The following is a 115,343-nucleotide window of genomic DNA, read 5'->3' as shown; positions in this document are numbered from 1 at the left end:
GCAGTACGGACGACCTCAATAGGTTTACCTTCGCTAAAATATTTTGGTTGGTAGAATATCGCATCTTCAAAAATCTCATCAGTAGCTTTAGTATTCACTATGCATAACCCAAAACGAGAGCACGAAAATTTTTCAAAATATGCACGATCGTACAGACCAATATCTTTAAAAACTGGTTGATCTATTTCGTTATGATTATGCACCCACAGAATTTCAAGAAAAAAATTTTCAACTAAAAATTTTCTATTAACGGTGCCCTGCCCAGGGTGCACACGTGATGGTCCTTCGACAAAACCCTGCTTAATGAGTTCATCAGCCTCTTTCCCATTTTCTGTGGAAAAAATAAAAATGTGATCAACTAGCATATATCTATATTACCGTAGAACCTTTTCCTTCTCTAATTACCACAGGCTCAGATTGGGTGAGGTCTATCACTGTAGAAGCTACATTATCCCCATAGCCACCATCGATTACAACGTCGACCAGTTTGTCCCATTTCTCTTTGATCAGTTCAGGATCTGTGGTGTACTCTATGACCTCATCTTCGTCTTTGATAGAAGTAGAAACGATGGGATTGCCTAGAGCTTTAACCAACGCCCTGCATATTTGATTATCAGGTACACGAATCCCTACAGTCTTTTTCTTTTTAAAAACTTTTGGGAGATTACTTGAACCGGGTAGAATAAAGGTATAGGGACCAGGTAAGTTACGTTTTAAAATTTTAAAGGTAGCCGAGTCAATCTGCTTTACGTAATCGCTCAAATTACTGAGGTCTTCACAGATAAATGAAAAATTGGCTTTATCTAATTTTACACCTTTTATTCTGGCGATTTTTTCAAGCGCACTCGTATTTGTAATATCACAGCCTAAGCCGTATACGGTATCGGTAGGATAGATAATAAGCCCACCGTCACGAAGTACTTCTGCGATACGTTTAATTTCTTTTTCTTGTGGATTTTCCTCGTAAATTCTAATGAGCTCTGCCATAATAGGTAACGTTTAGGATTGGACATTTAAATTTACAATAAATATAAATGTATAGCGGCAACATGTAAAAAAATATAAGCCCAACAATCTGGCGATTATCGGGCTTACATTCTTATAAAACAATAAGGGGCTAATCCAAACGTTCTACTTCACTTTCACTTTTCAAGACATGGTCTCCATCATCTTGCTTTATATAGAGTGCCTTGTCTCCTTCTTCTCCATCGCGGGTAACTTCATTCCCTTTGATGGTTTTTGTTACTTTTTTAGTATAGGTTTCTTGTACTTCACCTTCCGCAGTTCCGCTTCCCCAATTCCATTTTACTCTTGTACCTTCTTTTATCATTTTGTTTTTTATTTAAAATTAGAAAGAATCTCCATTGTAACCAAAAGAATAACAATTGATTAACCCAAAGTGTTAAGGAAATCCTGATTTATAGTCAGGGGTTACTGCCATTTAAGAAATGATGACAGTAGCTAATAGAAAAACGCCTATGTTAGAAAATTACCTACGTGCCAAAGAATACCTGAAGGGTCATGTACAAAGAATTCACGTCCCCAATCCTTTCGTTGTATAGCAGAAGAACGTGCGGTGGTATAACCGGAAATAAAATTTAAATGCTTTAAATGCTTGTGGTATTCTTCAAGGTTTTCTACTTCGAGAAAAATCATTGAATTATCAACCCATTCCTTACTGTAATAATCCTGCAGATAAAAACCAAATCCGTTTAAATTGAAATACGATAATTTACTTGATATTTTGAATTCGATAAATCCCCAATCCAAGTAGAATTTACGACTAATTTTAAAATCTTTAGCCCCAATAAAAGGTCGTATTGATTGTATCTCAAAATCCTTCAATTCACTCGAATACTTTTAGTTTAGCAAACCTCAACAATAGCTTTTTAATGCCCCCATTATCAAAGTTGATTTCGGCTTTTTTGTCTTGACCTACACCATCGATTTTAATGACTTTTCCTTTTCCAAAGCGCATGTGTTCCACTTCTTGACCGGGCACTAAGCTTATAGGCATGACTTTAGGTAAACCTTGACCATTATCTTGAACGGGTTTTATACTGCGTAATTTTCGCAGCTGCTCATCTGTTGGACGATGAGATGGTGGTGGAGTTCCGGCTGTAGGTTTAGTCTGGCGCAGTTTACTTTTATCTACCTCCCCAAAAATATCGCGATCAATAAGTGGTTTATAGCGATAGTCATCTTGCGGCACCATATGCATTAAAAATTGATCGTCAATCTCTTCAATAAATCGGCTGGGTTCTGCATCAATGAGTTTTCCCCAGCGGTAACGACTTTGCGTATAGGTAAGGTAAGCTTGCTTTTCTGCACGAGTGAGCGCTACATAAAATAGTCGGCGTTCTTCTTCTAACTCAGATCGCGTATTCATACTCATCGCGCTGGGGAACAAATCTTCTTCCATCCCTACGATATACACATACGGGAATTCAAGTCCTTTTGCCAGGTGAATCGTCATCAACGATACACGATCATCATCTCCCGTATCATTATCTAAAGTTGTGGCAAGCGCAACATCTTCTAAAAACTCTGCCAGTGATCCCGTGGCATCAGCTAGCTCCTGCTGACCTTCAACGAAATCCCTAATACCATTCAGGAGTTCTTCGATATTTTCTATCCGGGCGATTCCTTCCGGTGTGCCATCTTTTTTTAATTCTTGTACTAAGCCGGTTTTTTTTGTGACTGCTTCCGCGACAGCGAAGGCATCTTCCTTCTCACTCATGATCGCAAAGCTTTTGATCATATTGACAAAATTCTTCAGCTTAGTGCGTGTACCTGCGTTTATTCCCAGTTCCAATTGATCGATGTGTTCAATCACTTCAAAAATAGATCGGTCATATTGCTTGGCAGCAATGGTCAGCTTATCCATGGTGGTCTGCCCTATTCCCCGGGCGGGATAATTAATAACTCGTTTTATGGCTTCCTCATCTTTTGGATTGATGAGTAAACGCAGATAAGAAAGTACATCCTTAACCTCTTTTCGCTGGTAAAATGAAAGTCCGCCGTAGATACGATAAGGAATATCTTTTTTCCGCAACGCATCTTCCATCGCCCTACTCTGTGCATTGGTGCGATACAAAATGGCAAACGCCCCGTTGAGCAGTTGCTCTTTCATTTTAGTCTCAAAAATGCTGCTGGCGACAAAACGGCCCTCTTCGGCATCTGTGACTAGTCGATTGACAATTATGGGAGCACCTTCGTCATTTGCCGTCCAAACGACTTTATCTAAACGGGTCTTATTTTTTTCTATGACTGAGTTTGCGGCCTGAACGATGTTCTTCGTTGACCTATAATTTTGTTCCAGTCTAAACGAAGCTACCTCGTCATAATCACGCTGAAAATTGAGAATATTATTAATATTTGCACCCCTAAAGGCATAGATACTCTGTGCATCATCACCTACCACACAAATATTTTGAAACCTATCGCTCAAAGCCCGAACAATGAGGTATTGACTATGATTAGTATCTTGGTACTCATCTACTAAAATATACCTGAATCTATCCTGATATTTCGCTAACACATCTGGAAAACGCGTTAAAAGTTCATTGGTCTTTAACAATAAATCATCAAAATCCATCGCCCCGGCTTTAAAACACCGATCCACATATTCTTTGTAGATGTCTCCTAATCGCGGACGTTTCGCCATGGCGTCAGCTTCGATCAATTCGGGGTTTTGAAAATAGGCTTTGACCGTAATCAAACTATTTTTATACGAGGATATTCTGGAATACACCTGCTTATATTTATAAATATCTTTATCCAGCTGCATCTCTTTGATAATCGCAGAAATAAGTCGTTGGGAATCCTGCGTGTCATAAATCGTGAAATTATTGGGGTATCCTAATTTATCGGCTTCATAGCGCAGCATACGGGCAAAAACAGAGTGAAATGTCCCCATCCACAGGTTTTTGGCTTCGCTGTTACCAACAATCTCTGCAATACGCTTCTTCATCTCGCGTGCCGCTTTGTTGGTGAAGGTGAGCGCTAAAATATTAAATGAATCAACCCCCAGGCTCATTAAATAGGTAATCCTAAAAGTCAACACCCGCGTTTTGCCGGATCCTGCCCCGGCAATCACCATCATGGGCCCATCTTTGTGTAAAACCGCTTCGCGTTGCGGCTCATTTAATTGTGCTAAATACTGCTCCAAGCTCTTCTTTTTTAACTGCGTGAATTTAGTCAAAAGCCCCTCTTTTTTCAAGTCAAAGCTCTATTCTTTTTAAGCAGTTTTCAACGTAAATAAAATCGCCTACTATTGTACATCTTTTGCTTTTTAATAACTTCGTTGCATGAAGAAATTTTTTAGTCTCCTCTTATTGCTTACCCTCACCTCTATTGGATTTTCGCAGCGACCAGAAGAACCTATTTCAGACTTTGGAAATACATTTCAAGTCGATCAGCCTGAGTTTAAAACAGCGATAAATCAAAAATTCAACGTTGTGTTTGATGTAGGTCGCAGCGTGACTGATCACACTAGCATCAATCCTCTAATTGAAACAGCTGCGCGCTTTTTGAACATGCATATTCTTGCGGGCGTACCCAAAGAAAATATCAATATTGCTCTGGTCATTCATGGCGAAGCAGCAAATGATCTTTTAACCAATACCGCTTATCGCGGAAAATTTAACGTAGCTAATCCCAATGCACCACTTATTACAGCATTAGCTACACATGACATACAGGTTATTTTATGTGGACAAACCGCAGGCTATCGCGAATTAACTAAAGAAATGTTGCTGCCTGAAGTTGATCTGGCTCTTTCGGCCATGACCGCTTTGGTCCAATTACAAAATCAAGACTATCGCTTAATACGGTTCTAATTTTTTTGACGGAATTAAAAATAGTAACTTTCCTTTTTTAAATAATCCACCCATGACACTACGAACTTTATTGCTTTTCATCCTTGGCCTATCCTTTGTGCTGGGTCATGCTCAAATGGATCCAGCCTTAGAAAAAGAAGCCGAAAAAATAGAACTGAAAGTTATTGACTGGAGACGCGATTTGCACCAATATCCAGAACTTTCTAATCGGGAATTCAAAACAGCTGAAAAAATTGCCAAACACCTCAAAAAATTAGGCCTTGAAGTTGAAACCGGGATCGCTAAAACAGGTGTTGTAGCAGTCTTAAAAGGAGATCAACCCGGTAAAACAGTGGCACTTAGAGCAGATATAGATGCCCTGCCGGTGACTGAACGAAATGACCTACCCTTTAAATCTGAAGTAAAAACAGCCTTTCTCAATACCGAAACCGGTGTGATGCATGCCTGTGGACACGACACCCACACTGCCATTCTCATGGGAGTTGCCGAAATTTTAACTAAGCACAAAGATAAAATTAATGGGACGGTAAAGTTCATCTTTCAGCCTGCCGAAGAGGGTCCGCCACCCGGTGAAGAAGGTGGTGCTAAACTCATGATCAAAGAAGGGGTTTTAAAAAGTCCAGATGTAGATGCTATTTTTGGACTGCATATCAATAGCGGTACTCCTGTAGGAACTATTCGCTATAAGCCCGGCGGCACCATGGCTGCGGTAGAACGTTTTGTGATTAATGTAAAAGGAAAGCAAACCCACGGTTCTGCGCCTTGGAGCGGAGTTGATCCAATTGTTATTTCGGCAAAAATTATTGATGGCCTACAAACCATCATTAGTAGGGAGTCTAAATTGGTTGATGAGGCCGCCGTGATTACCGTAGGTAAAATTACCAGCGGAGTCCGTTTTAACATCATCCCAGAAAGTGCTGAAATGATTGGAACGGTACGAACCTTAGATCCGGCGATGCGTGAGAAGATTATGCGGCGTATGACAGAAATGTCTCAGGATATCGCAAAAGCTTACGGGGGTAGTGCTACCATTGAGTGGCAGAATAATACCTCAATCACCTACAACGATTTGGACTTGACCGCTAAAATGTTACCCACGCTACAAGGAATTGCAGGAAAGGAAAATGTGGAATTGGTCAAAGCCACTACGGGTGGTGAAGACTTTTCATTCTTTCAAGAAGAAGTTCCCGGATTTTATTTCTTTTTAGGTGGGATGACACCCGGGAATAAAGATGCTTTCCCACACCACACCCCGGATTTTAAAATTGACGAAAGCGGTTTGCTGTTGGGTGTAAAAGTGATGTCACAGTTAGCGATTGATTATCTAAATGCGCAGTAACTAAATGGATCAAATCCTAGAATTTTTATCTCAAATCCCCTGGTGGGGATACCTTATCGCAGTCATTGTTATCATTGCCATTAAGGATGTTTTTTTTAATAAGGAACACACCATTTTACATAACTTCCCGGTGTTGGGTCATTTTAGATACATGCTGGAAAGCATAGGCCCAGAGCTTAGACAATACATCGTCGCGAATAACAGAGAAGAGCTACCTTTTAATCGAATAGAGCGGGGCTGGATTTATGCTTCGGCCAAGAACGAGAATAATTATGAAGGCTTCGGGACAGATCGAGATATTTATCAATCCCAGTACATCTTTATCAATAACGCGATGATGCCTTTTAAACTGGCAAATGATCATCCGCAGAAAAAAGATCCTTACTTTTTACCTTCGGCTAAGGTTATGGGCAAGAATAGAAGAAAACGTCCTTACCGACCGGCTTCTGTCATTAACGTATCTGCGATGAGCTACGGTTCACTTTCCGCGAAAGCGATCGAATCCCTAAACAAAGGTTGCAAAAAAGCATTTGCTTATCACAATACAGGCGAAGGCGGCTTATCCTCTTACCACAAACAAGGTGCGGATGTAGTCTTTCATTTTGGAACAGGGTATTTTGGCGTTAGAGATAAAGAAGGCAATTTCTCCATGGAAATGATGAAAAAATTGGTCGCTGAAAATCCGCAAATCAGAGCCATCGAAGTAAAACTATCTCAAGGAGCAAAACCTGGAAAAGGGGGCGTCCTACCGGCATCAAAAATCTCTAAAGAAATCGCCGAAATAAGAAATGTACCCCAAGGTAAAGATGTATTGTCCCCTCCTAACCATACGGCTTTCACTAACGTTAGTGAAATGGTGGCGTTTATCGAAGAAATCGCTGATGAAACTGGATTACCCGTTGGCATCAAAGCGGCAATCGGCAAGCTGGATCAATGGAAGGAGTTGGCTGATATTATGGCAACAACCGGTGTAGGTCCAGACTTTATTACGATTGATGGTGGTGAGGGTGGCACCGGTGCTGCTCCGCCTAGTTTTGCAGATCATGTTGCTCTACCCTGGGTCTACGGATTTAGTGAAGTGTATAAAATTTTTAAGGATCGTGATTTGTGCGATCGCATCGTATTTATAGGGAGCGGTAAGCTGGGCTTTCCTGCTAAAGCTGCCATGGCCTTTGCGATGGGGGTTGATGTAATTAACGTTGCCCGCGAAGCCATGTTGAGCATTGGTTGTATTCAAGCTAAAAAATGCCATGATAATACCTGCCCTACCGGGGTCGCCACACAAAACCGCTGGTTACAGGCAGGAATTAATGTGACTGATAAAGCCGAACGTGTTGATTATTATTTCAAAAATTTTAGAAAAGAGTTTATCGAAATTACGCATGCCTGTGGGTACGAACATCCTTGTGATTTGACTATGGAAGATGTGGATGTGAATTTAGGAGATAAAAGTTTGAGTCAGCCGTTGTCCAGCGTATACGGTTATGATAAAAAGCGCGTTGAACATAAGGGTATCCTTGAGATGCAGACTTGTCCTCATTTAGGCGGAAACTATAAAGCTAAGAAAGTAGCTAAGAAGCTTAATGAAAAAGATGTGAGGTATTAAAGGTTAGAGGTTAGCCCTTCGACAAGTGCTATGCTGAGTTTATCGAAGTACTCAGGGTGACAAGGTTAGAGGTTAGCCCTTCGACAAGCTCAGGATGGCAGTGTTAAAGTTACAAACGTTCATTATTTGATACTGACAAAATAGAATATAATAAAACCCAAAAATAAGTTTCTCTCACTTTGGGAGAGACGGAAGTGAGGGATCAATATAAGTGTAGTTGACAGCGATCATCATAAAAGAGATACAGAGTTTTTTTTCCAGTGCCATTGGATATTTGGTCATTGGATTATTTCTTATCATAAACGGTTTGTTTCTTTGGGTTTTCCCGGGAGAATTTAATGTGTTTGATTACGGTTTTGCAGAGCTAACGTCATTTTTCAGGTTAGCTCCTTGGGTGTTTATTTTTTTGATTCCGGCTGTTACGATGCGAAGTTTTGCTGAAGAAAAACGACAGGGTACCTTAGAATTACTATTGACAAAACCCATCTCTAAAAAAAAGCTGGTTCTCGCTAAATATTTAGGCAATGTCCTGATCGTGATTTTGGCATTGATCCCCACACTACTTTACTTGATCACCATTTCACAATTAGGAAACCCTGCGGGAAATTTTGATGTAGGCGCGACGGTTGGGTCGTATCTGGGATTATTTTTTCTAGGTGCTGTATTTACCGCAGTAGGCGTGTTTGCCTCTACCCTATCTCAGCATCAAATTGTCGCTTTTATTTTAGCGGTTTTTTTAGCCTTTACGCTGTATTATGCCTTTGATCCTTTGGTGGATATAGAGATTTTCAACAGCGGATATGACCTCTCTTATTTGGGAATGAATGCGCATTATAAAAGTATAAGTCGGGGTGTATTAGACACCAGAGATCTTATTTACTTTCTAAGCTTAATCATTCTTTTTTTAGGATTCACCTATATTAATCTGCACCACGATGAATAAGGCGAGATTAAAAAAAGGCGGAATTATATTAGGCGGCATCATCCTAATCAATGTACTGGCAACTTTGACTTACAGCAGGATTGACTTTACGCAAGATCAGCGTTACACCTTGTCACCTGCGGCGATAAAAATCGTCAATAAAGCCAAATCACCCATCATCGTGGATGTGTTTTTAGCGGGTGAATTCCCTTCAGAATTTAGACGGCTACAGAATGAAACCCGTCAACTTTTGGAAGAATTTTCAGCAGAAAATAAAAACATCGTCTTCAACTTTGTTGATCCTACGGCAGAAGGTGGCGATGCCCAACAAATCGCCCAGGAGTTCTACCAACTTGGCATGACACCTGAGCAGATCAACGTACTGCAAAACGGTAAAACCAGCCAGACCATCATGTTCCCGTGGGCAACGGCGTTTCATCAAAACAAAACGGTGAAAATTCCGCTATTAAAGAAAAAATTGGGTGACAGCAATGAAGCCGTGGTCAATAGTTCTGTAGAAAACCTGGAGTATGCGTTTGCCAACGCATTTAGTAAATTAGTGACCCCAAAAAAGAAGAAAATCGCCTTTATGGTGGGTAACGGGGAGTTACCTACACGAAACATTCAGGATTTTTTAAAAACGGTACAAGAATATTACTATGCTGCACCCTTTACCCTAGATTCTGTCGCCCTAAATCCACAACGCACTCTAGGGCAACTTCAAGAGTTTGATCTCATTATTGAAGCAAAACCAACTCAAGCCTTTACCGAAAATGAAAAGTATGTACTAGATCAATACCTTATGAACGGTGGCAAGGCCATTTGGTTAGTCGATCAAGTCGCTGCAGAAAAAGATAGTCTCTTTAACGCTACAAATCAATTACTGGCTTTTCCCAGAGAACTCAACTTAAAAGACCTCTTTTTTAGTTACGGCGTTCGACTAAACCCTACTCTGGTGAATGATTTGATTTCTGCTCCGCTCATTTTGAGTGTAGGCGAAGGTGCTAATGCGCAATCTAATCCCTACCCTTGGTTTTATTCACCTTTAGTGCAACCAAACCCTAATCATCCCATTGGGACCAATGTGGAAGCGGTTCGCTTTGACTTTGCGGGTACCATTGACACCTTAGAAAATGATCTAAACAAAACGGTTTTGCTGTCTACTTCAGACAAGGTGAAAAAAGAGGGCGTTCCCAAGATTATCCCGCTGAGTATTGTAGAGCAACAACCTGATCCGTCCAGTTATGGCAATGAACGTTATGCCTTGGGTGTACTTTTAGAAGGAACCTTTAACTCTACCTATAAAAACCGTATTACCCCTTTTGACATTTCGGCACATAAAGAGCAAAGTCAGCCCACGCAGTTGGTTGTTATTGCAGATGGGGATGTGATAAAGAATGAGGTGACTGCCGGTAAAGTGTATGAATTAGGCTTTGACCGTTTTACCCGCCAAACCTTTGGCAACAAAGAGTTTTTACTTAATACCGTAAACTATTTACTGGATGATACAGGTTTAATCGATCTTAGATCAAAAGAGGTAAGCATTGCGTTTTTAGATCAGGATAAAGTTGAAGATGAGCGTTTGCTCTGGCAGAGTTTTAATTTGATTTTACCGCTGAGCTTGTTGTTGATTTTCGGTATTATTTATACGCTGCTTAGAAGAAAAAAGTACCAACGCCCGCTATAAACATTTTTGAGTAAAACCTTCAGGATTATTAGAGGATACATTCATGGCTAAGCGTTTATCGTAACGACACATTTCCCGCTTAAGCTATTGAATTATTGATCTTTACTACTAAACTTGTTTTGTTTATCTCAAGCTTATCTGTTTCGGTGTAACTTCATTCAACTGTTAATAAAAAGCATCTGCAGACTGGGGTGTTATTGGTATATTCGATTATTTTTGTGTGCAGCCTGTTTTATCAGGCGAAAAACAGACAATCAACAGGAAAACATATACCCGATCTTATGAAATTTATCGTTTCCAGCGGATACCTTCTCAAACACCTTCAGACCATTGGCGGTGTAATCAATTCTAACAATACGCTCCCTATTCTGGATAATTTTTTATTCGATTTAAATAAGGATAAACTCACCGTTTCGGCTTCAGATCTAGAGACCACCATGTCGGCGACCTTGGATGTGGAGTCTGATGCTACAGAAAGTATCGCAATACCTGCGCGTCTTTTACTGGACACCCTAAAAACTTTTCCAGAGCAGCCCTTGACTTTTGTAAAAGAAGATAATCATACCTTAGAATTGAGTTCTAATCACGGTAAGTATGCCTTGGCGTATGCTGACGGAACAGAATTCCCAAAAGCCGTTGAGTTAGAAGATCCCAGCAGCACTACTCTTACAGGGGATGTGTTAGCAACTGCGATCAGCAAAACAATTTTTGCTACAGGAAACGATGATCTGCGACCTGTGATGAGTGGTGTATTTTTTCAATTTGCGACAGATGGCTTGACCTTTGTGGCGACCGATGCACATAAACTGGTAAAGTATAGCCGTGAAGATGTAAGCGCGTCACAAACCGCTGAATTCATTATGCCGAAAAAACCACTTACCTTACTTAAAGGTATTCTTGCAGGTAATGATAGTGATGTGGTCATTGAATATAACGAATCCAATGCCAAATTTACCTTCGAAAATACGGTGCTGATTTGTCGTTTGATTGACGGAAAATACCCTAACTACGAGGCGGTAATCCCGAAAGAAAATCCAAATGTGCTGACCATAGACCGTACGCAGTTTTTAAATTCTGTACGCCGGGTAAGTATTTTCTCTAACAAAACTACACATCAAGTACGCCTGAAGATTGCCGGAGCAGAACTTAACATCTCTGCTGAGGATGTAGACTATTCTAACAAAGCCGAAGAACGTCTTACCTGTGATTATCAAGGAGACGATATGCAAATAGGATTCAATTCACGTTTCTTGACTGAAATGTTGAACAATCTTAATGCTACAGACGTTAAACTTGAAATGAGCCTGCCTAATCGTGCGGGAATTTTGACTCCGCAAGACGGCTTAGATGAGGGTGAGCAAGTAACCATGCTGGTGATGCCGGTTATGCTGAATAGCTAGTTGTTACTGGTTATTTGTTATTAAGAATTAAAAAAGCGCTGATTTTACTCAGCGCTTTTTTAGTATTAAGACAGTGGAGTTGACCTTAATTATAAGATTTTCAAACTAAACGGATAACTGGTTGCTTCGCCATTACTCGCTTTAATGGCGTTGAGTATAGGCATCACGACTCCAAAAAGGCAGATAAGTCCTAAGAGGATGAGCCCTAACCCGAGTAATAAAATCAGCGGAATTGAAACAATGGTATAAATGATCAAACTCACTTGAAAGTTGATAATTTGCTTACCCTCTTCATCCATTTGATACACTCTGTCTTTTTGCGTAGCCCATAGAATAATCGGCACCACTAAACCTCCAAAACCCGTAATAAACGTGAGCAATTGGGATAAATGAGTAACAACAATAAGCGATCTATCTTCTCTAAGAGCAGTATTCATGGTTTCTAAAAAAGTCTTGGTTATATTTATTAGTCGCACACAATTTGAAAATGTTACACTCCACTCGATACACCCTTAGTATGTGTATAAAGTGTACTTTTGTAACTTATGATTTATGATGATACTATTGTTGCGTTGGCAACTCCGCCGGGGGCTGGCGCAATTGCTGTGATACGCGTTTCGGGGAGCAAGGCGATTGATATTGTTTCACCACTTTTTCATGCTAAGGGAGAAAAGGCCTTAGAAGAGCAAGCTTCTCACACCTTACATTTAGGTCATATCAAAGATGGGCATCGGGTTATTGATGAAGCGCTAGTTTCTATTTTTCACGGTCCGCGGAGTTATACCGGGGAGAATACCATAGAGATTTCATGTCATGGTAGTCCCTACATTCAGCAGGAAATTATTCAATTGCTTACGCGGAAGGGCTGCAGGATAGCACAACCGGGTGAGTTTACCTTGAGAGCATTTTTAAACGGCAAAATGGACCTAAGCCAGGCCGAAGCTGTCGCCGATGTAATTGCCAGTGATAATGAAGCTGCGCATCAAATTGCGATGTCACAGATGCGTGGAGGCTTCTCTTCTGAAATCAATCAACTGCGTGAAGAACTCCTCAATTTTGCTTCGCTCATTGAATTAGAATTAGATTTTGCTGAGGAAGATGTAGAGTTTGCCAACCGCGAACAGTTTAATGACTTGATCAAGCGGATCACATTTGTATTAAAACGTTTAATTGACTCCTTTGCCGTTGGTAATGTGATTAAAAATGGAATTCCCGTGGCCATCGTGGGAGAGCCCAATGTAGGAAAATCCACCTTGCTCAATGCACTCTTAAATGAGGAGCGTGCAATTGTTTCAGAAATTGCCGGGACGACACGGGATACCGTTGAAGATGAAATCACCATTGGTGGGATGGGTTTTCGATTTATCGACACTGCGGGTATACGTGCTACAGAGGATGTGGTAGAGAATATAGGAATCAAAAAAACCTTTGAAAAAATCGATCAGGCACAAGTGGTGATTTATTTGATAGATGCATCCCACTCTGCCCTGCGGGCGTCTCTCTCAAAGGGAGAGAATTTATTAGGGATTCAAACTGAAATTGAAGAAATTAAAAATAAGTATCCGCAGAAGCCCGTGGTTATCGTAGTAAATAAGATTGATCAAGTTTCTACAGAAGATCGCTCCTCTTTTGAACGAGAAATACAGGAACGACTCATTACTGATTCTCAAAGAAAAAATATTAGACTGGCATTGATCTCTGCAAAAACAGGAGAAGGTGTAGAGCGCTTACAGGAATTTCTCTTAGATTTTGTCAATACTGGTGCGTTGAAAAACGATCAAACTATTGTGACAAATGCGCGCCACTATGATGCTTTATTAAAAGCATTAGAAGAAATCACAAAGGTACAGGAAGGATTAAACGCAGGATTATCTGGTGATTTAATGGCAATTGATATTCGGCAAGCCCTCTATCATTTAGGAGAAATCACCGGGAGCATCTCAACCGATGATTTATTGGGTAACATTTTCGCTAATTTCTGCATTGGAAAGTAAGCAATTTAGAAAATCTTCGCTTTTCGTAAAATTGCTTATCCCGAACGAACAAGGTGAGATTCGGGATCTCACTATAGGTAATCGATTATTCTGTAATACGTAGCGCGTCCAATACATAACTTAATCTCAAATCTTTGATTTGCGTAGTTTTACTCATCCTAAACAAACAATTTGAGAATCGGCATCTTGAGATAGACTCTATATTCTATAATAATCTTACATCATTTTGATTGGAGAATTTTTAATCTTTGATTTGCGTAGTTTTACTCATCCTGAACGAACAACGTGAGCTTTGGGATCTCAATGTCGGTGATTGATCTTTCTGTAATAAGGAGAGGATACATTAAATGTCTCAATCTTCAATCTTTGATTTGAGTAGTTTTACTCATCCCGAACGAACAATGTGAGATTCGGGATCTCAATTTAGGCTGCTCATTTTGTAGTTAAGAAGAGAATATATTAAATAACTCAATACTAAATCTTCGATTTTCGTAATTTTAATCATCCCGAACTTGTTTCAGGGTCCAGGCATTTTCAAGTATAATAATTTATCAATTTTCATTTCACAGCTTATTTAAGAATGCGAACACCTTGTTTTTGGCATCTTGTTTCGCTTTAAATTCACTGTCAGCATTTCCTCCTGTAGTATATTGGTAGTCCTTACCGTCTATTTTAATGGTTCTTCTTTCTACCCGCGATTTATCTTCGGGATTACCAGAAATCGAATGACCCACACTATCATACTGTATATTTTGAATTGAATACTTAAAATTATGTTCATTTAACCTCTTCTCTATGCTATCAGCCATTTCGGCCGAAGGCCAAACACGATCATCTTTTCCAGAAAATAATAGAATCGGTCCATTAATTTGTTCCACTTTAATAGCAGCTCTGCTTACCTCTTCCATTTTTGATAAGCCTTTTTTCCAGTACTCAAGCATTTTAATTTCACCCGTTTCGTTTGCGCTAATTTTCTCCATAGGAACGTAGGGAATAGCTACGCCTTTGTACATCCAGCTTGGTTTTACTTCATCAGAATTATAAGGTAACACTGTATTTGACCAAGCTACTGAACTAGGAGCATACGCAATCACTCCGCTAATCATTTGAGGAAAAGTAGAAGCAATTAGAAGAGCCAACTCCGCATTTCTTGAAGCACCCATAACTGCTATTTTTGTAGCATTGACTTCAGGTTGTTCTTGCAGCCAATTAATAGCGTTCTCAATATATTCAAGATCAATTTCTTCGGGTAGTTTTGGCAATCCTTCGCGTCCCATATAGGGAAGGGACAAACCTATAAATCCATTTTTTGCAAATTCTTGTCCCCAATAATCTCCCCATTGGCCACCACCTAGCAGGATAATTGCAGGCGCACTTGCACTATTTTCTTTCTTAAAATGATTTGCTTTAAATCCATAATCATCTATTGGTTCAGCTTTAATTCCATCAAATAAAATACTATCCAGAATAAAGTAACCTAAGATGAGTAAAGCAATGACTCCAAATATTATACTAAATTTTTTCATCCTAATTCCATTTTTGAAATTTTAATGTAATTGCCACATCAGCTTATGCGCATTTTAAAATTCATCATTACGGTTATTAGTATTAGTTTATCTATAGCAATATAAGTTACTTTACAAACTTTTTCCCCACTTACGAGGATATGAGGAATTATCTTTTCAATTTGCTAATATTTTGTTGGAAACGGATAAGTACCAGAAAAAGAATATTTTAAAATCTTCGATTTTCGCAATTTTAATCATCCTGAACTTGTTTAAGATTCTTGCGAAATTAATTCTAAATAAAAATTCGCTAGAAAATTCTTATTGCTTCTAACGAACATCTAACACCTCAATAAAATTATCCAATCGCTCTTTAATCTCATCTGTTAATATGCCGTTCTCTAACCAACCATGAACATCTCCCGAATAATTCATGCCCAAATATTTCGCGGTCTCTTTAAACGGCATATGAAATCCATCTTTTAAAACTTTATCATACCCACAACTAAGCACTGCCATATTCATTCCCCGTAATTTTCTACCAATATCCTTATGTAGCTTTAAACCATCTGATAATCGATCAAAAAACAATTTCATTCGGGCGCTCATCGTATACCAATAAACCGGGGTGGCAAAAATTAGGGTATCATATGTGGTGACAATTTCTTCAAGTAGAGATTTAAAATCATCATCCTGATTTCTAAACTCGTAGTCAAACTCTACAATATACTTTTTCTTGAGATCAATAATAGGGATTTGAGCTTTGTTGCTCATATAATTTACTAATTGCTTTGTTTCTCCCTTACTATTTGAACTTCCTAATAGTATAAGCGTTTTGCTGATCATGTGCCAAAGTTGTAAAATTTGGATGTTTGGGAGTGCATCGTATAATGCGTGTAGGTTAGTCTTTAGTGATGTGCAAAATACCATCGCCCTGATTTACGATAGGAGATTGATTTATGCACAGTACATATCCAGAAAAACGCGCTTTTATGTGACGTTCAAAATATCCAAATGGATCTGAGATACTTCCTAAAACATCGCCTTTCTCCACCCTACTGCCTAAGCTGACTGATGGATGAAACATCCCAGAATACTTTGCTCTAATCCAACTGGATTTAGTTACCATTACTGAATTTCCGGGCTTTGGAGACAGCATGCCTAACTCTTTAGTAAAATCACGTATTCCCAGATGCTTTATAACACGTAGCGCACCTGCTAAACCTGATTTAGTAACGGATTCATTTATATCTAATGATTTACCCCCTTCAAAGAGAAGCACTTTTTTATGTAACCTATGTAATGCATGCCGAAAAGATTTATCCCGCTGTCCTGATTTAACGATAAATGGAGCAGCAAATATCTTAGCGAGTTCAATACTCTCAAGATCCTCTTGATCAACACGAATTTGAGGTACATTAAATCGTCCATCGCCACCAGTATGAAAATCCATGCAGTAATCGACCAAAGGAACGATTTCTTTTATAATATGAAAGGCAAACCTACTGGCTAAGGAACCTCTGGGGCTTCCCGGGAAAACGCGGTTAAGGTCTCTTCCATCAGGAAATTGTCTTTTTTGATTTAAAAAACCAAAGACATTGACCACAGGAATACAGATAACCATACCAGCTTCTGGCTTATTCCATTTTCTCGCAATGAGTTGACGTACAATTTCTACACCATTGATTTCATTACCATGGATTCCTGCTGTGATGAGTACGGTTGGTCCGTCTTTTTTTGCTCGTTCAACAATAACAGGTACTTGTATCTTGGTTCTGGTATGTAATTTTGCGATGTCCAAATTTAGCTGGACACCTTTGCCATTAGAAATAGCATGACCTAGTACTTCAATATTATTACTCTGCATTACGTTCAACATATTTAATAATTTGCCCGGCAATGTCTTTTCCGGTAGCAGACTCAATTCCTTCTAACCCTGGAGAAGAGTTTACTTCTAAAATCAAAGGCCCTCTAGCTGACTGCAGAATGTCGACTCCGGCTATTCCCAATCCCATCGCTCTAGCCGCTTTGAGGGCAGCATTTTCTTCTTCGTCGCTTAATTGGATAATTTCAGCAGAACCCCCACGATGTAAATTTGATCTAAATTCTCCCTCTTTACCTTGTCGCTTCATGGCACCTACGACTACTCCATCCACTACAAAGGCTCTAAGATCAGCACCTTTAGCCTCCTTGATGAATTCTTGAACAATCACACGTGCTTGCAATCCATTAAATGCTTCTAGTATAGATTCTGCAGAGTTTTGATTATCGGCTAAAACCACACCTAATCCCTGAGTTCCTTCTAAAAGTTTAATCACTACCGGAGCTCCGCCAGCTTTTTCTATAATGGCACTCACGTTTTTAGAATAATTGCTAAATACCGTTTTGGGTAATCCCAAGCCCGCCCGGGATAGAATCTGTAAACTCCTTAATTTGTCTCTTGAGCGCACCAGCGCTTGAGATTCGACTGCTGAAAAGACTTTCATCATTTCAAACTGACGCACTACTGCGGTACCATAAAAGGTAATGGATGAGCCTATACGCGGTATAACACCATCCACTCCTTCAATTTCCTCACCCTTATAGATCAAGCCCGGTTTTTTTCTCTCAATAACCAAATCACATTTAGAATGGTCAACGATCAACATATCGTGACCTTTCTTTTGCCCTGATTCGATAAGACGTTTTGTAGAATATAAGTTTGGATTTTGGGATAACACAACAATTTTCATATCAGCTAAAGTATAAGTAAGCATTAAAACTTGGATTTAGATCAATGAAAGAGTCAAGTCCAAATCAATCGCTTTTAAGGTACATGATTTTTCTCATTTTAAACCTTTTTCACATAAAACAAAAAACTACGTGCAACATTTAAAGGTAAATGATACAATTGATACGATGATGTGAGATAACAAGATAATCTATAGAAACCTTAATCTGTTTGGGAAGTATGCTATTCAGATGTCATTTTTATGAGAAGGACTAGAAAAGTTGAACCTTTTTAAACCTTGAAAAATACGATATTGTCTTATAGATAAATATTGAGCAAAAAAAAAGCAATTTACATTGCTCTTTTTATTAACTAACTAAATTACTTACTATTAAACCTCAAGAATTTCGTTTAACGACATCAACTTCAGACTTAAAGATAAAATGACCGTCATGTTGTTTTATATACAACAAACGTTGATTCTTAGATTTTAAATCTAAAGGGTCTGCGAGAGTACTCTTCGCTAAGCGTGAATGAAAAGTTTTTTTCACTTCTCCTGTTCCTGTTTGATCGTCAGTCTTCCACTGTACAACCGTTCCCTTACCTATCATTGCGTTTAAATTTTTAGAATTTGCACTTCCTGCTCAAAGAACAGGAAGTAAACAAATTCTTCACTAACTATAAATAATGACCAATACAAATATCTAATATAATCTTGCTAATTATGCGCGTTATACGATCAAAATGTAGCTCATTTATTATTTAAAATTAAAAAATATGTTAAATAATTACAGCCAGTCATCTTTAAGGTAAGGAAATATTTGCTTTTTGTAATTTCATATGATATTGCTTAGGACTGCATTTATATTTTTGCTTAAAAATTTTACAAAAATAACTCCGGCTGGTGAGGCCTACACTATATACGATTTCAGATATGTTTAAGTCTGTAGTCCGCATCAATTCTTCGGCCTTATCTAGTCTTACATTACGAACATAATCAGCAACAGTTCTATTATGCAAGAACTTGAATCCTGCCTGTAATTTAGCGGGAGATAGATAGCGTAGATTCGTAACAAAGACTCTTAATGGTATGCTGTTGCTCAGGATATTCATTAATTAAATCACACACCTTTTCAATCGATTTTATTTCTCTTTTCAGCAAGGTGGTAGGTAACTCCATTTCATCTTCCTGTGCATTAAATTGTTCAATTTGCTTAGCCAAAATAAGATGGCAAATTCCTTCAAAATGTAGTAAGGCAGATAAACTACTCGCATATTTGGCTTCTTCTAATTTCTTGACCAACTCACCAATAGTGATGTTGTAACTACCCGTGTAAAAATATCCTCTCTTAGACTCAAATGATCTTAGTAATTCTTTGAGACGAACATCAGTCTGGCCTTGATTTTGATGAAATTTTTTGAGGTAAATATCCTTGTTAATGTATATCGCGTTAAATATTAATGGATGTCCTTTACGCACAACAAGTTTACTTAGCATATCCTTACCACTAGAAACAACAGCCGTCTGCATCTGCTCAAGCTTAGTTATACGATTGTGGCCTTCAAACTGATGAAAACAATTTCCTTCTAAACAGTAAAAGAAATGAATCATATCGTTTTGCGATGCATCAAAGCAGATGGTTCTGTCTTTTTTTAAACGAACGTCAAATTCAATGGCAACCAGCCCCCTATCAAAACATACGCATCTCACTGTTCCCTTCCCGATAGACACATCAAGCTTTAAAATGTCAATTCCATTTTCCTGAAGAATTTCTCCCGGAAGATATTGACTTAAAGAGCGTAATACTCCTATGGTAATTTCCTTGATTTTATCCATAATAATGTCCTCATACGCATTATTTGCGTTAGTCAAAGTTAACCAGAACTACTACTTGCAGCGGCTATTTTAGAGTATTAGGTTAACACATACGGGCAAAATCCTATAAAAGCACCAGTTTTATTTAAATGAGTCCTTAAATAATTTTTTAAGAACTGAAAACAAACAACTTATAAACGAACTTTGAGTAAAATTGTAAGGTATGTATTATAGATTGTCAAATACAGCTGGAATGAAGGAGATTGAACGAAATTTTGATAGCACCTTCGATTTTCCAAAGCTATACGAAACGCAACACGTTATTAATGGGCTTAAAGAGAGTTCCATCCCAGTAATTACCATGCAGAAACCTAGCTCTATTCAATTTGCCATTTGGGGGGTTTTACCTGAAGGTTATACTGGAGAATGGCAAATATTCCAGGATAATTTCAATACCCTAAATATTAATTATAACCAACTTAAAAAAACCGTTTGGTGCTGTAATATGCTGGAGACAAGACGTTGCATCATTATCGCAAATGGGATTTTTTGTTCAAGATTATTTGATGGAGAACTTTATCCCTATTACGTTACAGCAAAAAATCAAGAAGCGTTTGGCATGGCCGGTGTATATAACGTCTTAGAAGATGGATTTATTACCGCCTCGTTTTTGACAAGTCCCCTCACCCCTGAAATGAAACGCATCCAACATATTGGTGACCACATGCCCCACATCATGAGTGCAGAAGACGCTAAAAACTGGATTGATCCCTCTAATTCTGAAACTGATGTAGAAATTCTGGCTCACCTTCCGGTATCATTAGCGTTGAATTATCATCCGATCGCTAAGGAGTTCTTTGATCAAAATATTACCTACAAATCTGGTTTAGAACCAGTAATTTATAGAAGTATACCTAAGGCTTAGGTGTATTTTTAATACTCTTTCGATATTCCATCGGTAAAATCCCGTAGCGCTCACTAAAGATCTTAGAGAAATAGCTTCGGCTTTTAAAGCCTATGTTATAAACGATTTCTGAAATTGTATCATCCGAATTTTTTAATTCATCCCTGGCAATTTCTAGCTTGAGATGCCGAATGTATTCATTCACAGTATTATTATACAGCATCTTAAAACCTGCCTGAAGCTTTTTAGCATTAAGACCAGATTCTCTACTTAAATTTTCAATCGTTAAAGGAGCCGAAATATTATCTAAGATAAACTCTGTTAATTGATGAATTTTTTTGATGTCACGTCTTGACAAAGAATCTGGCATCACCTCTTTGTCTTGAAAATTTTGATGCTCTACCAACTGCATGGCGAGGATGAGATTTAATCTTCCTTCTAGCGATAAGGTCCTAACTATACCACTGTCTTTTGACTCTTGTAACTCCTTTACCTGATCAGCAATTTTTAAATTATAATTACCGGCATGGTTGTAAGGCAAGGATGGAGACTCATCCTTGAATACATTAAGTAGCACCTCATTGAGATAGGTAAGGTTATTATTTTTCTTCTTTGTATAATCGTTTTTGATAATCTGAATGAAATTGGCCTTTACCTGAACCTCTTTGGGAAACTGAAAGATTTTTTTACTGTTAGCTTTCGGTGAAATAATGATATTTTGGTAGCGCTCAAAATCCATTTCTTCAGTCTCTTCATTAGAATATTTTAGAGAACCTTCAGATACAAAAACAAACTCAATAGGTGATAAATCTTTAATATGAAAAATTATTTTTATATCATCTGTAAAGTTTACATCATAGTCAATCAAAGAAACTCCCCAATCAAATGAAACTCCTCGAATCGTTCCTACACCATGTTCATTATCAAAATGAAGGGTATATTCACCCCATTCTTCTTTTATCTCTGAATTTAATTTTTTCCCTAATTGTCTTAGGACCTCATCTGCAGCTATACTGCTAATCTCAAAAGTCTTCATAATTACCCCATCCTTGTTTAAAACTGAACTCAACAAAGTAACCTACTTTGTTAGTAATTGTTTAACAAAACTGAAATATAGGTTAACACTATTGCCTATATTCATGCAAATATACGGTAAATATTATTTTAAATAATAAAATTATTTTTTTGAATAAATTTATGCAGATATGGAATCATCACCAGATCGGTGTCGTTCTAAGTATTCTTTAGGATTTATACCAAAACGTTCTTTGAAAATTTTTGAAAAATAACTGCGGGAATTAATTCCTATCTGGTATGTTATCTCGCTGATGTTAAGTAAACTGTTTTCTAAAAGTTCTTTCGCTTTCTCAATACGTCTTTCTTGAATATATTCGTTTACTGTCATCTTATAGAGACGTTTAAAGCCTGCTTGCAATGTATTTTGATTTAAGCCAACTCGTTTAGACAAGATTATAACGTTATCCACCACGGCTAAATCACGTTGTATGATTTGGGCAGCTTCTTCAATCTTTTCGACCGTTGCTTGTCTAAAGATTTTTCGCTTCATGGGCTCATTAAGATCATCAATATACTGTCTAAAATGATGCGTTAGAATTTCGTATGTTTTTCCTTCTAAATACACCGATTTCATGAAGCCCGTGTGTTCGCAATCCAAAAACTCATCCATAAAAGTTGTAATATCCAGACTGTAATACTCTTTATGCGAAAAAAGATTAATACCATTAACATCTCTAAATATTTGCTCTAAATCATCATCCATTTCGTCCAAAAAATCCTCAATTTTTTCTTCAAAAAGTCTACGATCAATTTCTATACTAAATAGACATACAGGTTTATTCGCCGGAATTTTGAACTTATGGTTGTATTTGGAGGTTGCAGAGACAGTTAAGCTCTCCAGTTTACGTAAAGACTGTTTCTTGTCGGTATTGGTGAAATAATGTTCTATTGTATTCTCTCTGTTAAAAACAATCTTTAGGGGATGAATTACTCCTCGTTTAAGTTCAAATTCAAATTCCTGATTAAGTAGATAATCTGCAATAACGACCCCTACTCCATGTTCGAATTGAATAGCTCTCACATACCCTTTGCCTATTTCTTCGGGGAGTCTTAACGAATACTCGTTATTTTGCTTAGTAAACTCAATACCGAGTTCAGCTGCCATATCAATGACAACATGTTTTACTGAAACATCTGTTAGCTTTACGGATTTACTCATAGTGGTGATCGTAATTCTTAAAAGTAAGACTTTAACAGTTGTCTAAACAGATTTTATGCTTTAATTAGGAATATATAGTTACCAATATAAAATCTTGTTTAAGATAATATCGTGAAGCCTTAACGAACTAAAAAACTATACAGTTATATTTAAGATGGAACGATATAGTCACCTGTAGTGGTGTGATGATTAATTTTATCTGAGGAATGCTTCAACGCTCTTACCAGTACAGGATCATTGGTCATATAATTTATCATCTCCTGATAACAGATTTTAAACAACATCTTGTTAGATAGAATACTGCTGCCCAGTAGATGTTTCTCGTTTGCAGAGAACACACCTTCTTGTGAAACGAAATGTCTTTTTATAAAAAGTTGAGTGAGGTAGTGGATTGCAGATAATGCCGTTCCCGGATCATTGATAGCAGGAGACGAGGCTTTTACGGCAACTTCTACCAAATGCTTGAATCCAGTCTCAACAACATTCATGGGTACATCTTTATCAATAGGAATATGTTTTATCAACTCTTTGATATTATCAGCGGATAATTCCTTTGATGATTTTAAAATAACATCATTTTCCAAAACGAATTCCCCTGGGTATTTGACAAAAACTACATTCGTATCAAGTTTCTCAATTAGTTCAAGACATTCTTCTACTTTGTGCATTTGAATATATCCACAATGACCGCTTAATATTTCGTATCGGCATTCAATCATATCCCGCTTAAGACCAAAATCACTCGTTAATGCCTTATATTTTTCAATGTTTTTCTGGGTTCTTGAAAAAGATTTATGAAGAATAAAGTTTATATGTATACTAATTGAGATATGATGTAAAAAGTAGATATATAAGAAAACACATGTAATCGCAAAACATACCGCTAATGCTGTCGCGATACCACTAAAATAACCTTCTTCATATCCACTGGCACGTATCGATAACACCATAGCATATACGATTGTACCAGTAGTAAATCCTAAAACAATTTTATGATGTTGTTCAGAGAGAAGTAAGGGAACGAGGCGTGGTGAAAATAAATTAATATTACTATTAATCACATTCATAACCATAGTAAAACTAAAAATGGTCAACGTGAATATTCCTCCAATAACATAGGCCAAAATATGTTGGATTTTTTCCCTATCTTCAATAAGAAGTGCTTTCAAAAACTCAATCTGGCTGTAATCATATTCTATTAGATTTATTCCAATACCAAGTATCAAAAAAATTAGCGCTATCACAGAAGGTAATAGCGCTATGCTTTTAAAGATTCTTTTTATCAATAAGGTAAATTTCATGAATTTAATCTACTGATTTGTCATGATTATACCCTACCAGATTTAGAACTTTTTTTGCTGGCACATATCCTCTTGCCGCTGATTGCTGAACAGCAATATATGTAATCATCATACCGTAAATAATTTTGGATGTGATATCAGCAATGGTAAATAATAGTTGCCTTAGTACTACTCCATCGGCACTATTCATAAACCAAGGGATTAAGTACGCAATCGGATAGAGTGTCCAGGCAAACATCATCAATCCAAAAACCTTCCAGATGGTCGACCCCGTATTCCCATATAAATGCTTGCGGTTGTATCCTATAACATTACCAACTACCCAGTTAAGAACGATAAAGCATAATGTACTAACTGCTCCCCAAATTAAAAGAGATGTAATATTAGAAACCTCATATAACTGTCCAATGTAGCCAGTCACAATCATACCCCACGCTGCAAGGATCAAAATGGTTGCCTTTTTAAAAATTTCAGTTCCTTTTAAATTCATCACAATTAGTAATTGTGTTAAAAGACAAGGTATAGTTACCATCCAATTAACATATCTAAACCCATTACTAAAGGTGGAATCAGAAAGCTCATAATTTGTCCCATTAAAAGCAAATGATTCACTCCAAAGGTTTGATTGACCATACAATATAAATCCAGCTGATAGCATTACAATGCAAGATAAGGCCGTCGCCACCCTATAATTTGGTGCTACAAATCTTGAAACCACTAGAAAGAATACGAGTGCTGCAAAATGAGCTCCCACACCCATCGTTAATAAGTGATCTATGGCTTCAAATTGAGCAACAGAATAGTCAAATAAATTTTCAATATTTGTAAACATTTCTTTTAGGTATTAAGTTATATATCCAATGATCCAGTTACTCCAATGTCTGTCTTGTCTCCCGTTGCTGCTGTATATCCCATTTTGAGTAAACTCACCAATGCATTGCTCTTAGTATCCCAGTATTGCGCACTTTTAGGAGTTACACAAATGCAAGTGATATTTGGATCGTCTACACCATCAAACCAATTATTATCAATTGAGGAATAAAGCTCTTCAATCACTGCCTTTTCTGTCACAATATGCGCATCGCCAAACAGGCTTAAAAACTCCATTGCTTTTACGTCTGCATATAAAAGTTGACAGCGTTGATCTTTTTTAATATGCGCATTGTGTTCGCTGTCTTTGTGGCTAAGAAACCAAATATCACCCTTCTCATCCATTTTTTTTGTGGTCATAGGGATGGCGTGAAGTGGTGTCTCATCCAACTTTGTCACCATCATGGCAGTGGAGATATTATCCACTAATTCACGTAATTTTTTTTGTGCTGCTTCGTCTGTTAAATTTTCTTTGCTCATCTTTTTATTTTAATGCATCATGCCCCCAATTCTTCAAGGCGTAATACCAGTTACTATGTTCTATATTATTACTTGGCTTTTGAGAGGGATGCAGATTTTGGTGGTAATACCCTACCGCATCGTTGATCCGATCCCAGTTTGCGCTAGTCAAATCCTCTTTATCTTTTTCCTTAATGCTCAAAATTGCTCTGCCTGCACGATGGCCGATAGTTTCGCCGTTGTCCATTTCCTTACCAGCGTTTTTGGATTCCTTAGTCTCCAGCCAATTTCCTAGCTCACTGGCAGTCATGTTTTGTTTTTCTTGAAATTCTTTCCAGATTTCTTCTTTATCGTAATCTGCCATGTCTTACCTATTAACAATCCATTTCTTTACAGGGATCATGACCCCAGTTTTTTAAGCTGTACCTCCAGTCTGATTCCTTAATATCGTCATCAGGCTTCTGGGCTTTATGGCGTTTAATATATCCCACAACTTTATTCATGTGGTCATATTGATCTTCGGTAAGTTTATCTTTCTTCGTGCGCTTAATATTTATGATCTTTTTTCCACTTTTATGACCAATGGCTTCTCCGTCACCACTATCCTGTCCTACCTTTTTAGATTTATCTGTCTCCAACCAGTCTTCTAACTCACTTGGAGTCATATTGACCAAGTCGTGAAACTCGTCGTAGATTTTTTCGTTTGACTTTGACATCTGATTCAAATTATACTCAAAACTAGAGAGATGCTCTCATAATATTTCTTAGTATTATGGTAAACTCGTGTTAAGTAAATGGATTGAGGTATCACTATGCCTTTTTCAGCTAAGCTGAAAATCAAAAAACCCCGCTTTAGAAAGCAGGGTAAGCGAGTAGAGATATAGAAATCCGTTTTTATATTCAATTTTCAGTTCATGCCACTTAATATGAGCTAATTTTGACATCTATTCATCAATATACTACCGCTTAAACTTTAATTTCTTCTCCACGGCCTCAATCATAATGTTGGCAATGTCCAATCCTGTGGCAGCTTCGATACCTTCTAAACCGGGCGAGGAATTTACCTCTAACAGTAACGGACCTTTATTGGAGCGAATGATATCTACCCCGGCCACTGGAAGATTCAGAATTTTAGCTGCTTTTATGGCCAGCTTACGCTCCTCTGCTGTGATTTTTACTTTAGATGCGCTACCGCCTTGGTGGATATTAGCCCTAAATTCTCCTTTTTCGGCTTGGCGTTGCATAGAAGCCACTACTTTGTTTTGAACCACAAAACAGCGTATGTCTTGTCCGTTTGCTTCTTTAATAAACTCCTGTACTAAAATATTCGTCTTAATGCTCTTAAATGCATTGATTACACTCTCTGCCGCTTTATTGGTTTCTGCCAGCACCACTCCTTTACCTTGGGTACTTTCTAGTAATTTAATGATCAAAGGCGCGCCATTAACCATCTTAATTAAATCCTTAGTATCTAGTGGAGATTTTGCAAAACCCGTGGTTGGTATATTAATATCATGCTTGGCAAATAATTGTGTCGCCAATAGCTTATCCCGCGAACTACCAATTGCTTCAGCCGAGTTTAGACAATACGCACCCATTGAATCAAACTGCCTAATCAAAGCGCAACCATAAAAAGTAACCGATGGTTTTATACGCGGGATCACGGCATCAAATTCACTAATGATGTTTCCACCTCTATAGCGAATCTGTGGATCTGCAGCATCCAACTTCATGTACACCTGCTCAGCATTTAAAAAAACCATATGGTGACCCCGGGCTTCACCGGCCTCAATAATTCGCTTATTGCTATAGAGTTCTGGATTACTCGCTAATAACGCAATCTTTAATCCGTTTTTTTCTGTTTTAAATGCTGCGTAAAGTTCGCTTAATTGGTTTTCATCGTATTGATCCAATTGAAACGTTTCAGACGGATCAACCACAAATCTGCTGTTTAACGCCTCACGCCCCAGCAGCATTCTAAATTCCATGGTATCTCTATTGGCCAAGGTAAGTTCAATATCAAAGGTTTGATGACCTATACGCACAGGGGCTTTGATCACGTAACGCACTTCAGAAATTCCGCTGGAACTCTTGATCATTCTGGTATCGTGCAATTTACTTTCACACAATATAGTTATGCTTCTATTATCCTGAAGTGGATTTACCTGAAAACTCACCCAGGAATCACTGTCCTTTTGAAATACTTTAATATTATTGGCCTGTATGCTTGAGGTTTTTGCACCAGAGTCTACGCGTGCTTTGATGGCAGGGATTCCAAAATGTTCAAATGAACACCATTCTTCACTTCCTATAATTGTCTTCTTCATTCACTACTTATGAGGTTAAAAACTTTAATATAAATAAATCTACCACCTCTACCAAAATTAAAATAATGATGATCCATTCTAGTCGGCTACTTTCGCTATGAAACATGATGTCTTTAAACAAATCCAGGTTCTCTTTTGTGATATCCAGTTGTTCGTGCAGGTTACGGTAGCGATCTTTTAAATCAAAATTCTTCTTGAGTTCCCGGTCCAAGTTATTGAGCTCTTCATCCTCCCACGTAATTTCTGGCGAATCAAATATGTATAGGTTTTCTGAAACACTATTCTTAATATTAAGTATTCTAGCGATATACTTTTTTAAGGTTTTACCGCTTATGTCGAGTTTACCTTTACGTTCCAGATAGGTGGTATGTATGCGAGTATCCTCTAACAGTCGTTCTGAAATACCTGAAAAATAATCCAATGCAACAGATTGTGCCAAGTTGAGCATGACCAGCCGCAGCTTTTCTGGTGATCCTGTGGTAAGTGTGATATGATCAAATGAAATTTGGTCCTGAAGCGCTTCAGTATGCACTTCAATAACCTCACTACATACACTTTCTCCCCCTCTCAATTGCCTGCATGTCGTAGAAATCTGAGTGATAAAATTTTGCTGCTCCTCTTCTGCTACAGCCGCATAACATACCACGCCATGTTTTAAAACATAGATATAGCTTCCGGTTTTTGGAGAAAAGAACAACTCGTCACTATCTGCATGTAAAAAAATAGACTGGATGAGAGATTTGCACGCCTTGATGTTGATCGCATCGGCAATTTGAATCGCCTTAATCTTCATCATCATTAGCAGGGAGTCCTAAATCATCTGTATCATTGTCACTATCTTCATCAAGGTCATGATCTTCCATCGCGGCCACAAGACGCTTGCTTATTTTAACTAAATACAACGTGTCCTCTGTCTTTACCTCAACGCATTCAACCACCTCATTCTGTGCATTTCTAAAGGTGATGATATCTCGATCTTCATAACCATCCGGGTATTTTTCTACTAACAGATCCAGAATATCATTATCCAATTTTTTAAAGTCTACAATAACTCGTTTTAAATTACTTTTCATGATTACATGTCTAATAAATAGGCGAAAATTAAAGGTGCTACAATGGTAGCGTCTGATTCTATGATAAATTTAGGCGTGTTGATGTCCAACTTTCCCCAGGTTATTTTTTCATTGGGCACGGCACCGGAATAACTCCCATAACTGGTTGTAGAGTCTGAAATTTGACAAAAATAACTCCAAAAAGGTGTCTCTGGTCGCTCCATATCCTGATACAACATAGGGACCACGCAAATAGGAAAATCTCCTGCGATACCTCCACCAATTTGAAAGAATCCAACGCCCTCAGTAGAAATTTGCGTATACCAGTCTGCTAAAAAAGTCATGTACTCAATACCAGATTTCATGGTTTGAGCCTGTAATTCTCCCTTAAGCACGTAACTGGCAAAAATATTGCCCAGCGTGCTATCTTCCCACCCGGGAACGACCATAGGCAAGTTCTTTTCTGCCGCGGCATACATCCAACTATCCTTTAAATCAATCTCATAGTATTGTTCTAAGACGCCAGATAATAACAGTTTATACAAAAACTCATGCGGAAAATAGCGTTCTCCTTTTGCCTCAGCATCCTTCCAAATGGCTACAATATGTTGTTGGATTCGCCTAAAGGCTTCTTCTTCTGGAATACAGGTATCTGTGACCCGGTTAAGTCCCTTTTCTAATAAATCCCACTCATCTTGCGGAGTCAAATCCCTGTAATTAGGCACACGTTTATAATGTGAATGTGCCACAAGGTTCATCACATCTTCTTCTAAATTAGCGCCCGTACAGGAGATGATATGCACTTTATCCTGCCGAATCATCTCTGCAAAGATTTTACCTAATTCGGCAGTGCTCATTGCTCCAGCGAGAGAAACCAACATCTTAGCATTATTCGCTAATTGATCTTCGTATGCTTTAGCCGCATCAACTAAACTGGCTGCGTTAAAATGTAAAAAGTACTTTTGTATAAATGTTGAAATTTCTCCCTTACTGCTCATCATACTCTTCAAATTGATTATTGCTGGTTGATTTTGTACTGAAATCTCGCGCGTAGTCTTCTATATCTTCTTCTTGATGCTCTGTTTCAAACTTATAGCTCAACATTTTGTAATAAAGTTTTGCGGCTAAAAAGTCTGAAGATTTATCGTTTGGATTAGGACAAAGCTCTACAATATCAAAGCCAACCACGTTCTTCTCACTAAATACCTTCTTTAAAAACTCTAAGGTTTCATACCATAATAATCCGCCTGGCTCAGGTGTGCCGGTTGAAGGTACCAACGAACTATCAAACGCATCCAGATCAAAAGTGATAAATACCTGATCAGTCATTGCCTCAATCGCTGCATCCATCCAGTAATCATCTGTAGCCATTTCATGCGCAAAAAATACATTTTCTTCATTCATCAAACTACGTTCACTGCGGTCCATACTGCGAATGCCCACCTGTATTAAGTTCGCTTGTTGGTTGGCCTCATATACCGCGCAGGCATGGTTGTAGGGCGATCCTTCATAACTCTTACGCAAATCTGCATGTGCATCAATGTGGAGCACAGTAAGGTTGTCAAATGATTCATTAAATGCACGCAGAGTGCCAATAGAAACTGAATGCTCTCCACCAAATAGCGTTACAAATTTATTTCGCTTGATATGCTCTTTTACTGCATCATGTACCGCACTAACCATCGCCTCTGGTGAGGTGTTCTCTGTGATGGGCGCAGCTAAATGTATCCCTTGTTTGTATATTTCACTATCGGTTTCAATATCGTATAGCTCCATATTTTCACTGGCGTGTAAAAATGCTTCAGGACCTTTATCGGCTCCTTTGCCCCAGGTGCTGGTGCCATCATAAGGAACCGGGATTAATACGATTTTTGAGGTTTCATAGCCGGCGTATTTTTCAGAAATACCGGCATACGTTTTTGAATGTTTCATGATAGGGTTTGAGTTGATGCTAAAACGGAATTGATTAAAGTTTCTTGTTTATTTTCGGTGTAGCCCAAAATGGATAAAAGTTGCTGAGAGGTCTGCTGCTCAGAAAATACTTGAGTAGTTATTTCTCCATCTGGATCCCTCTGTATGATAATGTGCTTAGGCTGCGGTATTAAACAATGTTGTAGTCCACCATATCCACCAATGGTTTCTTGATAAGCCCCTGTATTAAAAAAGCCGATGTATAAAGGTTTATCCTTTTTATACTTGGGTAAATAAATCGCATTGAGGTGTTGCTCACTGTTGTAATAATCATCACTATCACAAGTTAATCCACCCAACAGTACGCGTTCATACTCTTCATTCCAACGATTGATAGCCAGCATGACAAAACGCTTATTAATCGCCCAGGTATCTGGCATGGTGGTAATAAACGATGAGTTGATCATATTCCACTTCTCGCGGTCATTTTGCTGTTTTTGATACAAAATTTCATAGATCGCTCCTCCACTTTCACCCACAGTAAAACTTCCAAACTCAGTGAAAATATGGGGTACAGCTACACCGGCTTCATCACACGCATTTTTAATTTGATTGATGATCTCATTAATCATATATTGATAATCATACTCAAAGGCCAACGAATTCTTTATAGGAAATCCGCCCCCAATGTTTAGGCTATCTAAGGTTGGGCACACTTTCTTCAAGTTAATATACAGGGTTAAACACTTTACTAGTTCGTTCCAATAATAAGCGGTATCGCGAATACCTGTATTGATAAAAAAATGGAGCATTTTAAGCTCAACCTGATCATTATCTTTGATGTTCTTATTAAAGAACGGGACGATATTTTTATATCCTATCCCTAAACGTGAGGTATAGAATTCAAATTTTGGTTCTTCTTCTGCTGCTATTCGAATCCCTATTTTAAATTTTTTGTCAGTAGCCGAAGTAAGTAAGTTGAGCTCCTCATAATTATCTATCACGGGTAAGCAATTGGAATGCCCGCCGTTGACTAAATCGGCGATATTGCGCACATATTGATCCCGTTTGAAACCATTACAGATTACAAACGTATCATCGGTAATTTTACCTTCGGCTTTCAAGTGTTTAACGATATCTATGTCGAATGCCGAAGAGGTTTCAATATGAATATCATTTTTAAGCGCTTCATTTAATACGTGCTTAAAATGAGAACTTTTAGTGCAATAGCAATAATGATATTTACCAGAATAATTATTCTTCTTCATGGCCGAAGAAAACCAGTCTTTGGCACGATTAATATTATCTGAAATCTTAGGGAGATAGGTAAACTTTAACGGTGCTCCATAGTGATGAATTAATGCCTGAAGGTCTATCCCGTGAAAAAATAATTGATTATCCTTAAGTGCAAACTCTTCTTGAGGGAAGTCATAGGTTTGCTCTATAAGATCGACGTATTTTGTTTTCATTATAATTAACTGAAGGAATGCTTAGGTATAATTCTATTATAGAACATCGTAAGCTTATGAATTACAAATTGAATAATAAGAGGAGTTACCACTTAACAAAGTGGCACGTTTGGTATATGCAGTTGAAGCAAGGCATATCATTCGGTTCTCTGTCCCCAAAGCTGTGTTGAGAGTTGACTTCAATATGCTCCCACACCCAAATAAAGTATAAAACATCACGAAAAAAGAAGGCTGTAAAATCTACTCGCCTGTTTTTTTGGTTAAATCAAAAGTACTAAAAAAGTAATACCAAATAATTTTTTTAATTTTTATTTCAAAAAAAGGCGCTTCTAATCTACTTGCTTCTCAATCAAGTATTTCCAATAGCGTTTTGGTACATGTCTAAGGTGTAATTTCATATTTTTTCTGGCCTTTATGTTCGTACTGGCGAAATAATCCTTCCACAATTCCTGAAAATCATACTCTTTTGGAGAGAAATAACGCTTATTCGATCCACCTGAAATAAGAGATTGATCTAGGTCTAGGGTGATGGTTTCGGCTTTGTCGAGATTGTAGTATACGCCGTAGGAGCGTTTTAAATCGTATATAAGCCAGCGTTGATCTGCATACCGCCCTTCAAAATGTTTAGTGATTAGGGGTAGTACATCAAAATCTGGTTCCACAGTAGCGAAATAAATATTGTCCTTAGAAAGCTTAAATCGAATAAATGCCTCCATCCTATGCTTTTCTCTGCCCACCATCTTAGTGACCTGGCTTACTTTAAGAACATCTGCATTTGAGTAATCCTGATCAATATTTTCTTCTCGTGCAATAGCATACCGTACATAGCCCAAAATATGATCTTCTACACAAGGCAACTCACTCAAAAAACACATATATAATTTATGACGTGCTGCTGTTCCCATATATTTAGTCATACCGTCCCATACGCGTGCAGCATTCTGCGAATTGGAGATCACCTCTACCTTCTTAGAAAATAAACTATCCTGTAAGTGAGATTTTTTCTTAATCGTTACCTTATCCAGACGCTCTTCAAATACCATGAATAAAGCGGATAAAAGCCCGTCAAAACTCCCGTCATAACTTAATATATAATGATCTTGCATTAGCTAAACAATTGGAGTTGTGTATTGAACATAGGCGCGTATTTGCTGGTTGAGTTTTTAAGAATTAATTGTTTGATCTGGTGTTCTGTTAAATCCCTGCGCTCAAAATCTGGGGAGTCGCACACCATAAAATATTGCGCACGATTTAAAGCAACGCCAATTTTTTTAAGGTGCTCCCAATTAAGTCGTCTAAACCTTCTTGCGCCTAAAATCTTATGTACAGACTTCATTCCTAATCCCGGAATTCGCGCTAACATGCGTTTACTTGCTTTATTCACATCTACAGGAAACTGATCTAAGTGGCGTAAAGCCCAACTCAGTTTAGGATCGATCTCCAAGTCCAAGTTAGGATGGTGGGCATTAACAATTTCATTAGCCTCAAACCCATAAAACCGCATCAACCAATCTGATTGATATAGACGATTTTCACGCAAAACAGGAACAGGAGTACCAATTTGCGGCAATCTATTATCATAGCTTATGGGAATATAACCGGAATAGTACACCCGCTTTAAGTTATACTGCTTATAAAAATAGTTGGAGGTGGCTATGATTTCAAGATCGCTTTCTCCACTTGCCCCAATGATCATTTGCGTACTTTGACCTGCCGGCGCGTATTTAGGTGTGCTTTTAATGATCTTCTTTTCCTGTTTGTACTGGATGATCTCTTGCTTCACCTTTTTCATAGGCTTTAAAAAATCAGCCCTATTTTTATCCGGCGCAAGTTGCTTTAAGCCTTGTTCTGTGGGGATTTCAATATTAACGCTTAATCGATCAGCGTATAGGCCTGCTTCTCGCATCAACTCATCTGATGCTCCCGGGATGGATTTTAGATGGATGTACCCGTTAAAATTTTCTTCTTCACGCAGTTTTTTTGCCACTGCAACCAGACGTTCCATGGTATAATCTGCATTTTTAAAAATTCCTGAACTTAAGAAAAGCCCTTCAATATAATTTCGCCGGTAAAAATTAATGGTTAGATCGACTACCTCCTGCACCTTAAATGCAGCCCGCTTGATGTCGTTGCTTTTTCGGGTAACGCAATAGGCACAGTCAAAAATGCAATAATTAGTGAGTAGAATTTTTAGCAGGGAAACACAGCGACCATCTTCCGTATAGCTATGGCAGATTCCCATTCCGCTGCTATCGCCCAAACCCTTATTCTTATTTTGGCGTTTACTTCCGCTTGACGAACATGACACATCGTATTTTGCGGCATCTGCCAGTATGTTTAGTTTTTCACGAATACGCTCAAAGGACATGGGACAATTTTCAGTAAAAATACAATAATTCCATAATTATGGATTATTTACTTCAAAATAATTTTGTAATTCGTCATAATTAAAATTGATCTTATGTAATTTAGATTAATTTTAATTTCTTGCTATGAATTTTAAACATTTAGAAGACGATCTGTTAGAGGTTTACAACAGCGCGAAAGTTAATATGAATATCATTGCTAAATGGGGAAAACTTATGTCAAGGTTTGGTTTTATAGCGGCATGTCAATTATTCTTGATAGGATTTCTCTATATAATTTTTAGTGACTCTATCGGAATAGAACCAATAATTAAATCTTCTCAAAAATTCTATAATAAAGAGTTTGGTCTTCTAAAAGGTATCGGTTTTATTGGATCATCTTTACTCTTTTACTTCTCCTCAAAAAAAATTTTAAGTTCTTCTATGGCAATTAGAAGAGCGCTTGTATCTAACGATATCCCTTTATTAGTAAAATCTACGAGAGGAATTACATCTGCTTATTTATTGCTAATTATTCTTAGTATTATCGCTATTTTGATATGCGTTAACATTTTTATTTACGGAAAGTTTCTAATCTAAACACTCATCAAGTAGATTAGCTCAAATAAAAATTGTTCCAGTTCTTTTTTTATGTATATTTAAATTATCATATTAAATCGCACTACTATGTCAGAGTTTGGACCCGCACTTTTTATCAAAAGAAAAGATACTAAAGAAATTAAAAAAGAGGAACAAGAAAGATTATTAAAAGAAGTCTCAAATATTTCCAAGGAATTAAATCTTAAAGATCCTGATGGAGAAGATGTTGCACCAGAATTTTATGATTATAATGAATATGAAGATGATTCTGTATCATTTTTGTTCTTTTCTTCTTTTGAGTGGGGAATGATGCCACCGGAGATTCAAGAGGAAGAAGAGAAGGAAAATAGGAAAGAAATTTTACAAATAGGTAATCATCTTGATAATTCTCATCCTGATACATATGAGTATCAGTGCTATTATGTAGAAAACTAATTAATACATAACTTAACGTAGTTTTATGTTTTTTTTGAAAATTCTGACGTTATATTAACATGGAATTGCACACAATGACGGTAATTTTATAAAAAAAACATGAAATTATTTGATTCGTTTACCCTAAGAGATGTGTCTTTAAAAAATCGCGTGGTGATGTCTCCCATGACCCGCTGTAGAGCTATAGATCATATCCCAAACAGTTTAATGGCAAAATATTACGCGCAGCGTGCCGGTGCAGGTCTAATCATTACAGAAGGTACTGCTCCCTCCCCCAATGGGATTGGTTACGCCCGCATCCCGGGAATGTACAATCGCGATCACGTGGCAGGTTGGTTAAAAGTGACCGAAGCCGTTCATGATAATGGCGGAAAGATATTTCTTCAAATTATGCATACGGGTAGGGTGTCTCATCCACTCAATATGCCAGATGATGCTACCATTATGGCACCTAGTGCGATTCAATTAAGCGGTAAGATGTATACCGATCAAGAAGGTGAGCAGCCCTATCCTACCCCAAAAGAAATGACCCGAGAAGAGGTGATTGCTGCCGAAGATTCTTTTGTGACCGCAGCACGATATGCCATGGAAGCAGGATTTGACGGAGTGGAACTACACGGAGCAAATGGGTATTTAATTGATCAATTTAATAACCCTGCGTCTAATAAACGTGAGGATGAATACGGCGGAAGCATAGAAAACAGGTCCAGATTCGCCTTAGCGGTTGCTGCTAAGGTTGTACACGCTATTGGAGCCGAAAAAGTTGGGATTAGATTGAGTCCTAACGGAGCGATGAACGACATGGATGTATTTGATGACACCAAAGAGCAATTTACTTATCTGGCCAAGAAATTTAATGAACTCAACATGGCTTATATTCATTTAGTGGATCATGAGGCCATGGGCGCACCCGCTGTTCCTTATGAGCTCAAAAAAGCCATTTGGGATGAGTTTGACGGCACCCGAATTTTAAGCGGAGGATACAATAAGGAACAAGCAGAACAAGACCTGCAAGATGATAAAGGCGATTTGGTGGCCTTTGGTCGTCCTTATATTGCCAATCCAGATTTGGTGTATCGCATGCAAAATGATTTAGAGCTTAACGAACCTGATCAGGATACTTTTTATAGCGCCGGCGCGGAAGGTTATACAGACTACGAGATGGCAGGCGTGCCAAGTTAATCTAATGCACTGCATCAGAAACATCTTTTGTCCTTAACACCGGCGGAAGATGTTTTTTTATTCACCACATGTAAGTTCCTTGAAGACAAATCGACTTATTTTAGTGATATTAAACTTTCACATCATGCTTTTTTTTAAACGATCTATCATTACCCCGCTTGCTTTGATCAGCATTTTATTTTCAGGCTGTTCGCTGCTGGCTTCTGCCGGTCTCACCAGCCAAGGGCAACCTACCAAAGAGGTTACTGGTGATTTAGGCGAGAAAACTGTTGAGGATCGCGTGGATCATTCGGCGTGGACTTCCTTACTACAAAAGCATGTCAATGCTGAAGGTTTAGTGGATTACAAAGGATTTCTAAAAGACCGGGAAGCACTGGATGCATACTTAACGAAGCTTTCTTCCTTGACACCAGATGACACCTGGAAGGTAGAAGAGCTCCTAGCGTACTACATCAATTTATATAATGCATATACGGTAGATTTGATTTTAGATCATTATCCGTTAAAGAGCATTAAAGACATTGACGGAGCTTGGACAAAAGCTCTAGTTCCTGTGGGTGATAAAATGCTTTCGCTAGGAGCGATTGAAAACGGCGTACTGCGAAAAATGAATGAACCCAGGATTCATTTCGCCATTAACTGCGCCTCTATCTCTTGCCCAGATTTGATGCCTCAGGCATTTACCGCTTCTAATATCAATGAGCAACTGGATCAAGCCGCCAGCATGTTTATCAACTCCAATAAAAATTATCTGAGCAATCCAAAACGCATTAAGCTGAATAAGATTTTTGACTGGTATAAAAAAGATTATTTGATCAAAGGCATAGCAACCCTTCCGGAATATGTGAATCAATATGCTTCAACTAAAGTTAATCCAGACGCTAAAGTGAGTTTCACAGAGTATGACTGGGGTCTGAATGAGCAGTAGAGCTTTAAAATATATCTCTTACAACCACTTTTTCCGCTTAAAATAATATAGCATACCAATGACTGCAAGTCCCATTATTCCAAGTAAAATAAAATACCCATAGCGATAGTCTAACTCTGGCATATGCTCAAAATTCATTCCGTAGAGACCTGCAAAAAAACTCAGCGGGATGAATATCGTTGAGATAATAGTGAGAACCTTCATCACCTCATTCATTTTGTTACTAATTGTGGTCATGTACATATCCATCAAGCCCCAGGTCATTTCCCGATAGAGATCAATACTTTCTGACACTTGGATGATGTGATCATATAAATCATTAATAAATATATTGGTTTTTTCTGTAAACAAATCAGAATCGCTTTTTGAAATACGACTGATCACCTCCCTAAGCGGAACTACTGCTCTTCTAACTCTAAGTACTTCGCGTTTGAGCTCTTGGATCTCTTGAGCTAGACCTTCGTTCTCGCTACTTTCAAACAAAGCATCTTCTAAAGACTCAATATTATCACTCATAACTTCCAGCAGAGTAAAATAGTGATCAACAATGGCATCCATCAAGACATATTGTAAATAGTCTGCTCCAGAGTTTCGTACCCTGCCTTTAAGATTTCTAATGCGGTTACGCACCTCATCAAAGACATCACCATCTGCCTCTTGAAAAGAAATGACGTAATTTGACCCTAATACAAAACTAATGTGTTCAATAACCAATTCATTTTGTTCGTTATAATAGAGCATTTTTAGCACTAAATATGTGTAGTCTTCAAATTCTTCTATTTTGGGGCGTTGACTTGTATTCGCAATATCTTCTATTGTAAGTGGGTGAAGGTCATAATGTTTACCTAAGCGCTCAATATCTTGAACATAATTAAGTCCATTAAGGTTGATCCATGTGATTGTTTGTTCATCTTCAAATGAAAAGGCTTCATCTACATGCTCTAAAATGCGTTCCTCGTAGCGCTCCTTATCGTAATCAAAAACTTCAATGTGTAGATTATGCTGCTCCTTATTCCCTACATAAACTGCGGTACCCGGAATCAAATTTTTCCTCTTTTCTTTAGGCTTTTTGCTTTTAATTATCTTTTTCCTCATTCAAAATAATGTTGTATTACTTGCCTTAAATGTAAGGAAATGTTTGCTTTCTATATTCTTAAGAACAGATTTAGAAGCACAGTTAAACTTATATTAAACGATTCAAAGAGATTGCCGACACGTATAGTATATCGTATTTTTATGTCATAACAGAAAAACGATAAATGAAAACTATGAAATATCTAAATTTAGATACCGAAAAAGTAAAAGATACTGTTAATGAACTCAACATTTTGTTGGCAGATTATCACATGTATTATCAAAAACTTCGTAATTTTCATTGGAATGTTGTAGGTCGTAATTTCTTTGATCTCCATGAGAAGTTCGAAGAAATGTATGACGACGCAAAGCTAAAAGTAGATGAAATTGCTGAGCGTATCCTAACCCTGAGATTTAGACCCTTAAGTAATTATACTGATTATCTTGAGAAATCAAATTTGAAGGAAGCAAGCGGAACGAAAGACGATAAGGAAATGGTCAAGGCATTGTTAGAGGATCATGGAAGCATTCTAGGTCAAATGAGAAAAGTTGTAGAAGTTGCTGATGGTAATGGAGATGAAGGAACTATTGATTTAATTGGAGCATATATAAGAGAATTGGAAAAAATTAGCTGGATGCTGGACGCGTGGTATATGGAGAAGAGCGACAACTTTCCAAAAGCATAATCCATAATTTAATCACTAATTTTTAAGCCTTGACTCATACATTGTACTGAGATTAAGGCTTTTTATGTATTATGAAAATCACCTTTATTGTATCGCTCTTCTTGTCAAGTGTCACTATAAGTTGCCAGGATTATGGTAAGCTCAAGCTCAACGACATTCTACCTAAAGAACTTAATGAAATTAGTGGTATTATCATGGCTCAAGATCAGGAATCTGTTTGGGCTATCGCCGATAGCAAAAACGAAGGAGTGTTATATCTTATAGACATCAAAAATGGACACATCAAACATAAAACCTGGCTCAAAGATGCCATTAATGTAGACTGGGAGGATATTGCCAGCGATGGCAAAGAAACCATTTTCATAGCTGATACGGGGAATAACGATAACGACCGTAAGGATTTAACTATTTATCATGTGAGTGAGAATATAGCTCTCGCTGAAAAAGAGGTTACTCCAAAAAAAACAAGGTTTCGCTATGAGGATCAGGAAGAATATCCACCTAAAAAGAAAAAACGTCATTTTGATGCTGAAGCGCTGATATACAAAGATCAGTACTTCTATCTTTTCACAAAGGATCGTAGCAGCGATTTTGAAGGTTTAACCAGAGTTTATCAGGTGCCCGCAAAACCGGGTAATTTTGAAGCAAAATTTATTACGGAATATAATTTGTGTGATGATGAAGATGATTGTTTTGTCACAGCCGCAGATATTAATCAAAAAACAGGTGAGATAGTCCTATTAGGCTATAACAAAGTCTGGAAACTGAATGAGTACACTGGGAATGATTTCTTTAGCGGAACAGTTACAAAAGTGAAATTAAAATATTCTTCACAAAAAGAGGGTATTGCGTTTAAGCATGCCGATACGTTATTAATCACAGAAGAAGGTAAAAAGATGGATGGAGCAAAGTTGTTTGAATATCATTTAGACAAGTAATATTTCATTCCTATATCCTCAAATCCTGATGAGCAGCAGAAACCTGTTTAAAGTGGCACAAGGCTATCTACAAATTAAATCCAACTGTTACCCCTACCCGCGCACCTTCATCCGTAAAAAATACATTTGCATTGATTCCTGCTGCTTGTGCTGTATTCACCCAAAAGCCTAGTCCATAACTTGGATGCCAGGTTTCACTTTCATTCGGTAAATCGGTCCATACTCTACCTATATCGCTTCCCACATATAAACCCATATCCAATGGCAATACCGTTGTCTTTAATTTATTAAAACTATACCGTAGATCTGCGCCACCGGCAAATGCAGTTTCTCCATTAAAACGGTCTCTTCTATATCCACGTAATCCCGTATCGGCTCCCAAAACAGCCGCCTGGTAGAACTCATAGTCTTCACCAATGATCGTAGCTGCATCAAGTTTAGTTCTAAGAACTAATTTTCGGTTTGTGGTCAATGAATTAAAGAATTCTATATGTGATCCCACACGCCCAAAAGTATTTTCATTATCAATATTTGTACTAGCTCCACCATTCAATTGAAATAACATTCCACGTGTGGGATTGAGCTTATTGTCATACGATGCAAATTCATATGAAGTAGTAATACTTGCAAAATATTGCTGCTCAAAGATATCATCAGATTCGTCAAAGGCTTCGGCCTCTGTAATAAAACGGTTATTGGTATCCTCTACTTCAAAGGTTTCAAACGTGGTTTGTATCTTAAATTCGCTCCCCAAACGACCTCTTCTCACCAGACCCAATCCACCCGTAATTTGAGCAATTTTTACTCTATTGAAATTAAGCCCTCTATCATCTTCAGGATTTTCAGATCCGTTTCCAAATCCAAAAAAGTTTCTGGCAAAATTAGGACTGGTAAATGAACCTTGGGCCATTAAATTAAAATCACCAATAACATTTAAAAATTCTCCTTCATAGCCAACGGTATATCCTGAAGTCGCCAAATAATACCCCGCACTAACTTTGTGTCGCTGCGTAAAGGGTTTCTGCTCAAATCCTTTGACCGTATAAATATTTTGGACTCTTACACTAATTCCGTCATCTGGATTAAAACCTAATGTTGGAAGTATCACATTAGACGTAAATCTGTTTCGGGTTTTGTCGTAAACATTTTTGTGGTAATCATCAGTAAACGATACATCTGCACCATTCTTTTTTTCCAGCGTATTCTTTTTTGATTTAAAGTCATATAGTTTGACTTTTTTTCCGTTATCTATGCGATAAATATCATTGTTTTGACCTCCTATAATTCTGGAATAAATGGGATTATTACCTTCACCGTAGACATGAATGATATCATCATCATCAAGGGCGTAAACCCAAAGTTCACTAGTATCCTTTTTATCATAAATCTTCTCACTAACTTTATCGGCTTTTTCGCCATCTTTGATTCGGCTGATGGTAACTTTTGTTTTTCCTTTAGCTAAGCGCTCTATTTCAATAAAATCATCTTTATCTGTCCCGAAAATTATTCCTAAGGCAGCTAATTCTTTGTAGTAAGCTTCGGCGTATTTCACAATATCATCTCGGCGTTGCTTCACATAGTCTACAAGTTTAGGGTCTGTTTTGACTTTAATCTCTTCCGGAAAAGCTTCAAAACCTTTTTCAATAGCTTCATCGGTAAGATTCTTTTTGATAAACTTAGCTTGTTTGATCCATTCTTCTTTTCCGCTAAAGCGAATTAAAGACCGATCCAATAGCATTCCAGAGGTATTAAACTTTCCTACATTACCAATTTTACCGTTGTAAACACTAAATTTTTTGGCAAATCCGGCTAATCCTCTTATCGTATTCATGATCGCTCCATCAAATTTAGAGAATACCTGATCCCGATCTCTGGGAATGGGACGATAGGATTTAACGCCGTTTTCATCTTCAAATTCTGACCAACGCCATTGATCCTGGTGACGGTCCCAATCTCCAATGATCATATCAAAAAGTCTAGCTTTAATGTAAGCTGGCTCATCCACGGTGTATTCTTCATCTCTACGCAAGCGCTCATATAAATCTGCAGTACTTTCAATATCCTGCGGCTTTCCAAAACTTTCTAATTCGTTATATGCTTCCATAGGACGTTCAACAATCATAACCAGCTCATCTCCAAACTCTTTGTTGTATTTACCCAGCGCTTTTTGTTTAGGCAAGTAAAAAAGTTTAGGATTAGTATGATACAAACCAATAGCATCAGACATACTGGGAATCACCATAAATGCATAAGGATGCGCGGCAGTATAGAAATCAAATAATAGATCTGTGGCGACCGTATTTTCAAAATCATCTTCAATAAAACTCTCTTTGAACGCTGCCGCCTGTAGAAATTGCGTTGCGCTTTTTTTGAGTGCCCTCATATTGTATTCTCTACCGTCTCTTGTTTTTACTCGTATGGATCGGGTTTGTTGACCACCTCCACCTCTAACGACTTCCAAGCCGCCATAGAGAGTATCAAGAACCGCAGTGGGAACATTCACGTTAGTTCCATATAAATCTCTATAATGATCACCCCACAAAAATTTGAAAAAACCTGAACGATCAGTAAGGTCTTCGTCATAAATTTTTGCGTTCACCGTAGCCGGAAAAGACGCTGGCAAAGCGGAATCATCATAAGGCGGTTCTTTCTTCAATACTTGCTTGCGATAAAGTAACTTAGGTTGATCCTCAACGCTCCCATAATAAGATACCCAAGCTTCGTGATTTTCAAATACCTCTAATACTGCAAAACCTTGACCTGGATAAGCAAAGAGACCATCGTTATTAAGATTTGCATAACTATTTTTTGCTCCGGCACCGGTTACGATTTGTTTAATACCATCGTGCTCTATGTACTGTAATGAATGTTCATGACCCGAACTAAATATAACATTATCATATTTTTTAGCAATCGTGCTTAAACGATTTACCATGTCTTGATAAAAAGGATTATGATTATCCTGTATGGTCAAACCTGCGTTTGACCTAATTTGAACTGCAAGAGATGCCAAAATAGGCAGAGGTATTTTTTTTTGGGTAGGATATAAGTGTTTTTTTGCTCCGTATTGCCCCCCGTGTACGCCATTTGTATATAGGGGATGGTGCAAAGCTACAAGTCGTACTTTACCCTGACTTTTCTTTAGTTCACTGTCAAACTCTAGCAGAAAGGCTTCTCGACTTTTAATTTGATCACATTCATCATTAATGAGTGGATGATCATCCCAATCGGTTAAAAACCAATTAGAATCTAATACAATTAGCTGAACCTCATCGTTTACTTCAATGCTTTTAATAGGACAACCGTTTTCAGGTATAAAGGTGTTTTTTCCTAATTTATCTTCAATATACTTTTCTTGTCGTTTGAGACCCTCAAGACCATTATTGTACCAGTCGTGGTTTCCCGGAATAAATATAGTTTTACCCTTAAAGTTTTTAATGGCATTTACCTGTAAATCTAAAACTAGCTCCTCATATTCTCGAGTACTGGCATCTTTTTTTGAAAGTCCTTTGGGGTAAATATTATCGCCTAGGTAGATTGTATGACTATTGGTTGAAGTTGGGGTGCTTTTGATGTGGTTTTCAAAAGCAGCTAATCCCGGAGCTGGTCCAAAACTGTAGGCTTTCCCTACATCCCCAATAAGATAAAAAGTGTATAAAGGATTAGTGTTTTGGGTGAAACTTTTCTCGTAGTTCTCCTCTCCCTTTCTATATTTTGCTTTCTGTGCATTGAGGGTTATACTTACACTTAGTATTAAGAATATTATAACACGGGATTTCAACTTTCTACTCATTCTAACGTAATATTTTTTGTACTTTGCCACTAAAGCCAAAGTATATAAATATGACTGAAGTCACTGCAAAGGCAGAGAAATTTGTGATAAATTTATTAAAGTCAGACCTCCCAAATACGGTCATTTATCACAACTACACTCACACCCAGCGAGTACTAAAAAGTACGAATGAAATAGTTGATAATACCTCGTTGACAGATATCGAAAAACTTATTTTGCGTTTGACTGCTATCTTTCACGATGTAGGTTATATCCAAGGGCACGAGAATCACGAAGAAAGAAGTGCCAAAATTGCTGAAGAATATCTGCAAGAACACGATGTACCACAACATATTATAGATGAAACAAAACGGTGTATCCTTGCGACTAAAATGACACACACCCCTAGTGACAAACTTGAAGAAATTATAAGAGATGCAGATGCATCGCATTTTGCGAAAGAATATTTTAAAGAGGCCAGTGAATATTTAAGACAGGAGCTTAAACTCTTGGGAATTGAAACATATACGCCCGAAGAGTGGACTAAAAAAAATATCCAGTTTTTTACAAATGAACACGAGTATTACTCTGATTATGCTCTAAAAAACTGGAAAAAACTCAAGGATGAAAATTTGTCCAAACTATTTAAAAAGGAGCGTAAGTTCAAAAAGAGAAAGAAAAAGGAAAAACTTAAAGCTAAATACAAAGATGAAAGTCCCCAACGCGGAGTTCAAACACTGTTTAGGGTTACCCTTAGAAATCATATCAAACTGAGTGATATTGCAGATACAAAAGCGAATATTTTGCTTTCGGTTAACGCAATAATAATCTCGCTGGCATTGTCTAATCTTATTCCTAAACTGGATAATCCTTCAAATGCACATTTAGTTATTCCTACACTTATTTTCGTCGTATTTAGTACTGCTGCGATGGTCCTTTCGGTTTTGGCTACTAGACCTAATGTGACTAGCGGTACGTTTGATAAAGAGGATGTCAAGAAGAAAAAAGTAAATTTATTATTCTTTGGAAATTTTCATAAAATGGAATTGAAAGATTTTGAGTGGGCTATCGAAAATATGTTGGAAGACAAGGAATATATTTACAGTACCATGACCAAGGATTTATATTTTTTAGGAAAAGTTCTTCATAAAAAATATACACTCTTACGCATCACCTATACGGTATTTATGGTAGGGATCATTCTCTCTGTGATTGCTTTTGCAATAGCCTATAAATTCAAACCATCAATTGATTTTTAAGCATTAATTTCTTGCATGAGGTCTTCGTACGTGTAGTATTCTTTTTCATCTTCATCAAGTCGATAAAGAACTTTTACGCGAAGAGCTTTTAATCCTGTTACGCCCTGTAAGTCTTGTAACTCCAGTTTTTCTATTTTATCATCAAGGTATTTCTTAGACTGTAAGAATTTAATGTAGCGCAGATATTCCCTTTGATCACTTTTTTGAGAGTATATAATTGCAATTTTTCCCGGCTGCGTTATTCGTTCCTGAGTCCCTTTAATATTAGCCTTGTCTACGCGCTTTTTGACTACTTCGTAACGCGCATTGTACGTTCCATCTACGTCAAAACGTTTCTCATCCATCCTAAATCGAACAGAGAGAGAAGTTTGAAAAGCAAGTATCATAGAAGCCACATCTAGATCAACAGGGAGCGTTTTCTTTAAACGATAGTATTCATTTTCCATCTCACACATCACCTGTAGTTGCCATAAACGAAGATTATATAAGTAAATTTCATTAAAAGAATCTTCTTTGGTAATGGATTCACCTATGTACATATTATGTTCGACACCATCAGTTTTAAAGCGTTCATAAAAATGAGGATACATTTTTTGAGCTGCTTTTTGCTTTTGATCCAGCAAACGTGAAAGTCGTTTATTGATGATCATCACAGAGTCATCAAAATCTGCTCTGTGTTTATAGATTAATCCCAATTCATTGTCTAAATCAGTTAAATAATCTTGAATTTCATGACGCAATTCGTCTTTTGAATCACGCAAATGATTGAGTACAGATTTTATCTCTTTAGAAATAAAATGAGCGATACGTTGTTCTGTATCTACTTGCAATTCATCTTTAATTTCTTCTAAAAGTTCTTCTACCTGATACAACATTTCGCTGTAAATAGGCATAGGTGAAATTTCGTGAGCTTTATATAAAATTTCTTTAACGCGTTTTAGCTGAATAACTAAGTCTTTCTGGATAGCTATATTTCTGGAGTCTGATGATCCTTTTATATCAATTTGACCATAGAGTGGATAAACATCGTCAAAAACGATCTCTCTAAAAGAAGCTTGCTCACCTTTCATGGTTGCTTTAAGATAGCGCTTGGCCTCTTTTCTAAACTTCCAATACACACTAGGATGGATAGATGTACATTCATCTTGAATAATAAGTTCTAGCTGGTCTTCAATTCGATCCCTTGACTGAGAAATGGCCTCTACCAAAAAGGGCATGATATCCTTTAGTTTATTAGCATTAATGCTATTTAACTCTCTAACATTTGGAGAAGTAATTTCTAACGTCCCTAAAAATTTACCGTGCTTATTAATTGGTGCAAGAATCGCAGACCGTATGCCTTGTTCCAGTAAATTATTGTATAAAATCTCGGTTTTATCGGCCTGTAAATATCGCTCAACATCTGAAATAGAAAAGGTTTCTCCTCTTCCTATTAATGAATAATAACTGCCTTTACATAGTAAATCCTGGCAGAAGCCCTCATCGTCTTTATTTAAAATATAACTTTTAAAATTCCCAAAAGGTATTCGCTCAAATGTCTTCTCCTCGTCATTATACTCGCTAAATCCAAGACTTAGCTCTGGCAAATTAAATATTGCTTTGAAGGTATTTGTAAAATTATCAACGAACTCAATACTATCTTCGGCTTTGAGTAAATTTTCCTTAAAGGTGGATAACGCAACATCTGTGGTTATATCAAAAAGGGAGGCTACCGTAAATCCTTTAAAGTTCCAACTGCGAGGCGGGAACTTCTCTCTCCATAAGTCAATATTATTAAAATTATCAAGCAGCTCATCTACATCTTCCTGTGTAATCTCTACAGAGTTTTCAGTCTTTTCTACAGAAACAAAATCTGCATTATACATCACTCTATAATACCTTGTTATCCCATTTTCTGAAGGGATATCATATAAAAACGGTCTTCTAAAATCAATATTATGATTGTAATAAAACATGAGAATAAAACTACACCCCATGATATAAAATTGATCTTCATCAAAATTGCGCAGCGTCGGCTCAAAATCTTCACCCGCAGCTTCAATAATACGGTTGTATCTTCGTGTAGATTTTAGGATGCTGTTATCAAAAGGGATAGACGCCAACTTAATCTCGTTGTCTTGTAAAGGATCAGTAAAAATATCACTAAGTGCGAGGTCAATTTGATCTCTGTGTGCCTCGACTTCCTCTTTATTGGTAAGACCAGAGACTAATTTTGGATAGTCTTCTTTTAGACGTAGAATTCTATCTGCTTTTAGTATGAGCAACTCATTATCTTCATTTAGATATTGCTCATAAACGCTAAAAAGCTTTTTAAAACTTATATTAATTTTTAATGGAAAATCGTCGCTAACAAACCTCATAATCCCTCTTTTTGCTTTACAAAGGTAAACATTTATTAAAATGCCCTTATCAATTAACATCTTTTTAGAACATCTGATCTAAATTAAATGCGCAGTTAATTACCTTTGTAGCTCATTCTATGTATATGTATAAAATATTCTTATTTGTTACGGTTTTAGTATTAGCTAGTTGTAAAAATGAAGGACCATTGATGGTGACTGCAGAACTTCCCGGTGCCTTTGATGGAACCCGCGCTATTATCTCTAAAATAGGCGCAGACAATACACCTATAGCCGTGGATACTGTGATCATTCAATCAGAACAATTTTCAACTGAATTGAAATCACCTCAAATACCAGAACTGTATATACTCACCTTAAACGGTGTACGAGGAAATACGCTTTTTGTAGCAGATGATGGACCCATCGATATGATCATTTATAAGGATAGTATTAGAGCCTCAAAAATGAATGGAGGTGAGCAAAATGAGGTTTTGATGGATTATATGAATCATATTAAGGAGTATCAAAAAAAGTCTCAGGGCATTAAGCAGAAAATGATGAATCCACAAAACAGGTCCAACCAAGCCTTAGTGGCTCAGAACCAAGCTGAGCTAATGATGTTAAATGATGCTGATTTCACCTACAGAAAGCAATTAATTGAGGATCATCCTAAAGCAATTGCGAACCTGTTGAATATTAGCGACATGGTTACGCTAAAAAGCGCACCTATAAAAGAAATTAAAACGCTTTATGAATCACTCTCAACAGAGGTAAAAGAAAGCAATATAGCCAGCACACTTTCTAACCGCATCAATAGCATGGCAGCTACCGAAATTGGGAACAAAGCTCCTGATTTTTCTGCGCCTACTCCCAATGGCGATGAACTTGCCCTCTATGATGCGTTAGGAAAATATACCATCGTTGATTTTTGGGCCTCCTGGTGTAAACCTTGTCGTATCGAAAATCCAAATGTGGTTCGACTTTATAATAAGTACCATGATAAAGGATTAAATATCCTTGGTGTTTCACTGGATCGACCCGGACATAAAGATAAATGGTTACAAGCTATTGAAGATGATAGCTTGACATGGCAGCATATTTCAAATCTACAGCACTGGAAAGATCCTATTGTCAAAAAATACAATATCAGAGGCATTCCGGCCACCTTACTCCTAGACGAAAATGGTGTAATTATTGAAAAAAATCTTCGCGGTAAAGCGCTAGAAAATAAGCTAGCCCAATTATTCGCCGGGCAGTAGATTAGGGAAAACTTTCTATGCTGCAGGTCATCCAAGTGAGACTAAGAAGCACTTCTCAAAACTGAAAAGATCCCGAATCAAGTTCGGGATGACAAGAATTTCAACTTGTGCTTGAATTATAAAAGAAGCTTCTTTCTATTCTGTCATGCTGAGCGGAGTCGAAGCAGACCATGATATATTTTACGTAAAATTTAAAAATTTAGACCTTACCTTCAGCACTATCTAACGAATAGTATAATACCTACTTCAACTCAAATCTCACTGTGACATTTACCTTGATCTCCATTTCACCGGGTGAAATGGTTTGTTGATTGCCTCCACTTTTTGAAAAAGACATCGCATCTGCCTCTAGCATCATGTTTCGGTATTGTGGACCAGGCATAGTGCTTCCGCCTTCAACAATCTGCAAAGCCCTACCAACCTTTTGATTCAACGGCATGGCTAAATCATCAGCCTTTTGCTTTGCATTAAGAATAGCTTTTCTTCTGGCTTCCCGCTCTAATTGGTCTTGTTTGGAAGATTTAAAATTGAGTCCGCTTATGCGATTGATTCCGCTATCAATCAATCCCGTCATAATCAACTCATATTTTTTGAGGTCTTCCAGTAAAACTGAAATGGATTGAGATGATCTATATACATACTGCTTGGTATTATACTGATAGGTCTTATTGAGATTGATGTATTGGGTTTTGATGTTTTTTGATGGGATACCTTCCTTTTTTAGGAATTTGAGCACCGCATCGATATCCTTATCGGTAAGGTGTTTTACTTCGGCTGCATCATTGCCTTCATGTTCTACACTTACACTTAATTGAAGTTGATCTGGAATCACCTTTACCGTTCCTTCTCCATTCACCTGAATGGAAGGAGGCATTTCTGTTTGAGCTTGTGTGATGAGGGTTAAACAAATGACAGGAAGTACAAGTAAATTTTTCATATTAAGTGTTGTTTAATAGAGGGTTTAAACCAATAAAGATGCCATGATCAGATCTTATTGAGTTTTTTCATCACAAATAGAACCACAATAGGAATCGCGAGTAGCACGACCATCAATCTATGCGAAGAAAAAATCCACGGTGCCAGGATCAATGTAATAAGATAGCCCGCGACCGCTCCACCAAAGTGGGCATCATGCCCTACATTGTCTGTTCTTGCGCGCATACCATAAATCGAATACAGTAAATACCCTATCCCAAATACGTATGCCGGAATGGGAACAATAAAAAACAAAAGCAACATCATATCTGGTTGTAATAAGATTGCAGCGTAAAGTATGCCCATAACGGCTCCACTTGCTCCCACAGCATGGTATTCATACTCATCTTTGTGAAAATAAAGCGAGAGTATATTGCCTAAAATTAAGCTACCTAGGTAAATGATCAGGAAACCAACTGCGCCAACTCCATAAATCACCTGATTAGCAAAAAAGTAAAGCGTAAGCATGTTTACCAGTAAATGACTGGTATCCACATGTAAAAATCCACTGGTCAGCATACGTATTTGCTGACCTGACCGTATAGATCCTACATGAAATTTATAATTAGAAAAAAAGGATGGATCGTTAAACCCCTTAAATGAAGCAATCACGTTTGCGGCGATAATAACCAGCGTAACGATTTCAATATCTCCCATAGGTACTGTTCTTAGCTCTCAAATATAACATATATTTGTTGAAAATTTGATCGTATGCAGGCAGTCGTTTACGGACTCACCTACCCTTTTCTATGGCTTGTTTCAAGACTTCCATTCCCGCTGTTTTACGCTGTTTCAGATGGAGTTTATTTTTTGGTCTATCGCATTTTTAAATATCGAAAAAAAGTCGTCAAAAAGAACTTAAGGATTGTTTTTCCTGATAAATCTTCCGAAGAGATAAATCAAATTACCTCTTCCTTTTATAAGCATATGTGCGATATGTTTTTAGAGATGATTAAAAGCATTTCGATCTCTGATAAAGAATTGAAGAAACGCTTTACGTTTGCCAATTTAGAAGAAATGCAAAAGCTAGGCGCGCAAAACAAAGGCACTATTTTACTCTGTGCACATTATGCTTCGTTTGAATGGATGAATGCACTAGAGTTTTATGATTACGGTCATGATCACGGGGTAGGGATTTACAAAAAGGTTGCCAACACTTATTTTGATCGGTTAATCCGAAAAAAACGTTCTAAATACAATACTGATTTGATACCTAATCGGCAGGCTTCTACCTATTTGGCGCATAAGAAGAAAGAGAATATCAAAGTAATCTGCGCAATTGTAACCGACCAAACTCCTAAACCGAAGAGTGCAATCTACTGGCGATCCTTTTTAAACCAAGTTGTACCTGTTTTTACAGGTGCAGAGCGTCTGGCTCAAAAACTGGACATGAATGTGGCATATCTCCATGTAGAAAAATTAAAACGCGGCCATTACCAGGCTACCTTTAAAGTAATCACCTCTCAAGCTCCTCAAGAAGATCAATTTGCCATTACTGATCGTTATTTTGAATTGCTTGAGGATCAAATTTATACGCGACCAGAGCTTTATTTATGGACTCATAAACGCTTTAAACATGTAGATGCTAAGCCAAGGGAAGATGCGGTGGTAAGATCTTTATAATAGTAAGGAAATAGATGATCTATAATTACGAAATGATATTACCTTATGATATTATGGACTATATCCGGATAGATAGATAATTATTGTTTCCCCGCACATTCTTCAACATAAATGTCAACCATTTCTGGTGTGTCGACTCTTTTAAAATCATTATTATCCACCATTTTGATTAGTTCTGGACAATCATTGAAAAATTCTTTTAGATTCTTTTTAAATGAGCCATTTCCAAAAATTGGATGGTCATGACCCAACTCTTTTACAATATGATTACCGTTTTTATTCACATAGTAATGCATTATAGTATAACTCATGCTTGTTCCTACCGAAACATTTAAACCTCCTCCCATAGTTCCTCCCATAGCATTTGAATTTGCTTGAACATCTTGCGCATACAAGTATATTTTATCTTTATACTCTCTTACGACTTTGAATAATTCTGGTTGTTGTCCTGCAAGAACGCGATATACATATACATCCTTGGAGTCTCCGCTTCCTCTAATTAACCGCTCAACATCACGATAATTGAATTGCTCTTTTTTTTTACCTTGTTTAAATTTTAAGTTGCCAGTTGCGGTAATCTTTGAAAGGCCACTAAGAGTATCGCCTGTTCGCAAAATTAGTGTACTATATTCATATGTATTGAATTGAGCAGGGAGGCTAATCCCAAAAAAATAAGAAATGTGAGTAATGTTAGCTTCATTAGATTATTTATTATTTAGCCAAAATACTAATATTCTATGTAATGAAAACATTTGTAGATGTCTAGAATGTTGTGCTCTTCTAAACTATAATCCACTAATATAACTCCCATATAAATCCTTAAAACGCACTCCGCTAGTCATACGATATTTGCTTAGCTTTTTATATTCTACCAATGCCCAAAGTACAAATTCCATCAAAAAATAGCGGTCTTTGTGAGAAACATCGGGTTGATGGATTTCAATAAGTTCTTTTAAAGGTTTAATCTCGTCCAGTTTTTGCTGGTATTCAGCCTGTGAATATTCGTCTAACAACTCAAATCCGGATTCGTCAAAAAACCATTCCACTAAATCGGCGTAAGGATCAGTGTCACTTTCTTTTTGCAATTTTTCAATCTTAGGGAACATTGTATTAAAGAGTGTCTTGATGCTGTTGGTGACCAACTCTTGTGCTACTGTGGCTGCTCCTTCCTGCTCTCCTTCATACACTAGCTCAATCTTACCGGTTATGGAGGGAATCAATCCCATAAAATCACTTAAGCGCACTGTTGTGGATTCATCTCCACTTAACAAAGCTCTGCGCTCTGCAGTACTCATTAAATTCTCAAACCCAGTAATACTCATTCTGGCACTTACCCCGCTTTTTTCGTCTACATAAGGACTCTCTCTAGCTTCAAAGCCTATTTGTTCTAACAGCGTTTTAGCAAGCTCTGGAACATGAATATTCTTATGCTGCTCCTCGGTCACCTTAGCTTCTTGCTGGGTGATAATCTTTGCGGTCTCAACGCTTTGAGGATAATGCGTAAGAATTTGTGAGCCTATGCGGTCTTTTAGCGGAGTCACGATACTTCCACGATTCGTATAATCTTCAGGATTGGCGGTAAATACAAACTGAATATCCAGTGGTAGCCGCACATTAAATCCACGGATTTGAATATCGCCTTCTTGTAAGATATTAAATAAAGCTACCTGAATGCGCGCCTGAAGATCTGGCAATTCATTGATCACAAAAATGCAGCGGTTTGCCCGCGGAATCATCCCAAAATGTATGACGCGATCATCAGCATAACTGAGTTTTAAATTGGCTGCTTTGATAGGATCTAAATCTCCAATAAGATCTGCTACCGTCACATCTGGAGTAGCCAATTTTTCCGCGAAGCGCAATTCTCTGTGCAACCAGGCAATGGGGGTTTGGTCTCCCTTTTCTTGAATCAAATCCTGTGCGTATCTTGACAATGGATTTAGTGGATCGTCATAAATCTCTGATCCTTCTATATAGGGAATATATTCATCCAACAGATTGACCATTTGACGTGCCAACATGGTTTTTGCCTGACCACGTAGTCCTAATAAATTTATATTATGCCGCGACAAAATCGCCCGTTCTAACTCTGGAATTACGGTAAATTCATATCCATGTACTCCTTCAAACGCAGTGTCGCCATTTTTGATTTTAGCGATAAGGTTATCTCTAAGCTCATCTTTGATCGACTTTGATTGATATCCGGAATCCTTGAGTTCTTTAAGTGTTTTTATAGTTTCTTTTTTCATAGTCTTTATTTCGAAAGTGTGGATTTACATCCCCCTAACCCCCTTCAAAGGGGGAATATTTTAATTATTTCAGCTTTTCACCTTAAGTTTAGAAAATGCCTTGACTTTATCAAAATACTCTATCCATTTGGAGGAGTCATTTCTCGGATTTGTTTTATCTTCATAAAAGAAAAACATATTAATGTCTCCGTTAATATCCCTTTTTATGTTGCGATCTGATTCTATAATTTTCTCTATAAAACTGTTTGTGAGACCTCTATATTTAGTATAAACGGGTAAGCTTTCAAAAGAATCATTTTTACTAAAATTTTCTTTATTCCACCCTAGAGGAATATATTCCCGATTAAAAGTAAACCACTCACCATCTTCATTTTTTTTCATTCCATAAGGTAGATTAACCCGGAAAAAATCTGTCAGTGCCATATTTCTTTTTGTGATTTTTAATTTGTTATTTAACTTATTCTTCGCTTCCTGTTTTGCTCATAATCTTCAAAAATCATTTCACCTAAACCTTTTAGTCCGGTATAGAACGCTTTTCCCTGATTGCACTGGGTAAACTCATCTACAAATTGCTGTAAATAAGGATCTTGAGCAATCATAAACGTGGTGATGGGTATTTTGAGTTTTCGGGCAGCGGTAGCCATTTGATAACAGCGCTCTACGATATGTTGATCTAATCCCATGCTATTTTTATAATAGCGGCCATCTGGCATACGCAAGCAACTGGGTTTACCATCTGTGATCATAAAAATCTGTTTGTTGGTGTTTCGCTTTCGACGTAATAAATCCATCGCCAACTGCAATCCGGCTACAGTATTGGTATGATAAGGCCCAACTTGCAAATAAGGTAATTCTTTAATACTTATTGGCCAGGCATCATTACCAAATACCAAGATATCAAGGGTATCCTTTGGATAGCGCGTGGTGATCAATTCTGCCAGTGCCATCGCGACTTTCTTAGCGGGTGTGATGCGATCTTCACCGTATAGAATCATGCTATGGCTTATATCGATCATAAGCACTGTGCTCATTTGAGATTTAAAGTGAGTTTCCTCTACAATTAAATCCTGTTCGGTCAGATTAAAACTCCCCAGTCCATGATTGATTTGAGCATTTTTTAAACTTTCGGTCATGGAGATGCGATCTAACGAATCACCAAACTGATAATTTCTAAAATCGCCGGTTTGCTCATCTCCCGCTCCTGCGTGTTTAGTACGGTGATTCCCCGATCCACGCTTGCGCATATTTCCAAAAATTTGCTCCAGCGCACGCTTTCGGATTTCTTGTTCTGTTTTAGCAGTAATAGCCATTCCTCCATTTCCGTCAGGCTTGATTTCTTCTTTGATATATCCCTTTTCCTTTAGCTCTTCAATGAATTCATCAATGCCATATTCTGGCGTGGTAATCTTATATTCGTCATCTAATTGCTTCAGCCATTCAATAGCCTCATCAAAATCACCAGAGGTATGGGTGATCAGTTCCTTAAAAATATCCAGCAGCTGCTCAAATGGGGTTTGCTCTTCAGCCTTAAACGCCTCAAATACAAATCCTTTCCCCTTAAATGTCTTCTTCATTCTTTAAAAATAGTCCTTAGCATCCTAGTAACCTTAGTACAAAAGTTAAAGATCATTTAAAGTTTATCATAAGAAAGATGAAGCAGGCTTTAATGATCTTGTAAGTATTTATTACCTTTCTAGCTCTTTTTTATAAAATCTACGTTTGTCATGAGATCACTATTTACCGTTATTTTTTTAGTTGTTAGTTTTTTAGCTAGTCCTGCACAGGAACTCCCAATGGAGTTACTTAAACAAAAGGCACCAAGGAATATCGGTCCCGGCGGAATGTCTGGTAGGGTAACTGCAATTGATGTAGTTCATACTGATCCAGATGTCATGTACGCAGGAACAGCCAGTGGCGGATTGTGGAAATCAACCAGCGGCGGAATAAAATGGACTCCCATTTTTGACGATCAGGTCACGGCGTCTATCGGGGCTGTAGCAATTCAACAGTCTAATCCAAGTGTACTTTGGGTGGGAACAGGAGAAGGAAATCCAAGGAATAGTTTGAATGGGGGTTACGGAATTTTTAAATCCATGGACGGTGGTAAAACCTGGACATCCATGGGACTTGAAAAAACACGTCACATCCATCGTGTGATCATTGATCCCACAGACCCCAACACCGTCTACGCAGCAGCTATTGGGTCACCCTGGGGGGAGCATCCGGAGCGCGGAGTGTACAAAACCACAGATGGCGGAGCGACTTGGAATAAAATTCTGTATCAAAACAATAAAACAGGAGCAGCAGATTTAGTAATGGATCCCACCAATCCCAACAAACTAATCGCGGCAATGTGGGAGCATAAGCGTGACCCATGGTTTTTTAACTCTGGCGGTGAAGGCTCTGGAATGTTTATCACCTATGACGGTGGAAAAAACTGGAAAGAAATTACCGACAAAGAAGGATTCCCTAAAGGAGAACTTGGCAGAATTGGAGTGGCTATTGCAAAAAGTGACCCTAATGTCGTTTACGCCTTAGTTGAAGCCAAAAAAAATGCATTGTATAAATCTACCGATGGAGGATCCTCCTGGAAAATGATCAACAATAAAAACGATATTGGAAATCGCCCTTTTTACTATTCTGAAATTTACGTAGACCCCCAAAATGAAAACCGTGTCTACAGCATATTTACCTATGTTAATGTAAGCGAAGATGGCGGCAAAAACTTCACCCAACTTATGCCTGCATATGGTGTTGATAATGGCGTGCATCCAGATCATCACGCCTGGTGGATTCACCCCAACGATGGCAGTTTTATGATTGATGGGAATGACGGAGGTATGAATATTACTCGTGATAGAGGCAAAACCTGGAGATTCATTGGTAATCTACCTGTAGCTCAATTTTATCACATCAATGTAGATAACGAATTCCCATACAATGTCTACGGCGGGATGCAAGATAACGGAAGTTGGAGAGGACCGGCATACGTTTGGAAAGCTCAAGGCATTCGCAATAGTTATTGGCAAGAAATCTCTTTTGGAGATGGTTTTGATGTGGTGCCAGATAAGGATGATAGCCGCTACGGCTGGAGCATGAGTCAGCAGGGATTTGTGAGTCGCTACGACTGGAAAACCGGAAACAACTACACGGTTAAACCTACACATCCAGATCCAGAGGTAAAGCTTAGATTTAACTGGAACAGTGCCATTAATATTGACCCGTTTGATAATGCCACCCTTTATTTTGGGAGCCAGTTTGTGCATAAATCAACCGATAAGGGATTGACCTGGGAGGTAATTTCACCAGATCTTACCACGAATGATCCTGAAAAGCAAAAACAAAGCGACAGCGGTGGATTAACCATGGACGCCACAGGAGCCGAAAATCATACAACGATCTTAGTTATTGAACCTTCCCCCGTAGAGCAAGATATGCTTTGGACCGGCTCAGATGATGGTAAGGTATTCTACACGCAAAATGGAGGTCAAAACTGGACTGATGTTTCAAAAAACCTAAAAGGCCTCCCAACAGGGAGTTGGATCGCCCAGATCAAAGCCAGTAATAAGAATAAGGGCGAGGCATTACTCGTGGCAAACAACTACCGCAGATTTGACTATACCCCCTATGTCTATCGCACCACCAACTACGGCAAAAGCTGGAAGCGCATTGTAGACAGCGAAGATGTAGAAAGTTACGCGCTAAGTATTGTAGAAGATCCTAAAGAGAAAAAATTGATGTTTCTAGGGACAGATGATGGTCTTTATGTGAGCATCAATGCCGGGGAAAGCTGGACCAAATGGACTCAAGGTTTCCCAACCGTTTCGGTGAAAGATTTAGTGATTCAGGAGCGTGAAGATGATTTAGTGATCGGAACATTTGGAAGAGCGGCTTGGGTATTAGACGACCTCAAACCACTACGCGCTATCGCTAGAGACAACAAACTAATCAATCAAGAACTGGCGCTTTTTGAGCCTCCTGCCGCGTATCAGGCAGCATATCAACAGCCTACCGGAAGCCGTTTTGGTGCAGATGCTATGTACCATGGTGAAAACCGATCGGGTGGTGCTCGCATAAGCTACTTTGTGAAAATTGATCCTAAGAAAGAAGACGCTTCCGCGGAAGAAAACGAAAAAGAGGAAGATGCAGAAGGCGATGATTCGGCAGATAAAACAGACGACAAAAAGACTAAAGGTGATAGCATACACCTGAAAATTTTTGACGGCGATCGACAAATCAGACACCTGAAGCGAAAGGCGCCAGACTCTTCCGGAATTTATACCATGCGGTGGTATATGGATGAAAAAGGCAGTGATCGACCTTCTCGAAACACCAGAGAGCGTAAAAATGAACCCGGCGGAGTTTCAGTCAAACCGGGAACCTACAAACTGGTGATGAGCTTTAATGGTAAAGAGGACAGACAAATGATTAACGTTGAAAGCGATCCACGTTTGTCGATCAAAGCAGAAGCAATTGCAGAAAAATACGATGCGCTAAAGTCTTTAGAGACGTATACCCAAACTGCTGCTGATGCTGTAAAACAGCTGGTAGAAAGTAAAACAACTGCTAAGGAGTTTCAAGCAAAAATGAAAAAAGAAAGAGGAGATGATAAAGAGAGATATAAGGATGAGCTAGAACAAACAAAAGAGATCATCAAAGAAATTGATGAGCACATCGCCTTATTTATCGGTATAGAAGATAAACGCCAGGGCATCACCCGTAATCCCGAAGTTACTGTAATGCAGCGCCTGGGCGCTGCCAATTGGTATGTAGGCAGCCGCCAGGATGGATTGACCAAAACTGAAAAAATCTTGATGGGTCAGGCCAAAGATGAATTACAACTAGCCCTTAAAAAAACCAATTCGTTTTACGATGAGCAATGGAAGGCTTATCAGCAAAACATGAAAAGTGTTCAAATTGATCCGTTTAAAAAGGTGAAAACCTTTGCCGTAAATTAAGGAGACGGTACAATAAGACTTGAAACTCTATTGTCATGCCTGCGCAGGCAGGCATCTTATAGTTTTTACGCGGGATAAGATTCTAAAGGTCCCAGCAGAAGCGGGAATGACAAATTATGGACTCCTCCATTGACTAAGCTGGAGTTGACGAGAATGTTATAATAAAAATGTTCAGCCTGCATCGGTCAATAATAAACAATTTGTTATCACTATAAATTTAGCACTTAACTAATTCAATTGTGAACAAAATAGTAGAAAGCCAATTTATAATATTATACACGTGACAGAAAAACTTTATCAGGCATATAATGCTGAAAATTTTAGAAAACAAGGTCATGCATTAGTAGACCTACTGGCAGATCATCTTGATCAAACTACAACGGGTCAATCCAAAAAAACAATAGATTGGAATAAACCGGAAGATGAGCTGGAATTTTGGAGTTCTTACGCAAAAGAATCGCATCCAACACCAGATTTTTTTAAAACCGTACTTTCAAGAAGTATAGCTTTACATCATCCAAATTATATGGGTCATCAGGTATCTCCTGCTCTTCCGGTTTCTGCTCTATCGATGATGTTGAGTGGATTATTGAACAACGGCAGTGCCGTGTACGAGATGGGCATGGCGAACACGGCTTTGGAGAAAATAGTCGTAGATACCATAGCCGGTGCGATAGGCTTTGATCAAGAGGCCGATGGGATATTAACCTCGGGAGGAACCCTAGCCAATCTTACCGCTTTACTCTGCGCACGACATGTTAAATCCTCTAAAGATGTGTGGAACGATGGGCATAAAGATGCTTTAGCCATCATGGTTTCGGCTGAGGCGCATTATTGCGTCGACAGAGCGGCTAAAATCATGGGATTGGGAGATAAAGGGATCATTAAAGTTCCTGTAAATGAAAGGTATAGTATCGCTACAGATCAGCTTCAGGAATGCTATGATGCTGCTGTCCAAAAAGGGCTTACCGTGATTGCAGTCGTAGGGAGTGCTCCCTCCACCTCTACCGGGATGCATGACGATCTTTCTGCGTTAAGCGAATTCAGCAAAAAAAATGACTTATGGTTTCATGTCGATGGTGCCCATGGCGGAGCTGCTGTATTTTCTAAAAAATACAAGCACTTAGTCAATGGGATCAATCAGGCAGATTCTGTGGTGATTGACGGTCATAAAATGATGATGACGTCTAGTATCGCGACGGCCTTAGTTTTTAAAAATGGTGATGACAGTTATAAAACCTTTCAGCAAAAAGCTGATTATTTATGGGGTTCACAGCAGGATAAAGAATGGTACACCATGGCCAAACGTACGTTTGAATGTACCAAAAGCATGATGGCATTGCGTTTTTACAGTATCATTAATGAATACGGAACCGCTATTTTTGATGACTATGTAACCACATGCTATGATCAGGCTAAAGTACTTGCCGGACTGATTGAAGAACGATCAGACATGGAACTTTTTCTACCTCCAGATACCAATATTATATGTTTTAGATATATCGATGCCCCTTCAGATCTGCGCAATGAACTCAATAAAAAAATTAGATCAGCGCTCTTAAACGAGGGTACATTTTATATTGTTGAAACTACCATAAGAGAAATACATTATTTACGAGTGACTGTGATGAACCCATTTTCGGCTAGGGGCCATTTTAACACATTACTTGATCAAATTAGTAAACTGGGACATCATTTCTCGACTCAACGTGAAGGAATAAAATAATACATATTACAACCATAAAAATCACTTCTGTCACATTTAAAAATACTGAGGGTCACGAACTCGCGGGTAGATTAGAATTACCTATAGATCAACACCCCCATAACTTTGCGCTGTTTGCACATTGCTTTACCTGTAATAAGAACTTGTTGGCGGTTAAAAATATTAGTCGGGCGCTTACATCTATGGGTTTTGGCGTTCTGCGTTTTGATTTTACAGGATTAGGTGAAAGTGAAGGTGATTTTGAGGACACCAACTTTTCGGGCAACGTGGATGATCTGGTAGCAGCTTCAGATTACCTGGCGCAACATCACAAAGCTCCTTCATTATTGGTCGGACACTCACTGGGCGGTGCGGCAGTAATTTTTGCGGCAGAAGAAATTGAATCTGTTAGAGCTATTGCTACGGTAGGAGCACCTTCTAACCCTCAGCATGTACAGCATTTACTACAAAGTTCTATTGATGAAATAAAAGCTAATGGAAAAGCTAGCGTGAATTTAAGCGGAAGGACCTTCACGATCAAAAAGCAATTTTTAGATGATCTTGAAACTAAATCATTACCACAGGTTGCAAAAGAATTGCGGAAACCGATTTTGATCATGCATTCTCCGCAAGATGAAATTGTTTCTATAAAAAACGCTGAAGAAATTTACCATGCTGCTCATCACCCAAAGAGCTTTGTGTCGTTAGATGGTGCTGATCATTTATTAATGGATAAAAGAGATTCCCTTTACGTGGGTCAGGTCATTGCAGGGTGGTCATCCCGTTACATTGAGCAACCTCAACCCGAAAAAATCAAATCTGATCATCACGTCGTGGCAGACCTGCCCGCTGAAAATGGATTTACCACACAGATGAAAGTAGGAAGTCATTATATGATAGCTGATGAACCGGAAGCTGTAGGTGGAAATAACTTTGGGCCAACCCCTTATGAATTAGTTTCGGCAGGATTAGCCGCTTGTACAGCTATGACCATTCAAATGTATGCAAAGCGTAAAGGCTGGGAAATTAAAGAATTGGAAGTGCACACGAGTTACGACAAACAACACGCACAGGATTGTGATGATTGCGAAAACGATACTGCTAAGATAGATACCTTCAAACGGGAAATACGTATGCAGGCTGACTTAGATGAAAAACAACGAAATCGTATTCTTCAAATTGCAGATAAATGCCCTGTACACCGCACGTTGCATAGCGACACGCAGGTGCTTACGACTTTAGTAGAATGATACTCAAGGTGGAAGTAACGCTGAGTGGATAAGATTCAGGATCCCATCCTTTAGCCGGGCAGGGAAGTCCAGAATGAAAATTGCTATTTTTAATGCCTTTAAATATCTTGTAAGCTCGCCATTTATAACTCATTAACGCAGCAACAGCAGTATGCTTAAGACAGATTCCTTTCAGCTTCAGTTATTCAATACATACACCTTGATCTTTCCGCAGGAAATTATTCAGCCTTTTTTAGATCAAAAACAGCAGCGCGTAAAGGTCAACGCTAGTTTTGGAGAGAAACATATTGAGTTTTACGGTGCGCTCCAAAAAAGAAAAGGAGAATACAGAATGATGTTTAGCAAAGCCAAACAAAAAGAATTAGGCATAGAAATAGGCGATACGCTTACACTTCAGCTTTTTGAAGATACCTCTAAATATGGCGTTGAAATGCCTGAAGAATTTGAAGCGGTGCTCATGAGTGATCATGAAGCCTATGAATTGTTCGAGAGTCTTACAGACGGCTTTAAGCGTAGTTTGATCTACTACATCCTACGCCAAAAAGGAGAACAAAAGCGCGTGGATAAAGCCCTTATTATTACAGAAAATTTAAAACGCGGGATTCGAGACAGGAGAGAAATTACCAAAGCTTTTTAATCTTTAAAGTTTATTTCTAATGTTACCAAACCGTTAAGTCAATTACTCTTGACGCAACGTTTAATGCAATTGTTCATCTATCTAAAAACAACCAAAATGATGAACAAAAAACTGCTCTATTGTTTCGTACTTTCCATTCTAGTTCAAAGCTGTTGCTTTTATGGTGATTGCACAGATGATGATATCGGTATGTATCAGTCTCCTTATGAAGCCGTATTAATAACACGGGAAGCACTAGAAGCTTCTGTTGAGCTAAAAGAATCTCGACCTATTGTAAATTCAGGTAAGATTTACGTGAAAGACAATTTGCTGATTATCAACGAGAAAAACGAAGGCTTTCACATCTATGATAATTCAAATCCAGAACATCCCGTTGCGCTTAATTTTCTAAAAACCCCGGGAGCAACAGATATTGCGATTAGAAATAACATGCTTTACATCAATCAAGCGGTGGATTTGATTGCAGTCATGGTGACCCCAAATGCCGAAACGATTACGGTCACAAAACGCATTCGGAATACGTTTCCGGAAATGTTAGCGCCAGATGGTAGCTACGCCTACGATAAAGCCGAAGATGAAGTTGTTGTAAACTGGATCGAAACCTTAAACTAAACCGCTATGAAAAAATTGATATATATTATAATGGCTGCACTTATTGTCTCATGTTCAAATGATTCTGATTCTTCAAGCCTGGCAGAAGGACCTTCATCTGATGGACAGGGCGGATCCATGGCTAGGTTTGCCTTAAAAGGGGATTATTTATATACGGTAGATGAATTTGACCTCAACGTATTTAATATTCAGGATGCGACGGATCCTGTAAAAGTGAATAGTCAGAACATTGGTTTTGCGATCGAAACCTTATTTAGCTACAAAGATTATCTCTACGTGGGATCCCGTAATGGAATGTTCGTTTACAGCGTAGATAATCCTGAATTCCCTGAGCAGCTTTCTGCTGTACAACATTTTACTGCTTGTGATCCTGTGGTGGCAAATGACACCCATGCATTTGTCACCTTGCAAAATTCAAGCGGATGTGGTGGTACGGTTAATCAGCTTGAGGTGTATGATATTACAGATACCACTAATCCTGTGTTGATCAATACACGTAGTTTGAGTGAACCAAAAGGGCTAGGTCTTTATGGAAATTACCTGTTTGTATGTGATGATGAAATCAAAGTCTTTGATATTACTGATCCTTCGGCTTCGGTGTTAGTAGCTTCGATCAATAAAAATGCTTTTGATGTCATTATTCAGAATGATTTGCTTATTGCCATAGGAGAAAATGGGTTGTATCAGTACGCGTTAAATCCAAATGATGTTTCAGATATTTCCGCTTTAAGCGTGATCAATATTTAAAAACTTATCTTAATTCTTTTGAGGTGATGGTCAATCTCACTTATATTAGAGATTAATAACCAAAACCATAACGATGAAACGTTTTAAAATTACTTTACTTGCCTTATGTACTATCGTGGCATTTAGTTGTAAAGAAAATACGAATAAAAGTTCAGATGCCGAAAATGGCGAAGAGATGAACCAGGAATCTGCCGATCAAAAAGAAATGGATCAGGAAGCTAAAGAAAAAAAGATGCTTGTCATAAATCTTGAGCCAAAAAGCGGAAGCAATTTGAGTGGGGAGGCAACCTTTACCGAAGATGATGGCGAAGTAACGATGAAAGCCACTATAAAAGGACTTGCTGAAGGCAAACACGCCATTCATATCCATGAAAAAGCTGACTGCTCTGCCGAAGATGGGACCAGCGCCGGTGGGCATTGGAATCCAACCGGACAACCTCACGGCAAATGGGGTGACGAAGCAGGATATCATAAAGGTGATATAGGTAATTTTACGGTGGAAGATAATGGAACTGGAACGGTAGAAATGACGACAGATGAATGGTGTATAGGCTGTGAAGATGATACCAAAAACATCGTCGGAAAAGCCATTATCATACACGACGGTGTTGATGATTTTACTTCTCAGCCCAGTGGTGCCGCCGGTACGCGCGTTGGTTGTGGGGTGATAAAAATGTAATCTTTCACATATCATAAAATGAAGAGCGGCGCAAAGCCGCTTTTTTATTTCAGCTTATCTTTGATCATTATTCTTATATATTATGAATCCATCGGCTACAGGCTGGATTGCTAAACACCTACCGTTTTTTTTGGAGCACACTGCGGCTGAGCTTGAAAGCGATGAACAGTTGTACCATAAATTGCGAAAAAATGGTTTTATCTATGGGAACTCTATTTCTACGCTGTTTGATGATGAAAGCCTCAATTTAACTTGGACAGCAGAAGAAAAAGCAAAAATCAATCTTTTTGATGCATTAGTTTACACGTATTACGACAGCATTGATAATGCAAATCCTACGAATTGTATTAACAGTATTATTGAGTTTTATAAAGTCCTAGATCGTTCCAAGAGCACTTCTTTTTTTAGACTACCGTCAATTACCTCTAAACCTAGCGAAGTACTAGAAAAAATCTTGGATCAACGTATACAAACGAATGAATCTATCCTTCAAAAGAACTTTAGTCATTTGGTTACAAATGCCTTACTTTATCTTGACGTTCTTGTATTTGATGAATATCTTATGCAAGAGGATGATCCCCGTGTATTTGCAGAACATCTAGAAGCCATCATAGTAAATACAGTCTTTTTAGCATTAGATCAAAAACAAGAAAAGCACGCGTATGATGTACTACTAATTCATTTGATTAAAAGTTCGCTGCGGTATCACAAAATTGAAACGGATAGCACCATTACTGCTAAAAATTTAGATTTAACTGTGATCGATCATTTATTGATACAACGCTATGTAGTGGATATGGCGTGTTTAGCCGTTTATAATAATAAAGAATTGGATCGCAAAGAACATGCGTATATCCTCAAATTAGGAGAGCAAATTCAACTCGGTAGTCATGAGGTCACATCGGCGATTAACTCAATGCAAAACTTTATTGATGAACATCTTGAACAAATTTCTTATTTTAAGTATAGTAATCCTGTAAAACATTTTTACACCTCAATGTCGCGCACGGTAAGCACACTTATTCTTAGAAATAAAAATCGAGTGATGGCAGAGCTTAATGAAAGTAAAGATTTGGTTTATTTACTTGCTCAGTCCAGTGTAAGGGATCTCAATGATAAGGAGAAAAAACAAATAAAAGATCAGTTATTAGACTTGTGTAAAACGATTCCTTCGTTTGCTATTTTTGTACTTCCGGGTGGCGGAGTTTTACTACCGCTGTTGGTTAAGTTTATTCCCCAGTTATTGCCAAGCGCATTTAATGAGAATAAAGTAGATTAAAAAGCTTAATTATAAAACCGCTTAAAAACATTAATCAACACCGATGAAGGCACAATCCCGTATTCATAGTTTTGCATCACCTCAAAAACCTCATCAATAGCCTCTTTGCGAAGCCCCATATCTAATCCTAGATGGTATAAATGCTCTTTTTCTTCAGGTGAGACAATACCATCTACATTCATAAGCAACACCAGTCGATGAAATTGTACAATACGATTGGCTTCAAATTTAATTGGTACTCCTGTGCTGGGTTTCTCATTGAGTTCACGCACTTCTTGAGAAGATATTCCTAAGCGTTTTGCTACTACACGAATAAATTCTAATTCCCTTTCGTCTAGTCGCTGATCTGCTTTAGCGAGTTGCAACATTTCTGATAGTACCGTGAGTTTCTCTTCTTTACGCATGATAGGTGTTTAAAATGCAAAAATAACTTTTTATCGCAATCAACAAAATCGTATTACTCAAGTACCTTCTTGATCGAAGCACGATACTTACTGAACTCAATTAGATTATTATGCCCGCCACTCTCAAGTGTAACTAAGGTGGCTTGACCTATTGGAAACTCATTCGCCAATCGTCTGCCACTTTCATAAGGAACTACTTCATCTTGCGTCCCATGATATATCACTACAGGACAATCAATCTTTTCTACAAATGTATTTGTGGGAAAACTATACTCCAGATACCTAAGAGGAATCACGGGAAACCTTTCTTTTACCAATGATTCTAACGAATAAAAAGGTGTTTCAAGCACAAGTTGCTTGGGTTGATTATTTGATGCGAGGTACGCGGCAAAGGTACATCCCAGGGAACGACCGTATAACGTAATTTGATCCTCAGAGAAACGCCGTTTGGCGTAGTCGTAAATGGCTTCAGCATCTTGGTAAAGGGCTTTTTCAGAAAGCTCTCCGGTACTTTTTCCGTAAGTGCGATAGTCTGTTACTAACACATCATATCCAAATTGCACGAAATAAGAAGCAATTTCTCCCCAACGGGAAAGATCTCCTGCGTTACCGTGAAAGTATACGATAAGACCTTTAGGTTTTTCTGAAGAAAAATAGAGTCCGTTGATACGAACATTTTCTCCAGTTTCGATAAAAACCTCTTCAAAATCTTGATCAAATGAATAGCTGTAATCCTGCGGAAGCGTAGTAGGAAGAAAAATAATCTTTTCTTGAAGAGTAATTAGAAGTGTCATCATAAGTAAAAATAAACCGGTCAAAACGACCAACCAGCGCAGTACTTTTTTCATGTTAGCGTTTTGCGGAATGTTTCACCTTGTGACTGGTGGTTTCAAGATCTATCTTCTTTTCTTTGTAATGGATAATCTCCTCCAACGTACGGTGATACGATTCAAAATTATTTAAATTTTTGTGTCCACCACCTATAATGGGCCATAACCGCGTATTATCTGGCTTAATCTTGGATAATTTTACACTACTTTTAAAGGGAATCAATTGGTCGTTGGTGCCATGAATGATATGAATGGGACAATTCACATATTTGATCCATTTATACGTAGGCATAGGATATTTTAAAATCAGTGATAAGGGCATAAACGGCATATAACGCCCTGTAACTTTTGCCAAACTATAGTAAGGTGCGTCTAAAATGAGCATTTTAGGTTGGTTCGTAGAGGCCAATTTTGTCGCAAAACCTGATCCCAGGGAACGTCCATATAAAATGATGTACTTTTCCTTAACCCGTTCTCTGATTTTATTGTAGACATATTGTAAATCGTGCTTAAGTGCTTTTTGGGTTCGGCGTCCCGTACTCTTACCAAATCCTCTATAATCTACCATAATCACATCGTAATTGTGGCGCGTAAAGTCCACCGCAAATTTCCCCCAGCCTTTTATGCTTTTTGAGTTTCCCTTTAGATAAAGTACGATTCCTATAGGATTTTCTACTTTAAAATGGAGGCCATTAATTACTGCTCCGTCACGGGTTTCAAGATTATACTCTACGGCAGTTTGATTATCATAGTGAAACTGAAAATCACTCGGTAGCTTTTCTGGCTTAAACAGAAAATAATCCTGTACATAATATAATATAACACTAATGCCGATGTAGATCGTCAGGACGAGAAGCGTGATGTACAACCAGTAGGGCATATCGAAAAATACGAAAAATTACCTATCTCTAAACGGATATCCTTCTAGTAACATAAAAAAAGCCCGTTGCCGGGCTTTTTCAATGAATTGTACTGAATTGATTAGTTGATAAAATAACCTAAGTTTACTAAAAAAGATCGATTGCGCACCTCATTGTCACTATCACCATTTGCCTGTATATTACGTAAACCCAGTTCATACGATACATTTACCTGTACTTTTTCTGTCACATTAAAACCTGCAGTAAATACAGCGCCTGCATCAAAGGGTCGATACGTATCATCGCTGTCATCACCCCATTCTATATCACCATTTGTGACTAAATCAAAATCACCTAATGAACCCTCAAATTCTCCTTCACCACCGATACCATAACTCAGGTAAGGACCTGCTCCTATGAAAAAATCAAGTTCAGATACGTTTAAATTGACCAGTATCGGCACCGGGAGGTGAATATATAGCGGATCGACGGTAACCTCTATACCATTATCGTCATATTGATATCCCTTTCTGGCTATAAGTAGTTCTGGCTGAATAGAAATGGCATCATTAATACTGCTATTAATAAACAATCCAGCCTGCCAGCCTATTAACGATTCTGTATCGTAATCAATATTAAAAAAATCAAACCCTTCATTTTCAATTTTTTGATTACTTAAATTTCCTCCCACGCGAATACCTATCTTAGTACTCTGCGCTAGAATAATCCCGCTAAAAAGCAGGAATAATAATAAAACAGTTATTTTTTTCATGATTTATATTTTCAACTAAACTATATACAAATGAGCAGTGTTATGTAAACTAAATGTGAAATTTATATCTCCTATTTGAAGATTTTCCTAAAAAAAAGAGACCATAGTTGCCTATGATCTCTTTTAATATAAAATTTAGAAAAGGTATTATGCCAACACCTCTTGTACCTTATCAGCTGCTTCTTGAAATTGTACGGCACTGTGCACATCCAATCCACTGTTATCGATAATTTCTTTCGCGATATCTGCATTGGTTCCTTGCAAACGCACAATAATCGGCACACTGATGTTGCCCATATTCTTATAGGCATCTACCACCCCTTGTGCTACACGATCACAACGTACAATACCACCAAAAATATTGATTAAAATAGCTTTTACACCATCATCTTTCAAGATGATTCTAAAGGCTTCTTCTACACGTTTAGCATCGGCGGTTCCACCTACGTCTAAAAAGTTTGCAGGTTCTCCACCTGCTTGCTTAATTAAATCCATGGTTGCCATGGCTAAACCTGCACCGTTTACCATACATCCCACGTTACCGTCCAGGTCTACATAATTTAGACCAACAGCTTTAGCTTCAACTTCGGTTGGGTTTTCTTCTCTAATGTCACGCATTTCTGCGTAGTCCTTGTGTCTAAAGAGTGCATTTTCATCAAGAGATACTTTTGCATCAACCGCCATGATTTTGTCATCACTTGTTTTAAGTACGGGGTTGATCTCAAATAAAGACGCATCAGCCTTAACAAATGCCGTGTATAGTGCCTGAACAAACTTGGTCATTTCTTTAAACGCTGTTCCACTTAAGCCTAGATTGAAGGCTACTTTACGTGCTTGGAATGGCAGCAATCCTGCTCCCGGGTCAATCTCTTCTGTAAAAATAAGATGCGGAGTCTCTTCTGCAACCGTTTCAATATCCATTCCACCTTCGGTTGAATACATAATCATATTTTTACCTGTAGCACGGTTTAACAGCACCGACATGTAATATTCTTCGGGTTCATTGTCCCCAGGATAATATACATCTTCTGCCACCAAAACCTGATGCACGCGCTTACCTTCTGGCGGAGTTTGAGGTGTAACCAAATCCATCCCTATGATTTGACCTGCAATTTCTTCAACTTGCTCTAAGTTTTTAGCCAGCTTTACACCACCACCTTTTCCGCGACCTCCAGCATGCACTTGTGCTTTGATCACATGCCATCCTGTGCCGGTTTCTTCAGTAAGTTCTTTAGCTGCTTTGACTGCTTCGGCAGCTGTACTTGCTACTTTTCCGCGCTGGATGCGCACGCCAAAGCTGTTCAAAATTTCTTTCCCTTGATATTCGTGTAAATTCATTCTTAGGTTTTTGGTACATCGTTTATGCCGACAAATGTACTATTTTGTATTTGTTTTACGTAATATTTTCCGCGTAAGCGCAATACCGCATACAACTTTGTTTAAACTTTAAACTCTTTAAAATCTAATGGGTCAAAATTTTTAAAATGTCCGTTCATTTGGATCACTTCTTTCATGCGATTAAGCTGTTTAATCATAGGAATAACTACAATTAAATGGTGAATTAAAAAATCAATTCTTACCGCCTCACTAGTAATGCTTAACAATTTATATTCCTGCTCCAGGGACAAACCAATTTTATGAGATAACGAAAAACTGGTGAGTTCATTGACTTCAATCGCAGGTTTAGGAAGCTCTAATGCCTGATACAGTTTTAAAATCAACTCATAGAAATGAGCCTGTTTATCGGGCGTGCCATCCTCGATATTTTCTTGAAATGTTACCTCTCCACCAGCGTATAGTTTACCAGGCATTGTTTCATAAAAAGTATTTACTTTAAACACTTTTATACCATTACAAATCACATCACTGGGACCATCTTCATAGCGATTGACCACTTCTTTAAGCTCAACCAGCGTACCGTATTCCAATTTGTTATTAATAAAGGTTGGGATACCAAAGTTGATTCCATCCTCCTCACAATCCTTAATGAGCTGTTGATAGCGATCCTCAAAGATGTGCAATGGCAGACGCTCACCGGGAAAAACGACAGACTGTAATGGAAATAACGCAAGCATATTCTAATTTTTTTCAAAAATAATGGATAGCAGACAATCCAACAGATTTTAGCTCATAAAGAATCCTCAATATTTTGAGCGTATTAACGTATTTTGTACCCGCCAAATGAGCACATATCTTATGAAAAATAGTATTGTATTAAGTGTAATTCTTTTACTATGCAGTTGCGCTACAGAACCACAAGACCCGCTAGCCTATTCCTTACTGTCGAACGAAAAAGCTATCTATAGGGTAATGCGACCAGATAATCCTAAAGATGAAGCTTATAAAAAATATGAATTACAGCTCTTTTATACCAAAATAGACAGCACGGCTGGTGACCTTAATTTTACAGACTACACATTTCATCTTAATGATGACCATTACTTTTATCCCGCCAGCACTGTAAAGTTCCCTATTGCGCTCTTTGCATTGGAAAAACTGGCAAACTTACCTACAATTTCTAAAGATACACCCTATCGCATCAATGGTGATTCGTTGACCCATACCATTAAAGAGGATATTAAAAAAATCTTCGCAGTGAGTGATAATAAAGCCTATAATCGATTGTACGAATTTTTAGGTCGAGATCATATCAATCAACGATTTAGAGAATTAGGACTTACGAATACGCGCATTCATCACAGACTCTCTACGGCAAACGCAGCAGATTCGATACACCGCGAACTAATTTTCTATGCTCAAAGTGATACCGTTAGAATAAAAGCAAAAACTGCGGCTAAAATTATTCCGCTCAAGACGGAAAAGATCAAAAAAGGAATCGGCTTTATGCAAAATGATAGTCTGATCAATATGCCGATGGATTTTTCAAAAAAAAATTACTTCCCGCTTGAAGAACAGCATAATTTGATGAAGCGGTTATTCTTTCCGGAAGCCTTTTCAAAAGATCAGCAACTTAAGCTTACTAAAGAACAACGGCAATTTCTTATGGATGCAATGCGTACACTCCCCTATGAGTTAGGGTATGATAGAAAAGAATATTATGATAGTTACGTCAAGTTTTTTCTTTTTGGCGATCAAAAGGACGATATCCCTGATCATATTAAAATCTACAACAAAGTAGGTTACGCCTATGGCACGTTGAGTGAAACCGCCTATATTTTAGATACACAGCGAAATATTTCTTTTTTACTTTCAGCCACCATGCTGGTCAATGAAAACAGAATCTTTAATGACAATAGCTACGAATACGAAGAAATCGGAATTCCGTTTCTAGCCCAACTAGGTCGGGAGCTTTATTTCTACGAAGTCCAGCGAAAACGCGAATAAGCGCTTTGCCAACTTGGACTTGAAATCAAATTATTCCCCCTTTGAAGGGGGAAAGATTTGCCGTAGCAAATCAGGGGGATGTTCTTGCGAACTTGAAATTGAACTCGAAAATTCTATTCCACAAAGAACCTCCTAAGATGACACAAAGGTTCACAAAGCCTTATTATAACTCAAAATCAAATAGCCAAATTCTCTATCGAGTAAATAAAGGTTATGACGAGCATACACAAGAAAACATTGAACATTGAACCTCAAACCTTGAACCCTTACAGCCCATGATAAAAAATCAATGCATTTTTAAAGGGATCATAAAAAGAAAACTCCAGTGTTCCCCAGTCAGTTTCTTCTAAGTTGGTATACTCGTGAAAGACTCCGGCGTATTTATATTCTTCATAGAGTAGCTTAATTTTTTGGGTAAGGATTCTAAGTAGAGGACGATCCATACCATTATCCCATTCAGATTTGTCGTGCCATTGCAAATGCAGTTCTATACCATCTCTCACCACCCCGGCATAACGCGGATTCTTTTCATCATCTACAAAACCTATGTCAAAGTTGAGTTTTTCAACATAAAACTGAAGCGCCTCCATGACGTCCCATACAGGTAGTACCGGATGTACTTCAGCTAAAAAACCATTTCCCTTTTTACCTTTCATAGCGATGTAAATATAAACGCGCTTTTGTTTCTGACCAAAAAATGTATCTTTCTTTTCTCATGGACTTGGATAAACAATATCTCATAGATTTAGCAAATGCTAAAATGCCTTTTGGTAAGTTTAAAAACAGATACCTAAGCGACTTACCAGAAGCCTATCTCATCTGGTACAGACAAAAAGGCTTCCCAAAGGGAAAACTAGGAGATCAATTGCTTCAAGTCTTAGAACTTAAAGTCAACGGACTAGAACATATTTTGAGAACCTTGCGAGATTAATCCCGAAATGTGCCATAGCTTCGGGAATTTTTGGTAATTTTACGCCCCGTAAAGACAGCAAAAAATCACTCTTCATGGCTGATATAAAGTACATCTTCGTTACGGGCGGGGTATCATCATCACTTGGTAAAGGAATTATCGCGGCATCCCTGGCTAAACTCTTACAGGCCAGAGGCTACAGGGTGACTATTCAAAAACTGGACCCCTACATTAACGTGGATCCGGGAACATTAAATCCTTACGAACACGGTGAATGTTATGTTACTGAAGATGGCGCCGAAACTGATCTTGACCTTGGTCATTATGAACGTTTTTTAAACGTCAACACCTCACAAGCCAATAATGTGACCACCGGTAGAATTTATCAAAGCGTGATTGAAAAAGAACGCCGGGGCGATTTTTTGGGTAAAACGGTACAAGTCGTACCTCATATTACCAACGAAATTAAAGAACGCATCCAAATCTTAGGCAATAGCGGTGATTATGATATTGTCATTACAGAAATTGGCGGTACTGTGGGTGATATTGAGTCACTCCCCTACGTAGAAGCTGTGCGTCAATTAAAATGGGAATTGGGCGAAGACAATGCACTTGTTATTCATTTGACCCTTATTCCCTATTTGTCTGCTGCGGGTGAACTTAAAACCAAACCCACTCAGCACAGTGTAAAAACCTTGATGGAAAGTGGAGTAAGTGCTGATATTCTGGTTTGTCGTACAGAACACGAATTAAGCGATGACTTACGTCAAAAGTTGGCGCTCTTTTGCAATGTGCGTAAAGAAGCGGTGATTCAATCGATTGATGCCAGCACGATTTATGAAGTGCCTAATCTAATGTTAGAAGAAGGACTGGATACCATCACACTCAAAAAACTGGGGCTTCAAGCTAAAAACGAACCAGATCTTAAGCGCTGGAATGAATTTTTATCGCGGTATAAAAATCCCAAACAAGAAGTTTCAATTGGATTAATAGGCAAATATGTAGAATTACAAGATTCCTATAAATCCATCATAGAATCCTTTAATCATGCCGCCGCTGCCAATGAGGTAAAAGTTCATCTTGAACGTATTCATTCTGAACATATTGACGAAGAGACTATCTCAAAGCGTATCGCCCATTTAGACGGAATTTTAGTCGCTCCCGGATTTGGTGAACGTGGAATTGAAGGTAAAATAAAGGCAGTACAATATGCCCGTGAGAACAACATTCCATTTTTAGGGATTTGCCTGGGGATGCAAATGGCAGTCATTGAATTCTCCCGAAACGTTTTAGGATTAAAAGATGCCAGCTCAACCGAAATGGATCCCGAAACGCCACATCCTGTCATTGATATTATGGAGGATCAAAAGCAAATTACCACTAAGGGTGGTACCATGCGATTGGGTTCTTGGGATTGCACACTAAAGGAAAACAGTTTAATCCATGAGGTATACGGCGAAAAAAACATTAAAGAACGTCACCGCCACCGCTTTGAATACAATAATTCCTATAAAGATCAACTCACTGATGCTGGCCTAAAAGCCACAGGAATCAACCCAAAAACGGGATTGGTAGAAGTTATTGAAATACCTTCTCATCCCTGGTTTATTGGCGTACAGTATCACCCGGAATATAAGAGTACCGTGGCTAGTCCTCACCCCCTCTTTGTTCAATTTGTTGGGGCTGCAAAAAAACATACAAAAAAAAAATAATGCCATCTTGGCACTAATCCTAAAGATGGACGGGGAATTGCTGTAACGTTTAACAGCGCAACAAGCTAAAAAAGACAAGGTTTTAATATATTCGCAGGATTTTTAGCCTTAAGGTTACCTTAAGCGCTATAGAACACCTAATCAATACACTACACAAGTAGTTCATTAAACTATTTTGGGTCAAGCCCGAAAGAACGCATGGAAGAAAAAAAGTTAGACACCAATTCAATCATAGGTTTTATCTTAATCGGAGCAATTTTATTATTCATGCTCTGGCAAAATCAGCCTACGGCGGAAGAAATTGCTGCAAATGAAGCAACCCAGGAACAAGTCGAAAAAGAGGAGAAAACTCCCGTCATAACCGAAGCCGATAAAGCACCTGAAGCCATGACACAGGCAACCGACTCAGCTTCAGTGGTAAAAGTGGTACAAGAATTAGGAGCCTTTGGATATTCGGCAACACTTGCTTCGGCAGCAGATAAAACGACTACGCTTGAAAATGATGTGCTTCAGCTTAAAATAAGTAATAAGGGAGGACAAATTGTGGAGGCAAAGATCAAGCCGTTTAAAACCTACGATTCGCTACCAGTATACCTCATCAAAGATGGTAATGCTAATTTTAATCTTACCTTAAAAACGACAGATAATCGCACCTTAAATACCTCAAATTTATATTTTGAACCCAGTCTGAGCACTTCCGGAGATAATGAGGTTCTTTCGATGAGGCTGAAAACCGGTGGAAATGAATATTTGGAGTATCGCTATGAGATTAAACCCGGTGACTATATGCTGGATTTTAGCATACGTTCTAAAGGATTAGAGAATGTATTGCAAAACGAAAATGCCATTTTAGACTGGAATCTTAAGGGGTATCGACATGCCAAGAGTATTTCGTACGAAAACCGCTATACTGAAATCATCTACGAATATGAAGATGGTAAAGACGATTACACTGGCTTAAGTGAATATAAAGAGCAGGAAGATATCGATATCACGTATGTCGCCTTTAAACAACACTTTTTTACTTCAATCCTACTTTCTGATACTCCGCTGGAGCGTGGAAAATTCGTTTCTAAAGATTTAGTACAAGATGAAGATGTGGACACGCTGTACACCAAAGCTTTTTCTGCCACCATGCCGTTAAAGGTAAAGGGCGGAGAAATCAATCAGAGCATGAATTGGTATTACGGTCCTTCTGATTATGAGATATTAAATGCCTACGACCGTAACTTGGATGAAGTAGTGCCACTGGGATGGGGAATTTTTGGATGGATTAACCGTCATGTGTTTATTCCATTATTTGGCTTTTTAGGCGGTTTTATGCCGTATGGTATAGCCATTATCGTCATGACCATTTTGACCAAGATTGTGTTATCTCCGGTACAGTATAAATCTTTTTTATCTCAGGCAAAGATGAAAGTCTTAAAGCCAGAGATTAACGAGATCAGTGAAAAGTACAAGGATAATGCGATGAAAAAGCAGCAGGAAACTATGAAGCTGTACAGCAAAGCCGGCGCCAGTCCTATGAGTGGATGTTTACCGGCCTTGATGCAGATTCCCGTGTTTTATGCCTTGTTTCAGTTTTTTCCCAGTGCATTTCAGTTGCGTCAAAAACCTTTTTTATGGGCCGAAGATTTATCCAGTTACGATACGATTGCTGAGCTTCCATTCAATATCCCGTTTTATGGAGATCACGTGAGTTTATTTCCTATTCTGGCGGCTCTTGCCATTTTAGTGTACATGCAAATGACCACCGGGCAAAATATGCAAGCCCAACAACAACCCGGGATGCCAAACATGAAGTTCTTGATGTACTTATCCCCTGTATTCATGTTGGTCTTCTTTAATAATTACGCCAGTGGATTATCCCTGTATTATTTTGTATCGAACTTGATCTCAATTGGGATCATGTTAGTCATCAAATATTACATTATAGACGATCAAAAAATTCTGGCTAAGATTGAAGAGAATAAAAAGAAGCCCAAAAAGACAAACCGATTTGCCAAGAAAATGCAAACCATGATGGAGCAGGCAGAACAGCAAAAGAAGTTAGCAGAGAAAAAAAAGAAGTAAGATTTTATTTTAAGTCATAAAAAAAGGCTGTCAAATGGCAGCCTTTTAAATTTTTACTTTACTTAAATTAATCTTCTAGGTCCACATCTGGAACTAATACACGTCCTACGGCATGAATCACACCATTACTTGCCTGTACGTTCGTAGCGACAATGTTAGTTTCTCTATTAGCAAAATCAGTTATCACAGGAGAACCACTTTCCAAACTAATAGTAAAGTTACCATTTAATGTTGTAACAATTTGTCCATCAGTAATATCCTCTGCACGGACATTTGCACCAGAAACTACATGATAAGATAAAATATTAGCTAAATCATCTGTATCTACATCATCAAGACCGTTTTCAAGACCTAGTTCGTCGATTAACAATCCAAATGCGTCATCAGTTGGAGCAAATACTGTAAAAGGTCCATTTCCACTTAAAGTAGTGACAAAATTAAATGAATCATCGGCTTGTAAAGCAGTTTCTAAGGTGTTGAAAGTAGGGTCAGCGGCTGCAAATGTAACCACCGTTGGTAAATCTATAACCCCATTAATCACATGGATTACACCATTACTGGCATTTACATCAGCCTGAGAAACTGCAGGACCTCCATTTAGAGTAACCCCTCCATCTGTATTTACATAAAGACTTAAGTTTACTTCATCGCTATCATCATCGTCACCATCTAAATCTACTGTTGATAAGGTGTTAATGTATCCAGGAGATAAATCTGCTTCAAAAGACTCGCCTGATACCACGTGGTTTAATAAAACTGCCGTTAGTTGTTCATCAGATAAATCATCTAAACTACTAACACCGTTATCTGCTTGAAAAAAAGCTTCAAAAGCAGCATTGGTTGGTGCAAACACAGTATACTGAGCACCTTCATCATCTAAAGTAGCTGCCAAATTAACACGTTGGAGCGCTGCCACTAAAGAAGAAAAATTAGCTGGATCGCCAACTGCGATTTCTGTAATTGTCAATTCATTGTCAATCACATTTCCGTTGTCATCATCGTCACTACATGCCGCAGCACCTAGTACGATCATTGCCGCAAGGGCAATTCTTTGTACTTTTGAAATAAAATTCATTGTTTTGAGTTTAAAAATTTGTTCACCTCAAAAATACAACTACAACGATGTAGTTTGTTTAATATTTAGTTAAAATGATTAAACACATTCTTGTTTTATGGCTATTTTCCTTGGTTTCCAGTGCTCAAACTGTTAAACTTAACCAGTTTGATGCCCAGGGTCAGCGTCATGGATATTGGAAGAAAACCTATGAAAATAGTGACCAAATTCGATATGAAGGAACCTTTAGACACGGCAAAGAAGTAGATACCTTTAAATTTTATAAACCAAATACACGGTACCCTTCGGCACTTACCATTTTTAGCATAGACTCCAACCGTGCTACGCAAATTTATCTGGCGCAAAATGGACATAAGATAAGCGAAGGTCTGCTAGAGGGTAAACAACGTACGGGCACCTGGACCTATTATCATGAGGATGGTAACACTGTTATGATGACCGAAGAATATACCAATGGTCAACTCAATGGTTTTCAAATCACTTACTTCCCTAACGGGAAAATCGCCGAAAAAAGCAATTACCTCAACGGCAACCTACACGGCGTATCTAATATGTATAATGACCAGGGAACATTGGTTAAAGTATTTACCTACGATAAGGGTCAACTACATGGCGAGACCATCTACTATAATGCTGATGGCAGCAAATCATCTTCCGGTAATTACAAAAACAATAAAAAGCATGGTATTTGGCAGTATTATAAAGATGGAAAGGTGGTAAAAGAGAAAAAGTTTCCGCTTCCGTCAGGTAAAATAGAAAAATCAGACTAGCCGTCATCAAGTATTTCTATCTCGCCACGCTAAAATAATATAAGCCCGTCCTAACGGCTTCTACATATTTCGTAATTTTGCACCATGCAACGAGTAATTGTAGGTTTAAGTGGCGGAGTAGATTCCAGTGTAGCGGCGTATCTTTTAAAAGAACAGGGCTATGAGGTGATCGGCCTTTTTATGAAAAACTGGCACGATGAATCTGTCACCATAAGCGATGAATGTCCCTGGTTAGATGATAGCAATGATGCGATGCTGGTGGCCGAAAAGTTGGGCATTCCCTTTCAAACTGTGGACTTAAGCGCAGAATACAAAGAACGCATCGTAGATTATATGTTTAATGAGTATAAAAACGGAAGAACTCCCAACCCAGATGTACTCTGTAATCGTGAAATTAAATTTGATGTATTCCTCAAGATCGCTTTGTCCTTAGGGGCTGATTATGTTGCTACAGGTCATTATTGCCAAAAAGATAGTGTAGAAAAAGACGGCAACACTATTCATCGCCTACTCGCAGGTAGAGACTCGAATAAAGACCAATCTTATTTCTTATGTCAATTATCTCAAGAGCAATTGGCAAAAACCCTCTTCCCCATTGGCGAATTACAAAAAAGTGAGGTTCGTAAAATTGCGGCAGCACAAGATTTAATAACCGCAGATAAAAAAGATAGTCAGGGACTTTGTTTTATTGGTAAAGTGCGACTTCCCGATTTTTTACAACAACAATTAACCCCGAAGAAAGGGCAGATTATTGAAATCCCTGCACAACAAGAAGTGTTTGAGGTAAACGAACCTGATTTTAAGTCGGCTGAAGAACGTTTAGCCTTTATCGCACAAAAATATTCTTACCATCCGGAAGATGGTCAGGTTGTTGGAACCCATCAGGGAGCTCACTTTTTTACCAAAGGACAACGTAAAGGCCTGGCAGTAGGTGGAACGCCAGAGCCTCTTTTTGTGATTGAAACTGATGTGGATCAAAATATCATCTACACCGGGCAGGGAAAAGATCATCCCGGGTTATTGCGTAAGGGCCTTTTTGTAAAGCCACATGAAATTCATTGGGTGAGAGAGGATTTACGTTTAGATACTGATGAGTACATGAAAGTCAATGCCAGGATTAGATACAGACAACCTCTGCAAGAAGCAAGCTTGCATCAAACACAACACGGATTGTATGTGATTTTTAAAGAACACCAATCTGCGATTACAGAAGGTCAGTTTGTCGCGTGGTATCAAGGGGACGAACTAATTGGATCAGGAGTAATTTCGTAATACTATTTTATGAGGTCATTTACCATTCTTTTTGTTTTAAGTATAACATGGTTCACACATGCACAAACTCAGGATGCATGGGTGTTCTTTACCGATAAAGAAGATGTGCAGGCTTCTATAAACAACCCTATAAGTATCTTAACTCAGGAAGCGCTGGATAGAAAGCAACTTCATAATATTAGTATTGATGAGCGAGATGTTCCGGTTAATGAGACGTATATTCAGCAGATAAAAAATGCTTCAGGCATTAACGTTTTAGCGAAATCCAAATGGATGAATTGTGTCTATGTTCAGGGAACGTTTTCAGCTATTGATAACTTGCTCAATCAGTCGTTTGTTTCTAGTATTGAATATGCAAACAAAGACTTAAATGCGGTCACCAAGATATTGTTTTCCGAAGAAAATAAATTTTTTCAGGAAGAAAATCTATCAAAAACGGTCTATGACTATGGCGATGCTGCCAATCAAATCCTACAGTTAAATGCACAAACGCTACATCAAGAGGATTATACCGGCGACGGAATGGTGATTGCATTTTTAGATAGTGGTTTTCCAAACGTTCAAACGATTCAGGCATTTTCTCATCTCATTGACCAAAATAAACTGCTGGGCACCTATGATTTTGCGTTACGACAAGAGGACGTGACCGGAACGGGTTCTCATGGAACCATAACCCTAAGTGATGCTGCAGCCTTACTCCCGGGTGAATTTGTGGGTACAGCTCCGCAGGCTTCCTACTACTTATTTAGAACAGAATTTGCTCCTACCGAAGTACCCGTTGAAGAAGCCTGGTGGGTCGAAGCACTTGAGCGAGCAGATAGCCTGGGCGTGGATGTAGTCAATACATCATTAGGATATCAGGATTATGACAACCCCGCCTACGATCACAGTTATGAAGATTTGGATGGTCAAACTACCTTTGCCGCACGTGGAGCAAATCACGCCTTTGATAAAGGAATGCTTTTGGTCACCTCTGCCGGGAATGATGGTAATGGATTTACCTTTGTTGGAACCCCGGCTGACTCACCCGGAGTAATGAGTATTGGTGCAGTAGATGAAGATGGAAATTACGCATCCTTTAGTTCAATTGGACCTACAGTAGACGGTAGGATTAAACCAGATGTTATGGCGCAGGGAGCGGGAGCAGCTGTCATCAATCAAGACGGGACAGTAAGTTTTGTAAACGGTACTTCAATGAGCTCTCCCATAATGGCTGGCGCTATAGCTTGTTTATGGCAAGCCTATCCTCAAGCAACCAATGCCCAGATCATGCAGATTCTGCGTGAATCTGGTTCACTATTCACAACTCCAAGTAATGAAATGGGTTACGGCATTCCTGATTTTGAAGCTGCCTTAGCCGGTTTGACTCAATTAAACGTACAAGAAGCACTAGCAGACCTTCAGTTTGGAATTTATCCTAATCCCGCTCAACATGAACTGCACATTCAATTTCCTGCAAACATTCTAAATGCTGAGATTACAATACTTGATCAGGGTGGAAGAAAAGTAATGCAACACCAGCTATCCCCAGCTACTTCTAGTATGGATCTTTCAAGGATGGCAAGTGGGTTATATCTAGTGACCATCAAAGGTAATTCTACCTCAAATACCTTCAAGCTGATAAAATCGTAGTAAAACCTATTATGCTTAGACAATTTGGTTGTTTTTTAGCTATTTTAGTCCGTCATGAAAAATAACAGAATTGCACAGCTTTTTAATATTGATTATCCCATTATCCAGGGTGGAATGATCTGGGCCAGCGGCTGGCGATTAGCCAGTGCAGTGAGCAATGCGGGTGGACTAGGTCTTATCGGTGCCGGTTCCATGTATCCTGATGTTCTCAAAGAGCACATTCAAAAATGTAAAAAAGCGACTGATCGACCTTTTGGAGTGAATGTTCCTCTACTCTATCCTGATATTGAGGAACTCATGAAAATTATTATAGATCAAGAGGTGAAAATCGTATTTACCAGTGCAGGAAATCCTAAAACCTGGACGAATCATCTTAAATCTAAGGGTATTACCGTTGTTCACGTGGTGAGCAGTGTAAAATTTGCACTTAAAGCTCAGGAAGCCGGGGTTGATGCGGTCGTTGCCGAAGGTTTTGAAGCCGGCGGTCATAATGGCAGAGAAGAGACAACTACCTTTACGCTCATCCCTATGGTGGCAGAACAAATCAGCATTCCGTTGATTGCAGCCGGAGGTATCGCTACCGGAAGAAGCATGCTGGCGGCCATGATTCTTGGTGCCGAAGGCGTCCAGGTAGGAAGCCGCTTTGTTGCCAGTGAAGAAGCTTCTTCACACCCTAACTTTAAGCAATTGGTAGTTGATGCCAAAGAAGGAGACACCGCACTTACGCTAAAAGAACTCGCTCCCGTGCGAATGCTAAAAAATAAGTTTTTTGAAGATGTGATTGACCTCTACACCAAATCTCCCAGTACAGATGACCTCAAAAAATTATTAGGACGTGCCAGAGCTAAAAAAGGCATGTTTGAAGGAGACTTAGAAGAAGGTGAACTGGAAATTGGTCAAATCAGCGGACTCATACACGACATCAAACCTGCCGGTCAAATTATACAAGATATGGTCGCTGATTTTGAAGAGGCTAAAACAAAGGTTGAGAATCTTTGGTAAACTGATCATTGTAGTACAGAATTTGATGGCGCGGAATTTGATGGCGCGGAATTATATTCCGTGCAATCAAAAATTTACTTTGATAGCGCAGAATTGCATTTTCATGGCGTGGAATTGTATTCCGCGCGTGCAATTAAAAAAACTTGTTTCTATGTCCACTAAATACAAAGCTACAGAGACAGATACCGCTTACTTTATCACAATCACTACAGTTGAGTGGATTGACGTGTTTACACGATTGAACCAAAAATACGCCATCATAAATTCTTTGGACTACTGTCAAAAACACAAAGAACTAGAAATTTATGCGTACTGTCTTATGTCAAACCATCTTCATCTGCTATGTAAGGGAATTAATGGAGTTCTACTGTCTGATATCATGAAAGATTTCAAAAAATTTACGGAGAAGAAAATTATTGAGAATATACTTAACGAACCTGAAAGCAGAAAAGAATGGATGTTGCCATTATTCAAAAAAGCGTGTGATCATTTAAAAAGAGATCAAACCTATAAAGTTTGGCAAAATGGTTATCACGCAGAAGTAACGACGTCAAATTGGTTTATAAAACAGAAGCTAAACTATATTCATCAAAATCCGGTAGTTGAAAAAATAGTAGCCTATCCTGAAGACTATTACTTTAGCTCTGCGCGCAATTATGCTTCGCTAAGTTATCCACTCCAAGTAGAGGTTTTAAACATTTTCTAGTTGTAAATACAAAATAACCATATAATGCTATTGCACGGATTACAAATCCGCGCTAGCAATAAAAGAGGATGTATAATTGCGTTCTGCGACTTTGTCACAAACTAGTAGTTCACCACTACGCGGATTGCAAATCCGCGCTAACGGCGTGTAAATAATTAATATGTATAATATAGAATTATCGAAAGCAAAAGGCGCTGGACAGAAGTCATAAATAATAAAAACAGATAGCGCGGAATTGTATTCCGTGACATTGTTTTTGAAATTTTGAATATTTTACTCTTAGCTGTAGGCAAACCTCACCACTTTCTCCATCTCTGGATGTAGGCTGTTAAGCACAGGGCAAGTTTTGGCGGTTTGTTCTAACATCTTCTTTGTTTTTTGGGAATATGTATCTGGAAACGTGATCAGCACCTCTACGCGTGAAATTCTTCGGGGATTAGACGCCATGGTTTTAGTGACTTCAGCTTTTGTATTGACAAGATCTACTCCTAACTCGTTTGCCTTGATTCCCATAACCGTTAACATACAGCTTGCCAACGCAGTGGCTACCGTATCAGTGGGTGAGAACGCTGCTCCTTTGCCGTGATTATCGGTAGGAGCATCTGTAATAAAAGATTGGTTGCTTTTAATGTGCGTAGAGGTAGCACGTAAATCACCATTATACACTACAATTGATGTCATTTATTCCACAAGTTTAAGTTGAAGTCCGTCTTCATATTGAATAAGATAGGCAGATGTATTGTAATATCCTCCCATCGGCTGCTTGGCGTAGTAGAACCCGCTTTTTAGGTACGACGTATTTGCTCCTGAATGGGCGGAAGAATACACATCACCAAATGCCGCTAAACGCAACAGTACGTCATAGGTAATATCAAATCCACGCAGCGCGTATTGACTCGGCATCTTTCCAAAGCGTTTGAGATAAGCGGCGTTAAAAGAGCCTGTTTTATTATCTAAAACCTGCTTACTAATGGAGGCAAACATAAATCTTAACTTGCTCAGGTGATTGGCATCAATATTTTCATTCTCAAATGAACTATTGTACCCGGTTGTAAATAGTTGTGCTTTATATTTATCTGACAAAGCATTGAGGTAGCTGGTCACATTACTAATGAGCGAAACCTGGTTGGTCTCAATGAAAATCCAGTTCTCCATCCCATCGACCAGCTCTTTGGACAAATCGGTTTGATAGATAAAACTGTTTTCGCGAGGTGTAATCACCTTAGCCACAGGATATTTTGTTAGTAAACGCTCCTTTTTAGCTTCGGCGGAGCTATCGGCGATGATGATCACATTTTTTGTTTCCGTACGATCGTCCAGATGATTCATTAACTTAACTTCCATCAAGCTGTCAATCGTTCTGGTTTGAAATACATTAGGTGTCATTCCAATAGTAGCAGTGGTTAATGGAGAGAACACCGGGATTTGCAAGGCTTCCGCTTGACGGGCCGCAACATCAAAAGTCGTATTCATCAAAGGTCCTATGATGGCCTGAACGTTTGAAAAATCATTCGCCTTGAATAAATTAGCCACCTTGCTTGAATCTTGTTGGGTGTCAAACGTTTGCAAATTGACCGAAATCCCATTTCGTTTTGCAGAATCCAACGCCATCAATACCCCTTCATAGAAGTCCAGGGATAAATTGAGTAAACGTTCTCGTTTAAATCGATCTTCTAGATTGACAGAGTCTTTAGAGGAACGATCTAAATTAAACGGAAGCATGACCACTAATTCTTTAACCAGATTATTGGTCAATGAATCTTCCAGATTAACCATTGGATTATCTGTAAAGAAAAAACCAACGGCAGAAAGTTCATTATTAGGGACTTTGAGTACCATGCCAGCTTTGACACCATCGGTTAAGGAGGGATTTAAAGCAATGAGCGAGTCCTGCGTGATTTCAAACTTCTGCGTAAGCTGAAAAAAGTTTTCTAACGGTTGCACCTCATAAAAAGCGAACCTGCGATCCTTTAGGATAGATGCTTTATCTGTGGGATTTTTAGTGACAATCAATTTTTGACCCGGTTTTAAGTCATCTCCCACACCGGGGTTCATGGCATTGAGCTGCGCAACACTAATCCCGTATTTACGGGCAATGCCAAATTTACCTTCACTCATTTGAACCACATGTGTGGCAATCTTATCGTCCATGGGATCGATAACGGGCAGACCAGGGCGCTCAACAACTTCACCCGGCTTAGGATACACCGGAATCTGAATTCGGTCTCCTTTTCGCAGCTTCTCAGCATAGAGCTGCTTGTTGTATTTTTTGATCAGGGTCTGACTCACATTATAGCGTTGTGACAAACTAAACAGCGTTTCTTTTCGCTTTACTTTGTGCATCACAAAGTCGACCGGGTCTGGCTGCATCCCGCTGTAATCAGCAACGACTAAAATCGAATTTTTGGTAAGGTTTGCCGCATCTGGATTGATCTTTTTAATCGCAGCGACAGAGGTGCCGTATCGCGCGGCAATACTCTCTAAGGTTTCTCCTTCTTGAACTTTATGTGCTTTATATTCTTGTGCCTGGATGCTCCAACTCAGAATTAAAAAACAAATGATGGTTATACTCCTCATGTATTAACTGTTTATTCCCACTCAATCGTGGCGGGTGGTTTTGAACTGATGTCATATACCACTCTGTTGACACCTTTCACACGATTGATGATCGCATTAGAGGTTTTTTGTAAAAATTCATAGGGTAAATTCACCCAGTCTGCGGTCATTCCATCGGTGGACTCTACCGCCCTTAGCGCGACTACTTTTTCATACGTACGCTCATCTCCCATCACGCCTACCGAGTTCACCGGCAACAGAATCGCTCCTGCCTGCCAAACCTTATCGTACAATCCCCATTCTCTCAATCCATTAATGAAAATGGCATCTACCTCTTGCAAGATACGTACTTTTTCTGCCGTGATATCTCCTAAAATACGTATCGCCAAACCTGGCCCCGGGAAGGGATGTCTCCCTAATAAGGTTTTATCTATCCCCAACTCTGCTCCTACTCGTCGCACCTCATCCTTAAACAACATACGCAATGGCTCTACGATCTTTAACTTCATAAAATCGGGCAATCCTCCCACGTTATGATGCGATTTTATGGTGACCGATGGTCCATTGACCGAAACTGACTCAATCACATCAGGATAAATCGTTCCCTGTGCTAAATAGGTCACATCGGTAATTTCGTGCGCTTCATCATCAAAGACCTCTATAAATGTTTTGCCAATCGCTTTACGCTTTGCTTCCGGATCTGCTTCGTCTTTCAGCGCTTTCAAGAAACGTGCCGAAGCATCTACACCTTTTACATTCAGCCCCATGTCTTTGTACTGATCCAGTACACTTTCAAACTCATCTTTACGCAGCAATCCGTTATTCACAAAAATGCAATAGAGGTTCTTGCCAATGGCCTTGTGTAGCAATACGGCAGCCACGGTACTATCTACTCCGCCGCTTAAACCTAAGACTACTTTATCGGCACCTACTTTTTGCTTGAGTTCTTCAACTGTGGTATCCACAAAAGCAGCAGGTGTCCAGGACTGCTCCACCCCGGCAATGTGCACTAAAAAGTTTTCGAGTAAACGTTTTCCTTCGGTGGTATGGTATACTTCAGGGTGAAATTGTATTGCGTAGGTGTCTTCCCCATCGATACGATATGCGGCATTAAGCACATCGCTGGTGCTTGCTAAGCGTTTTCCGCCGACAGGCAAATCCTTGATGGTATCACTATGAGACATCCAGACTTGGGTATTTTCTGTAATCTCATCAAAAAGCTTGGCCTCATCTTTCACAATAGAAAGATTGGCTCTCCCATACTCGCGGGTAGCACTGGGCGCTACCTTACCACCATAAAAATGAGCGAGGTATTGTGCCCCGTAGCATACACCAAGCAAAGGTTTTTTGCCTTTGATGGCCGATAAATCCGGGTGTGGTGCATCATCGCTGCGTACTGAAAATGGACTCCCACTCAGGATCACCGCTTTAAAGGGATCTAAGTTTGCCGGAATCTTATGATACGGGTGGATTTCACAGTAAATGTTGAGTTCTCTCACGCGTCTTGCGATGAGTTGGGTGTATTGCGACCCAAAGTCAAGAATAAGGACATTATTTTGCATAGGCAAAAGTAAAAATTTGAGGTTGATATTTATCTCTGGCAGGATATTTTTCTACCTTTAGGTTTCAACAATTTGTGGACATTATGAAATACCTAACCGCAATCATTTTTTCATTAGCCATTGTAGGGGCGGCATATCTGATGGGTAACGCCTATACCTCACGTTCAAATCCCGAAGGTAATATCAATGTTACGGGCTTAGGAAGCAAAGATTTTACATCTGATCTAATTGTGTGGGAAGGCAGTTTTAATCGCTTTAACTCCAACTTAAAACAGGCGTTTGAGGATTTAAACCGGGATAAACAGATTGTACGAGAGTATTTAATGGCGAAAGGAATCCAAGCTGAAAACATCATCTTTAACTCGGTGCAAACCAGTGAACGCAGCGATAACCAATACGATAATGGCAATTATGTCGGAAGCATTTTTAGAGGCTACAACCTTACCCAATCCATTAAGGTAGAATCTACCAATGTCGAAAAAGTCGAAGGGATTTCACGAGAGGTCACCGAATTATTGAACAAGGGAGTTCAGTTTAACTCCTATCCGCCGCGGTACTACTATACTAAAATAGCCGATCTTAAGATCGAATTAATCTCTAAGGCGACGGAAGATGCCCGACTGCGTGCTGAAAAGATTGCCGAAAACAGCGGGAGTAGCTTGGGCAACCTCAACAGTGCCCGCATGGGAGTTTTTCAAATCCTGGGGCAAAACAGTGGTGAAGACATTAGCTGGGGCGGTGCGTATAACACTACGGCTAAACAAAAAACAGCTTCGATCACCATGCGGCTGGAATACGAAATTGAATAAGCATGTTAGACGAACTATTTGAAACTACCTGGCAGGAACTACAGGACGGCTGCCACAAACGCAAACACCCCTTTAAATACTGCACTTTTGCTACCCTGAAAAACGCAAGCGAGGTCAAGCAACGCACCGTGGTCTTTAGAACTATTATGGATAATTGCCTGTGGTTTTATACCGATTACCGCAGCAATAAGGTCTATGAGATTAAGGAGCATAATCAGGTGAGTGTCCTGTTTTACCATCCCAAAAAGCTACATCAAATCACAGTAAGCGGAACCATTCATTTACACACAGAAGGTGCTGATGTCAAAAAGAAATGGAACGGCATACAGCAAACATCTAAAAAAGACTACACTACTGCCAATCCCCCGGGTACGCCAATCTCAAATCCAGATCAAGTCGAATATGGCGACGAACATTATTTTACCATCATGGAGTTGCACCCCACCAAGATTGAATATTTACGCCTCAAACGCCCCAATCATATTAGGGCTTTGTTTGAGTTAAAAGATGGGAATTGGGAAAAGCAGTTTTTGGTGCCTTAGATATAGAAAAAATTTAAAATTGGATGAATTGTGATAATTCAATAATATAACTTTTATATTTATTAAAATAAGAAATAATCCTTTACATAACAAACTTCTAGGAACGAATAAATATCAGAAAATCAAGTTAGTATTCTATTTAGTATTAAGTATGTTATTTTTAATTACTCTCTACAATTATTCACAAAAGGAAGGTACATGATTAACGAATCTTCTGTGATAATGGATACTAGGACTGGGACTATATATATTCCTAATAATAAGACCTATTTAGAGATCGATAGCTTCAAGGAGAAAAAATAATCTAAAAGATTAAAAATAGTCTACTATTTTTTACAATTTCATTGATGATTTGCCATTGTGATTCACCTGCTCCACAGTACTTGTACTGCTGCGGTACGTTTTTAATCATCTAACCGCTTAAAATACCGCTTCGCTTCAGTAACAACTTTTGGTGCTAATAATAGTGTTGCAGTCATGGTAGGAACCGCCATAAAGGCAAATACCCCGTCAATAAAATTGATCATCGCAGAGAAATCTGTGGTGGCAGCTAATACAATGCTACCTATGTAAAGAATTAAATAAAGTTTTTGACGTTTTACCCCAAATAAGAAGGACATGCATTTTGTACCATAATACGAATATGAAAACAAGGAAGAAACGCTAAAGACAAACACACAGAGCATTAATGCATACGCTCCTACACCGGGTAGTGCCTCAGAAAAGGCTAAGGCGGTTAGGGTTACGCCATTTGCATCTTGGGTTTCCCAAACATCAGTTACTAAAATGGCCAGCGCGGTTAAGGTACAAATCACCATAGTATCAATTAATGGACCCAACATGGCAACCAAACCTTCTCTAATGGGTTCTGCTGTTTTTGCTGCTCCATGGGCCATGGGAGCTGTACCAATTCCTGCTTCATTCGAGAACGCTCCTCTGCGAACTCCCAGTAAAATCAGTCCGCCTAAGACTCCGCCCAAAAAAGATTCACTTTCCGGCAGATAGTCGGCTGAAAAAGCATCGGTAAAGATGAGTGAAAAATAGTACGGGACGCTTTTAATATGCGTGCCTAAAATGATTAACACCAGAACAAAGTAAAGCACCACCATACTTGGTACGAGTTTAGCCGCAATGCTGCTAATGCGATTGAGCCCTCCAACAATAACAATGGTGGTGACCACTACTAAGATAAATGCGATAACCAAATTTGTTTGCAGGTTTACGTCAATCCCGTTTGGAATTAACACGATATCATTAATCGCCTGTTTGAGTTGATTTACATTCACCACCGGCAAAGCTCCTAACATGCCAAATGCGCTAAAGAGTACCGCCATGGGCTTCCATCGTTTTCCTAATCCTTCAGTAATAAAATACATGGGGCCACCTTGCAAATTCCCTGCGCTATCCTTACCGCGGAATAGAACAGCCAAGGTCGAGGTGAAAAATTTGGTGGACATACCAACAATAGCGCTCATCCACATCCAAAACATGGCTCCGGGTCCGCCGATGGATATGGCCAACGCGACCCCGGCAATATTCCCCATCCCAATGGTAGAGGCCAATGCGGTACTCAATGCTTTAAAATGAGAGATCTCTCCGGGATCATTGGGATCATCATACTTACCACGCAGGACCTGAAGCGCATGACCGAGGTAACGAAAAGGGATAAAAAGAGAATACATCAACAGATACAAACCACCACCCATTAAAAGAATCAGCAAGGGCAATCCCCATGCAAACGATGAGAACTTGGACATGATGTGGTTAAGTGCATCCATAAGGGATAAAAATAGGGCAATGATTGGACAAATAATAGTTTCTTTTACCAATACACAAGAGTAGTTTACTCACGCTTGACAATAGTTATACTGCTGAGGTATTGCAGAAGTTCAGATTTGAATCATTTTGCCCAATAAAAGCAGTTTTTACTAATACAAGTCAGAATCAACAGATTTGAAAAATTAAAACTTACTACGTTCATTTTCTAAATAATAGATAATAGAAACGATTTAATCTCTACATTTACTTCGTCTTTTAAATTTTCCTTATGATCAAAAACGTTAACCTCGTAATACTTTTCATCGCGCTCTTTTGTTCTTTAGCTACCAGTTCTGCTCAGGACATCATTTTTGATGAAAATGAGACCTATTATTCAAATGGTCAGCTTAAAGAACGTTGCGATAATAGGTACGATGGTGAGCGTTCAGGAACATGTAAAACATATTATAAGGACGGAACGCTTAAAAGTTTAGGTGTCTATAAAAAAGGCAAGAAAGATGGCGCTTGGAAAACCTATCACTCCAACGGTGAGTTAAAAGAAGAAGGTTCTTATACCGCCGGGAAACTATGGGGTGAATGGAAAATCTTTCACGATAACGGGACACTTTTTCAGAAAGCGACTTATAATGATATGGGGTATCTTGAAGGTAAACTAGAACGCTACCATAAATCTGGAAAAAAGGCTGAAATAGGGGAAGCAAAAGGCAGTGGAGTATATCAATGGATTGAAAGCTACGATACTAAAGGGCGCTTAATCGATGAAAATAATCTCAATTTCGAATGGATTACCTACAAAGATGATGGAACCATATACCGAAGTGGTTTTTATAAGAATGGAAAGGAACATGGAAAGTGGAGTCACTTTGACGATGACGGGGTCTTAACTTTCTTTTCTCTAAAAGAACAAGGAGCAACGATCTCGCTTACATCTTTTTACAACAACGGAAGCCTTAAAAGAGAAGTTACCTATAAAGATGAGTTGCCCTATGATGAAATAAAGTACTCAAAGGACAACGGTAAGATCATATACACCAAAAAACATGAAAAAAATCGACTTATAGAAAAACACTTTTACAAAGACGGTCAATTAGAGCGTTTAAAGATCTATGTAAACGGGAAGAAGCAAGATAAATGGATGTCATATTATTGCAATGGCGAAGTCTCCAAGCAAGAATCGTATGATGACGGACAGCCTGAGGGCGAATGGCTCCAATTTGATCGAAAAGGAAATCGCACCTATAAAGCAATCATTAAAGATAATGTGGTTAAAGTTTATGATGAAAAGAACCAGATTATTGAGACGAGTAATCTGCGTGGTCAATAAAATGATGAACCCGGCTACCCAGCTCTGCAATAGTTTTATTGCTTCGGTATCGAATTAAAATTGATGTATGCAATACCCCCTCAAAATTGCCATGGCTCAAATTGGGCCTATTTGGTTAGACAAAACACAGACCATTGAAAAAGCAGGAAATGCTAATGCAGAATTAATGATTTTTGGCGAAGCCTTACTACCGGGATATCCGTTTTGGTTGTCCATGACAAACGGAAGTAAATTCAATGATCAGACCAAAAAAATTAAGGTAGTTATGAAGACAATACTATTTTGATCATTAAGGATTGATTTTTATCTTCGTCTGCTAAAATCAAACACTCAAATAGTTTACGCTCTATGAAAAAGAATATTGTCCTTTTACTTTTTACCTTTTGTTTAAGTTCTACTTTTTATGCCCAACGTATAGAATCTAAAAAAGTGTTTGGTGGTTACCAATTTGAGCAAGATGGAAAAATGCTCTCGTTAAAAGACTTACAAAATCTTGTAGAAGGTAATAAACAGGCCTTCACCTTAGTAAAAAAAGCGAGAAATGGTAACACCTTTGCTACCATACTGGGTATCGCAGGAGGAGGGATGGTAGGCTTCCCGTTAGGAACGGCAATAGGCGGCGGAGATCCAAATTGGACTTTTGCGGCTATTGGCGGCGGTTTAATTGTTGTGGCACTACCTCTTTCAAATAGCGCGTACAGAAAAGCAAAAGAAGCTGTTGATATGTACAATGCGACCCTAAGTACCACAAACACCTTTAGTGTAAAGCCACAATTACACCTCATTACAAATTCTAATGGAGTAGGGTTTTCTCTACACTTTTGAAGCAATTATTTCCTGGTAAACTAATGCAGCGAAATGTTATTACTACTTAATGCATAACGTTAAGGTTAAGGGTAAAGTTAATTTTAAGGTTTGATACCTTACAATTCAGTTTATGATTTCAACGCTTGAGTCAGGAATAATTCGCGATCTGCTTTAAGTAATCCAAATTTGTGGCAAAACGATAATATGCCACACGATTTAATTGGTTGGATACATACCTTCGCCGCCTTTATCGCTTTACTTACAGGAAGCATTGTCTTAACTCAGACTAAAGGTACACGTTTACATAAGAGAATAGGAAGAGTATATGCCGTGGCAATGCTCATAGTTTGTGCAACAGCATTTATGATCTATCGACTTCATAATACGTTTGGAATATTACATATTTTTGCCGTCATAAGTACAATAACCTTAGTGTTGGGAATGCTCCCTTTTTATCTAAAAAGCACTAAAAATCCTGTTCTCACTCATCTAGCCTGGATGTACTGGTCTGTGATTGGATTGTATTGTGCTTTTACAGCAGAACTGTTTACGCGACTACCAATGCTGTTAAACCTTCAAAATTCCTACGGCATTTTCTACATGTTAGTTGGCGTATCCACAGGAGCAGTGGGAATGATGGGAAGCCTCTTTTTTAGAAGACAGAAGAAGATGTGGGAAACAATATATACCGCAAACACAAACTAAAATAACTTGACTTCATTTAGCTGTAGTTCAACTACTTGTGTGTCCCGAAGTGATGGCTACATTTTTGAAATACAGGAGTCTACAATAATTCGGCTATTAGTGATAAATTAGTTGACTTATATCACACAAAAAATTACCATGTGGTCCATTAAGAGTATTCTTGCTGCACTTATCCTTTGTTTAGGAATATTTACCTTGTATACACAAACAGAGCTTCCACCTATTCAAGGAAGACCAATCCTATATCAGCCAGATTTACTTCCCTGGCCTCAGGATATCCATCCCGGTAATCCTGATCTTACAGAGCCTACAAGCAATCGTATTTACGATCTCCACATGCAAATCAAAGATTGTGAGGCAATGGATTTGATCCTTTCCACCTCTGGAAATTATCACATGGCGCTAACCGATTTTTGGTTTGATTTCATTATCCCAAAGTATGGCCTACAGAATTGGTATTTCAGTACGAGTCCGCCTATTTCGCCGGAGCAAACGAACAACAGCATACTTACCTATACCAACATTTCATTACAATGTCAGCCCCATATAGCTGTGGGACCTAAGGGTGTTATAAATGCCCTAAAGAAGGATAGTATAATCTTTGGTGAACCTATCCCATTGTTTACGAACCGCGGGAATGTCCTACTGGTCAAAAAGGGAAATCCAAAGAATATCAAGAGACTTTGGGATCTTGAGCGTTCTGATGTTGTGCTGGCGACTTCTAATCCATATTCAGAACCCGGAAGCTTCGGGAATTACGCAAAAAGTATTTATCACATGGCGCTACATGATGGAAATGAAACTAAAGCGCTTGACCTATTTGAATCTCTCTTCGGAAAAAATACCAAAAAATGGATCGTAGGCAAACGTATTCACCATCGCGAAGTTCCGCATTTAATCTATAGCGATCACGCAGATGTAGGCATTCTGTTTTATCATTTGGCGCGATACATGATGAAAACATTCCCACATGAATTTGAGATCATCCCGTTAGGCGGAACCATCGAAAACCCCATTCCCCTACCTGGCAACCAAATCGGAAAACTCTTTTTGGCTAGAATCAATACAAAACTTACTAAAAAACAGTCTACCGCAAGAGAACAATTTATTTCTGAAATACGTGACGGAGCCTTTGATCCATATCTGGAAAAACATCACATCAACCCTATACGTGATAGAAAGTAGTACCCACACAAATTTGTAGTGCATATCACCCAATACTAATCCTTAGAAATAGAAAAAAAAGTTACCTGCGCTATCCTTAATATTCTAAAAATCCAATAATTTTTCCTTTTGACAATAATCATTAGAACACCATTCATTAAAATTATTTATCCTTAACATATTATATATAAATAAAAATATATGAAACAAATATGTGACATTTGTCCCATCACAACAATATCAGATCACATGGAAAACAGCGAAGTACTACACCCTAAATCTTATAAAAGGATAAATCAGGCAACTACAATCGCCGTAGCTGAAGGCGACGGCATTGGACCTGAAATAATGAGAGCTACCTTAAACATTCTCAAAGCTGCAGGAGCTAACATCAAAACAGAGCCGATAGAAGTAGGTCAACAAGTCTACCTATCTGGAAATAGCTCTGGGATTACAGAAGAATCCTGGAAGACCATTTCAAAAAATAAAGTGATCCTAAAAGCTCCGATTACCACTCCACAAGGAAAAGGATATAAGAGTCTCAACGTGACCTTAAGAAAATCTCTGGGTTTATTTTCTAACGTGCGTCCCGTAAGCTCACTACACCCTTACGTCCACACCAACTTTCCTGAGATGGATATTGTGGTTATTAGAGAAAATGAGGAAGATTTATATGCCGGTATTGAGCACAGACAGACTGAAGATGTAGTACAATGTTTAAAATTAATCACACGCCCGGGTTGCGAAAAAATTGTTCGGTATGCCTTTGAATACGCCAGAGCGTACAACCGAAAAAAAGTAACCTGTATGGTGAAGGATAACATCATGAAACTTACTGATGGATTGTTTCATACCGTCTTTAAAGAAATTGCAGCTGAGTATTCTGATATTGAAAGTAATGCTCAAATTATCGACATAGGGTCAGCCAAAATCGCAGCCAGTCCAGAGAATTTTGATGTTATCGTCACCTCAAACCTCTACGGGGATATCATCTCTGATATTGTGGCAGAAATAGGCGGTTCTGTAGGAATGGCAGGCTCTGCAAATGTGGGAAAAAATGTTGCTATGTTTGAAGCGATTCATGGCTCTGCACCAGATATTGCCGGTAAGAAAATTGCCAATCCGTCAGGTTTGCTTAACGGCGCGATCTTAATGTTGGCTCATATCGGTCAAGCCGAAGTTGCTGATAAGATAAAAAATGCCTGGTTAACTACCCTTGAAGATGGCATCCATACGGCTGACGTATATCAGAAAGGAAAAAGCACCAAAAAAGTAAATACTGAAGAATTTACCGAAGCCGTCATAGAACGCTTGGGACAAACTCCTAAAAATTTAACTCCAAGTACAATCTCAAAGGGATCTGGAACAATTACTATCCCAGAATATCATCGCAAAGAATCCGAAAAACAGCTTTTGGGGACAGATGTATTCATTGATTGGAAAGGAAGCGATCCTGAAGAAATCGGAAATGCTCTCAATCAAATCAAAGCACATAATCTTACCCTGAAAATGATTACCAACAGAGGTGTAAAAGTGTTCCCTAACGGAATGAAAGAGACCTACTGTACAGATCATTGGAGATGCAGGTTCATAAGTAAACAGTCTACGATCCTAGAGAAAAGTTTACAGTATGGTGAAGTTGAATACGAGCAAATTATCAACCTCCTGGCTACTTTACATCAGGAAGGATTTGATGTCATAAAGACTGAAAATCTCTACGAGTTTGATGGACAAAGAGGATTCTCACTAGGTCAGGGGGAATAAGCTTGAACAATCTTTAAAACGCTCTGTATCATTCGGTACGGAGCGTTTTTAATTCAGAGCATTAGGATAAGGCTCATGATTACCTCAAGTTAAGCACGGTAAAGGCTGTATTAAGTGGTTGTAAATTTTCCTTCAACTTAAGAATTAAATCTTCTGCATACTCCAAATACAGCTCTGAAAAATTGACCACCCGTTCCTGAAGATTTTGATTGGGAAACAATTCACGTTGAATCTCTACCATACGATTTACCTGATCTTTTAACTTACGTTTTTGTGCGGTGAGTAAACGCTTTTCGAGATGATCCAATCCATTGAGTTGTTTAACCTCCTGCGCTTTCACGGCGCCAACAAATGAAGCATCTGTCTTTTTAGCTAAGTCATACAAGGCTTCAAACTGCTGCCGTAAATGTTCTTTTTGATCAGAAAAATCAATGTCGATATTTGATATCTGTCGAACTTTCTTATTAATTAATTCGTGCTGACGCAAAAAGGTATCTTTAATTTCAAGATTTAGCTTATCCAGCTTTTTTTGTTGTTTCCCTGAAACTACTAAGGCAGAGTTTCGCAAGAGCAGCATAGGAAAAATGATCTGCTGTGACTCAAAATACGCCTTGAGCTCTAACCAATATGCCAGTTCACCACCTCCGCCGATGTAGCACAAATTAGGCAGAATAACTTCTTGATATAACGGTCGCAGGATGACATTGGGACTAAACCGTTCTGGATGTTCCTCGACTTCCTGAAGAATTTGTTCTTGCGTCCACTGCATGTCATGATCAACCACAATAAACCTATTCTCTATTTTTTCAATGCGTTCTCGCAATCCATCAATAAGATAAAACAGATTTATTTCTCTGGGATTTACCTGGACATTATATCCCTTCTCGTCTAACTGAGCTGCGGATTTGCTTACAGTCTTGTGTGCCGATTGTTCTAGCAATTCTTCTTTTATATAAGGAACAAATAATCGCTTTAGTTCGGCATCATCTCCATCTACAATCACTAAACCGTAAGCTCCAAAAAGCTTATTCGCCAGGTATCGGGTAGCTTCGGTTAAAGTAGTATGTTTAAGATATGCATCTTCAAAGAGTTCGGTGAGTTTTTCAGCAAAAGGAGTGGTGCCTACTTCAGCCTTAAATAAATCTAGAACCTCTGCCAATCCTTCTGTGGAAAGCCTGCCTACCGCTCCGGTGGCGTCCTTATTCCACCTGAATTTCTTTCCGTTAAGGTTAAAATAATTAATCTCTTCAAAATCATGATCCTCGGTCGCCATCCAATAGACAGGCACAAATTCATATTCTGGATAGTGCGTTTTGAGTTGATCACATAAATTAATGGTAGAAATAATTTTGTACAAAAAATACAGGGGTCCCGTAAATAAATTGAGTTGATGACCTGTGGTAATGGTAAAGGTATTACCTTTTTTAAGCTGAAGAATTTTCTCACGCGTTGCCCCTGAGGTTTTTATCTTATCATACTGCTTCATCAAACGTACAGATAAAATATCTCTGGTATCTGCTGAATATTGAGTTGTCTTCTCGTTGATCTGAGCTTGAAATTGATTAAGGTGTGGAAAACGGTGGTATAAATCTTGAACTTCACCCTTTTCAAGTAAATAGTCCTTGATTAATGAGGAAAAATAGGTTAACTCCTGATACGGCAGTAATGTGATGGGCATACGTATGTGGTCTTCTGCGTAAATATACGATAATGCATAAAACGAAGATGATGAGAACGACAAAGTTGAAATCCCAGAAGCATTCCGTTACACTATCTTAAAAACTAGTTTGTTGGCAGAAACTAAATTGAGCCTCTTATAAATGAGAACTGAATTAGTAAATTCTTAGGTAATCATTATCTTAGGCTCCATAAATACCAACCCATGAAAAATTTTACCTGGCTCCTTTGTTTTTTAAGCACTAGCCTTTTCGCACAACTTCAATCTCCACAAGAATTTTTAGGTTATGAAGTGGGCAGTCAATTTTCACGTCACGCAGACGTTGTGAATTACTTTACCCACGTTGCAGATCAGAGCGATATGGTCACCTATCATACTTATGGAAAAACGAATGAATACAGACCACTCACCTATGCAATCATTTCTACCCAAGAGAATCTCAACAACATAGAAACTATACGCCAAGATAATCTAAAGCAAATCGGAATGATGCCGGGAAGCGCTGCGCCTCAAGTTGCCATTGTATGGTTAAGCTATAACGTGCACGGGAATGAGGCCAGTAGTACAGAAGCTTCTATGAAAACGCTTTATGAACTCATCACACAAAAACAGGATTGGCTCAAAAACACAGTGGTTATTATAGATCCCTGCGTTAATCCAGACGGTAGAGACCGCTATGCTAATTGGTACAATCAAGTAAAATCTACTCCATACAATACGCGACAGGACGCAACAGAACACCACGAACCCTGGCCGGGAGGTCGTCCTAATCATTATTTATTTGATCTTAACAGGGATTGGGCCTGGGCTACTCAAGTAGAGAGTCAACAACGTTTAAAAGTTTACAATACCTGGATGCCACATGTACATGTAGATTTTCATGAGCAAGGCATTAATGAGCCTTATTATTTTGCTCCGGCAGCAGAACCTTTTCATGAAGTAATTACTGATTGGCAGCGTGATTTTCAAACACAAATCGGAAAAAATCATGCAAAATACTTTGATAAAGAAGGATGGTTGTTCTTCACACGTGAGCGATTTGATTTATTATATCCCAGTTATGGGGACACCTATCCCACGTTTATGGGCGCAATTGGTATGACCTATGAGCAAGCAGGTCACGGCCGGGCAGGATTAGCTATACAAACCGATGAAGGTAATGTACTTACCTTAAAAGATCGGGTAGCGCACCATACCACTACGGGATTAAGCACTGTTGAAATTGCTGCTCAAAATGCTAAAAAGCTCAACGATAAATTTAAGCAGTTCTTTAGTACAGCTAATACACCATCTACTTCATATGTCCTCAAAGGAACTTCGGATCAACTGGATGCCTTGACCGCATTGCTGGATAAACATGAAATTCAATATGGATACAGTACTACCTCCAGTGTAAAAGGCTATCATTTACAACAACAAAAACAAGGGTCATTCAATGCAAAAGATGCATTGATTGTTTCTGCAAAGCAACCTAAATCTGCAATGGTCAATGTTTTATTCGAACAAAATGCAAAGCTTTCAACTCCAATAACCTATGATATCACGGCATGGAGCTTACCTTATGCCTATGGGCTTGAAACAATTGTAAGTAAAAATGCTGTTTCGGTCAAGCCGAATGAAACACGAAAAGAAGTAACCAATGTTGTAAATGATTCTGCAGTAGGATACATAACTTCATGGGGGTCAATGAAAGATGCACAGTTTCTGGCGGCATTACTCCAAGCAAATATTAAGGTTCGCTTTACTGAAAAGCCTTTAAATATTGCCAATAAAAACTTTGGCAGGGGTAGCTTAATAATAACCAAAAGCGACAACCTGAAAACCAAAAACTATGGAAAGACGATAAATGATCTTGCTAGTAAATTTGGTAGAGAACTTTTTGCCAGTGCTTCTTCTTTTGCTACCAGCGGACCAGACTTTGGCTCCCCAGATGTAAAGCTCATTAATAAACAACGTATAGCAGTCCTCAAAGGGGATGAAACCTCATCGCTAAATTATGGAGAGATTTGGCACTTCTTTGAACAGCAATTAAACTATCCTACCACCAATATTGACACAGAGTATTTCAAGCGTATTGATTTGAATCAATATGACGTTTTAGTTATGCCCAATGGATACTACGGAAATTATTTAGGAGAAAAGGGCATGGAGCAACTTATGGAGTGGATTCGTAATGGCGGTAAAGTTATTGCTTTGAGCGGAGCCGTATCCACGTTTGCCGGTCAAAAAGGAATTGACTTAAAACGCAAAGATGCACCTAAAAAAGACTCGACTCAAACGGCATCGTTAATTCCATATGCGCAACGAGAAGAGGAAAGTGTCAAGAATTATATCACCGGTGCTATTTTTAAAACTAAGGTAGATAATACGCACCCACTGGGGTTTGGTTATAATAACGATTATTATACGTTAAAATTAGGTAGCTCAGCTTACTCTTATTTACCCAACGGATATAATGTTGCGTATTTAGAAGACGGAGCCAAACCTGTATCAGGATATGCCGGCGACAATGCATTGGGTAATCTTGGTAAAACATTGGTTTTTGGAGAAGAAAGGATAGGTAGTGGTGCTATCATTTATATGGTCGACAATCCACTTTTTAGAGGCTTTTGGGAGAATGGAAAGTTATTTTTTGTTAATGCCATATTCTTTGCGAATAACAATAAATTTAGGATCTAATTTCTAAGAAAGTGAAGGAATCTTTAAACCCTAATCTGTTCTGAGAAGTTCAAACAAAAAATCAATTCCTTAATATTTGCTCAATACTGTAACATCCCGAAAATATAATCGTTATCTTTATATATGCTTTGGCTTAATTATTGCTCAATTTGAAACATGAGATTTAGTCTGGTCTTCTTAATGATAATTTTTTCACTGGGTATTTCTGCACAATCAGAACTCCCCGGGAATAAATCTGTGGTGATTGATAATAAAGAAAAGGCCAAAGTCAACATTAAAAAGAACGAAGCTGATCTTAGCTTTAATCCTAAAGCATCCTCTTTTAATCTCACACCAGAAAAGAAACCCTTCAGCATGATTGAAGAGGATAAATGGACAAAACCTAAAGTGACCATCACGCAGCCTTTTGGCGAGAAACATGCTCAAGCAATGTCAAATTTAAAGCGTGATCAATACTTAGGAAATATTAAAACCTCTTCTGGCAAAGTGACCATTATGTGTCGCGATCATGAATATGTAGACGGGGACAAAGTGCGTTTATACCTAAATGACGACATTATTCAGCCGACAGTTTATTTATCTCATTCGTATTACGTAACAACCATAGAGCTACAACCCGGTCAAAACAGATTAGATTTTCAAGCACTTAATCAGGGATCCTCAGGCCCTAATACCGCAGAGCTTAAGGTGTATGATGCAGATGGTAATCTCATCTCTTCTAATCAATGGAATTTGTTAAGTGGCTATAAAGCTACATTGATCTTGACAAAATAGGTCAGCCTTTATAATCTACAGGCACCGCATATAAATCAAAATCAGCGGCTTCAGTAATTTTAACGGTGGCGTATTCGCCTGTTTTAAGATAGGTGTCTTCGGCATTGATCAGCACTTCATTATCCACATCTGGCGAGTCAAACTCTGTACGCCCAACAAAATAGCTTCCTTCTTTACGGTCAATGACCACCTTAACTTCTTTCCCGATTTTTTGTTGATTGAGTTCCCAGCTAATTTGTGATTGGATTTCCATGATTTCATTGGCACGCTGTTGTTTGACCTCTTCTGGCACGTCATCCACCAAATTAAATGCATGCGTATTTTCTTCGTGAGAATAGGTAAAACATCCCAAACGTTCAAATCGTTGATCGGTCACCCATTGCTTTAATTCTTGAAAATGAGCTTCGGTTTCACCGGGATACCCTACGATAAGCGTAGTTCTAATCGTCATATCAGGTACTTTGGCTCTAAACTGTTCTAACAAGGCATTGGTCTTGGCCATCGTGGTACCACGTCGCATAGACTTTAAAATATCTTCTGAAATATGCTGAAGCGGAATATCGATATAATTACACACCTTAGGTTCTTCTTTCATCACCTCCAGTACATCCATAGGAAAACCAGTAGGAAACGCATAATGCAATCTAATCCATTCAATCCCGTCAACTTTAACTAACGCCCGAAGCAGTTCTGCCAGATTTCGTTTTTTATAAAGATCCAACCCGTAATAGGTTAAATCCTGTGCAATCAACACCAACTCTTTCACTCCGTTAGCAGCTAGCTTTTGAGCTTCGGTCACTAAATCTTCTATAGGTTTAGATTTGTGCTTGCCGCGCATCAGCGGGATCGCACAAAACGAACAGGGTCGGTCGCAACCTTCGGCGATTTTAAGGTAGGCATAGTTCTTTGGGGTGGTAGTCAATCGCTCTCCTACCAATTCGTGTTTGTAATCCGCTCCAAGTGCCTTCAGCAATGCGGGAAGTTCTGTTGTGCCAAAATACTGATCTACATTGGGAATCTCTTTTTGAAGATCGGGTTTATAACGCTCACTTAGACAACCCGTCACAAATACTTTATCGACTAAACCTTCTTCCTTTTTTTCGGCGTAAGCCAAAATCGTATTGACACTTTCTTCTTTTGCATTATCAATGAATCCGCAGGTATTAATCACCACTATATTGCCTTCTTCTTCATGAACCACTTCTTTATTATTGGCTTTTAACTGTCCCATCAACACCTCAGAATCATAGATATTCTTGCTACATCCTAAAGTGACCACATTAATCCTGTTTTTTTTAAGCGACTTCGTTCTCATTCAGCATTTTTTTGCGTTGCAAAGATACTACCTTTAACCTGTTCTTTTTATACCAGAGTGAGATTAAACCTTTTTCACCAACTCAAGTCTAAGTTTAAAAGAATTGCTATGAAATTACCTTTGACCATCACCATATTCACACTGTTCTTTTGCCTGAGTTGCTCAACGACAGACGATGGCACACCAGAAACTAAACCACAGGAAAGCGGCCTGTACTTTCCCCCGACTACAGGAAATAATTGGGAGACGCTTTCTCTTGAAACTTTGGGTTGGAATGAAGCTCATGAACAACCCTTGTATTACTTTTTAGCCGAAAAAAATACCAAAGCCTTTCTTATCTTAAAGGATGGGAAAATTGTCTTAGAATGGTATGATGAGAACAGCAACGAAAATTCTTTCTTTAGATGGTTCTCAGCCGGAAAAACCCTTACTGCGACGATGATTGGTATCGCTCAGACAGAAAATTTTATAGACATCTCAGCACCAACTAGCACCTATCTGGGCGAAGGATGGACTAGCATGAATGAGGACTTAGAACAGCAAATTACAGTGCGTAATCAACTTACCATGACTACTGGACTAGATTACACAGGCAATCTATTTTGCACAGATTCTGATTGTTTGACCTATTTAAATGAGCCAAACAGCTTTTGGTATTATCATAATGCACCATATTCTTTGTTGAGTGATGTCCTCACTAATGCCACAGGTATGGATTTTTCAATCTATTTTAATATGAAAGTTACCGATCCTATCGGGATGGATGGGTATTGGGAAAGCCTGGGATACAATAATTTCTTTGTAAGCCCTGCGAGAAGCATGGCACGTTTTGGGTTACTTATGCTAAACCAAGGAACTTGGAATGAAAACGTTATTCTTTCAGATCAAGCCTATTACGAACAAATGTTTTCAAGCTCACAGGACCTAAATAAATCCTATGGATATTTGTGGTGGCTCAACGGTAAGGAAAGTTTTCATGTTCCTGGCTCAACCCAAGAATTTAGCGGATCTCTAATTCCTAGTGCTCCTGCGGATTTGGTGGCCGGTCTGGGTGCAAATGACCAAAAACTATACCTTGTTCCCAGTCAGAATCTGGTTATTATTAGAATGGGTGATGATGCCGGAGATCCACAGTTGGGACCATCAGCCTTTGACGAGTTACTATGGCAGGAGCTCAATACCCTTATGAACTAAACGTCTCATTAAGCCAAAACATCCACTCCGTTTCATAATATCGAATGAGCGAAATTACCACTACACCTGCGATAACATACAGCCACGAGTAGTTTTTTTGCTTGTTAAGTCTCCATCCTAATGCAGCCAAAATGAGGAAAGGTGCAGCGATAATCAGATTAGGCAGTAACCATGCGCCCTGAGCAATCGCAATGATCTTCATGATGGGATAAAAAATACTGTAGTAAAGGATGATTCTGCTGATGATCACTAAGCTCCTATTCATATCCTTTTGGTGCTTTTCGGTATTGAGTGAGCTGTTCAAAGCCATATCCCATTTGATATAATGCATTTTCACTATTAGCCGAAGCGATAAACGTAAGGTTTTTAGGTTCTCCATTTTCTTGATATCCCATAGGAACCGTCAATGCAGGGTATAGTGCTACGGCTGCGTACGCCGCATGATAATTATTGATCGACAGAATACCATCTAGATCATGCTTCTCTAAAAGCTGATCAAAAAATAATCTGCCGTTAGTGTGTAGCTTCTTTTTTATTGCTGAAAAATCTGTCGTGCTCGTTGTATCGCTTACAATGCCATTAAACAATGTCTGACCATAAGGTGCTCTCTTAAGACTATCTTCACGGTTAAATTTGATGACATCTGCCACTGAGGCAATAGAAACACTATCTCCTGAAAACTGTTTTAAATACACCGGAAGATCTTCTCGCATATCTATATTCAGCAAAGTCAAAAATCCTTCTAGAGGGACTTGAGGTTGCTCTACCTCAATTACCTCAACTCCATTTTCACGTAAAATAGCAATGCTGTTTCGATAGAGCGAATCATTTTCTATCAAGGACTTAAACGCACCCAAACGTTTTGATTTAATTGCATTTGGATTTAATTCACTAGGTTGAAGTAATGTGGAGGAAGAAGAAGCTTTATCTTGTTCATCCTTCCCTAACATTGCCTGCATAAAAATTAGATTGTCTCTTACAGTGCGGGTCATAGGACCGGGAGTATCCAATGTACTTGAGATGGGAACGATCCCTGTTCGGCTTAAGGTTCCTACGGTAGGTTTTAATCCAACGACAGAATTTTGACTTGATGGTGATAAGATTGAACCTGCGGTCTCTGTTCCGACAGCGGCAACCGCATAATTAGCTGCCATGGCTGTACCGCTACCCGCACTGGAACCACCTGTTTCAAATTTCTTGGGGCCATAGGGGTTTAGGGTTTGTCCACCAACGGCACTATAGCCTACCGGGCATCCAGAACAGAAAAAATAGGCCCATTCGCTTAAATTTACTTTCCCTAAAATTAAAGCTCCATTTTCTTTTAATCGATCTACGATATAGGCATCCTCTTTAGGCTGATTATTTTCTAAAGCTATCGCACCCGCAGTGGTGCGCATGGTTTTGGTATTCACATTGTCCTTTAATAATACAGGCAAACCATAAATTGAGGCATTGGGTAAATCTGTAGGTCTATTCGCATCTTTTTCCTGTGCTTGGCTTACCGCATTAGTATTTAGCGCTAGAACAGTATGCAGTGTAGTTAAGCTATCGCTTTCAAGTTTGCGTATGCGATAGAGGTAGAACTTGGTAATGTCTTCGTAACTAAGCTCACCTTTTGTCACTTGCTGCTGTAGGCTTTCAATATCATTTTCAAGGATTTTGGATTTTAGTTCAGCATAATCGTCTTCTGAAAAGTCCTTAAGATCTTTATTGATATCTGCCCAGATCGTATTCTTATCCAGACTATAAGACTGGATAAGTTTATAGCGCATTCTCGGATTTTCGTGATTGGCGTTTTCTGCTAGTTGTGTAGTCTCATCATACGCTGTCCAGTACGTTGTCTCTGGAGTTGGTGCTTCGTTTTTGCAGCTTGAAATTATAATCAGAAAAATCAAATAGCCTAAATGTACCTTTACTTTATTCATGTCTATCTCAGCAGTTTTTTAATTGTTTTATTTCATGTTTAAGTATCGGAAAATTTTTAATATCTACAACAGCAGAACTTACCGCTTAAAAAAAGAATCTACAAACTCCATTTTATTAAACACCTGAAGATCTTCAATACCCTCTCCTACCCCAATATATTTTACAGGGATTTGAAATTGATCGCTTATTCCAATGACCACTCCGCCTTTTGCGGTTCCATCTAGCTTGGTTACGGCAAGAGAAGTCACCTCTGTTGCTGCGGTAAATTGTTTAGCCTGCTCAAAGGCATTTTGGCCCGTTGAGCCATCTAGTACTAATAATACTTCATGGGGTGAATCTGGAATGACTTTTTGCATTACTCGTTTTACCTTGCCTAATTCATTCATCAAGTTGACCTTATTATGCAATCGACCTGCGGTATCGATGATGATCACATCTGCATCCATAGCCACGCCGCTTTGCAGGGTATCATAGGCCACAGAAGCAGGATCGCTCCCCATTTTTTGCTTCACAATGGGAATATCAACTCGGTCTGCCCACACTTGCAATTGATCAATAGCTGCAGCTCTAAAGGTATCTCCTGCACCCAGCACTACTTTTTTACCTTGACGCTTTAATTGATTCGCCAGTTTACCTATGGTTGTTGTTTTACCCACTCCATTAACACCAACCACCATCATGACATAAGGTTTTTGTTTCGCTATCGTGTCTAATTCTTCTTCAATGCCACTATTGGTTTCACTTAATAAACCTGCTATTTCTTCGCGTAAGATTCTATTGAGCTCTTCTGTTCCTAAGTATTTATCTCTTGCAACACGTGCTTCAATACGTTCGATAATTTTTATAGTAGTAGCAACACCCACATCACTACCAATAAGGACTTCTTCTAAATCATCAAGTACATCATCATCCACTTTGGTTTTGCCGGCAACCGCCTTTCCTAATTTACCAAAAAAACTCTCTTTGGATTTTTCAAGACCCTTGTCCAAAGACTCCTTTTTTTCTTTTGAAAATATATTTTTAAATAGACTCATTAGCTTACATTCTATTGCCTTATCCTGGCATTGCCATATTCAAAGATAGGTAAAAACAAAAAGCCGTCTGATGGTATATCAGACGGCTTTTGTATATTATACGTAAATCTAATTTTTCTTTAAAAAATCATTTACTTGTTCTGGACTCATAATAGCTTCAACAAAGGTATACGCACCAGATTTAGGTGACTTTACCATTTTGATGGCTTTTGTTAAACGCTTTGATCCTGTTTGTAACGATGCGACCGATTTCTTTGCCATAACCTATTATTTAATCTCTTTATGAATTGTCATTTTCTTTAAGATAGGATTGAATTTTTTCAATTCTAATCTATCTGGAGTATTTTTCTTATTCTTAGTGGTAATGTAACGCGATGTTCCTGGCAAACCAGTCGCTTTATGCTCTGTGCATTCCATAATTACCTGTACTCTATTGCCTTTCTTTGCCATGATATACTAATCTATCGTAAATAGAATTACTTCTTTAAAAATCCTTTTTCTCTTGCTTCTCTCATCACAGCAGAAATACCTTTTTTATTGATATTTTTGATCGCCGATGTAGACACCTTTAAAGTAACCCAACGATCCTCTTCTGGAATGTAGAAACGCTTTTTAGTCAGGTTTGCGTTGAATTTTCTTTTGGTCTTATTCATCGCGTGAGAAACATTGTTCCCAACCATTGCTTTTTTTCCTGTAAGTTCACAAACTCTTGACATCTTCCCTGTATTTTTACGTTATTTCAAAACAGGCTGCAAATTAACGCATTTTTACAGAAACTGACAACAAAAAAGTTTTAAAAATAATCAGCGTTATTTTAATTGCTCCAGTAAAAGCGACAATCCTTTATTTACGGTCTTTTGCACGATACGCTCCCTGTGATTTCCCATCTCAAATCTATAGGTAAATGTCTCTGTTGGTGTGGCTATACCAATACAAACCGTACCGATTGACGCATCACTATCTCCTTTTGTGGGTCCCGCATTACCAGTTGTGGCAATTGCATACTCTGTTTTAAGCGATTTTTTTACTCCCTCTGCCATAGCTTTTACTACGTGTTCACTTACTACAGAATAGCGTTTTATAATATCTTCAGGCACATGTAAAAGTTCCTGTTTCACACTAGTCGCGTAACTCACTATGCTTCCTTTAAAATAGGCCGAAGCACCCGCATTGCTTGTAAATCGTGCTGCTATTTTACCACCTGTACAACTTTCGACAGTAGCTAAGGTGGCATTTTTATGCTGAAGTAATTTACCGATTTGCACCTCAATGGGATTTTCTTCTTCAAACCCACTAAAAACATCTTCAATTTGAGGTAAGAGTTTATCAATCTCTGCCTGAAGGTCTTGTTCCAATTTCTCTTTATCTTTTCCCTTACAAGATAAACGAAGCCGTACTCTACCCAGTCCCGGGAGATACGCCAATTTTATATGGGAGGGTAAGTGATCTTCCCATTCTTCAATGCGATCTGCGATGGCGCTTTCGCCTAATCCATACGTCAACACAGTTTTATGGATGATATAAGGACGGTCAAATCTCTCTTGCACTTTAGGCAACACGTGGTTTTGCATTAAGCCCTTCATCTCAAATGGCACGCCCGGCATTGACACATATACCACGTCATCTTTCTCCATCCACATTCCTGGGGCGGTACCGTATTCATTGTGTAGCACTGTTGCGCGTGAGGGAATCATGGCCTGCGAACGGTTGGCCTCTAGGATAGGTTGCTTGACGTATTTTTTAAAAAGATGCTCAACATGAGTCAGAACATTGTTATTTTCGACCAGTTCATCGTCAAAATAATCACACAATGTATGTTTTGTAATATCGTCTTTTGTTGGACCTAAACCACCTGTTAAGATAATTAACTGACTTTGCTTAGCCGCCTCGTTTAGCGCATAAAGAATATGATCTTTCTCATCTTGTATAGAGGTTATTTGATGTACAGAAACACCAATTTTATTAAGTTCTTTAGCAATAAACGCTGAGTTAGTGTCGACAATTTGACCAATGAGGATTTCATCGCCAATTGTAATAATTTCAGCTATCATTAAAGATTATAGTCTTTTTGGAGTTCTGCCACTGCCAGCGTTACTTTATCAGAGATGTTCTGTGCAGCTTGATTGATTTCATAGATTTCAGTATCCATATTGTTGCGCCAATTTTCAATTTTAAGCACAGAGTCCATGAGATTAAGCCCAAAAAGCTCCAGATTTGGTTTGATTTTATGGGCATATTGGTATGCTAGTTGAGCGTTTTCATACTCAACAGCTTGATTCAATCCTTTGATATCCGGTGGTAATTCTTCTATAAAAGTCTCTATTACTGTTTTTACGAATTCTTCATCTCCGTCTGCCATTTCATGGACGTTAGTCAAATTATATGCGCTCATTACTACTTTACATTAATTAAAAATATGGATTCATCTTCTATAAATCCTTCCAGCTGATCGCCAATAGACACTTTACCCACTCCTGCCGGAGTTCCCGTAAAAATGACATCCCCAATTTTTAACGTAAAAAATTGAGAAACATATGCAATCAATTCGTCAATTGGATACAACATGTTAGCTGTATTACCATCCTGTACAATCTCGCTATTCTTTTTTAAGCTAAATCTTATATTCTGAATGTTATCAAAATTCTTCTTATCCAACCACTTTTCTCCTATTACCGCCGCCCCATCAAATCCTTTTGCTTTTTCCCAGGGCAATCCTTTTTCTTTGAGTTCTTGTTGAAGATCACGTGCTGTAAAGTCTATGCCTAGTCCTATTTTATTGTAATAAGTAGGAGCAAATTTTTTTTGAATATGCTTCCCTACTTTTTTAATTTTTATAAGCATTTCTACTTCATACTGTACATCATTCGAAAACTCCGGTATAAAAAATGGTTGCTTTTTGAGTAAGACTGCGGTATCTGGCTTTAAAAAAACTACAGGATCTGTGGGTTTTTCATTCGCTAGCTCCTCAATATGTTTAGCGTAATTTCTACCTATACATATGATTTTCATGTGCTTACTAAGCCAATTTATTATTTAATTTTCTCAATTTAATGGCGGTTAACACCTTTTTAGTATAGAGCGGGAAATCTGCATTTTGGATCCATCCAAAATATCCGGGCTCTTCTTCTAACACGTCTTCAACCTTTTTACCTTTATGTTTACCAAAAGCAAACATCTCTTCGCCTTCTTTGTTAAACGAGATAAAACCCGCATAATCAGCATATTTACGTTGAGCACTAAAGCCTGATAACCACTTTACATCATTTTCTAATTCTTCATAACGATCTAATTGAGCTTTTAGTACTTCGTAGGTAGCAATGGTGTCTGCCTCTGCGGTATGCGCATCTACTAATTCTTTACCGCAGTAAAATTTATACGCTGCGCCCAACGTACGTTTTTCCATTTTGTGAAAAATCGTTTGAACGTCTACTGCCAATACGCTCTTCATATCCAGGTCAACACCAACCCGCAATAATTCTTCAGCCAATAGCGGAATATCAAATCTATTGCTGTTATACCCTGCCAAATCGGCTCCTTTTATCATATCTACTACTTTAGGAGCAAGTTCTTTAAACGTTGGTTCGTCTTTAACATCTTCATTGGAAATCCCGTGAACCGCAGTGGTCTGTGGAGGAATAGGCATTTCTGGATTGACCCGCCAGGTATTACTTTCTTTATTTCCATTAGGGAAAACTTTTAAGACCGAAATTTCTACAATACGATCTTTGGCTATATTGGTTCCCGTTGTTTCCAGATCAAAGAAACACATGGGTTTGGTCAAGTTTAGTTCCATAGGTAAGGTATATTCACAAAAATAAGACTTTAAACCAGTAAAAAAATTTCATAAACAATTATTAATTCTTTTTCTTGCCCTGCAAAATTTTTGATTTTTGATCTATTGTAATAAGAATTATACGTGTTAAAATACTTATCCTACGCTAGCAAAGAAGCGCAACATTTTTCTGAAGAAGATTTGAAGCAACTGGTGGAACAGGCCAGAGCGAACAATGAAAGATTAGAGATTACAGGTTTGCTCCTCTATTTTGACGGGACATTTACACAGTATATTGAAGGACCACCAGCTCATATTGATGCGCTTTTTCAAACTATCACAGCCGATCCACGTCATGAATTTATCGTCCAGCTGTCTTGCGGCATAACCGAAAACAGGAAATATAAAGAGTGGTCTATGGGCTATAAAAACTATGACCAGATTGAAGTTGCTGAAATCTTAAATTATCCTAACTTTAACCCAGATAGAATTTTTAGAAATTACATTCCGCATTCAGGTAATCCGGGAATAATTCTATTAGACGAAACCAGGAAACAGTAGCATGATTAAATACCTTGCCTACATTAGTAAACAATCTCATATTTTATCTGATGAAGAATTGGTAGAATTGCTAAAACAAAGCCGTAGCTGGAACGCCGCTCACGGCATCTCTGGCATGTTAGTAAGCTATTTGGGCAACTTTACCCAATTTATTGAAGGACCTGAAGATGAAATCGATTCTCTTTTTGCTAAAATTTCTAAGGATCAACGTCATCACCAGGTGATTCCTATTGAAGAAGGTTACTTAGAAGAACGTCAATTTAATGACTGGAATATGGCGTTTAGAAAATTAGAGCGCACTGATGTGGATAATATTACAGGCTTTACTGACTTTGACAAGGAAAGTATTTTTACCTATCCTCAAAAAAATGCCGATGCCACGCTGCCGGCAATTTTATTGCTTCAAAACTTTATTCGGAATTTATAAGGGTTTCTATAAACCTATAGAATGGTTGAGTTTGGAATAAAAAAGCTTTCCCAGCTAATCGTTATGCCGTGTTATATTATCAGTCAAAGCTTGTCAATGACGGCTTGTGGTGCTGAATTTCTTACAATATTAAATAGTTTTTAAGAAATCCTTCGACAGGCTCAGGATGACAACTAGTTATAATTATATTATCGTCAAATTGTCAGTCAGAGCTTGTCGATGACGGCTTGTGAAGCTAAAATTCGTACAATAATTAAATAGTTTTTAGATATCCTTCGACAGTGCTTGTGCATAGCGTCACCGAAGCACTCAAGATGACTTTGAGGTGTTCCTAAATTGGCGCAACATTGTCACTCAAAACCTGTCAATGACGGCTTTTGAATCTAAATATTATTTTAGAAAAATTGCGTTGATTGCGAAAACCTAAATACTACGATTCTCATCAAACCCCTCCAAATACTGCGCAACACGCTGAACGAATTGTCCGCCTAATGCACCATTCACAACACGATGATCGTAGCTGTGTGATAAAAACATTTTATAACGAATCCCAATAAAATCACCTGACGGAGTCTCAATCACTGCAGGTACCTTTCTAATAGCGCCTAAAGCTAATATTGCTACCTGAGGTTGATTAATAATAGGAGTACCCATAATACTACCAAAGGTTCCTACATTTGTTACGGTATAAGTTCCTCCCTGAGTGTCATCTGGCTTCAACTTTCCTTCTCTTGCACGATTGGCTAAATCATTAACTTGAGTAGCCATCCCTACCAAGTTCAATTGGTCGGCATTTTTTATAACAGGCACAATCAAATTACCATCAGGCAATGCAGCAGCCATCCCTAAATTGATGCTTTTGCGTTTGATGACATGATCTCCATCTAACGAAATGTTGATCATGGGGAAATCTTTAATCGCCTTGGCAACAGCCTCCATAAAGATGGGTGTAAATGTAAGTTTCTCTCCTTCGCGCTTTTCAAAAGCATCTTTATGCTTCTTTCTCCAGTTCCAAATGGTGGTAACATCTGCTTCAATAAAAGATTGTACATGAGCAGAGGTTTGCACACTCTTTACCATATGATGAGAAATAAGTTTCCCCATTCGGGATAATTCCTGCAATTCATCCCCAGGGCCCAGAGGTAAACCAGGTGCTGGAGTCTCTTTCTTTTCCTGCTTTTGCGGAGCAGCTTTAGGCGTTTCGGGTTGTTGAACAAAGGCCTTTTGAGCTACAGGTTGTTGTACTGAGGCTAGTTTTTCTTCACTTCGTTGTTCGATGTAAGCCAGAATATCGTGTTTAGTTACACGGCCATCTTTACCTGTACCAGAAATTTGATCCAGCTCTTCAACCTCAATTCCTTCCTCTTGTGCAATATTTCTTACCAGCGGAGAATAAAAGCGATCTGATGCGCTATAGTCACTTGCAGGGGTGGTAAGCTCTTTTGCAGTTTCAACAGAAGCTTCTACAGCTTCAACAGCTGGTTGAGCGGGTTCGCTTGATCCGGATTGAGCAGACTCTTCTTCACCATCTACCTCAATAATCGCGATGGTTTGCCCCACTTGAACCACATCATCTGTTTCAAATAATTTTTCGACCAAGACACCATCGACCTCACTGGGCACTTCGCTATCCACTTTATCAGTAGCGATTTCAAGAACGGCTTCGTCTGCCTCAATGGTTTCGCCCACTTCTTTGAGCCAATTGGTGATTGTTGCCTCTGCAACACTCTCTCCCATCTTAGGTAACTTGAGTTCAAACTTTGCCATATTCTTAAGCTAAGGGTGTTTTTGGTTTTTAAGATTGCGAATTTACTATAAAAATCAATTTTTTGATACTAATATTTTACTAATCTAATTTCGCCCAATTGGTCGCTGTGGTTGCTTCCAAGGATAAAATTACAATTTGCAGGGCGTATTTTAAATGTAAGTCCGCTATTTTTTAAGTTACTTATGGTCTCTATGATTTCTGAAAAGGAAACTGTTCCTGCATCAAATAGTAGGGTTTGGTTATCAAGCTGAATAGATTGTAACTCCTCTACTGAAACCAGTAAGGTAATTAAGCTTTCTTCCCGAAACGCCTCAGCCAAAAGCATATCATTAGAAATCAAGATCATTTTTTCTGAATCTACGTTGTGACCTGGTTTCTCTTTGGTTTGAAAGGCGGCAGCTTTTTTTGCAACAGCCAGGCTTAGCTGCACCAGACTGTTTGTTATAGGATTCCGGGCAAAATATTTTTGGTAAAAAATGCGCATTGCTCCGTAAAAGCGATCCAGATATACGGCATCCTTGGGGCTACTCTCCCCTTTAAAGTGCACAATTTTGTTCGTACCAAAATAATAATTTTGATATCCTGCATTGAGCAATGAATAACTTAAATCAATATCTTCACCGTACATAAAATAGGTTTCATCCAGTCCGCCGACTTCCTTGTAGACCTCTTTTTTGAATAACATAAATGCGCCCACGAGTACCTGTACAGGTCCATTCTCATCAGGCTTTAAGTCATTGGCGTAGTACGCGTTTGATTTACCCAATAATTTTGCAAAAGCAACGCGGGGTGTGGGTATATTTCGTTTACTTTCAGGCAGAAAATGTCCTCTTCCGTCGATGAGCTGAACACCAACAGCACCAAAATCCGGCATTTTTTCGGCGAAAGCCAGCACCTCTTTAAAGGTATCTTGAGCCACCACAGTATCTGGATTTAGGATGCAAATGTATTCGCCTTCCGCGGAAGCGATGCCCACGTTATTTCCTTTACTAAATCCTAAATTCTCGGTGTTTTGTATACATTTTACTTGCGGAAACTCGGCTGCGACCATCTTCATACTGTCATCGGCAGATGCATTGTCTACCACAATAATTTCAGCATCTATTTCTTCCAACGCTTTTGCTACACTTTGCAGACAAAGCTGAAGAAAGTAACGCACATTGTAATTGAGAATGACAACCGAAAGTTTCAAGGGCTACGAACTTTTTAGCGAGTTTTCAAACGGGATCCGATGCAGGATGCTTCGACCCAGGGTAACCTCATCTGCATATTCAAGTTCATCTCCTACTGAGATTCCGCGCGAAATGGTCGATGTTTTAACGGGGGTTCCTTCTAGTTGTTTATAGATGTAAAAATTGGTAGTGTCTCCCTCCATCGTACTGCTTAAGGCAAAGATGATTTCATTGACCTCATCTTCTTCTACCCGCTGCACTAAAGACTGAATGGTGAGTTCGCCCGGTCCAATGCCATCCATGGGGCTAATCTTACCGCCAAGAACATGATACAAGCCTCTATATTGCCCTGTACTTTCAATCGCCATAACATCGCGAATATCCTCAACCACACAAATAAGTTGACGATCCCGGTTACGATCTGCACAGATTTCACATCGCGGCGCATCGCTAATGTTATGACAGGTATCACAAAAATTTACCTGTGTGCGTAATTTTATGAGTGCATCTGCCAAACGAACGGTTTGATCTTGAGGTTGCTTTAGTAAATGTAAAACTAATCGCAGTGCGGTTCGCTTACCTATTCCCGGTAAACGCGAAACTTCATCAACTGCTTGTCCTACTAATTTTGACGAAAAATCCATGACTGCTAAGGTAAGAATTTAAGAGCGTACTCTATTAGGGATAGATGTTGTATTTTGGGCGGCTGTAACTAGAGGGAAGATGGAAGATGGAAGATGGAAGATGGAAGATGGAAGATGGAAGATGGAAGATGGAAGATGGAA

111 protein-coding genes (1 of these 111 only partly in view) are annotated in these 115,343 nt (G+C 38.6%); 47 read left to right on the top strand and 64 right to left on the bottom strand.

The annotated features are described in order from the left end of the window. The 5 genes from ABD000_RS06640 to ABD000_RS06620 all read right to left on the bottom strand — a co-directional run. Positions 1–365: the 5' portion of a hypothetical protein gene (locus ABD000_RS06640; RefSeq protein ID WP_343765017.1), read on the bottom strand. It extends 277 nt beyond the left edge of the window; the window shows 365 of its 642 coding nt (coding positions 1–365); the start codon lies at positions 363–365; its stop codon lies off the left edge, out of view. A 4-nt stretch (positions 366–369) separates the two neighbouring features. Continuing rightward, positions 370–987: an L-threonylcarbamoyladenylate synthase gene (locus ABD000_RS06635; RefSeq protein WP_343765016.1), complete on the bottom strand. Its 618-nt coding sequence runs from the start codon at positions 985–987 to the stop codon at positions 370–372. 130 nt (positions 988–1,117) lie between these two features. Beyond that, on the bottom strand, positions 1,118–1,330 hold the full coding sequence (locus ABD000_RS06630; protein ID WP_343765014.1) for a hypervirulence associated TUDOR domain-containing protein: 213 nt from the start codon (positions 1,328–1,330) through the stop codon (positions 1,118–1,120). A gap of 146 nt (positions 1,331–1,476) precedes the next feature. Beyond that, positions 1,477–1,845 (bottom strand): VOC family protein, encoded by a 369-nt coding sequence (locus ABD000_RS06625; RefSeq protein ID WP_343765012.1) that lies wholly within the window; start codon positions 1,843–1,845, stop codon positions 1,477–1,479. Between the two features lies 1 nt (position 1,846). Next, positions 1,847–4,171, bottom strand: a complete 2,325-nt coding sequence (locus tag ABD000_RS06620; RefSeq protein ID WP_343765102.1) for an ATP-dependent helicase — start codon at positions 4,169–4,171, stop codon at positions 1,847–1,849. Positions 4,172–4,310: 139 nt separating this feature from the next. Between ABD000_RS06620 and ABD000_RS06615 the strand changes: the two genes are divergently transcribed. The 6 genes from ABD000_RS06615 to dnaN all read left to right on the top strand — a co-directional run bounded on the left by ABD000_RS06615 (position 4,311) and on the right by dnaN (position 11,795). Continuing rightward, positions 4,311–4,841 carry a DsrE family protein gene (locus ABD000_RS06615; protein ID WP_343765011.1) on the top strand — a complete coding sequence of 177 codons (531 nt, stop codon included), beginning with the start codon at positions 4,311–4,313 and terminating at the stop codon, positions 4,839–4,841. Positions 4,842–4,893: 52 nt separating this feature from the next. After that, positions 4,894–6,180, top strand: a complete 1,287-nt coding sequence (locus ABD000_RS06610; RefSeq protein ID WP_425545353.1) for an amidohydrolase — start codon at positions 4,894–4,896, stop codon at positions 6,178–6,180. 4 nt (positions 6,181–6,184) lie between these two features. Continuing rightward, entirely contained in the window at positions 6,185–7,786 is a 1,602-nt protein-coding gene (locus tag ABD000_RS06605; protein ID WP_343765009.1) for an FMN-binding glutamate synthase family protein, read from the top strand. A gap of 217 nt (positions 7,787–8,003) precedes the next feature. Further along, a complete protein-coding gene (gene gldF, locus ABD000_RS06600; RefSeq protein WP_343765008.1) occupies positions 8,004–8,729 on the top strand; it encodes a gliding motility-associated ABC transporter permease subunit GldF in 726 nt (241 codons plus the stop codon). Next, complete coding sequence (gene gldG, locus ABD000_RS06595) at positions 8,722–10,395, top strand: gliding motility-associated ABC transporter substrate-binding protein GldG (RefSeq protein WP_343765006.1); 1,674 nt, start codon at positions 8,722–8,724, stop codon at positions 10,393–10,395. The genes gldF and gldG overlap by 8 nt, the downstream gene beginning before the upstream one ends. A gap of 281 nt (positions 10,396–10,676) precedes the next feature. After that, on the top strand, positions 10,677–11,795 hold the full coding sequence (gene dnaN, locus ABD000_RS06590) for a DNA polymerase III subunit beta (RefSeq protein ID WP_343765004.1): 1,119 nt from the start codon (positions 10,677–10,679) through the stop codon (positions 11,793–11,795). Positions 11,796–11,884: 89 nt separating this feature from the next. Here dnaN and ABD000_RS06585 read toward each other — a convergent pair whose 3' ends face one another. Beyond that, entirely contained in the window at positions 11,885–12,232 is a 348-nt protein-coding gene (locus ABD000_RS06585) for a DUF4870 domain-containing protein (RefSeq protein WP_343765002.1), read from the bottom strand. A gap of 108 nt (positions 12,233–12,340) precedes the next feature. Between ABD000_RS06585 and mnmE the strand changes: the two genes are divergently transcribed. Then, positions 12,341–13,789: a tRNA uridine-5-carboxymethylaminomethyl(34) synthesis GTPase MnmE gene (gene mnmE, locus ABD000_RS06580; RefSeq protein ID WP_343765000.1), complete on the top strand. Its 1,449-nt coding sequence runs from the start codon at positions 12,341–12,343 to the stop codon at positions 13,787–13,789. Positions 13,790–14,352: 563 nt separating this feature from the next. Here the strand turns inward: mnmE and ABD000_RS06575 are convergent. From ABD000_RS06575 to ABD000_RS06550, 7 genes are all read right to left on the bottom strand, one after another. Further along, positions 14,353–15,315, bottom strand: a complete 963-nt coding sequence (locus tag ABD000_RS06575) for an acyl-CoA thioester hydrolase/BAAT C-terminal domain-containing protein (RefSeq protein ID WP_343764998.1) — start codon at positions 15,313–15,315, stop codon at positions 14,353–14,355. A 309-nt stretch (positions 15,316–15,624) separates the two neighbouring features. Further along, on the bottom strand, positions 15,625–16,140 hold the full coding sequence (locus ABD000_RS06570) for a flavodoxin family protein (protein ID WP_343764997.1): 516 nt from the start codon (positions 16,138–16,140) through the stop codon (positions 15,625–15,627). Positions 16,141–16,195: 55 nt separating this feature from the next. Continuing rightward, positions 16,196–17,161, bottom strand: a complete 966-nt coding sequence (locus ABD000_RS06565; protein ID WP_343764995.1) for a succinylglutamate desuccinylase/aspartoacylase family protein — start codon at positions 17,159–17,161, stop codon at positions 16,196–16,198. Further along, complete coding sequence (gene rimK / locus ABD000_RS06560; protein WP_343765100.1) at positions 17,151–18,026, bottom strand: 30S ribosomal protein S6--L-glutamate ligase; 876 nt, start codon at positions 18,024–18,026, stop codon at positions 17,151–17,153. Before rimK (ABD000_RS06560) ends, ABD000_RS06565 begins: the two co-directional genes overlap by 11 nt. Positions 18,027–18,402: 376 nt before the next feature. Beyond that, entirely contained in the window at positions 18,403–18,615 is a 213-nt protein-coding gene (locus tag ABD000_RS06555) for a hypothetical protein (RefSeq protein ID WP_343764994.1), read from the bottom strand. A 193-nt stretch (positions 18,616–18,808) separates the two neighbouring features. After that, positions 18,809–19,117 carry a helix-turn-helix transcriptional regulator gene (locus tag ABD000_RS14035; RefSeq protein ID WP_425545352.1) on the bottom strand — a complete coding sequence of 103 codons (309 nt, stop codon included), beginning with the start codon at positions 19,115–19,117 and terminating at the stop codon, positions 18,809–18,811. Next, complete coding sequence (locus tag ABD000_RS06550) at positions 19,047–19,841, bottom strand: hypothetical protein (protein WP_343764992.1); 795 nt, start codon at positions 19,839–19,841, stop codon at positions 19,047–19,049. The genes ABD000_RS14035 and ABD000_RS06550 overlap by 71 nt, the downstream gene beginning before the upstream one ends. A gap of 202 nt (positions 19,842–20,043) precedes the next feature. On the opposite strand from ABD000_RS06550, the gene ABD000_RS06545 reads away from it, so the two are divergent. Next, positions 20,044–20,745, top strand: a complete 702-nt coding sequence (locus tag ABD000_RS06545; protein ID WP_343764990.1) for an SOS response-associated peptidase family protein — start codon at positions 20,044–20,046, stop codon at positions 20,743–20,745. Here the strand turns inward: ABD000_RS06545 and ABD000_RS06540 are convergent. The 15 genes from ABD000_RS06540 to ABD000_RS06470 form a co-directional block, all read right to left on the bottom strand. Beyond that, on the bottom strand, positions 20,735–21,760 hold the full coding sequence (locus tag ABD000_RS06540; protein ID WP_343764989.1) for a helix-turn-helix transcriptional regulator: 1,026 nt from the start codon (positions 21,758–21,760) through the stop codon (positions 20,735–20,737). The two genes, ABD000_RS06545 and ABD000_RS06540, sit on opposite strands and share 11 nt — an antisense overlap. Before the next feature lie 159 nt (positions 21,761–21,919). Then, entirely contained in the window at positions 21,920–22,960 is a 1,041-nt protein-coding gene (locus ABD000_RS06535) for a helix-turn-helix domain-containing protein (RefSeq protein WP_343764988.1), read from the bottom strand. A 149-nt stretch (positions 22,961–23,109) separates the two neighbouring features. Beyond that, entirely contained in the window at positions 23,110–24,261 is a 1,152-nt protein-coding gene (locus tag ABD000_RS06530; protein WP_343764986.1) for a DUF2254 domain-containing protein, read from the bottom strand. Between the two features lie 4 nt (positions 24,262–24,265). Continuing rightward, entirely contained in the window at positions 24,266–25,093 is an 828-nt protein-coding gene (locus tag ABD000_RS06525; RefSeq protein ID WP_343764984.1) for a bacteriorhodopsin, read from the bottom strand. 17 nt (positions 25,094–25,110) lie between these two features. Beyond that, on the bottom strand, positions 25,111–25,611 hold the full coding sequence (locus tag ABD000_RS06520; RefSeq protein ID WP_343764982.1) for a pyridoxamine 5'-phosphate oxidase family protein: 501 nt from the start codon (positions 25,609–25,611) through the stop codon (positions 25,111–25,113). Between the two features lie 4 nt (positions 25,612–25,615). Beyond that, positions 25,616–25,954: a DUF3140 domain-containing protein gene (locus ABD000_RS06515; protein ID WP_343764981.1), complete on the bottom strand. Its 339-nt coding sequence runs from the start codon at positions 25,952–25,954 to the stop codon at positions 25,616–25,618. 10 nt (positions 25,955–25,964) lie between these two features. Then, positions 25,965–26,306: a DUF3140 domain-containing protein gene (locus ABD000_RS06510; protein ID WP_343764980.1), complete on the bottom strand. Its 342-nt coding sequence runs from the start codon at positions 26,304–26,306 to the stop codon at positions 25,965–25,967. Between the two features lie 243 nt (positions 26,307–26,549). Beyond that, positions 26,550–27,917, bottom strand: coding sequence for a 30S ribosomal protein S6--L-glutamate ligase (rimK, locus tag ABD000_RS06505; protein ID WP_343764978.1), 1,368 nt, complete (start codon positions 27,915–27,917; stop codon positions 26,550–26,552). A gap of 7 nt (positions 27,918–27,924) precedes the next feature. After that, positions 27,925–28,713, bottom strand: coding sequence for an RMD1 family protein (locus tag ABD000_RS06500; protein WP_343764976.1), 789 nt, complete (start codon positions 28,711–28,713; stop codon positions 27,925–27,927). Continuing rightward, entirely contained in the window at positions 28,700–28,990 is a 291-nt protein-coding gene (locus tag ABD000_RS06495; RefSeq protein ID WP_343764974.1) for a hypothetical protein, read from the bottom strand. Before ABD000_RS06495 ends, ABD000_RS06500 begins: the two co-directional genes overlap by 14 nt. A gap of 2 nt (positions 28,991–28,992) precedes the next feature. After that, on the bottom strand, positions 28,993–29,967 hold the full coding sequence (locus ABD000_RS06490) for a deoxyhypusine synthase family protein (RefSeq protein WP_343765099.1): 975 nt from the start codon (positions 29,965–29,967) through the stop codon (positions 28,993–28,995). Further along, on the bottom strand, positions 29,957–30,901 hold the full coding sequence (gene speB / locus ABD000_RS06485; protein ID WP_343764972.1) for an agmatinase: 945 nt from the start codon (positions 30,899–30,901) through the stop codon (positions 29,957–29,959). Before speB ends, ABD000_RS06490 begins: the two co-directional genes overlap by 11 nt. Next, positions 30,898–32,349 carry an arginine decarboxylase gene (locus ABD000_RS06480; protein WP_343764971.1) on the bottom strand — a complete coding sequence of 484 codons (1,452 nt, stop codon included), beginning with the start codon at positions 32,347–32,349 and terminating at the stop codon, positions 30,898–30,900. The genes speB and ABD000_RS06480 overlap by 4 nt, the downstream gene beginning before the upstream one ends. Before the next feature lie 329 nt (positions 32,350–32,678). Continuing rightward, positions 32,679–33,455 (bottom strand): TIGR03915 family putative DNA repair protein, encoded by a 777-nt coding sequence (locus ABD000_RS06475; RefSeq protein WP_343764970.1) that lies wholly within the window; start codon positions 33,453–33,455, stop codon positions 32,679–32,681. Beyond that, a complete protein-coding gene (locus ABD000_RS06470) occupies positions 33,455–34,717 on the bottom strand; it encodes a putative DNA modification/repair radical SAM protein (RefSeq protein WP_343764969.1) in 1,263 nt (420 codons plus the stop codon). Before ABD000_RS06470 ends, ABD000_RS06475 begins: the two co-directional genes overlap by 1 nt. 124 nt (positions 34,718–34,841) lie before the next feature. Between ABD000_RS06470 and ABD000_RS06465 the strand changes: the two genes are divergently transcribed. The 4 genes from ABD000_RS06465 (at position 34,842) to ABD000_RS06450 (ending at position 37,839) form a co-directional block, all read left to right on the top strand. After that, a complete protein-coding gene (locus tag ABD000_RS06465) occupies positions 34,842–35,294 on the top strand; it encodes a hypothetical protein (protein WP_343764968.1) in 453 nt (150 codons plus the stop codon). Between the two features lie 87 nt (positions 35,295–35,381). Next, on the top strand, positions 35,382–35,729 hold the full coding sequence (locus ABD000_RS06460; RefSeq protein ID WP_343764967.1) for a hypothetical protein: 348 nt from the start codon (positions 35,382–35,384) through the stop codon (positions 35,727–35,729). Between the two features lie 99 nt (positions 35,730–35,828). Next, positions 35,829–36,911, top strand: coding sequence for an alkene reductase (locus ABD000_RS06455; RefSeq protein ID WP_343764966.1), 1,083 nt, complete (start codon positions 35,829–35,831; stop codon positions 36,909–36,911). A gap of 124 nt (positions 36,912–37,035) precedes the next feature. Then, positions 37,036–37,839: a DUF547 domain-containing protein gene (locus ABD000_RS06450; protein ID WP_343764965.1), complete on the top strand. Its 804-nt coding sequence runs from the start codon at positions 37,036–37,038 to the stop codon at positions 37,837–37,839. A gap of 18 nt (positions 37,840–37,857) precedes the next feature. Here the strand turns inward: ABD000_RS06450 and corA are convergent, their stop codons facing one another. Then, entirely contained in the window at positions 37,858–38,934 is a 1,077-nt protein-coding gene (gene corA / locus ABD000_RS06445) for a magnesium/cobalt transporter CorA (protein ID WP_343764964.1), read from the bottom strand. A gap of 173 nt (positions 38,935–39,107) precedes the next feature. On the opposite strand from corA, the gene ABD000_RS06440 reads away from it, so the two are divergent. Next, positions 39,108–39,599: a Dps family protein gene (locus ABD000_RS06440; RefSeq protein WP_343764962.1), complete on the top strand. Its 492-nt coding sequence runs from the start codon at positions 39,108–39,110 to the stop codon at positions 39,597–39,599. 71 nt (positions 39,600–39,670) lie between these two features. Further along, on the top strand, positions 39,671–40,537 hold the full coding sequence (locus tag ABD000_RS06435) for a hypothetical protein (RefSeq protein ID WP_343764961.1): 867 nt from the start codon (positions 39,671–39,673) through the stop codon (positions 40,535–40,537). A gap of 67 nt (positions 40,538–40,604) precedes the next feature. On the opposite strand, the gene ABD000_RS06430 is transcribed toward ABD000_RS06435, so the two are convergent. Beyond that, positions 40,605–44,330, bottom strand: a complete 3,726-nt coding sequence (locus ABD000_RS06430; protein ID WP_343764959.1) for a metallophosphoesterase — start codon at positions 44,328–44,330, stop codon at positions 40,605–40,607. 50 nt (positions 44,331–44,380) lie between these two features. Between ABD000_RS06430 and ABD000_RS06425 the strand changes: the two genes are divergently transcribed. Continuing rightward, positions 44,381–45,568 carry a Pycsar system effector family protein gene (locus ABD000_RS06425; RefSeq protein WP_343764958.1) on the top strand — a complete coding sequence of 396 codons (1,188 nt, stop codon included), beginning with the start codon at positions 44,381–44,383 and terminating at the stop codon, positions 45,566–45,568. Here the strand turns inward: ABD000_RS06425 and ABD000_RS06420 are convergent. Then, positions 45,565–47,928: a GAF domain-containing protein gene (locus ABD000_RS06420; RefSeq protein ID WP_343764957.1), complete on the bottom strand. Its 2,364-nt coding sequence runs from the start codon at positions 47,926–47,928 to the stop codon at positions 45,565–45,567. The genes ABD000_RS06425 and ABD000_RS06420 overlap by 4 nt on opposite strands. A 125-nt stretch (positions 47,929–48,053) precedes the next feature. On the opposite strand from ABD000_RS06420, the gene ABD000_RS06415 reads away from it, so the two are divergent. Beyond that, a complete protein-coding gene (locus tag ABD000_RS06415) occupies positions 48,054–49,169 on the top strand; it encodes a redoxin domain-containing protein (RefSeq protein ID WP_343764956.1) in 1,116 nt (371 codons plus the stop codon). Between the two features lie 241 nt (positions 49,170–49,410). On the opposite strand, the gene ABD000_RS06410 is transcribed toward ABD000_RS06415, so the two are convergent. Both ABD000_RS06410 and ABD000_RS06405 read right to left on the bottom strand, forming a co-directional pair. Next, on the bottom strand, positions 49,411–50,106 hold the full coding sequence (locus ABD000_RS06410; protein WP_343764954.1) for an SIMPL domain-containing protein: 696 nt from the start codon (positions 50,104–50,106) through the stop codon (positions 49,411–49,413). Between the two features lie 47 nt (positions 50,107–50,153). Further along, positions 50,154–50,801, bottom strand: coding sequence for a rhomboid family intramembrane serine protease (locus ABD000_RS06405; RefSeq protein WP_343764953.1), 648 nt, complete (start codon positions 50,799–50,801; stop codon positions 50,154–50,156). A gap of 54 nt (positions 50,802–50,855) precedes the next feature. Here ABD000_RS06405 and ABD000_RS06400 point away from each other — a divergent pair, with 54 nt between their 5' ends. Continuing rightward, on the top strand, positions 50,856–51,767 hold the full coding sequence (locus ABD000_RS06400) for a lysophospholipid acyltransferase family protein (RefSeq protein ID WP_343764952.1): 912 nt from the start codon (positions 50,856–50,858) through the stop codon (positions 51,765–51,767). Between the two features lie 80 nt (positions 51,768–51,847). Here the strand turns inward: ABD000_RS06400 and ABD000_RS06395 are convergent, their stop codons facing one another. From ABD000_RS06395 to ABD000_RS06380, 4 genes are all read right to left on the bottom strand, one after another. Further along, the gene (locus tag ABD000_RS06395; protein WP_343764951.1) at positions 51,848–52,381 is read right to left on the bottom strand and encodes a hypothetical protein; all 534 of its coding nucleotides are present in this window, start codon (positions 52,379–52,381) and stop codon (positions 51,848–51,850) included. A 171-nt stretch (positions 52,382–52,552) separates the two neighbouring features. Next, on the bottom strand, positions 52,553–54,016 hold the full coding sequence (locus tag ABD000_RS06390; protein WP_343764950.1) for a MoxR family ATPase: 1,464 nt from the start codon (positions 54,014–54,016) through the stop codon (positions 52,553–52,555). Between the two features lie 69 nt (positions 54,017–54,085). Beyond that, complete coding sequence (locus tag ABD000_RS06385) at positions 54,086–54,439, bottom strand: hypothetical protein (protein ID WP_343764949.1); 354 nt, start codon at positions 54,437–54,439, stop codon at positions 54,086–54,088. A 29-nt stretch (positions 54,440–54,468) separates the two neighbouring features. Then, entirely contained in the window at positions 54,469–55,590 is a 1,122-nt protein-coding gene (locus ABD000_RS06380; RefSeq protein ID WP_343764948.1) for a vWA domain-containing protein, read from the bottom strand. A gap of 150 nt (positions 55,591–55,740) precedes the next feature. On the opposite strand from ABD000_RS06380, the gene ABD000_RS06375 reads away from it, so the two are divergent. The 8 genes from ABD000_RS06375 (at position 55,741) to ABD000_RS06340 (ending at position 65,883) form a co-directional block, all read left to right on the top strand. Next, the gene (locus tag ABD000_RS06375) at positions 55,741–58,974 is read left to right on the top strand and encodes a VPS10 domain-containing protein (protein WP_343764947.1); all 3,234 of its coding nucleotides are present in this window, start codon (positions 55,741–55,743) and stop codon (positions 58,972–58,974) included. A 280-nt stretch (positions 58,975–59,254) separates the two neighbouring features. Further along, the gene (locus ABD000_RS06370; protein ID WP_343764946.1) at positions 59,255–60,700 is read left to right on the top strand and encodes a pyridoxal phosphate-dependent decarboxylase family protein; all 1,446 of its coding nucleotides are present in this window, start codon (positions 59,255–59,257) and stop codon (positions 60,698–60,700) included. Positions 60,701–60,714: 14 nt separating this feature from the next. Beyond that, positions 60,715–61,929: a bifunctional alpha/beta hydrolase/OsmC family protein gene (locus ABD000_RS06365; RefSeq protein WP_343765097.1), complete on the top strand. Its 1,215-nt coding sequence runs from the start codon at positions 60,715–60,717 to the stop codon at positions 61,927–61,929. A 151-nt stretch (positions 61,930–62,080) separates the two neighbouring features. Further along, entirely contained in the window at positions 62,081–62,566 is a 486-nt protein-coding gene (locus tag ABD000_RS06360) for a YdeI/OmpD-associated family protein (protein ID WP_343764945.1), read from the top strand. A 96-nt stretch (positions 62,567–62,662) separates the two neighbouring features. Next, on the top strand, positions 62,663–63,178 hold the full coding sequence (locus tag ABD000_RS06355) for a hypothetical protein (protein ID WP_343764943.1): 516 nt from the start codon (positions 62,663–62,665) through the stop codon (positions 63,176–63,178). Positions 63,179–63,184: 6 nt separating this feature from the next. Further along, positions 63,185–63,925 carry an LVIVD repeat-containing protein gene (locus ABD000_RS06350; RefSeq protein ID WP_343764941.1) on the top strand — a complete coding sequence of 247 codons (741 nt, stop codon included), beginning with the start codon at positions 63,185–63,187 and terminating at the stop codon, positions 63,923–63,925. 73 nt (positions 63,926–63,998) lie between these two features. Next, positions 63,999–64,604, top strand: a complete 606-nt coding sequence (locus ABD000_RS06345; protein ID WP_343764939.1) for a superoxide dismutase family protein — start codon at positions 63,999–64,001, stop codon at positions 64,602–64,604. An 82-nt stretch (positions 64,605–64,686) separates the two neighbouring features. After that, positions 64,687–65,883, top strand: coding sequence for an LETM1-related biofilm-associated protein (locus ABD000_RS06340; RefSeq protein ID WP_343764937.1), 1,197 nt, complete (start codon positions 64,687–64,689; stop codon positions 65,881–65,883). A gap of 5 nt (positions 65,884–65,888) precedes the next feature. Here ABD000_RS06340 and ABD000_RS06335 read toward each other — a convergent pair whose 3' ends face one another. From ABD000_RS06335 to ABD000_RS06310, 6 genes are all read right to left on the bottom strand, one after another. After that, complete coding sequence (locus tag ABD000_RS06335) at positions 65,889–66,287, bottom strand: TerB family tellurite resistance protein (RefSeq protein WP_343764936.1); 399 nt, start codon at positions 66,285–66,287, stop codon at positions 65,889–65,891. A 53-nt stretch (positions 66,288–66,340) separates the two neighbouring features. After that, positions 66,341–67,135: an alpha/beta hydrolase gene (locus tag ABD000_RS06330; protein WP_343764935.1), complete on the bottom strand. Its 795-nt coding sequence runs from the start codon at positions 67,133–67,135 to the stop codon at positions 66,341–66,343. Between the two features lies 1 nt (position 67,136). Then, positions 67,137–67,997 (bottom strand): alpha/beta hydrolase, encoded by an 861-nt coding sequence (locus ABD000_RS06325; RefSeq protein WP_343764934.1) that lies wholly within the window; start codon positions 67,995–67,997, stop codon positions 67,137–67,139. Between the two features lie 101 nt (positions 67,998–68,098). Next, a complete protein-coding gene (locus ABD000_RS06320; RefSeq protein WP_343764932.1) occupies positions 68,099–68,749 on the bottom strand; it encodes a porin family protein in 651 nt (216 codons plus the stop codon). Positions 68,750–68,896: 147 nt separating this feature from the next. Beyond that, on the bottom strand, positions 68,897–70,087 hold the full coding sequence (gene sucC, locus ABD000_RS06315; RefSeq protein WP_343764930.1) for an ADP-forming succinate--CoA ligase subunit beta: 1,191 nt from the start codon (positions 70,085–70,087) through the stop codon (positions 68,897–68,899). A gap of 101 nt (positions 70,088–70,188) precedes the next feature. Then, on the bottom strand, positions 70,189–70,824 hold the full coding sequence (locus ABD000_RS06310; RefSeq protein WP_343764929.1) for an LON peptidase substrate-binding domain-containing protein: 636 nt from the start codon (positions 70,822–70,824) through the stop codon (positions 70,189–70,191). Positions 70,825–70,945: 121 nt separating this feature from the next. Here ABD000_RS06310 and ABD000_RS06305 point away from each other — a divergent pair, with 121 nt between their 5' ends. Beyond that, the gene (locus tag ABD000_RS06305) at positions 70,946–72,094 is read left to right on the top strand and encodes a serine hydrolase (RefSeq protein WP_343764927.1); all 1,149 of its coding nucleotides are present in this window, start codon (positions 70,946–70,948) and stop codon (positions 72,092–72,094) included. Positions 72,095–72,360: 266 nt separating this feature from the next. Here the strand turns inward: ABD000_RS06305 and ABD000_RS06300 are convergent, their stop codons facing one another. Then, positions 72,361–72,750 (bottom strand): glyoxalase superfamily protein, encoded by a 390-nt coding sequence (locus ABD000_RS06300; protein WP_343764925.1) that lies wholly within the window; start codon positions 72,748–72,750, stop codon positions 72,361–72,363. 41 nt (positions 72,751–72,791) lie between these two features. On the opposite strand from ABD000_RS06300, the gene ABD000_RS06295 reads away from it, so the two are divergent. The 3 genes from ABD000_RS06295 to yidC all read left to right on the top strand — a co-directional run bounded on the left by ABD000_RS06295 (position 72,792) and on the right by yidC (position 76,789). After that, positions 72,792–73,025 carry a DUF3820 family protein gene (locus ABD000_RS06295; RefSeq protein WP_343764924.1) on the top strand — a complete coding sequence of 78 codons (234 nt, stop codon included), beginning with the start codon at positions 72,792–72,794 and terminating at the stop codon, positions 73,023–73,025. A gap of 74 nt (positions 73,026–73,099) precedes the next feature. After that, entirely contained in the window at positions 73,100–74,716 is a 1,617-nt protein-coding gene (gene pyrG / locus ABD000_RS06290) for a CTP synthase (protein WP_343764923.1), read from the top strand. Between the two features lie 198 nt (positions 74,717–74,914). Beyond that, positions 74,915–76,789: a membrane protein insertase YidC gene (gene yidC, locus ABD000_RS06285; RefSeq protein WP_343764922.1), complete on the top strand. Its 1,875-nt coding sequence runs from the start codon at positions 74,915–74,917 to the stop codon at positions 76,787–76,789. 67 nt (positions 76,790–76,856) lie between these two features. On the opposite strand, the gene ABD000_RS06280 is transcribed toward yidC, so the two are convergent. Continuing rightward, positions 76,857–77,864, bottom strand: coding sequence for a fasciclin domain-containing protein (locus ABD000_RS06280; RefSeq protein ID WP_343764921.1), 1,008 nt, complete (start codon positions 77,862–77,864; stop codon positions 76,857–76,859). A gap of 74 nt (positions 77,865–77,938) precedes the next feature. Between ABD000_RS06280 and ABD000_RS06275 the strand changes: the two genes are divergently transcribed. The 5 genes from ABD000_RS06275 to ABD000_RS06255 all read left to right on the top strand — a co-directional run bounded on the left by ABD000_RS06275 (position 77,939) and on the right by ABD000_RS06255 (position 83,246). After that, on the top strand, positions 77,939–78,634 hold the full coding sequence (locus tag ABD000_RS06275; RefSeq protein WP_343764920.1) for a hypothetical protein: 696 nt from the start codon (positions 77,939–77,941) through the stop codon (positions 78,632–78,634). An 84-nt stretch (positions 78,635–78,718) separates the two neighbouring features. Continuing rightward, on the top strand, positions 78,719–79,906 hold the full coding sequence (gene mnmA, locus ABD000_RS06270) for a tRNA 2-thiouridine(34) synthase MnmA (protein ID WP_343764919.1): 1,188 nt from the start codon (positions 78,719–78,721) through the stop codon (positions 79,904–79,906). 9 nt (positions 79,907–79,915) lie between these two features. Next, entirely contained in the window at positions 79,916–81,538 is a 1,623-nt protein-coding gene (locus ABD000_RS06265; RefSeq protein WP_343764918.1) for a S8 family serine peptidase, read from the top strand. A 54-nt stretch (positions 81,539–81,592) separates the two neighbouring features. Next, positions 81,593–82,540, top strand: coding sequence for an NAD(P)H-dependent flavin oxidoreductase (locus ABD000_RS06260; protein WP_343764917.1), 948 nt, complete (start codon positions 81,593–81,595; stop codon positions 82,538–82,540). A gap of 151 nt (positions 82,541–82,691) precedes the next feature. After that, positions 82,692–83,246 carry an REP-associated tyrosine transposase gene (locus tag ABD000_RS06255; protein WP_343765093.1) on the top strand — a complete coding sequence of 185 codons (555 nt, stop codon included), beginning with the start codon at positions 82,692–82,694 and terminating at the stop codon, positions 83,244–83,246. A 279-nt stretch (positions 83,247–83,525) separates the two neighbouring features. On the opposite strand, the gene ABD000_RS06250 is transcribed toward ABD000_RS06255, so the two are convergent. The 3 genes from ABD000_RS06250 to guaA are packed head-to-tail and all read right to left on the bottom strand — an operon-like array spanning position 83,526 to position 87,364. Continuing rightward, positions 83,526–83,927 (bottom strand): OsmC family protein, encoded by a 402-nt coding sequence (locus ABD000_RS06250; protein WP_343764916.1) that lies wholly within the window; start codon positions 83,925–83,927, stop codon positions 83,526–83,528. Next, complete coding sequence (locus tag ABD000_RS06245) at positions 83,928–85,823, bottom strand: amino acid ABC transporter substrate-binding protein (RefSeq protein WP_343764915.1); 1,896 nt, start codon at positions 85,821–85,823, stop codon at positions 83,928–83,930. It abuts the gene before it with no gap. Between the two features lie 11 nt (positions 85,824–85,834). Further along, complete coding sequence (gene guaA, locus ABD000_RS06240; RefSeq protein ID WP_343764914.1) at positions 85,835–87,364, bottom strand: glutamine-hydrolyzing GMP synthase; 1,530 nt, start codon at positions 87,362–87,364, stop codon at positions 85,835–85,837. A gap of 83 nt (positions 87,365–87,447) precedes the next feature. On the opposite strand from guaA, the gene ABD000_RS06235 reads away from it, so the two are divergent. Together ABD000_RS06235 and ABD000_RS06230 are read left to right on the top strand one after the other, a co-directional pair. After that, entirely contained in the window at positions 87,448–88,173 is a 726-nt protein-coding gene (locus ABD000_RS06235) for an SIMPL domain-containing protein (RefSeq protein ID WP_343764912.1), read from the top strand. Between the two features lie 2 nt (positions 88,174–88,175). Next, positions 88,176–88,715, top strand: a complete 540-nt coding sequence (locus ABD000_RS06230) for a pyridoxamine 5'-phosphate oxidase family protein (RefSeq protein WP_343764911.1) — start codon at positions 88,176–88,178, stop codon at positions 88,713–88,715. Positions 88,716–89,119: 404 nt separating this feature from the next. On the opposite strand, the gene ABD000_RS06225 is transcribed toward ABD000_RS06230, so the two are convergent. After that, on the bottom strand, positions 89,120–90,493 hold the full coding sequence (locus ABD000_RS06225; protein WP_343764910.1) for an alanine/glycine:cation symporter family protein: 1,374 nt from the start codon (positions 90,491–90,493) through the stop codon (positions 89,120–89,122). A 269-nt stretch (positions 90,494–90,762) separates the two neighbouring features. Between ABD000_RS06225 and ABD000_RS06220 the strand changes: the two genes are divergently transcribed. The 6 genes from ABD000_RS06220 to ABD000_RS06195 all read left to right on the top strand — a co-directional run bounded on the left by ABD000_RS06220 (position 90,763) and on the right by ABD000_RS06195 (position 96,258). Beyond that, on the top strand, positions 90,763–91,818 hold the full coding sequence (locus tag ABD000_RS06220) for a toxin-antitoxin system YwqK family antitoxin (protein ID WP_343764909.1): 1,056 nt from the start codon (positions 90,763–90,765) through the stop codon (positions 91,816–91,818). Positions 91,819–91,885: 67 nt separating this feature from the next. Further along, on the top strand, positions 91,886–92,104 hold the full coding sequence (locus tag ABD000_RS06215) for a hypothetical protein (protein WP_343764908.1): 219 nt from the start codon (positions 91,886–91,888) through the stop codon (positions 92,102–92,104). 62 nt (positions 92,105–92,166) lie between these two features. After that, the gene (locus ABD000_RS06210; protein ID WP_343764907.1) at positions 92,167–92,643 is read left to right on the top strand and encodes a hypothetical protein; all 477 of its coding nucleotides are present in this window, start codon (positions 92,167–92,169) and stop codon (positions 92,641–92,643) included. Between the two features lie 186 nt (positions 92,644–92,829). Further along, positions 92,830–93,330, top strand: a complete 501-nt coding sequence (locus tag ABD000_RS06205; protein WP_343764906.1) for a DUF2306 domain-containing protein — start codon at positions 92,830–92,832, stop codon at positions 93,328–93,330. 138 nt (positions 93,331–93,468) lie between these two features. Next, positions 93,469–94,515 (top strand): molybdate ABC transporter substrate-binding protein, encoded by a 1,047-nt coding sequence (locus ABD000_RS06200; protein WP_343764905.1) that lies wholly within the window; start codon positions 93,469–93,471, stop codon positions 94,513–94,515. Between the two features lie 228 nt (positions 94,516–94,743). Beyond that, positions 94,744–96,258 (top strand): NADP-dependent isocitrate dehydrogenase, encoded by a 1,515-nt coding sequence (locus ABD000_RS06195; RefSeq protein WP_425545354.1) that lies wholly within the window; start codon positions 94,744–94,746, stop codon positions 96,256–96,258. 79 nt (positions 96,259–96,337) lie between these two features. On the opposite strand, the gene bshC is transcribed toward ABD000_RS06195, so the two are convergent. Further along, positions 96,338–97,936: a bacillithiol biosynthesis cysteine-adding enzyme BshC gene (gene bshC, locus ABD000_RS06190; RefSeq protein ID WP_343764901.1), complete on the bottom strand. Its 1,599-nt coding sequence runs from the start codon at positions 97,934–97,936 to the stop codon at positions 96,338–96,340. Between the two features lie 204 nt (positions 97,937–98,140). On the opposite strand from bshC, the gene ABD000_RS06185 reads away from it, so the two are divergent. Beyond that, positions 98,141–100,615, top strand: coding sequence for a M14 family metallopeptidase (locus ABD000_RS06185; RefSeq protein ID WP_343764899.1), 2,475 nt, complete (start codon positions 98,141–98,143; stop codon positions 100,613–100,615). 156 nt (positions 100,616–100,771) lie between these two features. Next, positions 100,772–101,389: a hypothetical protein gene (locus ABD000_RS06180; protein ID WP_343764898.1), complete on the top strand. Its 618-nt coding sequence runs from the start codon at positions 100,772–100,774 to the stop codon at positions 101,387–101,389. A gap of 1 nt (position 101,390) precedes the next feature. Here the strand turns inward: ABD000_RS06180 and rimO are convergent, their stop codons facing one another. Beyond that, the gene (gene rimO / locus ABD000_RS06175) at positions 101,391–102,704 is read right to left on the bottom strand and encodes a 30S ribosomal protein S12 methylthiotransferase RimO (RefSeq protein ID WP_343764896.1); all 1,314 of its coding nucleotides are present in this window, start codon (positions 102,702–102,704) and stop codon (positions 101,391–101,393) included. A 108-nt stretch (positions 102,705–102,812) separates the two neighbouring features. Between rimO and ABD000_RS06170 the strand changes: the two genes are divergently transcribed. Next, positions 102,813–103,898 carry a serine hydrolase domain-containing protein gene (locus tag ABD000_RS06170; protein WP_343764895.1) on the top strand — a complete coding sequence of 362 codons (1,086 nt, stop codon included), beginning with the start codon at positions 102,813–102,815 and terminating at the stop codon, positions 103,896–103,898. Here the strand turns inward: ABD000_RS06170 and ABD000_RS06165 are convergent. The 10 genes from ABD000_RS06165 to ABD000_RS06120 form a co-directional block, all read right to left on the bottom strand. Next, the gene (locus ABD000_RS06165; RefSeq protein ID WP_343764893.1) at positions 103,888–104,163 is read right to left on the bottom strand and encodes a hypothetical protein; all 276 of its coding nucleotides are present in this window, start codon (positions 104,161–104,163) and stop codon (positions 103,888–103,890) included. The two genes, ABD000_RS06170 and ABD000_RS06165, sit on opposite strands and share 11 nt — an antisense overlap. After that, the gene (locus ABD000_RS06160; protein ID WP_343764891.1) at positions 104,156–105,823 is read right to left on the bottom strand and encodes an amidase family protein; all 1,668 of its coding nucleotides are present in this window, start codon (positions 105,821–105,823) and stop codon (positions 104,156–104,158) included. The genes ABD000_RS06165 and ABD000_RS06160 overlap by 8 nt, the downstream gene beginning before the upstream one ends. Positions 105,824–105,901: 78 nt before the next feature. Next, positions 105,902–106,858: a signal recognition particle-docking protein FtsY gene (gene ftsY, locus ABD000_RS06155; RefSeq protein WP_343764890.1), complete on the bottom strand. Its 957-nt coding sequence runs from the start codon at positions 106,856–106,858 to the stop codon at positions 105,902–105,904. 108 nt (positions 106,859–106,966) lie between these two features. Next, the gene (locus tag ABD000_RS06150) at positions 106,967–107,119 is read right to left on the bottom strand and encodes a DUF4295 domain-containing protein (protein WP_343764888.1); all 153 of its coding nucleotides are present in this window, start codon (positions 107,117–107,119) and stop codon (positions 106,967–106,969) included. Between the two features lie 6 nt (positions 107,120–107,125). Continuing rightward, positions 107,126–107,308, bottom strand: coding sequence for a 50S ribosomal protein L33 (rpmG, locus tag ABD000_RS06145; RefSeq protein WP_343764886.1), 183 nt, complete (start codon positions 107,306–107,308; stop codon positions 107,126–107,128). A 26-nt stretch (positions 107,309–107,334) separates the two neighbouring features. After that, positions 107,335–107,574 carry a 50S ribosomal protein L28 gene (gene rpmB, locus ABD000_RS06140; RefSeq protein WP_343764885.1) on the bottom strand — a complete coding sequence of 80 codons (240 nt, stop codon included), beginning with the start codon at positions 107,572–107,574 and terminating at the stop codon, positions 107,335–107,337. Between the two features lie 93 nt (positions 107,575–107,667). Further along, the gene (locus ABD000_RS06135) at positions 107,668–108,909 is read right to left on the bottom strand and encodes a competence/damage-inducible protein A (protein ID WP_343764884.1); all 1,242 of its coding nucleotides are present in this window, start codon (positions 108,907–108,909) and stop codon (positions 107,668–107,670) included. Beyond that, the gene (locus ABD000_RS06130; RefSeq protein WP_343764883.1) at positions 108,909–109,250 is read right to left on the bottom strand and encodes an Hpt domain-containing protein; all 342 of its coding nucleotides are present in this window, start codon (positions 109,248–109,250) and stop codon (positions 108,909–108,911) included. Before ABD000_RS06130 ends, ABD000_RS06135 begins: the two co-directional genes overlap by 1 nt. 2 nt (positions 109,251–109,252) lie before the next feature. Then, the gene (locus tag ABD000_RS06125) at positions 109,253–109,867 is read right to left on the bottom strand and encodes a fumarylacetoacetate hydrolase family protein (RefSeq protein WP_343764882.1); all 615 of its coding nucleotides are present in this window, start codon (positions 109,865–109,867) and stop codon (positions 109,253–109,255) included. Between the two features lie 7 nt (positions 109,868–109,874). Then, positions 109,875–110,651: an exonuclease domain-containing protein gene (locus ABD000_RS06120; protein ID WP_343764881.1), complete on the bottom strand. Its 777-nt coding sequence runs from the start codon at positions 110,649–110,651 to the stop codon at positions 109,875–109,877. A 123-nt stretch (positions 110,652–110,774) separates the two neighbouring features. Here ABD000_RS06120 and ABD000_RS06115 point away from each other — a divergent pair, with 123 nt between their 5' ends. Both ABD000_RS06115 and ABD000_RS06110 read left to right on the top strand, forming a co-directional pair. Next, positions 110,775–111,191 (top strand): BLUF domain-containing protein, encoded by a 417-nt coding sequence (locus ABD000_RS06115; protein WP_343764880.1) that lies wholly within the window; start codon positions 110,775–110,777, stop codon positions 111,189–111,191. A gap of 1 nt (position 111,192) precedes the next feature. Then, positions 111,193–111,618 (top strand): BLUF domain-containing protein, encoded by a 426-nt coding sequence (locus tag ABD000_RS06110; RefSeq protein WP_343764878.1) that lies wholly within the window; start codon positions 111,193–111,195, stop codon positions 111,616–111,618. 423 nt (positions 111,619–112,041) lie between these two features. On the opposite strand, the gene ABD000_RS06105 is transcribed toward ABD000_RS06110, so the two are convergent. From ABD000_RS06105 to recR, 3 genes are all read right to left on the bottom strand, one after another. Then, positions 112,042–113,385: a dihydrolipoamide acetyltransferase family protein gene (locus ABD000_RS06105; RefSeq protein WP_343764877.1), complete on the bottom strand. Its 1,344-nt coding sequence runs from the start codon at positions 113,383–113,385 to the stop codon at positions 112,042–112,044. 68 nt (positions 113,386–113,453) lie between these two features. Continuing rightward, positions 113,454–114,578 (bottom strand): glycosyltransferase family 2 protein, encoded by a 1,125-nt coding sequence (locus ABD000_RS06100; protein WP_343764876.1) that lies wholly within the window; start codon positions 114,576–114,578, stop codon positions 113,454–113,456. 3 nt (positions 114,579–114,581) lie between these two features. After that, positions 114,582–115,202, bottom strand: a complete 621-nt coding sequence (recR, locus tag ABD000_RS06095) for a recombination mediator RecR (RefSeq protein WP_343764874.1) — start codon at positions 115,200–115,202, stop codon at positions 114,582–114,584. Positions 115,203–115,343 lie beyond the last annotated feature (141 nt).

The organism is Gangjinia marincola (genome assembly GCF_039523415.1).
Classification (GTDB): Bacteria; Bacteroidota; Bacteroidia; order Flavobacteriales; family Flavobacteriaceae; genus Gangjinia; species Gangjinia marincola.
Note: the sequence above shows the minus strand (reverse complement) of the source record. Positions and strands in the feature narration are given on the sequence as shown.

Excerpts from the sequence above, each read along its gene's own strand:
- ABD000_RS06310 (WP_343764929.1), bottom strand. The coding sequence starts at position 70,824 with ATGCTTGCGTTATTTCCATTACAGTCTGTCGTTTTTCCCGGTGAGCGT.
- ABD000_RS06390 (WP_343764950.1), bottom strand. The coding sequence starts at position 54,016 with ATGAAAAAAGAAACTATAAAAACACTTAAAGAACTCAAGGATTCCGGA.
- ABD000_RS06440 (WP_343764962.1), top strand. The coding sequence starts at position 39,108 with ATGAAATATCTAAATTTAGATACCGAAAAAGTAAAAGATACTGTTAAT.
- ABD000_RS06510 (WP_343764980.1), bottom strand. The coding sequence starts at position 26,306 with ATGTCAAAGTCAAACGAAAAAATCTACGACGAGTTTCACGACTTGGTC.
- ABD000_RS06385 (WP_343764949.1), bottom strand. The coding sequence starts at position 54,439 with ATGGCACTGACAGATTTTTTCCGGGTTAATCTACCTTATGGAATGAAA.
- ABD000_RS06470 (WP_343764969.1), bottom strand. The coding sequence starts at position 34,717 with ATGTCCTTTGAGCGTATTCGTGAAAAACTAAACATACTGGCAGATGCC.
- ABD000_RS06125 (WP_343764882.1), bottom strand. The coding sequence starts at position 109,867 with ATGAAAATCATATGTATAGGTAGAAATTACGCTAAACATATTGAGGAG.
- ABD000_RS06255 (WP_343765093.1), top strand. The coding sequence starts at position 82,692 with ATGTCCACTAAATACAAAGCTACAGAGACAGATACCGCTTACTTTATC.
- ABD000_RS06150 (WP_343764888.1), bottom strand. The coding sequence starts at position 107,119 with ATGGCAAAGAAATCGGTCGCATCGTTACAAACAGGATCAAAGCGTTTA.
- ABD000_RS06555 (WP_343764994.1), bottom strand. The coding sequence starts at position 18,615 with ATGATAGGTAAGGGAACGGTTGTACAGTGGAAGACTGACGATCAAACA.
- ABD000_RS06105 (WP_343764877.1), bottom strand. The coding sequence starts at position 113,385 with ATGGCAAAGTTTGAACTCAAGTTACCTAAGATGGGAGAGAGTGTTGCA.
- ABD000_RS06450 (WP_343764965.1), top strand. The coding sequence starts at position 37,036 with ATGCTTTTTTTTAAACGATCTATCATTACCCCGCTTGCTTTGATCAGC.
- ABD000_RS06135 (WP_343764884.1), bottom strand. The coding sequence starts at position 108,909 with ATGATAGCTGAAATTATTACAATTGGCGATGAAATCCTCATTGGTCAA.
- ABD000_RS06160 (WP_343764891.1), bottom strand. The coding sequence starts at position 105,823 with ATGAATAAAGTAAAGGTACATTTAGGCTATTTGATTTTTCTGATTATA.
- ABD000_RS06545 (WP_343764990.1), top strand. The coding sequence starts at position 20,044 with ATGTATTATAGATTGTCAAATACAGCTGGAATGAAGGAGATTGAACGA.
- rimK (WP_343764978.1), bottom strand. The coding sequence starts at position 27,917 with ATGAAGAAGACAATTATAGGAAGTGAAGAATGGTGTTCATTTGAACAT.
- corA (WP_343764964.1), bottom strand. The coding sequence starts at position 38,934 with ATGAGGAAAAAGATAATTAAAAGCAAAAAGCCTAAAGAAAAGAGGAAA.
- ABD000_RS14035 (WP_425545352.1), bottom strand. The coding sequence starts at position 19,117 with ATGAATATCCTGAGCAACAGCATACCATTAAGAGTCTTTGTTACGAAT.
- ABD000_RS06260 (WP_343764917.1), top strand. The coding sequence starts at position 81,593 with ATGAAAAATAACAGAATTGCACAGCTTTTTAATATTGATTATCCCATT.
- rpmB (WP_343764885.1), bottom strand. The coding sequence starts at position 107,574 with ATGTCAAGAGTTTGTGAACTTACAGGAAAAAAAGCAATGGTTGGGAAC.
- ABD000_RS06170 (WP_343764895.1), top strand. The coding sequence starts at position 102,813 with ATGAAATTACCTTTGACCATCACCATATTCACACTGTTCTTTTGCCTG.
- ABD000_RS06515 (WP_343764981.1), bottom strand. The coding sequence starts at position 25,954 with ATGGCAGATTACGATAAAGAAGAAATCTGGAAAGAATTTCAAGAAAAA.
- mnmE (WP_343765000.1), top strand. The coding sequence starts at position 12,341 with ATGATTTATGATGATACTATTGTTGCGTTGGCAACTCCGCCGGGGGCT.
- dnaN (WP_343765004.1), top strand. The coding sequence starts at position 10,677 with ATGAAATTTATCGTTTCCAGCGGATACCTTCTCAAACACCTTCAGACC.
- ABD000_RS06465 (WP_343764968.1), top strand. The coding sequence starts at position 34,842 with ATGAATTTTAAACATTTAGAAGACGATCTGTTAGAGGTTTACAACAGC.
- ABD000_RS06480 (WP_343764971.1), bottom strand. The coding sequence starts at position 32,349 with ATGAAAACAAAATACGTCGATCTTATAGAGCAAACCTATGACTTCCCT.
- rpmG (WP_343764886.1), bottom strand. The coding sequence starts at position 107,308 with ATGGCAAAGAAAGGCAATAGAGTACAGGTAATTATGGAATGCACAGAG.
- ABD000_RS06550 (WP_343764992.1), bottom strand. The coding sequence starts at position 19,841 with ATGGATAAAATCAAGGAAATTACCATAGGAGTATTACGCTCTTTAAGT.
- ABD000_RS06630 (WP_343765014.1), bottom strand. The coding sequence starts at position 1,330 with ATGATAAAAGAAGGTACAAGAGTAAAATGGAATTGGGGAAGCGGAACT.
- ABD000_RS06320 (WP_343764932.1), bottom strand. The coding sequence starts at position 68,749 with ATGAAAAAAATAACTGTTTTATTATTATTCCTGCTTTTTAGCGGGATT.
- ABD000_RS06360 (WP_343764945.1), top strand. The coding sequence starts at position 62,081 with ATGCTTAAGACAGATTCCTTTCAGCTTCAGTTATTCAATACATACACC.
- yidC (WP_343764922.1), top strand. The coding sequence starts at position 74,915 with ATGGAAGAAAAAAAGTTAGACACCAATTCAATCATAGGTTTTATCTTA.
- ABD000_RS06215 (WP_343764908.1), top strand. The coding sequence starts at position 91,886 with ATGCAATACCCCCTCAAAATTGCCATGGCTCAAATTGGGCCTATTTGG.
- ABD000_RS06165 (WP_343764893.1), bottom strand. The coding sequence starts at position 104,163 with ATGAATAGGAGCTTAGTGATCATCAGCAGAATCATCCTTTACTACAGT.
- ABD000_RS06375 (WP_343764947.1), top strand. The coding sequence starts at position 55,741 with ATGAGATCACTATTTACCGTTATTTTTTTAGTTGTTAGTTTTTTAGCT.
- ABD000_RS06245 (WP_343764915.1), bottom strand. The coding sequence starts at position 85,823 with ATGAGGAGTATAACCATCATTTGTTTTTTAATTCTGAGTTGGAGCATC.
- ABD000_RS06475 (WP_343764970.1), bottom strand. The coding sequence starts at position 33,455 with ATGCAAGATCATTATATATTAAGTTATGACGGGAGTTTTGACGGGCTT.
- ftsY (WP_343764890.1), bottom strand. The coding sequence starts at position 106,858 with ATGAGTCTATTTAAAAATATATTTTCAAAAGAAAAAAAGGAGTCTTTG.
- ABD000_RS06535 (WP_343764988.1), bottom strand. The coding sequence starts at position 22,960 with ATGAGTAAATCCGTAAAGCTAACAGATGTTTCAGTAAAACATGTTGTC.
- ABD000_RS06430 (WP_343764959.1), bottom strand. The coding sequence starts at position 44,330 with ATGAGTAGAAAGTTGAAATCCCGTGTTATAATATTCTTAATACTAAGT.
- ABD000_RS06205 (WP_343764906.1), top strand. The coding sequence starts at position 92,830 with ATGCCACACGATTTAATTGGTTGGATACATACCTTCGCCGCCTTTATC.
- ABD000_RS06195 (WP_425545354.1), top strand. The coding sequence starts at position 94,744 with ATGGAAAACAGCGAAGTACTACACCCTAAATCTTATAAAAGGATAAAT.
- ABD000_RS06305 (WP_343764927.1), top strand. The coding sequence starts at position 70,946 with ATGAAAAATAGTATTGTATTAAGTGTAATTCTTTTACTATGCAGTTGC.
- ABD000_RS06295 (WP_343764924.1), top strand. The coding sequence starts at position 72,792 with ATGTATCTTTCTTTTCTCATGGACTTGGATAAACAATATCTCATAGAT.
- ABD000_RS06565 (WP_343764995.1), bottom strand. The coding sequence starts at position 17,161 with ATGCAGAGTAATAATATTGAAGTACTAGGTCATGCTATTTCTAATGGC.
- ABD000_RS06455 (WP_343764966.1), top strand. The coding sequence starts at position 35,829 with ATGAAATTATTTGATTCGTTTACCCTAAGAGATGTGTCTTTAAAAAAT.
- ABD000_RS06180 (WP_343764898.1), top strand. The coding sequence starts at position 100,772 with ATGAGATTTAGTCTGGTCTTCTTAATGATAATTTTTTCACTGGGTATT.
- ABD000_RS06540 (WP_343764989.1), bottom strand. The coding sequence starts at position 21,760 with ATGAAGACTTTTGAGATTAGCAGTATAGCTGCAGATGAGGTCCTAAGA.
- ABD000_RS06330 (WP_343764935.1), bottom strand. The coding sequence starts at position 67,135 with ATGAAAAAAGTACTGCGCTGGTTGGTCGTTTTGACCGGTTTATTTTTA.
- guaA (WP_343764914.1), bottom strand. The coding sequence starts at position 87,364 with ATGCAAAATAATGTCCTTATTCTTGACTTTGGGTCGCAATACACCCAA.
- ABD000_RS06605 (WP_343765009.1), top strand. The coding sequence starts at position 6,185 with ATGGATCAAATCCTAGAATTTTTATCTCAAATCCCCTGGTGGGGATAC.
- ABD000_RS06495 (WP_343764974.1), bottom strand. The coding sequence starts at position 28,990 with ATGAAAAGTAATTTAAAACGAGTTATTGTAGACTTTAAAAAATTGGAT.
- ABD000_RS06610 (WP_425545353.1), top strand. The coding sequence starts at position 4,894 with ATGACACTACGAACTTTATTGCTTTTCATCCTTGGCCTATCCTTTGTG.
- ABD000_RS06400 (WP_343764952.1), top strand. The coding sequence starts at position 50,856 with ATGCAGGCAGTCGTTTACGGACTCACCTACCCTTTTCTATGGCTTGTT.
- ABD000_RS06425 (WP_343764958.1), top strand. The coding sequence starts at position 44,381 with ATGACTGAAGTCACTGCAAAGGCAGAGAAATTTGTGATAAATTTATTA.
- rimO (WP_343764896.1), bottom strand. The coding sequence starts at position 102,704 with ATGAGAACGAAGTCGCTTAAAAAAAACAGGATTAATGTGGTCACTTTA.
- ABD000_RS06210 (WP_343764907.1), top strand. The coding sequence starts at position 92,167 with ATGAAAAAGAATATTGTCCTTTTACTTTTTACCTTTTGTTTAAGTTCT.
- sucC (WP_343764930.1), bottom strand. The coding sequence starts at position 70,087 with ATGAATTTACACGAATATCAAGGGAAAGAAATTTTGAACAGCTTTGGC.
- ABD000_RS06280 (WP_343764921.1), bottom strand. The coding sequence starts at position 77,864 with ATGAATTTTATTTCAAAAGTACAAAGAATTGCCCTTGCGGCAATGATC.
- ABD000_RS06335 (WP_343764936.1), bottom strand. The coding sequence starts at position 66,287 with ATGCGTAAAGAAGAGAAACTCACGGTACTATCAGAAATGTTGCAACTC.
- ABD000_RS06185 (WP_343764899.1), top strand. The coding sequence starts at position 98,141 with ATGAAAAATTTTACCTGGCTCCTTTGTTTTTTAAGCACTAGCCTTTTC.
- ABD000_RS06415 (WP_343764956.1), top strand. The coding sequence starts at position 48,054 with ATGTATAAAATATTCTTATTTGTTACGGTTTTAGTATTAGCTAGTTGT.
- ABD000_RS06380 (WP_343764948.1), bottom strand. The coding sequence starts at position 55,590 with ATGAAGAAGACATTTAAGGGGAAAGGATTTGTATTTGAGGCGTTTAAG.
- ABD000_RS06490 (WP_343765099.1), bottom strand. The coding sequence starts at position 29,967 with ATGAGCAGTAAGGGAGAAATTTCAACATTTATACAAAAGTACTTTTTA.
- ABD000_RS06130 (WP_343764883.1), bottom strand. The coding sequence starts at position 109,250 with ATGAGCGCATATAATTTGACTAACGTCCATGAAATGGCAGACGGAGAT.
- ABD000_RS06120 (WP_343764881.1), bottom strand. The coding sequence starts at position 110,651 with ATGGAACTAAACTTGACCAAACCCATGTGTTTCTTTGATCTGGAAACA.
- ABD000_RS06585 (WP_343765002.1), bottom strand. The coding sequence starts at position 12,232 with ATGAATACTGCTCTTAGAGAAGATAGATCGCTTATTGTTGTTACTCAT.
- ABD000_RS06235 (WP_343764912.1), top strand. The coding sequence starts at position 87,448 with ATGAAATACCTAACCGCAATCATTTTTTCATTAGCCATTGTAGGGGCG.
- ABD000_RS06435 (WP_343764961.1), top strand. The coding sequence starts at position 39,671 with ATGAAAATCACCTTTATTGTATCGCTCTTCTTGTCAAGTGTCACTATA.
- ABD000_RS06250 (WP_343764916.1), bottom strand. The coding sequence starts at position 83,927 with ATGACATCAATTGTAGTGTATAATGGTGATTTACGTGCTACCTCTACG.
- ABD000_RS06615 (WP_343765011.1), top strand. The coding sequence starts at position 4,311 with ATGAAGAAATTTTTTAGTCTCCTCTTATTGCTTACCCTCACCTCTATT.
- ABD000_RS06635 (WP_343765016.1), bottom strand. The coding sequence starts at position 987 with ATGGCAGAGCTCATTAGAATTTACGAGGAAAATCCACAAGAAAAAGAA.
- ABD000_RS06525 (WP_343764984.1), bottom strand. The coding sequence starts at position 25,093 with ATGTTTACAAATATTGAAAATTTATTTGACTATTCTGTTGCTCAATTT.
- ABD000_RS06300 (WP_343764925.1), bottom strand. The coding sequence starts at position 72,750 with ATGAAAGGTAAAAAGGGAAATGGTTTTTTAGCTGAAGTACATCCGGTA.
- ABD000_RS06325 (WP_343764934.1), bottom strand. The coding sequence starts at position 67,997 with ATGCCCTACTGGTTGTACATCACGCTTCTCGTCCTGACGATCTACATC.
- speB (WP_343764972.1), bottom strand. The coding sequence starts at position 30,901 with ATGAAACATTCAAAAACGTATGCCGGTATTTCTGAAAAATACGCCGGC.
- ABD000_RS06230 (WP_343764911.1), top strand. The coding sequence starts at position 88,176 with ATGTTAGACGAACTATTTGAAACTACCTGGCAGGAACTACAGGACGGC.
- gldG (WP_343765006.1), top strand. The coding sequence starts at position 8,722 with ATGAATAAGGCGAGATTAAAAAAAGGCGGAATTATATTAGGCGGCATC.
- ABD000_RS06570 (WP_343764997.1), bottom strand. The coding sequence starts at position 16,140 with ATGATCAGCAAAACGCTTATACTATTAGGAAGTTCAAATAGTAAGGGA.
- ABD000_RS06500 (WP_343764976.1), bottom strand. The coding sequence starts at position 28,713 with ATGATGAAGATTAAGGCGATTCAAATTGCCGATGCGATCAACATCAAG.
- ABD000_RS06410 (WP_343764954.1), bottom strand. The coding sequence starts at position 50,106 with ATGAAAAATTTACTTGTACTTCCTGTCATTTGTTTAACCCTCATCACA.
- ABD000_RS06110 (WP_343764878.1), top strand. The coding sequence starts at position 111,193 with ATGATTAAATACCTTGCCTACATTAGTAAACAATCTCATATTTTATCT.
- ABD000_RS06340 (WP_343764937.1), top strand. The coding sequence starts at position 64,687 with ATGAATCCATCGGCTACAGGCTGGATTGCTAAACACCTACCGTTTTTT.
- ABD000_RS06345 (WP_343764939.1), top strand. The coding sequence starts at position 63,999 with ATGAAACGTTTTAAAATTACTTTACTTGCCTTATGTACTATCGTGGCA.
- ABD000_RS06460 (WP_343764967.1), top strand. The coding sequence starts at position 35,382 with ATGTCAGAGTTTGGACCCGCACTTTTTATCAAAAGAAAAGATACTAAA.
- mnmA (WP_343764919.1), top strand. The coding sequence starts at position 78,719 with ATGCAACGAGTAATTGTAGGTTTAAGTGGCGGAGTAGATTCCAGTGTA.
- ABD000_RS06575 (WP_343764998.1), bottom strand. The coding sequence starts at position 15,315 with ATGAAAAAATTTAGTATAATATTTGGAGTCATTGCTTTACTCATCTTA.
- ABD000_RS06530 (WP_343764986.1), bottom strand. The coding sequence starts at position 24,261 with ATGAAATTTACCTTATTGATAAAAAGAATCTTTAAAAGCATAGCGCTA.
- ABD000_RS06520 (WP_343764982.1), bottom strand. The coding sequence starts at position 25,611 with ATGAGCAAAGAAAATTTAACAGACGAAGCAGCACAAAAAAAATTACGT.
- ABD000_RS06420 (WP_343764957.1), bottom strand. The coding sequence starts at position 47,928 with ATGAGGTTTGTTAGCGACGATTTTCCATTAAAAATTAATATAAGTTTT.
- ABD000_RS06265 (WP_343764918.1), top strand. The coding sequence starts at position 79,916 with ATGAGGTCATTTACCATTCTTTTTGTTTTAAGTATAACATGGTTCACA.
- ABD000_RS06200 (WP_343764905.1), top strand. The coding sequence starts at position 93,469 with ATGTGGTCCATTAAGAGTATTCTTGCTGCACTTATCCTTTGTTTAGGA.
- pyrG (WP_343764923.1), top strand. The coding sequence starts at position 73,100 with ATGGCTGATATAAAGTACATCTTCGTTACGGGCGGGGTATCATCATCA.
- ABD000_RS06225 (WP_343764910.1), bottom strand. The coding sequence starts at position 90,493 with ATGGATGCACTTAACCACATCATGTCCAAGTTCTCATCGTTTGCATGG.
- bshC (WP_343764901.1), bottom strand. The coding sequence starts at position 97,936 with ATGCCCATCACATTACTGCCGTATCAGGAGTTAACCTATTTTTCCTCA.
- ABD000_RS06355 (WP_343764943.1), top strand. The coding sequence starts at position 62,663 with ATGATGAACAAAAAACTGCTCTATTGTTTCGTACTTTCCATTCTAGTT.
- rimK (WP_343765100.1), bottom strand. The coding sequence starts at position 18,026 with ATGAAAATTGTTGTGTTATCCCAAAATCCAAACTTATATTCTACAAAA.
- ABD000_RS06275 (WP_343764920.1), top strand. The coding sequence starts at position 77,939 with ATGATTAAACACATTCTTGTTTTATGGCTATTTTCCTTGGTTTCCAGT.
- ABD000_RS06350 (WP_343764941.1), top strand. The coding sequence starts at position 63,185 with ATGAAAAAATTGATATATATTATAATGGCTGCACTTATTGTCTCATGT.
- recR (WP_343764874.1), bottom strand. The coding sequence starts at position 115,202 with ATGGATTTTTCGTCAAAATTAGTAGGACAAGCAGTTGATGAAGTTTCG.
- ABD000_RS06220 (WP_343764909.1), top strand. The coding sequence starts at position 90,763 with ATGATCAAAAACGTTAACCTCGTAATACTTTTCATCGCGCTCTTTTGT.
- ABD000_RS06405 (WP_343764953.1), bottom strand. The coding sequence starts at position 50,801 with ATGGGAGATATTGAAATCGTTACGCTGGTTATTATCGCCGCAAACGTG.